The sequence below is a fragment of the Ideonella sp. BN130291 genome (assembly GCF_036231905.1).
Lineage (GTDB): Bacteria > Pseudomonadota > Gammaproteobacteria > Burkholderiales > Burkholderiaceae_C > CAMLIZ01.
Genome location: NZ_JAZARE010000004.1, coordinates 227621 through 340087, shown reverse-complemented (window position 1 = coordinate 340087; position 112467 = coordinate 227621). Strand labels below are relative to the sequence as shown.

Annotated in this window: 102 protein-coding genes and 2 tRNA genes (2 of these 104 only partly in view); 74 read left to right on the top strand and 30 right to left on the bottom strand. The window is 68.9% G+C overall.

Translation table 11 applies throughout. The features are described 5' to 3' along the window. The 11 genes from VPH43_RS10775 to fliR all read left to right on the top strand — a co-directional run. Positions 1-490, top strand: the 3' portion of a protein-coding gene (locus VPH43_RS10775; RefSeq protein WP_328577690.1) for a FliH/SctL family protein. It extends 269 nt beyond the left edge of the window; only the last 490 of its 759 coding nucleotides appear in the window; its start codon lies off the left edge, out of view; the stop codon is at positions 488-490. A 20-nt stretch (positions 491-510) separates the two neighbouring features. Further along, positions 511-1944: a flagellar protein export ATPase FliI gene (gene fliI / locus VPH43_RS10770; protein ID WP_328577852.1), complete on the top strand. Its 1434-nt coding sequence runs from the start codon at positions 511-513 to the stop codon at positions 1942-1944. A gap of 10 nt (positions 1945-1954) precedes the next feature. After that, positions 1955-2425 carry a flagellar export protein FliJ gene (fliJ, locus tag VPH43_RS10765; RefSeq protein WP_328577689.1) on the top strand — a complete coding sequence of 157 codons (471 nt, stop codon included), beginning with the start codon at positions 1955-1957 and terminating at the stop codon, positions 2423-2425. Positions 2426-2435: 10 nt separating this feature from the next. Continuing rightward, on the top strand, positions 2436-3674 hold the full coding sequence (locus tag VPH43_RS10760; protein WP_328577688.1) for a flagellar hook-length control protein FliK: 1239 nt from the start codon (positions 2436-2438) through the stop codon (positions 3672-3674). A gap of 113 nt (positions 3675-3787) precedes the next feature. After that, positions 3788-4420, top strand: coding sequence for a flagellar basal body-associated FliL family protein (locus tag VPH43_RS10755; RefSeq protein ID WP_328577687.1), 633 nt, complete (start codon positions 3788-3790; stop codon positions 4418-4420). A gap of 133 nt (positions 4421-4553) precedes the next feature. Then, positions 4554-5558 carry a flagellar motor switch protein FliM gene (gene fliM / locus VPH43_RS10750; protein WP_328577686.1) on the top strand — a complete coding sequence of 335 codons (1005 nt, stop codon included), beginning with the start codon at positions 4554-4556 and terminating at the stop codon, positions 5556-5558. Beyond that, positions 5548-6000 carry a flagellar motor switch protein FliN gene (gene fliN, locus VPH43_RS10745; RefSeq protein WP_328577685.1) on the top strand — a complete coding sequence of 151 codons (453 nt, stop codon included), beginning with the start codon at positions 5548-5550 and terminating at the stop codon, positions 5998-6000. Before fliM ends, fliN begins: the two co-directional genes overlap by 11 nt. A gap of 6 nt (positions 6001-6006) precedes the next feature. Continuing rightward, positions 6007-6360, top strand: coding sequence for a FliO/MopB family protein (locus VPH43_RS10740; protein ID WP_328577684.1), 354 nt, complete (start codon positions 6007-6009; stop codon positions 6358-6360). A 25-nt stretch (positions 6361-6385) separates the two neighbouring features. Further along, the gene (fliP, locus tag VPH43_RS10735) at positions 6386-7111 is read left to right on the top strand and encodes a flagellar type III secretion system pore protein FliP (protein ID WP_442909266.1); all 726 of its coding nucleotides are present in this window, start codon (positions 6386-6388) and stop codon (positions 7109-7111) included. A gap of 16 nt (positions 7112-7127) precedes the next feature. Beyond that, entirely contained in the window at positions 7128-7397 is a 270-nt protein-coding gene (fliQ, locus tag VPH43_RS10730) for a flagellar biosynthesis protein FliQ (protein WP_328577682.1), read from the top strand. After that, entirely contained in the window at positions 7397-8158 is a 762-nt protein-coding gene (gene fliR, locus VPH43_RS10725; RefSeq protein WP_328577681.1) for a flagellar biosynthetic protein FliR, read from the top strand. Before fliQ ends, fliR begins: the two co-directional genes overlap by 1 nt. A gap of 392 nt (positions 8159-8550) precedes the next feature. Here fliR and VPH43_RS10720 read toward each other — a convergent pair whose 3' ends face one another. Both VPH43_RS10720 and VPH43_RS10715 read right to left on the bottom strand, forming a co-directional pair. Beyond that, entirely contained in the window at positions 8551-9186 is a 636-nt protein-coding gene (locus VPH43_RS10720) for a response regulator transcription factor (RefSeq protein WP_328577680.1), read from the bottom strand. A 37-nt stretch (positions 9187-9223) separates the two neighbouring features. Continuing rightward, positions 9224-10375: a hybrid sensor histidine kinase/response regulator gene (locus tag VPH43_RS10715; protein WP_328577679.1), complete on the bottom strand. Its 1152-nt coding sequence runs from the start codon at positions 10373-10375 to the stop codon at positions 9224-9226. Positions 10376-10538: 163 nt separating this feature from the next. On the opposite strand from VPH43_RS10715, the gene VPH43_RS10710 reads away from it, so the two are divergent. From VPH43_RS10710 to VPH43_RS10685, 6 genes are all read left to right on the top strand, one after another. Further along, a complete protein-coding gene (locus tag VPH43_RS10710; protein ID WP_328577678.1) occupies positions 10539-10988 on the top strand; it encodes a hypothetical protein in 450 nt (149 codons plus the stop codon). 55 nt (positions 10989-11043) lie between these two features. After that, a complete protein-coding gene (locus VPH43_RS10705) occupies positions 11044-11406 on the top strand; it encodes a response regulator (RefSeq protein WP_328577677.1) in 363 nt (120 codons plus the stop codon). Positions 11407-11446: 40 nt separating this feature from the next. Beyond that, positions 11447-13597, top strand: coding sequence for a chemotaxis protein CheA (locus tag VPH43_RS10700; protein WP_328577676.1), 2151 nt, complete (start codon positions 11447-11449; stop codon positions 13595-13597). Positions 13598-13654: 57 nt separating this feature from the next. After that, positions 13655-15493 (top strand): methyl-accepting chemotaxis protein, encoded by a 1839-nt coding sequence (locus tag VPH43_RS10695; RefSeq protein ID WP_328577675.1) that lies wholly within the window; start codon positions 13655-13657, stop codon positions 15491-15493. 73 nt (positions 15494-15566) lie between these two features. Beyond that, on the top strand, positions 15567-16118 hold the full coding sequence (locus VPH43_RS10690) for a chemotaxis protein CheW (RefSeq protein WP_328577674.1): 552 nt from the start codon (positions 15567-15569) through the stop codon (positions 16116-16118). A gap of 93 nt (positions 16119-16211) precedes the next feature. Beyond that, on the top strand, positions 16212-17549 hold the full coding sequence (locus VPH43_RS10685) for a methyl-accepting chemotaxis protein (protein ID WP_328577673.1): 1338 nt from the start codon (positions 16212-16214) through the stop codon (positions 17547-17549). Positions 17550-17627: 78 nt separating this feature from the next. Here VPH43_RS10685 and VPH43_RS10680 read toward each other — a convergent pair whose 3' ends face one another. Both VPH43_RS10680 and VPH43_RS10675 read right to left on the bottom strand, forming a co-directional pair. Continuing rightward, positions 17628-17804 carry a hypothetical protein gene (locus VPH43_RS10680; protein ID WP_328577672.1) on the bottom strand — a complete coding sequence of 59 codons (177 nt, stop codon included), beginning with the start codon at positions 17802-17804 and terminating at the stop codon, positions 17628-17630. Positions 17805-17938: 134 nt separating this feature from the next. Further along, positions 17939-20470 carry an ABC transporter permease gene (locus VPH43_RS10675; protein WP_328577671.1) on the bottom strand — a complete coding sequence of 844 codons (2532 nt, stop codon included), beginning with the start codon at positions 20468-20470 and terminating at the stop codon, positions 17939-17941. 56 nt (positions 20471-20526) lie between these two features. Here VPH43_RS10675 and VPH43_RS10670 point away from each other — a divergent pair, with 56 nt between their 5' ends. Further along, entirely contained in the window at positions 20527-21327 is an 801-nt protein-coding gene (locus tag VPH43_RS10670; protein ID WP_328577670.1) for an inositol monophosphatase family protein, read from the top strand. 130 nt (positions 21328-21457) lie between these two features. On the opposite strand, the gene polA is transcribed toward VPH43_RS10670, so the two are convergent. Then, entirely contained in the window at positions 21458-24232 is a 2775-nt protein-coding gene (gene polA / locus VPH43_RS10665) for a DNA polymerase I (RefSeq protein ID WP_328577669.1), read from the bottom strand. Between the two features lie 49 nt (positions 24233-24281). Between polA and VPH43_RS10660 the strand changes: the two genes are divergently transcribed. Genes VPH43_RS10660 through VPH43_RS10650 form a run of 3 tightly spaced genes read left to right on the top strand, consistent with a single transcriptional unit; the run spans position 24282 to position 26433 of the window. After that, positions 24282-24599: a hypothetical protein gene (locus VPH43_RS10660; RefSeq protein ID WP_328577668.1), complete on the top strand. Its 318-nt coding sequence runs from the start codon at positions 24282-24284 to the stop codon at positions 24597-24599. A gap of 5 nt (positions 24600-24604) precedes the next feature. Next, complete coding sequence (locus VPH43_RS10655; RefSeq protein WP_328577667.1) at positions 24605-25609, top strand: homoserine kinase; 1005 nt, start codon at positions 24605-24607, stop codon at positions 25607-25609. A gap of 8 nt (positions 25610-25617) precedes the next feature. Further along, positions 25618-26433 (top strand): BPSS1780 family membrane protein, encoded by an 816-nt coding sequence (locus VPH43_RS10650; protein ID WP_328577666.1) that lies wholly within the window; start codon positions 25618-25620, stop codon positions 26431-26433. Positions 26434-26484: 51 nt separating this feature from the next. On the opposite strand, the gene VPH43_RS10645 is transcribed toward VPH43_RS10650, so the two are convergent. Continuing rightward, complete coding sequence (locus tag VPH43_RS10645; protein WP_328577665.1) at positions 26485-28785, bottom strand: PhoX family protein; 2301 nt, start codon at positions 28783-28785, stop codon at positions 26485-26487. 154 nt (positions 28786-28939) lie between these two features. Here VPH43_RS10645 and VPH43_RS10640 point away from each other — a divergent pair, with 154 nt between their 5' ends. The 9 genes from VPH43_RS10640 (at position 28940) to VPH43_RS10600 (ending at position 36696) form a co-directional block, all read left to right on the top strand. Next, positions 28940-29149, top strand: a complete 210-nt coding sequence (locus VPH43_RS10640) for a hypothetical protein (RefSeq protein ID WP_328577664.1) — start codon at positions 28940-28942, stop codon at positions 29147-29149. 76 nt (positions 29150-29225) lie between these two features. After that, positions 29226-29744, top strand: a complete 519-nt coding sequence (locus VPH43_RS10635) for an RDD family protein (protein ID WP_328577663.1) — start codon at positions 29226-29228, stop codon at positions 29742-29744. Then, positions 29741-30451: an RDD family protein gene (locus VPH43_RS10630; RefSeq protein ID WP_328577662.1), complete on the top strand. Its 711-nt coding sequence runs from the start codon at positions 29741-29743 to the stop codon at positions 30449-30451. Before VPH43_RS10635 ends, VPH43_RS10630 begins: the two co-directional genes overlap by 4 nt. Further along, the gene (locus VPH43_RS10625; RefSeq protein WP_328577661.1) at positions 30448-31476 is read left to right on the top strand and encodes a stage II sporulation protein M; all 1029 of its coding nucleotides are present in this window, start codon (positions 30448-30450) and stop codon (positions 31474-31476) included. The genes VPH43_RS10630 and VPH43_RS10625 overlap by 4 nt, the downstream gene beginning before the upstream one ends. A 3-nt stretch (positions 31477-31479) precedes the next feature. Next, a complete protein-coding gene (locus tag VPH43_RS10620; RefSeq protein ID WP_328577660.1) occupies positions 31480-32214 on the top strand; it encodes a hypothetical protein in 735 nt (244 codons plus the stop codon). Beyond that, a complete protein-coding gene (locus tag VPH43_RS10615) occupies positions 32198-33022 on the top strand; it encodes a DUF4129 domain-containing protein (RefSeq protein WP_328577659.1) in 825 nt (274 codons plus the stop codon). The genes VPH43_RS10620 and VPH43_RS10615 overlap by 17 nt, the downstream gene beginning before the upstream one ends. Next, positions 33019-34341 (top strand): DUF4350 domain-containing protein, encoded by a 1323-nt coding sequence (locus VPH43_RS10610; RefSeq protein ID WP_328577658.1) that lies wholly within the window; start codon positions 33019-33021, stop codon positions 34339-34341. Before VPH43_RS10615 ends, VPH43_RS10610 begins: the two co-directional genes overlap by 4 nt. Further along, a complete protein-coding gene (locus tag VPH43_RS10605; RefSeq protein ID WP_328577657.1) occupies positions 34338-35330 on the top strand; it encodes an AAA family ATPase in 993 nt (330 codons plus the stop codon). Before VPH43_RS10610 ends, VPH43_RS10605 begins: the two co-directional genes overlap by 4 nt. Before the next feature lie 16 nt (positions 35331-35346). After that, positions 35347-36696 (top strand): DUF58 domain-containing protein, encoded by a 1350-nt coding sequence (locus VPH43_RS10600; RefSeq protein WP_328577656.1) that lies wholly within the window; start codon positions 35347-35349, stop codon positions 36694-36696. 20 nt (positions 36697-36716) lie between these two features. Here VPH43_RS10600 and VPH43_RS10595 read toward each other — a convergent pair whose 3' ends face one another. After that, positions 36717-39128, bottom strand: a complete 2412-nt coding sequence (locus tag VPH43_RS10595) for a UvrD-helicase domain-containing protein (protein ID WP_328577655.1) — start codon at positions 39126-39128, stop codon at positions 36717-36719. 110 nt (positions 39129-39238) lie between these two features. Between VPH43_RS10595 and VPH43_RS10590 the strand changes: the two genes are divergently transcribed. The 4 genes from VPH43_RS10590 to VPH43_RS10575 all read left to right on the top strand — a co-directional run bounded on the left by VPH43_RS10590 (position 39239) and on the right by VPH43_RS10575 (position 42781). Beyond that, entirely contained in the window at positions 39239-39742 is a 504-nt protein-coding gene (locus tag VPH43_RS10590) for an anthrone oxygenase family protein (protein WP_328577654.1), read from the top strand. 59 nt (positions 39743-39801) lie between these two features. Further along, on the top strand, positions 39802-40506 hold the full coding sequence (locus tag VPH43_RS10585; RefSeq protein ID WP_328577653.1) for a hypothetical protein: 705 nt from the start codon (positions 39802-39804) through the stop codon (positions 40504-40506). A gap of 61 nt (positions 40507-40567) precedes the next feature. Further along, positions 40568-41638, top strand: a complete 1071-nt coding sequence (locus tag VPH43_RS10580; protein WP_328577652.1) for a patatin-like phospholipase family protein — start codon at positions 40568-40570, stop codon at positions 41636-41638. Positions 41639-41803: 165 nt separating this feature from the next. Continuing rightward, the gene (locus tag VPH43_RS10575; RefSeq protein WP_328577651.1) at positions 41804-42781 is read left to right on the top strand and encodes a GMP reductase; all 978 of its coding nucleotides are present in this window, start codon (positions 41804-41806) and stop codon (positions 42779-42781) included. 24 nt (positions 42782-42805) lie between these two features. Here VPH43_RS10575 and VPH43_RS10570 read toward each other — a convergent pair whose 3' ends face one another. Beyond that, entirely contained in the window at positions 42806-43294 is a 489-nt protein-coding gene (locus VPH43_RS10570) for a hemerythrin domain-containing protein (protein ID WP_328577650.1), read from the bottom strand. 73 nt (positions 43295-43367) lie between these two features. Then, the gene (locus VPH43_RS10565; protein WP_328577649.1) at positions 43368-44753 is read right to left on the bottom strand and encodes a S41 family peptidase; all 1386 of its coding nucleotides are present in this window, start codon (positions 44751-44753) and stop codon (positions 43368-43370) included. Between the two features lie 115 nt (positions 44754-44868). On the opposite strand from VPH43_RS10565, the gene VPH43_RS10560 reads away from it, so the two are divergent. Further along, entirely contained in the window at positions 44869-47787 is a 2919-nt protein-coding gene (locus VPH43_RS10560; protein ID WP_328577648.1) for a valine--tRNA ligase, read from the top strand. On the opposite strand, the gene VPH43_RS10555 is transcribed toward VPH43_RS10560, so the two are convergent. Beyond that, positions 47741-48706, bottom strand: a complete 966-nt coding sequence (locus tag VPH43_RS10555) for an NAD(P)-dependent oxidoreductase (protein ID WP_328577647.1) — start codon at positions 48704-48706, stop codon at positions 47741-47743. The genes VPH43_RS10560 and VPH43_RS10555 overlap by 47 nt on opposite strands. 162 nt (positions 48707-48868) lie before the next feature. On the opposite strand from VPH43_RS10555, the gene galU reads away from it, so the two are divergent. Further along, entirely contained in the window at positions 48869-49735 is an 867-nt protein-coding gene (gene galU, locus VPH43_RS10550) for a UTP--glucose-1-phosphate uridylyltransferase GalU (RefSeq protein WP_328577646.1), read from the top strand. A gap of 3 nt (positions 49736-49738) precedes the next feature. Here the strand turns inward: galU and VPH43_RS10545 are convergent, their stop codons facing one another. From VPH43_RS10545 to cysM, 3 genes are read right to left on the bottom strand one after another with little or no spacing between them, the layout of a single operon-like run. Continuing rightward, a complete protein-coding gene (locus tag VPH43_RS10545) occupies positions 49739-49966 on the bottom strand; it encodes a sulfurtransferase TusA family protein (RefSeq protein WP_328577645.1) in 228 nt (75 codons plus the stop codon). Positions 49967-49980: 14 nt separating this feature from the next. Beyond that, positions 49981-50523 (bottom strand): NUDIX hydrolase, encoded by a 543-nt coding sequence (locus VPH43_RS10540; protein ID WP_328577644.1) that lies wholly within the window; start codon positions 50521-50523, stop codon positions 49981-49983. 12 nt (positions 50524-50535) lie between these two features. Further along, on the bottom strand, positions 50536-51441 hold the full coding sequence (gene cysM, locus VPH43_RS10535) for a cysteine synthase CysM (RefSeq protein WP_328577643.1): 906 nt from the start codon (positions 51439-51441) through the stop codon (positions 50536-50538). Between the two features lie 92 nt (positions 51442-51533). On the opposite strand from cysM, the gene VPH43_RS10530 reads away from it, so the two are divergent. From VPH43_RS10530 to VPH43_RS10515, 4 genes are all read left to right on the top strand, one after another. Then, positions 51534-51618, top strand: a tRNA-Leu gene (locus VPH43_RS10530). Positions 51619-51771: 153 nt separating this feature from the next. Beyond that, positions 51772-52365, top strand: coding sequence for a serine acetyltransferase (locus VPH43_RS10525; protein ID WP_328577642.1), 594 nt, complete (start codon positions 51772-51774; stop codon positions 52363-52365). A gap of 105 nt (positions 52366-52470) precedes the next feature. After that, positions 52471-53082: a rhomboid family intramembrane serine protease gene (locus tag VPH43_RS10520; RefSeq protein WP_328577641.1), complete on the top strand. Its 612-nt coding sequence runs from the start codon at positions 52471-52473 to the stop codon at positions 53080-53082. A 94-nt stretch (positions 53083-53176) separates the two neighbouring features. Further along, a complete protein-coding gene (locus VPH43_RS10515; RefSeq protein WP_328577640.1) occupies positions 53177-54220 on the top strand; it encodes a S1C family serine protease in 1044 nt (347 codons plus the stop codon). Between the two features lie 32 nt (positions 54221-54252). Here the strand turns inward: VPH43_RS10515 and VPH43_RS10510 are convergent, their stop codons facing one another. Then, a complete protein-coding gene (locus tag VPH43_RS10510; protein WP_328577639.1) occupies positions 54253-55182 on the bottom strand; it encodes an SDR family oxidoreductase in 930 nt (309 codons plus the stop codon). Positions 55183-55249: 67 nt separating this feature from the next. On the opposite strand from VPH43_RS10510, the gene VPH43_RS10505 reads away from it, so the two are divergent. From VPH43_RS10505 to VPH43_RS10495, 3 genes are all read left to right on the top strand, one after another. Continuing rightward, positions 55250-56287, top strand: a complete 1038-nt coding sequence (locus VPH43_RS10505) for a CDP-6-deoxy-delta-3,4-glucoseen reductase (protein WP_328577638.1) — start codon at positions 55250-55252, stop codon at positions 56285-56287. Between the two features lie 224 nt (positions 56288-56511). Continuing rightward, entirely contained in the window at positions 56512-57627 is a 1116-nt protein-coding gene (locus VPH43_RS10500; protein ID WP_328577637.1) for a Leu/Phe/Val dehydrogenase, read from the top strand. 30 nt (positions 57628-57657) lie between these two features. Continuing rightward, a complete protein-coding gene (locus VPH43_RS10495) occupies positions 57658-58650 on the top strand; it encodes a Bug family tripartite tricarboxylate transporter substrate binding protein (RefSeq protein ID WP_328577636.1) in 993 nt (330 codons plus the stop codon). Positions 58651-58656: 6 nt separating this feature from the next. Here the strand turns inward: VPH43_RS10495 and VPH43_RS10490 are convergent, their stop codons facing one another. From VPH43_RS10490 to VPH43_RS10465, 6 genes are all read right to left on the bottom strand, one after another. Then, entirely contained in the window at positions 58657-59874 is a 1218-nt protein-coding gene (locus VPH43_RS10490) for an ABC transporter substrate-binding protein (protein ID WP_328577635.1), read from the bottom strand. 263 nt (positions 59875-60137) lie between these two features. Beyond that, entirely contained in the window at positions 60138-60860 is a 723-nt protein-coding gene (locus VPH43_RS10485) for an ABC transporter ATP-binding protein (protein ID WP_328577634.1), read from the bottom strand. A 30-nt stretch (positions 60861-60890) separates the two neighbouring features. Next, complete coding sequence (locus VPH43_RS10480; RefSeq protein WP_328577633.1) at positions 60891-61667, bottom strand: ABC transporter ATP-binding protein; 777 nt, start codon at positions 61665-61667, stop codon at positions 60891-60893. 13 nt (positions 61668-61680) lie between these two features. After that, complete coding sequence (locus tag VPH43_RS10475; RefSeq protein WP_328577632.1) at positions 61681-62769, bottom strand: ABC transporter permease subunit; 1089 nt, start codon at positions 62767-62769, stop codon at positions 61681-61683. 13 nt (positions 62770-62782) lie between these two features. Further along, positions 62783-63706 carry a branched-chain amino acid ABC transporter permease gene (locus tag VPH43_RS10470; RefSeq protein ID WP_328577631.1) on the bottom strand — a complete coding sequence of 308 codons (924 nt, stop codon included), beginning with the start codon at positions 63704-63706 and terminating at the stop codon, positions 62783-62785. Between the two features lie 175 nt (positions 63707-63881). Continuing rightward, positions 63882-65228 carry a replication-associated recombination protein A gene (locus tag VPH43_RS10465; protein WP_328577630.1) on the bottom strand — a complete coding sequence of 449 codons (1347 nt, stop codon included), beginning with the start codon at positions 65226-65228 and terminating at the stop codon, positions 63882-63884. 189 nt (positions 65229-65417) lie between these two features. Between VPH43_RS10465 and VPH43_RS10460 the strand changes: the two genes are divergently transcribed. Further along, entirely contained in the window at positions 65418-65882 is a 465-nt protein-coding gene (locus VPH43_RS10460; protein ID WP_442909265.1) for a chemotaxis protein CheW, read from the top strand. 94 nt (positions 65883-65976) lie between these two features. On the opposite strand, the gene lolA is transcribed toward VPH43_RS10460, so the two are convergent. The 3 genes from lolA to VPH43_RS10445 form a co-directional block, all read right to left on the bottom strand. Beyond that, a complete protein-coding gene (lolA, locus tag VPH43_RS10455) occupies positions 65977-66585 on the bottom strand; it encodes an outer membrane lipoprotein chaperone LolA (protein ID WP_328577628.1) in 609 nt (202 codons plus the stop codon). Next, complete coding sequence (locus tag VPH43_RS10450; protein ID WP_328577627.1) at positions 66582-68951, bottom strand: DNA translocase FtsK; 2370 nt, start codon at positions 68949-68951, stop codon at positions 66582-66584. The genes lolA and VPH43_RS10450 overlap by 4 nt, the downstream gene beginning before the upstream one ends. Positions 68952-69030: 79 nt before the next feature. After that, entirely contained in the window at positions 69031-69702 is a 672-nt protein-coding gene (locus tag VPH43_RS10445; protein ID WP_328577626.1) for a Crp/Fnr family transcriptional regulator, read from the bottom strand. Positions 69703-69888: 186 nt separating this feature from the next. On the opposite strand from VPH43_RS10445, the gene trxB reads away from it, so the two are divergent. The 3 genes from trxB to rpmG all read left to right on the top strand — a co-directional run bounded on the left by trxB (position 69889) and on the right by rpmG (position 71443). After that, entirely contained in the window at positions 69889-70839 is a 951-nt protein-coding gene (trxB, locus tag VPH43_RS10440) for a thioredoxin-disulfide reductase (protein WP_328577625.1), read from the top strand. A 173-nt stretch (positions 70840-71012) separates the two neighbouring features. Continuing rightward, positions 71013-71246: a 50S ribosomal protein L28 gene (gene rpmB / locus VPH43_RS10435; protein WP_328577624.1), complete on the top strand. Its 234-nt coding sequence runs from the start codon at positions 71013-71015 to the stop codon at positions 71244-71246. A 26-nt stretch (positions 71247-71272) separates the two neighbouring features. Continuing rightward, positions 71273-71443: a 50S ribosomal protein L33 gene (gene rpmG / locus VPH43_RS10430; protein ID WP_328577623.1), complete on the top strand. Its 171-nt coding sequence runs from the start codon at positions 71273-71275 to the stop codon at positions 71441-71443. Positions 71444-71497: 54 nt separating this feature from the next. Here rpmG and VPH43_RS10425 read toward each other — a convergent pair whose 3' ends face one another. The 3 genes from VPH43_RS10425 to VPH43_RS10415 form a co-directional block, all read right to left on the bottom strand. After that, positions 71498-72388 carry an Fpg/Nei family DNA glycosylase gene (locus VPH43_RS10425; RefSeq protein ID WP_328577622.1) on the bottom strand — a complete coding sequence of 297 codons (891 nt, stop codon included), beginning with the start codon at positions 72386-72388 and terminating at the stop codon, positions 71498-71500. 15 nt (positions 72389-72403) lie between these two features. After that, complete coding sequence (locus VPH43_RS10420; RefSeq protein WP_328577621.1) at positions 72404-73972, bottom strand: ABC transporter substrate-binding protein; 1569 nt, start codon at positions 73970-73972, stop codon at positions 72404-72406. Between the two features lie 134 nt (positions 73973-74106). Then, positions 74107-74832, bottom strand: coding sequence for a c-type cytochrome (locus tag VPH43_RS10415; RefSeq protein ID WP_328577620.1), 726 nt, complete (start codon positions 74830-74832; stop codon positions 74107-74109). 84 nt (positions 74833-74916) lie between these two features. Here VPH43_RS10415 and VPH43_RS10410 point away from each other — a divergent pair, with 84 nt between their 5' ends. From VPH43_RS10410 to VPH43_RS10400, 3 genes are read left to right on the top strand one after another with little or no spacing between them, the layout of a single operon-like run. After that, a complete protein-coding gene (locus tag VPH43_RS10410; RefSeq protein WP_328577619.1) occupies positions 74917-75771 on the top strand; it encodes an AAA family ATPase in 855 nt (284 codons plus the stop codon). Next, entirely contained in the window at positions 75768-76001 is a 234-nt protein-coding gene (locus VPH43_RS10405) for a hypothetical protein (protein WP_328577618.1), read from the top strand. The genes VPH43_RS10410 and VPH43_RS10405 overlap by 4 nt, the downstream gene beginning before the upstream one ends. A gap of 15 nt (positions 76002-76016) precedes the next feature. After that, positions 76017-78077, top strand: coding sequence for a S9 family peptidase (locus VPH43_RS10400; protein WP_328577617.1), 2061 nt, complete (start codon positions 76017-76019; stop codon positions 78075-78077). A 4-nt stretch (positions 78078-78081) separates the two neighbouring features. On the opposite strand, the gene VPH43_RS10395 is transcribed toward VPH43_RS10400, so the two are convergent. Beyond that, entirely contained in the window at positions 78082-79260 is a 1179-nt protein-coding gene (locus VPH43_RS10395) for a GGDEF domain-containing protein (RefSeq protein WP_328577616.1), read from the bottom strand. Positions 79261-79308: 48 nt separating this feature from the next. Here VPH43_RS10395 and VPH43_RS10390 point away from each other — a divergent pair, with 48 nt between their 5' ends. The 17 genes from VPH43_RS10390 (at position 79309) to VPH43_RS10310 (ending at position 101684) form a co-directional block, all read left to right on the top strand. After that, positions 79309-80478: a vWA domain-containing protein gene (locus VPH43_RS10390; RefSeq protein ID WP_328577615.1), complete on the top strand. Its 1170-nt coding sequence runs from the start codon at positions 79309-79311 to the stop codon at positions 80476-80478. Continuing rightward, the gene (locus VPH43_RS10385) at positions 80475-82301 is read left to right on the top strand and encodes an autotransporter assembly complex protein TamA (protein WP_328577614.1); all 1827 of its coding nucleotides are present in this window, start codon (positions 80475-80477) and stop codon (positions 82299-82301) included. Before VPH43_RS10390 ends, VPH43_RS10385 begins: the two co-directional genes overlap by 4 nt. Continuing rightward, positions 82252-86502, top strand: a complete 4251-nt coding sequence (locus VPH43_RS10380; protein ID WP_328577613.1) for a translocation/assembly module TamB domain-containing protein — start codon at positions 82252-82254, stop codon at positions 86500-86502. Before VPH43_RS10385 ends, VPH43_RS10380 begins: the two co-directional genes overlap by 50 nt. A gap of 232 nt (positions 86503-86734) precedes the next feature. After that, positions 86735-88036 carry an ABC transporter substrate-binding protein gene (locus VPH43_RS10375; protein WP_328577612.1) on the top strand — a complete coding sequence of 434 codons (1302 nt, stop codon included), beginning with the start codon at positions 86735-86737 and terminating at the stop codon, positions 88034-88036. A gap of 208 nt (positions 88037-88244) precedes the next feature. Beyond that, positions 88245-89045: a carbohydrate ABC transporter permease gene (locus VPH43_RS10370; protein WP_328577851.1), complete on the top strand. Its 801-nt coding sequence runs from the start codon at positions 88245-88247 to the stop codon at positions 89043-89045. 2 nt (positions 89046-89047) lie between these two features. After that, a complete protein-coding gene (locus VPH43_RS10365; RefSeq protein WP_328577611.1) occupies positions 89048-89884 on the top strand; it encodes a carbohydrate ABC transporter permease in 837 nt (278 codons plus the stop codon). Positions 89885-89896: 12 nt separating this feature from the next. Further along, positions 89897-90925 (top strand): ABC transporter ATP-binding protein, encoded by a 1029-nt coding sequence (locus VPH43_RS10360; RefSeq protein WP_328577610.1) that lies wholly within the window; start codon positions 89897-89899, stop codon positions 90923-90925. A gap of 18 nt (positions 90926-90943) precedes the next feature. Continuing rightward, on the top strand, positions 90944-92356 hold the full coding sequence (gene dalD / locus VPH43_RS10355; RefSeq protein ID WP_328577609.1) for a D-arabinitol 4-dehydrogenase: 1413 nt from the start codon (positions 90944-90946) through the stop codon (positions 92354-92356). Further along, a complete protein-coding gene (locus VPH43_RS10350; protein WP_328577608.1) occupies positions 92353-93147 on the top strand; it encodes an L-iditol 2-dehydrogenase in 795 nt (264 codons plus the stop codon). Before dalD ends, VPH43_RS10350 begins: the two co-directional genes overlap by 4 nt. A gap of 18 nt (positions 93148-93165) precedes the next feature. After that, positions 93166-94095: an AraC family transcriptional regulator gene (locus tag VPH43_RS10345; RefSeq protein WP_328577607.1), complete on the top strand. Its 930-nt coding sequence runs from the start codon at positions 93166-93168 to the stop codon at positions 94093-94095. A gap of 129 nt (positions 94096-94224) precedes the next feature. Beyond that, positions 94225-97887 (top strand): hypothetical protein, encoded by a 3663-nt coding sequence (locus tag VPH43_RS10340; protein WP_328577606.1) that lies wholly within the window; start codon positions 94225-94227, stop codon positions 97885-97887. 52 nt (positions 97888-97939) lie between these two features. Beyond that, positions 97940-98317: a hypothetical protein gene (locus VPH43_RS10335; protein ID WP_328577605.1), complete on the top strand. Its 378-nt coding sequence runs from the start codon at positions 97940-97942 to the stop codon at positions 98315-98317. Next, positions 98314-98880 carry a hypothetical protein gene (locus VPH43_RS10330; RefSeq protein ID WP_328577604.1) on the top strand — a complete coding sequence of 189 codons (567 nt, stop codon included), beginning with the start codon at positions 98314-98316 and terminating at the stop codon, positions 98878-98880. The genes VPH43_RS10335 and VPH43_RS10330 overlap by 4 nt, the downstream gene beginning before the upstream one ends. A 4-nt stretch (positions 98881-98884) precedes the next feature. Beyond that, entirely contained in the window at positions 98885-99844 is a 960-nt protein-coding gene (locus VPH43_RS10325) for a hypothetical protein (RefSeq protein ID WP_328577603.1), read from the top strand. After that, on the top strand, positions 99841-100557 hold the full coding sequence (locus tag VPH43_RS10320; RefSeq protein ID WP_328577602.1) for a hypothetical protein: 717 nt from the start codon (positions 99841-99843) through the stop codon (positions 100555-100557). The genes VPH43_RS10325 and VPH43_RS10320 overlap by 4 nt, the downstream gene beginning before the upstream one ends. Before the next feature lie 111 nt (positions 100558-100668). Then, positions 100669-100747 (top strand) — tRNA-Arg (locus VPH43_RS10315). An 88-nt stretch (positions 100748-100835) separates the two neighbouring features. Further along, entirely contained in the window at positions 100836-101684 is an 849-nt protein-coding gene (locus VPH43_RS10310; protein WP_328577601.1) for an ATP-binding response regulator, read from the top strand. Positions 101685-101703: 19 nt separating this feature from the next. Here VPH43_RS10310 and VPH43_RS10305 read toward each other — a convergent pair whose 3' ends face one another. Further along, positions 101704-101985: a DUF427 domain-containing protein gene (locus VPH43_RS10305; protein ID WP_328577600.1), complete on the bottom strand. Its 282-nt coding sequence runs from the start codon at positions 101983-101985 to the stop codon at positions 101704-101706. A gap of 141 nt (positions 101986-102126) precedes the next feature. Between VPH43_RS10305 and VPH43_RS10300 the strand changes: the two genes are divergently transcribed. Continuing rightward, positions 102127-103557 carry a S41 family peptidase gene (locus VPH43_RS10300; RefSeq protein WP_328577599.1) on the top strand — a complete coding sequence of 477 codons (1431 nt, stop codon included), beginning with the start codon at positions 102127-102129 and terminating at the stop codon, positions 103555-103557. 90 nt (positions 103558-103647) lie between these two features. Next, positions 103648-104406, top strand: a complete 759-nt coding sequence (locus VPH43_RS10295) for a HesA/MoeB/ThiF family protein (protein ID WP_328577598.1) — start codon at positions 103648-103650, stop codon at positions 104404-104406. Between the two features lie 9 nt (positions 104407-104415). Here VPH43_RS10295 and VPH43_RS10290 read toward each other — a convergent pair whose 3' ends face one another. Next, entirely contained in the window at positions 104416-105237 is an 822-nt protein-coding gene (locus VPH43_RS10290) for a DUF429 domain-containing protein (RefSeq protein ID WP_328577597.1), read from the bottom strand. A gap of 55 nt (positions 105238-105292) precedes the next feature. Between VPH43_RS10290 and VPH43_RS10285 the strand changes: the two genes are divergently transcribed. Both VPH43_RS10285 and VPH43_RS10280 read left to right on the top strand, forming a co-directional pair. After that, entirely contained in the window at positions 105293-106381 is a 1089-nt protein-coding gene (locus tag VPH43_RS10285) for a DUF748 domain-containing protein (protein ID WP_328577596.1), read from the top strand. Positions 106382-106438: 57 nt separating this feature from the next. Further along, a complete protein-coding gene (locus tag VPH43_RS10280; RefSeq protein WP_328577595.1) occupies positions 106439-107488 on the top strand; it encodes an asparaginase in 1050 nt (349 codons plus the stop codon). A gap of 21 nt (positions 107489-107509) precedes the next feature. Here the strand turns inward: VPH43_RS10280 and VPH43_RS10275 are convergent, their stop codons facing one another. After that, complete coding sequence (locus VPH43_RS10275) at positions 107510-107956, bottom strand: SRPBCC family protein (protein ID WP_328577594.1); 447 nt, start codon at positions 107954-107956, stop codon at positions 107510-107512. A 140-nt stretch (positions 107957-108096) separates the two neighbouring features. Between VPH43_RS10275 and VPH43_RS10270 the strand changes: the two genes are divergently transcribed. The 3 genes in view from VPH43_RS10270 to VPH43_RS10260 are tightly spaced (each overlapping or abutting the next) and all read left to right on the top strand, a layout consistent with a single transcriptional unit that may run on beyond the window. Further along, a complete protein-coding gene (locus VPH43_RS10270; protein WP_328577593.1) occupies positions 108097-110973 on the top strand; it encodes a monovalent cation/H+ antiporter subunit A in 2877 nt (958 codons plus the stop codon). Beyond that, positions 110973-111317: a Na+/H+ antiporter subunit C gene (locus tag VPH43_RS10265; protein ID WP_328577592.1), complete on the top strand. Its 345-nt coding sequence runs from the start codon at positions 110973-110975 to the stop codon at positions 111315-111317. Before VPH43_RS10270 ends, VPH43_RS10265 begins: the two co-directional genes overlap by 1 nt. Further along, a protein-coding gene (locus tag VPH43_RS10260; RefSeq protein WP_328577591.1) for a monovalent cation/H+ antiporter subunit D crosses the window boundary here: on the top strand, positions 111314-112467 show its 5' portion. Its footprint extends 529 nt past the window's final position; 1154 of the gene's 1683 nt are visible here — the first part of the coding sequence; the start codon lies at positions 111314-111316; the stop codon falls past the right edge of the window. The genes VPH43_RS10265 and VPH43_RS10260 overlap by 4 nt, the downstream gene beginning before the upstream one ends.

The following is a 112467-nucleotide window of genomic DNA, read 5'->3' as shown; positions in this document are numbered from 1 at the left end:
CGACGGCCTGGTGGCGCTGGACAGCTTCAAGCAGAGCTTTGCGCAGCAAATGACGGCGCAGATCGGCCAGCTGCTGCACAGCTTTGAAAACCAGCTCGACGAGCTGGAGCAGCAGATGGCGCTGGCCGTGGCCCGCACCGCTACGCAGCTGGCGCGCCAGGTGGTGCGCAGCGAGCTGCAGGCCAACCCCGCCCTGGTGGCCAAGGTGGCCGAGGAGGCGGTGAACGCGGTGCTGATGAGCGCGCGCCACATCCGCGTGCATGTGAATCCGCAGGACCAGGCGCTCGTGGCCGAAGGCGCCGCCGAGGCGCTGCAGGCGCGCGGCGCCCGGCTGATGGCCTCCACCGCCATCGAGCGCGGCGGCTGCCTGATCGAATCCGACGCCGGCTCCATAGACGCGCGCATCGAGGCGCGCTGGTCACAGGCCGCCGCCACGCTGGGGCAAGACACGCCCTGGCACGACGCGCCGGCGCAGGAGGATCGGACATGACGGCCTCGCATCCGTTCGAAATGCATGCGGTGCGCAACGTGTCCACCGAACGCGGTGAACGCTGGCAACGCTATCTGAAGGACCTGGAGGCTTATGCCGCAGCGCCCCGGCCGCTGGAGACCGAAGGTACCCTGGTGCGCGTGACCGGCCTGGTGCTGGAAGCCGCCGGCGTGCGGGTGCCGGTGGGTTCGGTGTGCGAGGTGCATCCACCCATGGGCGGCGATAACCAGCCGCCGGTGCTGGCCGAGGTGGTGGGCTTCAACGGCGACCGCGCCTTCCTGATGCCCACCGGCGAGATCCATGGCCTGTCGAGTGGCGCCCGCGTGGTGCCGCGCCCGGCACCTACCTTGCCGCCCAAGCTGGGCCGTGAGAACCAGCTCTGGCGCCGCAGCGAAGACCGCGGCCTGCACCTGCCGATGGGTGACGGCCTGCTGGGCCGCGTGGTCGATTCGCACGGCGTGCCCATGGACCGCAAGGGCCCGCTGGCGGCCACGCACAACGAGCCGATGATCCGGCGCCCGATCAACGCGATGGACCGCGACCCGGTGCGCACCCCGCTGGACACCGGCGTGCGCGCGATCAACGCCATGCTCACCGTCGGCCGCGGCCAGCGCCTGGGCCTGTTTGCCGGCACCGGCGTCGGCAAGTCGGTGCTGCTGGGCATGATGGCCCGCTACACCCAGGCCGACGTGATCGTGGTGGGCCTCATCGGCGAGCGCGGCCGCGAAGTCAAGGAATTCATTGAAGACATCCTCGGGGAAGAGGGGTTGAAGCGCAGCGTGGTGGTGGCGGCTCCGGCCGACGCGCCCCCGCTCGTTCGCATGCAGGGCGCCACGTACGCCACCGCGATCGCGGAGCACTTCCGCGATCGCGGCCAGCATGTGTTGCTGCTGATGGACTCGCTCACCCGTTATGCGATGGCGCAGCGTGAGATCGCACTGGCCATCGGCGAGCCGCCGGCCACCAAGGGCTATCCGCCCAGCTGCTTTGCCAAGCTGCCGCAGCTGGTGGAGCGCTCGGGCAATGGCCTCAATGGCGTGGGCTCCATCACGGCTTTTTATACGGTTCTGTCGGAAGGCGACGACCAGCAAGACCCGATCGCCGATGCGGCGCGCGGCATCCTGGACGGCCACATCGTGCTCAGCCGCGAGCTGGCCGAGAGTGGCCACTACCCGGCCATCGACGTGGAGCGCTCGGTCTCGCGCGTGATGACCGCGGTGGCCTCGCGCGAGCATGTGGACGCCGCCCGGCGTGCGCGCCAGCTTTTGGCCAAGTACAACAAGGCGCGCGACCTGATCCAGTTGGGCGCGTATGCACCGGGCCACGACACGGAGCTGGACGTGGCCGTGCGGCTGCATCCGGCGCTCGTGTCGCTGCTGCAGCAGGACATGCACCAGGTCGCGCCCCTGGAGCCCAGCAAACGTGTGCTCACCGCCACGGTGGCGGCGGCCTAAGGCCTGAACGATGAACCAGATCGGTCCCTTGCAGGTACTGCTCAAGCAAGCCGAGAGCGAGCGCGACGAGGCGCTGCTGATGCTGCAGCAGGCCCAGGCCCGCGCCGATGCCGCGCGCCAGCAGGCCGAGCAGCTGCAGGCCTACCGCGGCCAGTACCAGCAGCGTTGGAGCCAGCAGTTCGCCCAACGCGGCGCGATCGAGATCGTGCACTGCTACCAGGGCTTCAACGAACGCCTGCACCAGGCCATCACCCACCAGGAACAGGCCAGCGCCCAGAGCGCCGAGCAGCTGGAACGTGCGCGCCAGCTGCTGCAGGAGCGTGAGCTGCGCGTGGCCTCGGTGCGCAAGCTGATCGAACGCCGCCTGGTCGAACAGCGCCGCGTGGACGAACGCCGCGACCAGCAACTCACCGACGAAGCCGCGCAGCGCTCCGGGTGGAACACCCACCTGCCCTCGCGCATGGTCAACCAGTTCAGCTGACGCCATCGAGATGATTTCCGCCAAGCTGCCTTCCCTGCCCCCGGTGCCAGCGCCCGGCGCCGCGCCGATACCCGCCTCCACCGCGCTGGCGCCAGCGCCGGCGCATGGCCGCTCCTTCGCTGACCGGCTGCAGCAGGCACGCCACGAGCAGCCGCATGCCGACAAACCGAAGCCGCAGGCGCCGGAGACCCCGCAGACGGGCGCGCGAAGCAGCGAGGGCGCACGCTCGCCTGCCGGCCATGCGGCCAGGGCTCCAGCGACCACGGCGCGTGCGAGCGCCAAGGCCACCAGCACCGCACCCAAAGAGCCGGCGCCGGACAAAGCGGAGGCCGTCGCCGAACACGGCGCCGAAGCAGAAGAAGACACCCCCGACGCAGCTGGCCTGGAGGGCCTGCTGCCCGGCTGGAACGCCAGCGCCGCGCCGGCCGACGCCGCTGCCGTGCCGGCCGCAGCTGCCGCCACCCTGGCCGCCGCGGATGCCATGCCTGAGGAGGACACACTCGCCAGCAGAGATGCAGCGGGCGCCGTGAGCACGGCAGCCACTGCGGCACGCCGCACGGCCACGCACGCCGGCGGCCCGGCCCTCGTTGCCGATGCGGCAAGCGCTGGCGCGGCAGCTTCCGCTGAAGCCAAAGCCACGCAGGGCCCCACCGCAGCCCGAACCGATAGTGCGCCCGCCAGCCCGGCGGCCCAGGCCCCCGCGGCAGCCCAACCCGACAGCGCGGCCGCCTTGACAGCCCCCTCCTTGCCGACCGCCGCTACCGGCCACCTGCCCGGCACCGCGCCCACCGGCGGCACCGCGCCCACGTTCGAAGCCCGCCTGAGCGCGGCGCTCGGCTCGCCCGACTTCGCTCCTGCGCTCGGCGTGCAGGTCAGCATCCTCGCGCGTGAGGGTGTGCAGCAGGCGCGCCTGCACCTCAACCCGGCCGAGATGGGCCCGATTGCGGTGCAGATCGCAGTGGATGGCCAGAACGCGCAAGTGCACTTCCAGGCCGATGTGGCCGCCACCCGGGACGCACTGGAATCCAGCCTGCCCGACCTGGCCGCCGCCTTGCGCGAAGGCGGCTTCACCTTGAGCGGAGGCGGCGTGTCGCAGCAGCGGCAAGATCCGGCAGGCAACCACAGCGGGAGCCCCGCCGGCGCGGACGACGGCCCCAGCCGCAGCGCGCGCGGCGACGACACCAGCCCCGCCAGCACCCCGCTGGCACGCGCCCCGCGGCCCCAGGGCGTGGTCGACCTCTACGCCTGAAGGCGAGAAATCCCCCGCTTTTCCCCCGTTCTCCACGGCGGGGTGATTTCAATAATCCTCCTCACAAGACCGCCTCGTTCGCCTGAGGCGGCGGTCTCTTGTCAGGAGCTTGCATGTCCACCGCCACCGCCGAAACCACCGAGGCCGCCCCCGCCCCGAAAAAGAGTTTCGGCAAGAAGAAGCTGATCGTCCTGCTGGCTATCGTGGTGCTGCTGCTGGCCGTGGCCGGTGGCGGCGTGGTGATCTACCTGAAGAAGAAGGCCGCCCAGGCCGCTGAAGAGGCCGACGGCGACCCCGGCGCGGCACAGGTGGAAGGGCACGGCGTGCCCAAGCGCGACCCCAAGAACGTGCCGACCTTCGTGCCGCTGGAGACCTTCACCGTGAACCTGGCCGACCGCGAAGCCGAGCGCTACGCCCAGATCGGCCTGACGCTGGAACTGGAGGACCCGCACGTGGCCGACCAGATCAAGGCCTACATGCCGGCCATCCGCAACAACATCCTGATGGTGCTGGCGCAAAAGACCTCCGCCGACCTGCTGGACCGCCAGGGCAAGGAGCGCCTGGCCTTCGAGATCAAGCGCGAGGCCGCGCGGGCACTGGGCGTGGAGATCGAGGACGAGCTGGCCGCCAAGGTGGCGGCCAAGCCCGCCAGCGGTGCGGCCAGCGCGGCCAAGCCGGCAAAGAAGCGGGTCTATGAGCCCTCGCCGATCCGGCAAGTGCACTTTTCCAACTTCATCATTCAATGATGACCCACCCCCGTAGCGCCTTCGGCGCTCCCCCTCAAGGGGGCGCACCCAGCGGCCCGGCGAAGCCGGTTCCGCGGCTGCCGCTGGGCGGGTGGCCGCTGGACGCGGCACCCGATGAGGGGAGCGTTGCGCCGTGAATCAACAAATCCTGTCGCAAGACGAAGTTGATGCCCTTTTGCAGGGCATCACCGGCGAAAGCCAGAAGCTCGAGCAGGAAGAGGTTCCCCAGGGCGCGATCCGCGACTACGACCTGGCGAGCCAGGAACGCATCGTTCGTGGGCGCATGCCCACGATGGAGATCATCAACGAGCGGTTCGCACGCAACATCCGCATCGGGCTGTTCAACTTCATCCGCAAGAGCCCGGAAGTCTCCATCGGTGGCATCAAGGTGCAGAAGTACTCGGCCTTCCTGCGCGAGATCGTGGTGCCGACGAACTTCAACATCGTGAGCGTGCGGCCGCTGCGCGGCTCGGGCCTGATCGTGTGCGACCCGAACCTGGTGTTCGCGGTGATCGATGCCCTCTTCGGCGGCGCCGGCAAGTTCCACACGCGCATCGAGGGCCGCGACTTCTCGCCCACCGAGCAGCGCGTGATCCTGCGCCTGGTGGAAGTGATCATCCAGGAATACCGCAAGGCCTGGCACGGCATCTATCCGCTGGACCTGGAATACCAGCGCTCCGAGATGCAGCCGCAGTTCGCCAACATCGCCACGCCCAGCGAGATCGTGGTGGCCACCTCCTTCACCCTGGAGATCGGCGACACCTCCGGCTCGGTGCACTTCTGCATTCCGTACTCCACGCTCGAGCCCATCCGCGACGTGCTGTATTCCACCGTGCAGGGTGACTCCTCGGAGCCGGACCGGCGCTGGGTGAACCTGCTGAAGGCGCAGATCCAGTCCGCCGAGGTGGAGCTGGTGGCCGAGCTGGCCGAGGCGCCCGCCACGGTGGAGCAGCTGCTGGCCTTCAAGCCGGGCGACTTCATCGAGCTGGACCTCAATCCGATGATCCAGGCCAAGGTGGACGGCGTGCCGGTGTTCGACGCGCACTACGGCACCTCCAACGGCAAGTACGCCATCAAGATCGATCGACTGCTGACCAGCTCGCCGCTGGGTTGGCTGGGAGACTCCAATGTCAGCTGAAGAAAACACCGCGATGTCCGAAGAGGACCGCATGGCCGCCGAATGGGCGGCCGCCCTGGCCGAATCGCAGCCCTCCTCGGGCGGGGGCAACGTGGCTTCCGAAGTGGCCAACCCGGCAGAGCAGGTGGCGCCGGCGTCCTTCACCAACTTCTCGGCCACGCCGAGCAGCGGTGCGGGCAACGACATCAACATGATCCTGGACATCCCGGTGCAGCTCACCGTGGAGCTGGGCCGCACCCGCATTCCGATCAAACACATCCTGCAGCTGGCCCAGGGCTCGGTGGTGGAGCTGGATGCGCTGGCGGGCGAGCCGATGGACGTGCTGGTCAACGGCTACCTCATCGCGCAGGGCGAGGTGGTGGTGGTGAACGACAAGTTCGGCATCCGCCTCACCGACATCGTGACCCCGAGCGAGCGCATGCGCCGCCTGAGCAGGACCTGAAGACCGATGACTTCCGGATTGATGCCGCTGCTGTCCTTCATCGCGATCATTGCGATGATCCCGGTGGCGTTGTGGCTGCTGAAGCGCACCCCGATGGGTGGTGCCGGCGGCCAGGGGCTGATGCGCACCGTGGCCGTGCTGCCCGTGAGCAACAGCCAGCGCCTGCTAACGGTGGAAGTGGGCACCGGCGACGAGCGCCGCTGGCTGGTGCTGGGCGTGACCGCGCAGCAGATCACCACCTTGCACACGATGGCGCCGCAAGCCGATGCACCGGCGCTGCAGCCGGTGAACTTTGCGGACACGCCCTTCGGCCAGATGCTGGGCAAGCTCAAGAACAAGGGTGGCGAGCGTGACCAGTAAAGCCCTTGCGGGCCGGCTCCTCGCCTTGTCGGTGTTGTCGGTCATTTCTGTCGGGGCTTTAGCCCAGAGCACCGGCGGTGCCGGCCTGCCGTTGGTGGTGTCGCAGACGGCGGCGGGCAACAGCTATTCGGTGCCCATCCAGACCCTGCTGTTCTTCACCGCCCTGAGCTTCCTGCCGGCGGTGCTGCTGATGATGACCGGCTTCACCCGCATCGTCATCGTGCTGAGCCTGCTGCGCCAGGCGCTGGGCACGCAGGCTGCGCCGCCCAACCAGGTGATCGTGGGCCTGAGCCTGTTCCTCACCTTCTTCGTGATGGGGCCGACACTGGACAAGGTGTACGCCCAGGCCTACCAGCCATACGCCGCCAACCAGATCGCCTTCGACGAAGCCTTGAAGCGTGGCGAGGTGCCGATGCGCGAGTTCATGCTCAAGCAGACACGCCAGAGCGACGTGGCGCTGTTTGCCAAGCTCGCCAAGCTGGATGCTGGCGTGAAGGCGCAGGACGTGCCCTTCAAGGTGCTGGTGCCAGCCTTCGTGACCAGCGAGCTGAAAAGCGCCTTCCAGATCGGCTTTCTCATCTTCATCCCCTTCCTGATCATCGACATGATCGTGGCCAGTGTGTTGATGAGCCTGGGGATGATGATGCTGTCGCCAGTGCTGGTGGCCCTGCCCTTCAAGATGATGCTGTTCGTGCTGGCGGATGGGTGGAACCTGCTGCTGGGCTCCCTGGCCGCGTCGTTCGCGACTTGAGATCAAGAGAACCGACATGGATCCCCAACAAGTCTTCACCTTCGGCCAGCAGGGCCTGTACATCCTGCTGATGGTGTCCGCCCCTGTGCTGTTGGCGGTGCTGGTGGTGGGCCTCGTCGTGAGCATCGTGCAGGCGGCCACGCAGATCAACGAAGCGACGCTGTCCTTCGTGCCAAAGATCATTGCCGCCGTCGCGGTGCTGGCGATCGCCGGGCCGTGGATGATGACCACGCTGGTGGAATACATCCAGCGCACGCTGCAGGCCATCCCTACCGTCGTGGGCTGATGCTCACCTTCTCAGAAGCCCAGGTGCTCGCCTGGGTCACGCCCTTCCTGTGGCCCTTCATCCGCGTGCTGGCGCTGTTCAGCGCGATGCCGGTGCTGGGCACGCGCACGGTGCCGATGCGGGTGCGGGTGGCGCTGTCCTTCCTGATCGCGCTGTGCGCCCAGGTGTCATTGCCCGCCATGCCGGTGGTCGCACTCGATTCACCAGCCGCCCTGATGCTGGTGGCGCAGCAGGTATTGATCGGCGTGTCGCTCGGTTTTGCGGTGCGCGTGGTGTTCGGCGCGGTGGAACTGGCCGGCGAGATGATCGGCCTGCAGATGGGCCTGAACTTCGCGGGCTTCTTCGACCCCATGACCGCCTCACAGGGCACGGCCAGCGGGCGCTTCTTCGGCACCATGGTGGCGTGGCTGTTCATCGTGATCAACGGCCACCTCACGGTGATTGCCGCGGTGATGCAGAGCTTCCAGGTCTTTCCCGCCTCGCCCGAGCCCTTTGCCTTCTTGCGTGCTGCGCAGCCTCAAGCGTGGGGCGTCGAGGTGTTCCGCCTGGGCACCTGGATCGCGCTGCCGCTGGTGGCGATGCTGTTGTTCGTCAACCTCGTGCTCGGCGTGATCTCACGCGTGGCGTCGCAGATGAACGTGTTTGCGATTGGGTTTCCGATCACCATGGGGGTGGGGTTGATTGGGATGCTGCTCACTTTGCCGATGATGCAGGGGCCGTTCACGATGGCTTTGGAGCGCTTGCTCTCCGCGTTTTTGTAGTTGGCTTCTTGGCCTTCGGCCTGGGTCGGTTTGTGGCCACTCGCGTGCAGCCCGCCGGTCGCGCCCGGCCGGCGGTTACTTTCTTCACTGGCATGAAGAAAGTAACCAAAGAAGGTGCCTTCGAATACCAACATCCGATCAGGTTCGCTGACACCGAATCGGGGCCCGGTTTTCGGGGGGCACGCTGACATTGCTGCAGACCCGAGGCCACTTTGCGCCTGCCAGGCACATCGACCCGCCAATCACTGGACCACCCGCCAGCCTCCGCATGCCATGTCCGAGCGAGCGCAGCGAACCCCCCGCGCACGGAGGCTGGAAAGAGTGACCGCCGGCCGGACGCGACCGGCGGGCTGCCGCCCCAGGCCAGAAACCTGCCCAGTGCCGCGGGCGAATCAGCTCCCTACAAGACCGTTTCGAATGGCATAAACCGTCAACTCCGAGTTGTTAGCCAACCCCAGCTTCTCCAGCACCCGCGCCCGGTAGACAGAAACAGTCTTCGGCGACAGCATCAACTCCTCAGCGATATCGCTCAACCGCTTCCCAGAAGCAATCATCACCAGCGTCTGCAGCTCCCGATCAGACAGCTTCTCGTGCGCGTTCTCCGTCACCGGTGTGGTGAGCGACTCCACCAGCATCTGCGCGATCTCGGGCGTGACGTACTTGCGCCCCTGCGCCACCGTGCGCACCGCCTGCACCAGCAGCTGCGGGTCGCCGCCCTTGTTGACATAACCGAACGCCCCGGCACGCAACGCGCGGATCGCGTACTGGTCCTCCGGGTACATGCTCACGATGAGCACCTTCACCGTGGAGCCTTCGTCCTTGAGCACATGCAGCACGTCCAGGCCGCTGCGCCCGGGCATGTTGATGTCCAGCACCAGCACGTCGCAGGTGTGGTTGCGCATCAGCGCACGCAGCTCGCCGTAGTCACCGGCTTCGCCCATCACCTCGATGTCGGGGGCATCGGACAAGGTGTCGCGGATGCCGCGGCGGATGAGGGCGTGGTCGTCGCAAAGAATGACCTTGATCATGTCGATCTCCCCGACAGCGGGCCGGATGCCGTGTGCCTCATGTTGCGCCTCCCCAGGCGGATGGATCGTGGTCGGTGCCGGTGTCGTCGAAGCCGCTGGACGACATGGCGTCCGGGTGCAGCGGCACCGACAGGATCAGCGTGGTGCCGCCGCCGGGCCGGCTGGACAGGTCCACCCAGCCGCCCACGGTGCCCGCACGCTCATGCAGCCCGCGGATGCCGAAGCTGCGCGCCTTGGCCAGGTCGGCCGCGCTCAGGCCCCGGCCGTTGTCGCTGACCTCCAGCGACAGCACGCCGCGCGCCAGCGACAGGTCGATGCTCACCCGCGCCGCGCCCGAGTGCTTGCTGACATTGGTGAGCGCCTCCTGGGCCGTGCGGTAGGCCACCAGCGGCACGCCGGCGGGCAGCTGCATCGTCTCGTGGCTGGTGCGGAAGTGGCACTGGATACCGGTGCGTTTTTCAAAGCGGGCGGTCATCCACTGCAGCGCCGCCACCAGGCCCTGCTCCAGGATGGCCGGGCGCAGGTTGTGCATGATGCGCTGGCTGGCCTCGATCGCATGGGTCACGGTTTCCAGGGCGGAATTCACGCGCTGCAGCACATCGGGCGTCGGCGAATGGCGCGCGATCCAGGCGAGGTCGAACTTCAGCGCGGTCAAGGAGCCGCCCACGTCGTCATGGATTTCCCGGGCGATCGCCGCCCGTTCCATCTCGATGTTGGTCTGCAGATGCTGCGCCAGCTCCGACAGGCGCTGGCGCGAGGCCGCCACCTCGCGGTCGGCCGCCACGCGGGCGCGCCGGGTCTCGTTGGCCTCGATCGCATGTTCGACTGCGGGCACAAGCCGTGCCAGGTTGTTCTTCAGCAGGTAGTCGCTGGCGCCGTTGCGCATGGCCTCCACCGCCGTGTCCTCGCCGATCTCGCCGGACACGATGATGAAGGGCACCAGCTTGCCGCTTTCCTTCAGGATCTCCAGCGCGATCAGGCCGGAAAAACCCGGCAGGTTGAAGTCCGACAGGACGATGTCCCAGTCGTGCTGCAGGGCGGCCCGGAATTCGGCCTCGGATTCCACCCGGCGGGTGTGCACCACATGGCCGCCGCGCTGCAGGTGGGCCAGGGTGAGCTCATGGTCGAGCTCCGAGTCTTCGATGTGCAACACCCGCAGGGGGCGGCTGCTGGCGGTGGGAGCAGGCATGACTTGAGTATGTCCCGCGGCGCATTCGTTGGGAAATGCACTGAGATTCTGCCCATGATCCCCTCAATAAGTCGCACCCCCGTGCCGAAAATCCGGGCCAGCGGTGCCTGAATGTGCGGCCTTGTGGCCGCCCTTGCAGGACCACAACGAACGTGGAGCGACGATGCTGATGAACGATGCGAACGCCTCCAGCCCGGACAGCGGATTGCCGCTGGCGGCTGCGGCCGACTTGCAGGATCACCTGCTCACCGCCTCGCACGACCTGGAACGCCTGCAAACCCTGCTGTCGGACGCGTGCAACGCGCTGATGGCGAGTTTTTACGGTGCTTCGGAGCACCTGCAGGGGCTGAAGGAAGCACAACCCGATGGCCACGAGGCCATGGAAGTGGCCATGCGCCACCTCAGCGGTGCGGTCACGGCCTTGCAGTTCCAGGACATGGCATCGCAGCTCATCGCCCACACCAGCCGGCGCCTGCGCAACTGCTGCGACCGCCTGGCAGCCGAGGCCATGGGTGACGACGAAGAAGGTGCCGCCATCGTCGAGGAAGCGCCCTTGCGGCCCAACCCGGTGACGCAGGACGAGATGGACGCTGGGTCCATCGAGTTGTTTTAACTAAAGATTCTCGGCCCTTGCCCGAAAACATCCTTGAAGAAATCCGGAGCTAGCGATGCACTCTATCCTCGCCGTTGACGACTCGGCCTCCATGCGCCAGATGGTCTCGTTCACGCTCAAGAACGCCGGCTTCAACGTCGTCGAAGCAGTGGATGGGCAGGACGCGTATGAAAAGGCGGCCAGCCGCGACTTCAACCTCGTGCTGACCGACCAGAACATGCCCCGCATGGACGGCATCAGCCTGACCAAGAAGCTGCGCGAGAACCCCAAGTTCAAGAGCACGCCCATCCTGATCCTGACCACCGAGTCCAGCGACCAGATGAAGCAGGCCGGCCGCGCCGCCGGTGCGACTGGCTGGCTGGTCAAGCCCTTCGATCCCGCCAAGCTCATCGAAGTGATCGGCAAGGTCATCCGCTGACCGCCACGCATCGCATCCGGGCAGATATCAGGAGAACAACATGGGCGAGATGAGCGAGGGCGGCCACCTGGGCGCAGGCATCGACCTGAGCCAGTTCTACCAGGTCTTCTTTGAAGAAGCTGGCGAGAACCTGGACAACATGGAGCAGCTGCTGCTCGATCTGGACATCGAGTCGGCCGACGACGAAGAGCTCAACGCGATCTTCCGCTGCGCGCATTCGATCAAGGGCGGCGCCGCCACCTTCGGCTTTGCCGACGTGGCCGAGCTCACCCACCAGATGGAGACGCTGCTGGACAAGCTGCGCCGGCGCGAGCTGCCGCCCACCTCCGACATGGTGGACGTGCTGCTGGCCTCGGGCGACGCGCTCAAGGCGCAGCTGGCGCGCCACCAGGGCAATGGCGGTGCCGAGATCGACACCACCGAGCTGCTGTTCAACATCCGCGCGCTGGTGGCCGGCGAGAAGCCGATCACCGCCGTGCCGGTGGCCGCACCGGTGAGCGCCGGCACGGCGCCTTCGTACAGCGCACCGCCGGCCAAATCCAAGCCGGTGCCCACCACCACCAACGTGCGCGAGCTCGAGCTGGTGGTCGGCCCGCTGGACAAGCCCGCCCAGGCCGACAGCCTGGTGGAGCTGTTCCAGGAGATCACCGACCTGGGCACCATCGAGCCGCTGGACGGCGGCAAGGATGCCGACGGCCTGCGCCGCTTCAAGGTGCTCACCGCCAGCAGCGATTCCGACCTGCTGGACCTGTTCACCTTCCACGTGGCGCGCGAGAAGGTCAAGCTCATCCCGCACAGCCAGGGCTACGGCTTCTATGCCGGCGCCCCGGGTGCTCCGGAGGCGGCCGAGCTGGCCGCCGACGAACCGGGCTATGGCTTCTTTGACGACGCCCCCGGCGCGCCAGGCACCGCCGGCGACTCGGCCGGCACCGCACCCGCCGCCGTCCCCGCGCAGATCGAGGTGCCCAAGCCCGCTGCTGGCAAACCTGCCGCACCCAAGGCCGACGCCAAGGCTGCGGCCGGCCTGGAATCGAGCACCCTGCGCGTGTCGGTCGAAAAGGTCGACCAGCTGATCAACCTGGTGGGCGAACTCGTCATCACGCAAGCCATGCTGGCGCAGAACAGCAAGGGCGTGGACGCCGCGCTGTACCAGCAGATGGCCGCCGGCCTGGCGGACCTGGAACGCAATACGCGGGACCTGCAGGAATCGGTGATGTCGATCCGCATGATCCCGATGTCGGTGGTGTTCAACCGCTTCCCGCGCATGCTGCGCGACCTGGCGGCCAAGCTCGGCAAGAAGGTCGAGATGGTCACGCAAGGGGAAGCGACCGAGCTGGACAAGGGCCTGGTGGAGAAGATCACCGACCCGCTGACCCACCTGGTGCGCAACAGCTGCGACCACGGCATCGAATCACCCGCCGACCGCATCGCCAAGGGCAAGCCAGAGACCGGCACCATCAGCCTGATCGCCAGCCACCAGGGTGGCAGCATCGTGATCGAGGTGCGTGACGACGGCCGCGGCCTGAACCGGCAGAAGCTGATCCAGAAGGCCCGCGAGAAGGGCATCGACGCGCCCGACTCCATGACCGACCAGGAGGCCTGGAACCTGATCTTCGCCCCCGGCTTCTCCACCGCCGACCAGGTGACCGACGTGTCGGGCCGCGGCGTGGGCATGGACGTGGTGAAGAAGAACATCACCTCGCTGGGCGGCACGGTGGAGATCGACTCCGCCGAAGGCTACGGCATGAGCGTGAAGGTGCGGCTGCCGCTCACACTGGCCATCATGGACGGCATGAGCGTGGGTGTCGGCGAGGAGGTGTACATCCTGCCGCTGAGCTCGGTGGTCGAGTCCTTCCAGGTGCAGGACGGGATGATCAAGACCATCGGCGGCTCCGGCCGCGTGGTGGAAGTGCGCGACGAGTACATGCCGGTGATCGACCTGGAAAAGGTGTTCGACGTGCCGCGCTTCGACTTCGAGCACGTGAGCAACATCATGGTCGTGGTGGAAGCCGAAGGCGGCCGCGTGGCCCTGCTGGTGGACGAGCTGCTCGGCCAGCAGCAGGTGGTGGTGAAGAACCTCGAAGCCAACTATCGCAAGGTCAACGATGTGTCGGGCGCCACCATCATGGGTGACGGCCGGGTCGCGCTGATCCTGGACGTCGGCGCCCTGGTGCGGCACTCGCGCCACTGATCCTTCCTGAAACACCGGGCGCCGCCGCGCGCCTGGCTGCCTTGCCGGAGACACGCCATGCACGCCATCCACTCGCTGATGCGCCGTTTCACCATCCAGACCCGCATGGTGGGTGCCATCGCGATGGTGCTGGCCCTGCTGCTGATCGTGGGTGGTGCCGGGCTGGCCGGCATGTTCCGCATCCAGGCGCTGAGCCACGGTTTCGTGGAGAGCGCCTTCACGCAGACCACCCACCTGGTGGCGCTGCAGGACCACTACGGCGACATGCGCCGCCATGAGAAGGAAATGGCGGTCAACTATGAAAACGCGCCCAAGATCGCGCTGTACAAGAAGGAATGGCTGAACTCGCTGGGCCTGCTCCAGGCTGAGCTGAAGAGCCTGCGCGACGGGGGCTTGAGCGCCGCCAACGGCGCGGCGGTGGCCGAGATCGGCAAGCGCATCCAGGCCTACCAGAGCGCCTACGAGCCGGTGATCAAGCAGATCGAAGCCAACAACTACGACACCGCCACCGCAATCAACAAGGTGTCGGCCCGCGCCCAGGACGAGGCCCGCGCCGCCGAGGAGCAACTGGGCCAGCTGCAGAAGCTGCTGCTGGCCGATGCGCAATCCACCGAGACGGCCGTGGAAGGCTCGGCGCGCAACACGCTGATCGCCTTTGCCTGCGCACTGGCCATCGCCTGTGTGCTGGTGGTACCGCTGACGCTGCTGAACTCCAACTCCATCGTCAAGCCGATCCGGGAGGCGCGCTCGCTAGCGCAGGCCATCGCCGCCGGCGACCTGACGCACCAGATCGAAGTGCACGGCAGCGATGAAGCATCCGACCTGCTGGGGGCGCTGAGGGCGATGCAGGACTCGCTGCGCGGCCTGGTGGGCCAGCTGCGTGAATCGGCCGAAAGCATCCAGACCGCGAGCTCCGAAGTGGCCTCCGGCAACCACGACCTGAGCCAGCGCACCGAACAGGCCGCCAGCAGCCTGCAGCAGACCGCCAGCTCGATGACCCAGCTCACCGGCACGGTGCGCCAGAGCGCCGAGGCGGCCTCCCAGGCCAACCAGCTGGCCAGCTCCGCCTCCGCGGTGGCCTCGCGTGGTGGCGACGTGGTGGCGCAGGTGGTGTCCACCATGGACCAGATCAACTCCAGCTCCAAGAAGATTGCCGACATCATCGGCGTGATCGACGGGATCGCCTTCCAGACCAACATCCTGGCGCTGAACGCCGCGGTGGAAGCCGCCCGTGCCGGCGAGCAGGGCCGCGGCTTTGCGGTGGTGGCAGGCGAGGTGCGCTCGCTGGCCCAACGCAGCGCCGAAGCCGCCAAGGAGATCAAAGGCCTGATCGGCACCAGCGTGGACAAGGTCGAAACCGGTGCCCGCCTGGTGGAAGACGCAGGCAAGACCATGACCGAAATCGTGGCCAGCGTGCAGCGTGTGACCGACATCATCGGCGAAATCACCGCCGCGTCCAGCGAACAATCGGGTGGCATCGGACAAATCAATACCGCGGTGAACCAGCTCGACCAGATGACGCAGCAGAACGCCGCGCTGGTGGAAGAGTCCGCTGCCGCTGCCGAGAGCCTGAAGGACCAGGCGCACAAGCTGGCCGGCCTGGTGGCCACCTTCCGCGTGGCGGACGCGGCCGCAGCGAGCACAGCTGCCGCCACGCCGTCCGCGTCGGCGGCGGCCCCGCGGCCCGCACCGGCGGCGCCGGTGTCCGCGCCGCGCCAGGCGACTGCCCAGCTGATCGACCGGGTGCGCCAGCAGCCTGCCAAGGCGGCCACGCCGGCCGCAGCGGCACCGGCCGCACCCCGCAGCAAGCCCCAAGCGAGCGCCCTGCCCGCCGCCCCTGCCCCCGCTGCTGCTACGGCGGCGACCAGTCACGACGACGACTGGGAAACTTTTTGACGGCTGTGCCTATAGCTTGCGCCCGCGCTGCCGATAACCCCTTAGCTCAACGCCCAGCTTGAAGGAGTCCTCCATGGACATGATCACCGAAGCCACCCAGGTTGCCCGCCACGAAGCTGCGCGCGGAGCGCTGGGTCGTGCATCTGCCTCCGCCAGGGGCGCTGCCCACGCCGGCGAGTACCTCACCTTCCGGCTCGGCGCGGAGGAATACGGCATCGACATCCTGCGCGTGCAGGAGATCCGCTCCTACGAACAGCCCACCCGCATCGCCAACGCCCCCGCCTTCATCAAGGGCGTGGTCAACCTGCGCGGCGTGATCGTGCCCATCGTCGACCTGCGCCTGAAGCTCGGATGCGCCACGGCCGAATACAACAGCTTCACCGTCGTGATCGTGCTCAACGTGCGCGGCCGCGTGGTCGGCGCAGTGGTCGACTCGGTCTCCGACGTGATGGAGCTGACCACCGACCATGTGAAGCCGGCCCCCGAGATGAACGCCAGCGTGGACGTGAACTTCATCACCGGCATCGGCAGCGTGGGCGACCGCATGCTGATCCTGATGGACATCGAGCAGCTGATGAGCAGCGCCGACATGGGCCTGATGGACTCGGTTGCCACGGCCGCCTGACCCCCCGGCACCTCACACCCCGGGCCGCCGCGGCGGCCTTTTTCACGGCCATTTTTTTCAAACCCAATGAAAAGACTCAGCATTGCCACCCGCATGTGGATGCCCGTCATCGTGTTGATGGCCATGGTGGCGATCATGACGTCCATGTCCATCGTGCGCACGCTGCGCACGCAGGCCGAATCCATTGCGGCGCAGGAGCGGGAGCAGAGCAAACTCGAGATGAGCCTGCGGCTGCTGGGCGCGGTGGAAGCGAACAACACGGCCCGCACGGCGGAAGTGCAGGCGAAGCTCGCCACGCTGATGGACACACCGCAGGAGAAGGTCGCCTTTGCCAAGGCCACGGACCTGGCCGGCGCCATCGAGCTGGTGAAGGTTGCCGAAGCGGGCGCCGCTGAACTGCGCAACGAAGTGGGCCGCCAGCGCATGCGCACGGTGTACCTGGTGTCCGCTGTCATGGCCGGCATCGTGCTGCTGCTGGCGGTGTCCACGGTGTTCCTGGTGCGCGCCGTGTGCCGGCCGCTGCAGGCGGTGGTTCAGCTGGCCGATCGCATTGCCGCGGGCGATCTGAGCGTGCAGGTACAGACCGAACGCACCGACGAGATCGGTGCCGTGGAACGGGCGCTCGCACGCATGACCGACGCCCTGCGCCAGCTGGTGGGCGAGGTGCGCCACTCCGCCGACAGCATCTCCACCGCCTCCAGCGAAATCGCGCATGGCAACCAGGACCTGAGCCAGCGCACCGAAGCCACCGCCTCCAACCTGCAGCAGACGGCCAGCTCCATGGCGCAGCTGAGCACCACGGTGAACCAGAGCGCGGACGCCGCCCGGCAGGCCAACCAGCTCGCCAGCTCGGCCGCGGCCGTGGCCTCGCGCGGCGGCGAGGTCGTGTCCCAGGTGGTGTCCACCATGGACGAGATCAACTCCAGCTCCAAGAAGATCGCCGACATCATCGGGGTGATCGATGGCATCGCTTTCCAGACCAACATCCTGGCCCTGAATGCCGCCGTGGAGGCCGCCCGCGCCGGTGAGCAGGGCCGCGGTTTTGCGGTGGTGGCCAGCGAGGTGCGTTCGCTCGCCCAGCGTTCGGCGCAGGCCGCCAAGGAGATCAAGGCCCTGATCGGCACCAGCGTCGACAAGGTGGAAACCGGTGCCCGCCTGGTGCAGGACGCCGGCAGCACGATGACGGAGATCGTGGCCAGCGTGCAGCGCGTGACCGACATCATCGGCGAGATCACCGCCGCTTCCAGCGAGCAATCGGGTGGCATCGGCCAGATCCACACCGCGGTGAACCAGCTGGATTCCATGACGCAGCAGAACGCGGCCCTGGTGGAGCAATCCGCCGCCGCAGCGGAAAGCCTGAAGGACCAGGCGCACAAACTGGCCGGCCTGGTATCCACCTTCCGCCTGCAAAGCGAGCCGGCCTTCGGCTGACGCATCGCCGCTCCATGAAAAAAGCGCCTGGCGTCCAGGCGCTTTTTTTCGTTGACGCAACGCCGAAGCGTTGCAGTATCAGCTGCGCGGTTGCGCGGCCTTCACGGCCACGGTCTGCGCCTGCGCGGCAGCGGCCGCCATGTCGGTGGCCGCATGCTCCTGCACGGCCAGGGTGTCGATGCCCAGCAGCACGGCCACGGTGACCACCACGGACAGGGCCAGGGCGGTGAAAGAGGAAGCGTTGCGGTTCGTCATGGTGGGGCTCCTTGGGTTCGGTTCAGCGTTGCGATGGAACGAACTCTAGGGAGCATCGGCCCCTATTGACAGCGCGTTGCGATGAACACCCAAAGCGCCGCGACGAACTGCAAAGGCTGGCGACGAACGGCCGTCTAACCTTCGCCGGCTTGGCGCAAGGTCTGCACGACGGGCCGCCGCAGCACCCCCCGCAACGCCCAATAGCCCGCCAGCAAGGCCAGCAGCGCACCGGCCACCGCGCCGGCCAGCGGCACCCAGGGCGATGCGCTCCAGCTGAACTCGAAGGCGTACTTCGCGAGCGCCCAGCCCACCACGATAGCCGCCAGCGAGGCCAGCAGCCCGGCCAGCGCGCCCACGCCCAGCAGCTCCGCGCGCTGCACCTGCGACAGCAGGCGCGCGCTCGCGCCCATCGCGCGCATCACCGCGAACTCGCGCGCCCGCGCCTCGCGGGTGGCCACCACCGCCGCAAACAGCACCACCAGCCCGGTGGCGAGGGTGAAGGCGAACAGGAACTCCACCGCGCGGATCACCTGGTCCAGCACGCGCTGCACCTCGCCGAGCGAGGCCGACACGTCCACGTCGGTGATGTTGGGAAAGGCGCGCGCCAGCGCGTTGTCGAAGCCCGGCTGGGCCGGCGCGCGGAAGGCGGAGATGAAGGTGACCGGCAGGTCGGGCATCTGCGCACGCGGGAACATCACGAAGAAGTTCACCCGCATGGAGCCCCAGTCCACCTTGCGCAGGCTGGTGATGCGCCCCTCCTGCATTTGCCCGCCCAGGTCAAAGCGCAGGCGGTCGCCGAGCTTCAGGCCCAGCGTCTGCGCCAGCCCCTCCTCCACGCTCAGCGCGTCGGGCTCCTCGGCTTTCCACTGGCCGGCCGCCACTTTGTTGTGCAACGGCATCTCGGCGCTGTGGCTGAGGTTGAACTCGCGCTCCACCAGGCGCTTGGCGCGGTCCTCCACATAGGCGTCCGGTGCCACGGGCTGGCCGTTCACCGCCACCAGGCGGCCGCGGATCATGGGGTACCAGTCGTAGCGCGCCACGCCGGCCTGGCGAAGCGCCTGCTGGAAGGCCTGGGCCTGGTCGGGCTGCACGTTGATGACGAAGCGGTTGGGTGCATCCGGCGGCGTGGCCTGGCGCCAGCTGCTGATCAGGTCGGTGCGCAGCAGCACCAGCAGCACCAGCGCCAGCAACCCGACGCTGAGCGCCGACACCTGCAGCACCGCAAACGCCGGCCGCGCGGCAATCTGGCGCGTGGCCAGCACCAGCCAGCGTGGCGCGCGCGCCTCCGGCACCGCGCGCCGCAGCACGCCCACCGCCACCCACGACAGCAACGCAAACGCCAGCATCGCGCCGGCAAACCCGCCCACCGCGATCAGCCCCAGCTTCAGGTCCGACGACACCGCCACCAGCAAGGCGGCGAAGCCCGCTGCCGCACCCAGCAGCACCAGCAGCGAGGCGGCCTTGGGCGCGCCCACGTCGCGCCGGATCACCCGCAGCGGCGGCACGCTGGCCAGCTGGAGCACCGGCGGCAGGCCGAAACCCAGCAGCAGGAGCAGGCCCACGCCCAGCCCCATCAAGGCGGGCCACACACCGGGCGCCGGCAGGCTGGCCTCCACCAGGCCGGCCAACAGCCACACGAAGACGTGATGCACCGCGAAGCCGATCAGCACGCCGATGGCGCTGGCCACCAGCCCGACCGCGCCGAACTCCAGCAGGTGGATGAGGGCGATGGTGCGCTGGGGTGCGCCCAGCACCCGCAGCACCGCGCAATCGTTGAGATGCCGGTTGGCGAAGTCGCGCGCCGCGATGCCCACCGCCACCGCCGCCAGCAAGGCGGCCAGCAAGGCCACCAGATTGAGGAACTTGTGGGCGCGGTCCAGCGTCTGGCGCATCTCCGGCCGGCCAGCCTCGAAAGATTCGACGTTGACACCCCGCAGCCGGGCGGTCTTGATGCGGGACTCGGCCCAGGCCACGAAACGGTTGACCTGCGGGTCGGTGCCGGCCACGGCCAGGCGGTAGCCGATGCGGCTGCCCGGCTGCACCAGCCCGGTAGCGGCCAGGTCGGCCTCGTTGAGCATCACGCGCGGTGCAAACGCCAGGAAGCCGGCGCCACGGTCGGGCTCCACCACGATGATGCGGCCGATGCGCAGGCTGGCATCGCCCAACAGCAGCGGCTCGCCGACCTGGAGGTTCAGCGCCGCCAGCACGCCGACGTCCACCCACACGGTGCCGGGCTCGGGGGCCCGCTGGACCGTTTGTTCGGGCGCATCGATTGCGGACTTCAGCCGCAGCGCGCCCCGCAGCGGGTACGCCGCCGACACCGCCTTTACCGACACCAGCCGGGTGGCGCCGCCGCGCTCGTCCGGCGCCCGCGCCATACTGGGAAAGCTGGCGCTGGTGGCCGTGCCCAGCCCCAGCGAGCGCGCCTGGGCGATGAAGTCCGCCGGCGTGGGCTGGTCGCTGGCCACCAGCGCGTCGCCACCCAGCAGCTGGCGTGCGTCACGCGTGAGGCCGGCATTCAGCCGGTCGGCAAAAAAGCCCACCGCGGTGAGCGCCGCCACCGCCAGAACCACCGCCAGCACCAGCAGGCGCAGTTCGCCCGCACGCAGGTCACGCAGGGTCTGGGTCTTGGCGAGCAGCCAGAGGGAGGGTCGCAAGGTCAGCATGCCGCGACGGTACACCAGCGCTCGGGGCCACGCTGCGGCTGGGCGATCATGGGCGCATGAACACATCCCTCACGGCGCGGGTCGCCGAACTGCTGCGCCAGGCGGCCGCAGCGATCGTCGTGCCGCGTTTCCAGCGCCTGCAGCACGGCGACATCGAGGAGAAGTCGCCTGGCGAAATGGTGACCATCGTCGACCGTGAGGTCGAAGCGTTGCTCACGCCGGCGCTGCAGGCGCTGGTGCCGGGCTCGCGGGTGGTGGGCGAGGAAGCCAGTGCGCTGGACGCTCGCCTGCTGCAGGGCCTGGACCACGGCGCGGTGTGGCTGGTGGACCCGCTGGACGGCACCAGCAACTTCATCGTCGGGCGGCCGCAGGTGGCGATGATGGTAGCGCTGCTGCGCGACGGCCAGACGCTCGCCGGCTGGATTCTCGACCCCTTGCGCGGCACGCTGTGCAGCGCCGAATCAGGCGCCGGCGCCTGGCAGGACGACCGACGCTTGCAGGTGAGCACACCCGGCGCCACCGCGCTGAGCGGGATTGTGAAGACGCGCTACCTGCCCGACGGCCTGAAGCAGGAGATCGAGCGCCGCACCACGCGCCTGCACCAGCTGCACCCAGGCAGCAACGCGGCGGGCGTGGACTACCCCGCGATCGTGCGCGGGGAGAGCGACTTCGCGGTGTACTGGCGCACCCTGGCCTGGGACCATGCGCCGGGCACCCTATTGCTTACCGAGGCCGGCGGCCACGTGGCGCGTTGGGACGGTTCGCCGTACCGGCCGGGCGACGACCGCACGGGCCTGCTCGTTGCAGCGAGCGCGCAAGTATGGGAAGCCGCCCGCCACGCGCTGCTGGACGACTGAGTGACGCCGGCCGCGGGCCGGCGCCCACATCCATGCTGGAACCCCCGCTGGGAGGGGGCCCGGGGGAGCCAAACATAGGGCGTTTGGCTGCGCCCACCGGGCGCAGCCAAAGGCTCACTGACGCTGCGCGTCAGTGAGCCTTCTCCCAGTTGGGCCCGATGCCGAATTCCGCCAGCAGCGGCACCGACAGCTCGGCCACGCCAGCCATCAGCCGCGGCACGTTCTCGCGCACCCAGTCGAGTTCGCCCTCGGGCACCTCGAACACCAGTTCGTCGTGCACCTGCATGATCATCTTGGTGGCCACGCCATCGCGGTCCAGCGCGCCCTGCACCGCGATCATCGCCAGCTTCACCAGGTCGGCGGCCGTGCCCTGCATGGGCGCGTTGATCGCCTGGCGCTCCGCGCCCGCGCGGCGCGGGCCGTTGCCGCCCACGATGTCCGGCAGCACCACGCGACGGCCAAAGGCGGTTTCCACATAACCGCGTTCACGCGCCAGCGTGCGGGTGCGCTCCATGTAGTCGCGCACACCCGGGTAGCGCTGGAAATAGCGGTCGATGTAGGCGTTGGCCGCCGAGCGTTCGATGCCGAGGTTGGCCGCCAGCCCGAAGGCGCTCATGCCGTAGATCAGGCCAAAGTTGATGGTCTTGGCATACCGCCGCTGCTCGCTGCTCACCTCGTCCGGCGGCACGCCGAACACCTCGGCCGCGGTGGCGCGGTGCACGTCCATGCCCTCGCGGAAGGCCCGCAGCAGGTTCTCGTCGTTGCTGATGTGGGCCATGATGCGCAGCTCGATCTGCGAGTAGTCCGCACTCACGATCACATGCCCTGGCGGCGCGATGAAGGCCTCGCGGATGCGCCGCCCTTCCGCCGTGCGGATGGGAATGTTCTGCAGGTTGGGCTCGTTGCTGGACAGCCGCCCGGTCACCGCCACCGCCTGCGCGTAGTTGGTGTGCACCCGGCCGGTGCGCGGGTTCACCATCAGCGGCAGCTTGTCGGTGTAGGTCCCTTTCAGCTTGCTCATCGAGCGGTGGTCCAGGATCTTGCGTGGCAGCGGATAGTCCTCGGCCAGCTTGTCCAGCACCTCTTCGTCGGTGGACGGCGCGCCGGAGGCGGTTTTTTTCAGCACCGGCAGGCCCTGCTTGGTGAACAGGATCTCGCAGATCTGCTTGGGCGAGCCCAGGTTGAAGGGCTGGCCGGCCAGCTCATAAGCCTCGCGCTCCAGCGCCAGCATCTTCTCGGCCAGCTCGCGGCTTTGCTGGGCCAGCAGTTGCGCATCCACCAGCACGCCGTTGCGCTCGATGCGCTGGATCACCTGGGTGACCGGCATCTCGATCTTCTCGTACACGAAGCGCAGGCCGGGCTCGGCCTGGATCCGCGGGTACAGCGTCTGGTGCACGTGCAAGGCCATCTCGCTGTCCTCGCCGGAATATTCGGTGGCCTTGGTGATGTCCACCTGCGAGAAGGGGATCTGGTGCGCGCCCTTGCCGCACACGTCTTCATAGCTCAGGCCGTTGCGGCCGACGTGCCGCGCCACCAGGCTCTCCAGGTTGTGCGGCTTGTGGGCCTCCAGCACATAGCTCTGCAGCATGGTGTCGTGTTGGTAGCCGCGCACGGTGATGCCGTAATTGGCCAGCACATGCACGTCGTACTTGATGTGCTGGCCGACCTTGAGCGCGTGTTCGTCCTCCAGCCAGGGCTTGAGCACGCCCAGCACTTCGTCCAGCGACAGCTGCGCCGGCGCGCCGGGATAGTCGTGCGCCACCGGCACATAGGCCGCCTCGCCCGGCTCCACGGCAAAGGAGATGCCGACGATGTGCGCCTGCATCGCATCCAGCGAGCCGGTTTCGGTGTCGATGGCCACCAGCGGCGCCTCGCGCAGGCGGATCAGCCAGCGGTCCAGCGCCTCGCGGGTGAAGATGGTTTCGTACTCGCGCTTGAGCGCGGTCGCCACCGGCAGCGGCGGCTCGTCCAGCACGCTGGGGCTGGCACGCACCGTGGCGGCGGCCTTGGCCGGCGCCAGGCCCAGGGCCTGCTCCAGCTCCTTGCGCCAGGTGGTGAAGCCGAAGCGGGTGTAGAAGGCCAGCAGCGCCTCGCGGTCCACCTCGCGCAGGGCCAGCTTGTCCCAGGCGGGCCAGCCTTCGATGTGGGGCGTGAGGTCGCAGTCGCACACCACGGTGACCAGGCGGCGGCCCTGCGGCAGCCAGTCCAGCGCCTTGCGCAGGTTGTCGCCGGCCACGCCCTTGATGGTGTGGGCGTTGGCGATCAGGTTGTCCAGGCTGCCGTGTTCGGCGATCCACTTGGCCGCCGTCTTGGGGCCCACCTTGTCGACACCCGGCACGTTGTCCACCGCATCGCCGATCAGGGTGAGGTAGTCCACGATGCGCTCGGGCGGCACGCCAAACTTGGCCATCACGCCAGCCGGGTCCAGCGTCTCCTTGCTCATGGTGTTGATCAGCGTGACGCGCTCGTTCACCAGCTGCGCCATGTCCTTGTCGCCGGTGGAGATGATCACCTTGCGGCCGCTCTCGGCGCCGATGCGCGCCAGCGTGCCGATGATGTCGTCGGCCTCCACGCCGGGCACTTCCAGCACCGGCCAGCCGAGCAGCTGCACCACCTCGCGGATCGGCTCCACCTGCTGCGCCAGCGGCTCCGGCATCGGCGGCCGGTGCGCCTTGTACTCGCTGTACCACTCGTTGCGGAAGGTCGGGCCCTTGGCATCGAACACGCAGACCGCGTGCTGGGCCGGCACCTGCTCGCGCAGCAGCTTCATCATGGCCACCATGCCATGCAGCGCGCCGGTGGGCACGCCCTCCGGGCCGCGCAGGTCCGGCAGGGCGTGGAAGGCCCGGTAGAGGTAGCTGGAGCCGTCGACCAGCAGCAGGGTCTGGGGGGGTGTCTCGTCCATCGGCGGATTGTCGGGCAACAGTGAAAACCCGGCCTCCTACAATCCGCCCATGCCCTCCCCTTCCCTGCTCTTGTGGCGGCTGGCCGCCGGCCTGCCCCTTCTGGCCGCGGCCGCCGCCCACGCCGCCGACGCATCGCCGCGCGGCGGTGAACCCGTGGTCCAGCGCATCGTGCAGGAGGACGACAACGTGCGGGTGGAAGAGCTGCGTGTGCGCGGCGAAACCCAGCGCGTGGTGGTGCGGCCCAAGGCCGCCAGCGCGCCGGCCTACGAGATCGTCACCAGCGCGACCGGGCGCAACCCCGGCGGCACCGGCGAAGGCCTGCGCGGCGCGGTGGGCCAGCGGGTGTGGAACGTGCTGGGATTCTGAGTTCCATGGCTGTCTTCACGGAAGTGACGTTCGAGGAGGCCGCGCGCTTCGTCGAGCCGCTGGGGGTGGGCACGCTCACCGGGCTGCGCGGCATCACCGCGGGCATCGAGAACACCAACTACTTCGTCACCACCGAGCGTGGCGAGTTCGTGCTCACGCTGTTCGAACGCCTGAGCCTGGAGCAGCTGCCTTTCTACCTGCGCCTGATGCAGCACCTGGCGCGCAAGGGCATTCCCGTGCCCGAGCCGCGGGCCGACGTGCAGGGCGAGATCCTCTTCACGCTCAAGGGCAAGCCCGCCGCGCTGGTGGACAAGCTCCTGGGCGGCCACCAGCTGGCACCTGACCTGCACCATTGCGAGCAGGTGGGCAGCATGCTGGCGCGCATGCACCTGGCGGGCCAGGACTTCGCGCTGTTCCAGCCCAACCTGCGTGGCCTGGCCTGGTGGACGGAGACCGTGCCGGTGGTGCTGCCGTACCTGGACGACGAACAGCGCAACCTGCTCGGCGACGAGCTGGCTTACCAGCAGAGCCTGGCGGCGTCCCCCGCGCATGCGGCGCTGCCGCGCGGGCCCATCCACGCCGACCTGTTCCGCGACAACGTGATGTTCGCGCCGGCCGACCTGCCGGCCGAGGACGCCAGCGTGCAGGGCCTGCCGGGCCGCGAGCGCCTGTCCGGCCTGTTCGACTTCTATTTCGCGGGGGTGGACACCTTCCTGTTCGACATCGCGGTGTGCCTGAACGACTGGTGCATCGACCTGGAAAGCGGCCGCCTGGTGGAAGAGCGCGCCGCCGCCTTCGTGCAGGCGTATGCCCACGTGCGCGCGCTCACGACCGGCGAGCAGCGCCTGCTGCCGGCCATGCTGCGCGCCGCCGCGTTCCGCTTCTGGCTGTCGCGCCTGTGGGACTTTTACCTGCCGCGCGATGCCGCCATGCTCAAGGCCCACGACCCCGGCCATTTCGAGCGCGTGCTGCGCGAGCGCATCAACCGCCCCTGGCACCCGGCTTTCTGACACCTCACATGGCATTGCATCTTCGGCCGGTGGCTCCGCAGCAAGGCGCGCGCTGGGTGCGCCAGGGCTTTCGCGCCTTCATGCTGCGGCCCATGGGCTTCTGCGCCCTGCTGCTGGGCTTTTTCTTCACCAGCCTGCTGGTGTCCGTGCTCATCCCGCTGGTGGGCAGCGTGGTGTCGCTGATGGCGCTGCCGCTGCTCAGCCTGGGTTTCATGGTGGCCACCGAATCGGCGCTGCGCGGCGGGCCGGTGCACCCCGGCCAGCTGGTGGAGCCGCTGGTGCGCAGCAAGGCGCGCCGCGGCACGCTGCTCAAGCTGTGTGCGCTGTACGGCGTGGTGACACTGGCCGCGCTGCTGCTGAGCGAGCTGGTGATCGGCGATGCGTGGGAGCACCTGCGCGCGCTGTACGCCAGCGGCCAGCAGGCCACGCCGGAGCAGGTGAAGGCCGTGACCGAGGATCCGCGGCTGGTGGGCGGCCTGGGCCTGCAGGCCGGCCTGATCGCGCTGCTGTCCATCCCCTTCTGGCACGCGCCGGCCCTGGTGCTCTGGGGTGAGCAGGGCGTGGCGCAGTCGCTGTTCTCCAGCACGCTGGCGGTGTGGCGCAGCAAAGGCGCGTTCGCGGTCTACAGCCTGGTGTGGCTGGCGCTGACGATCGTGGCGGGCACGCTGGCAGCGCTGGTGTTCGGCCTGCTCGGCATGGGCCAGTTCGCGCCGGTGGCGGCACTGCCGCTCGCCCTGATGGGCATGACGGTGTTCTACGCCTCGCTGTATTTCACCTTCACCGACAGCTTCGGCGCCGCCGACACCCCGGCCACACCCGCATGAAAGAAGCCGGCGCTCAGGCCGGCTCAAGAACGAGGGCAGAAACCCCGGAGCTCAGCTGCCGATGCGTCCGCCATCGTCCTTGGTGATCACGACGGTGGCCGAGCGCGGGCGCGCGGTGGTGGCACCGCCGGCGCCATAACCGGCATTGGCCGGCCAGTGGCTCGGGTAGCCGGCCGGGTTGGCGAGCGCGGCCTTGCTGATCGTTTCACCTGGATGCTGGATGTTGACGAACAGCGCCTTGCCATCCGGGGTTTCGCACAAGCCGGTGATCTCGCAATCCACCGGGCCGACCAGGAAGCGCTTCAGCGTCTGCGCGGTGGGTGCCTTGCCGACGTAGGTGTCCACGCTGGTGCTGCCATAGGCGAGTGTCTTCTTCGCGCCGTCGCCGACGCTGCCAGGCACGCCGGCCAGCATCATGCAGTTGGTGGCATCGGTGTAGGCACCGTCGTCGGTCTGGATCCAGCACAGGCCGGTGTTCCGGCTGAACCACAGGCCGTCGGGGCTGGAGAAGTCCTGGTCGGCGGTGAGCGAGGAGAGGTTGACGCTGGCCGCGTAGTCGGCGTCGCTCAGGCTGGTGTCGGCAGCATCGCGCTGGGCCTGGGCACCGAAGAGGTACACATCCCAGCGGAAGGTGGCCGCGGCGGCGGCGCCGTTGGTTTCAGCCAGGCGGATGATGTGGCCGTTGACGTTGCCGCGCTGCGTGGTGCCGCCTTGCGCGGGATCGCCCTTCAGGTCGCTGTAGGCACGCGGGTTGGCCGGGTCCACGCCGAACTGGCCGGCGCCGGGCGTGGCGCTGCGGCTGCTGTTGTTGGTGAGCGTGTAGTACACCTCGCCGGTGGTGGGGTGGGTGGCGCACCACTCCGGGCGGTCCATCTTGGTCGCGCCCACAGCATCGGCCGCCAGGCGGGCGTTGACCAGCACGTCGGCCTGGTCGGCAAACGCATAACCGGTGAAGCCGGCGATCAGCGGGTTGGCGATCGTGAGCTCGAGCCAGTCGCCGCTGCCGTCCGCATTGAAGCGTGCGGCGTAGAGCTTGCCGCTGTCCAGGTACTTGTCGCCCTGGGCGATCCGGTCGGCCGCATTGCCGTCGGCCGCGCTCCAGGTGGCGGACGACACGAACTTGTACATGTATTCGCCGCGTGAGTCGTCACCCATGTACACCGCGATCGGCTGGCCCTCCACCAGCTTGGAGAACGCCGCGCTCTCGTGCGCGAAGCGGCCCAGGCTGGTGCGCTTCTTGATGGCGGCCGCCTTGTCGTAGGGATCGATCTCGACCAGGTAGCCGAAGGTGTTGAGCTCGTGGCGGTAGTCGTCCGTGCCGTCGGTGGAGGTGCCCTTGCGGCTGATGTCCCAGCGCTGGTACTTGTCGTCGGCGCCGGCGCTTTCCCAGCCGTGGCGGCTCTTGGATCCCTGGGCGCGGCCGTAGCGTTTGAGCGAGGCCACGCTCTTGTCGTTGCCACGCGCCGCATCGTCGGCCGCGCCGCGCGCAAAGTAGCCGGCCCAGTTCTCCTCGCCGGTGAGCAGGGTGCCCCAGGGCGTGCGGCCGGTGCCGCAGTTGTTCAAGGTGCCGCGCGCCTGCGTGCCGTCGGCGGAATACGCGGTCTTCATCAGCGCACTGCCGCGCGCGGCACCGGCCAGCTGCACCGGGGTCAGCGGCGTGATACGGCGGTTGAAGGCCGAATCGCGCACGGTGGCAAACCCACCGCCCGCGGCCTTTTTCACTTCCACCACGGACACGCCATGGATCGGCACTTCCTTGTCCACCTCGGCCGCCGGGCGCGGCAGCGTGGGCGTGCCGCCGTCGGCATGCAGGTAGGTGGACGACAGCTCGCTGCCCGGGTGGCTGGTGGCCTCATGGTTCACCACCAGCAGGCCGCGGTCGGAGGCGTTGTCGTCACGCAGGCCATTGGCGCCGAGGCCGAAGTAGCCCATGCCGTCGTGGTGATCCCCGGCGCGCTGGTCGAACCCGGTGTCCGTGCCGTCGTTGCGGTAGTCCGGCGTGGCAGCGTCCAGCGGATCGCCCAGCGCGTAGATCACGGTGGCGGTGTAGCCCGCCGGCACGGTGACCCTGTCCTCCAGGCTCTTGGCCACCGCCGTGAAGGCCAGGCTGGTGATCGGGGGATCGGTGGCCACCGGCGGCGGGGCCGCCTCGTCATCGCCGCCACCACCGCAGGCGGCCAGCGCAACGCTGCCAAACAGCGCCGTGGCCGCCGTGCCCACGCCGCCCCGCAGCAAGGAGCGGCGCGACAGCCGGGCGCTCAGCACGCTGTCGAACGTGGGGTTGGCGGAGGCGTTGTGCCCGATGTCGTCGGGGTCGATCTCGGTCAGCGGAAAGTCGGCGCGCTTGTTCATTCGGAGAGCCGCCTCAGGCGGCCAGGAGTGAGGTTCAGCCCGCCAGCGTAGGAACATCCGGTGAAACCACCATGACCGGCGCGTGACATCCGCATGACACGCCGCGAGGCCAGCGCGTGATAATCGTCGCTCTGCTTCCAGCCCCACACCTGCCATGCCGAACCTTCGCCGCTTGCTGATGGCTGCCGCCCTGGTGGCGGCCTTGCCCGCGTTCACCGGCTGTGCCGTGGTGTCGGTGGCCGGCGCGGCCGCGGGTGCGGCCATCAGCGTCACCGGCGCGGTGGTGAGCACAGGCGTCAAGGTCACCGGCAAGGTGGTGGAAAAAACCATCGACGCGGTGACACCGGGCAGCAGCTCCGACTGACGCCCACCGCGCAGCACCGCTGGCCGCCAACGGCCGCAGCGGCAAGAACAGGTTCACAAGATGAGGGAGGATGACCATGGAATCGACATCGCCGTCGGCGGCCAACCGCTACGCCGCGCCCCAGGCCCATGTGGAAGACGTGCGCGACCCGCAAGCCGGGGCCGAACTCGCCGGCCGCGGCATGCGGTTCGTGGCCGCACTGATCGATCTGGTCGTGCTCATGGCGGCGATGTGGCTGCTGTCGCTCGTCACGCCCTGGAACCCCTACTCTCCCCGCAACGCGGCGTCGATCGGCAGCATGCTGTTCAACGCGGCACTCGGCTTCGTGCTGTTCCTCGCACTCAACGGCTGGCTCCTGGTGAGCCGCGGCCAGACCATCGGCAAGCGGGTGATGGGCCAGCGCATCACGCTGACCGACGGCAACCCCGTGCCGCCCCTGCGCCTGCTCGGGCTGCGTTATGGCATCGGCTATGCCATGTCGCCGCTGCCCTGGCTGCAGATGATCTACGCGCTGGTGGACTGCCTGATGGTGTTCCGCAGCTCGCGCCGCTGCCTGCATGACGTGCTGGCCGGCACCATCGTCGTCAAGGCGTGAGCGCCAGGCTCGACACGCTGGTCACGGCCGAAACCCCGGAAGGCATTGAACTCACGCTGAGGCCGGCCGGCTGCTGCGCACGCAGCCTGGCGTATGTGGCCGACCTGGGCGTTCGATTGATCGTCATGCTGGCCGCCGGCATGACGCTGGGCCGCGTGGCCGGCGTGGGCGGTGCCACCATGCTGTTGCTGTATTTCCTGCTCGAGTGGTTCTATCCGGTCGCCTTCGAGCTCTCCCCCTGGGGCGCCACGCCGGGCAAACGCCTGCTGAACCTGCGCGTGGTGATGGACAGCGGCCTGCCCGTCACGCCGGCCGCCTCGCTGGTGCGCAACCTGTTGCGGGCTGCTGACTTCCTGCCTGCGCTTTATGGCTTCGGGCTGGTGTGCCTGCTGCTGCGGCGCGACTTCAAGCGGCTGGGCGACCTGGCCGCCGGCACGCTCGTCGTGCATGCCGAACAGGTGGTGCTGCATGCAGCCTTGCCGCCCGGGCCGGCGTCAGCGCCCCGGCGTTCCTTGTCCTTGCAGGAGCAGTCGGCGGTGCTGGCATGGGCTGGCCGCAGCGGCCGCATCACGGCGGCGCGCGCGGAAGAGCTTGCGGCACTGGCCGGGCCGATATTGCCGGCCGCGCGCCAAGGGGCCGACGCGACCGAGCGCCTGCTGTCGGTGGCCCACTGGCTGCTGGGCCGACGCCCGCCAGGCGGCGCATGACACCGCTGCAGTTCGAGCAAGCCCACGCGCCACTGTGGACGCAGCTGGAGGCGGGCCTGGACCACATCGAGCGCCCGGGGGGCCTGCTGGTGCGCAGCCCACGCGGCCCGGGCGCCCCACCGGCCGGCCCCCTCGCACCGGCCGAGCTGGCGGCGCTGTACCGGCGCTGCTGCGAGCACCTGGCGCTGGCGCGCTGGCGCGCCTATCCGGTGCACCTGACCGACCGGCTGGAAGCACTCACCCAGCGTGCGCACCAGGCCATCTACCGCCGGCACGACTACGGCGGCCAGCGGCTGAAGCGCCTGCTGCTGGTGGACTTTCCCCAGGCCGTGCGGCAGCACCGGGCCTACATGCTGGTGGCCCTGCTCGTGTTCGCCCTTCCGATGCTGGCCGCGGGCTGGGCGTGCTGGCGCGACCCGGGCTTTGTGCTCTCGGTGGTGGACGCCTCGCGCGCGCAGAATTTCGACGAGATGTACAGCGAAGGCCGGCATGCGATCGGCCGCATGCGTGACGCCAGCACCGACTGGGAGATGTTCGGCTTCTACGTGATGAACAACGTGGGCGTGGCCTTCCGCTGTTTTGCCGGAGGCATCCTCGCGGGCGTCGGCAGCCTGTTCTTCCTGGCCTACAACGGCGTGCTCGCGGGCGCAATCGCCGGCTACCTCACCGCGCGCGGCCATGGCGGCACCTTCTATTCCTTTGTCGTCACCCATTCGGCCTTCGAGCTGACGGCCATCCTGATCGCTGGAGCGGCCGGCCTGCGCCTGGGCCACGCGCTGCTGGCGCCGGGCCGGCTGCGGCGGCTGCAGGCGTTGCAGCAGGCTGGCGCCGAAGCCGTTGTGCTGGTGTACGGCGTGGTGGCCATGCTGCTTGTGGCGGCCTTCGTGGAGGCGTTCTGGTCCTCGGCGGCGTGGGTGGCGCCCTCGGTGAAGTACGGCGTGGGCGCTGCGTGCTGGGCCGCGGTGGTGATCTACCTGGTCTGGCAGGGCCGGCCGGGCGCCGCGGCGCCGCAGCACAGGGGCTGAGCGATGCAGGTTGATGCCCTCGCCATCCATCTGCGGCCGCGGCCGATGCTCGAAGCGGCCGACCTCGGCGTGCGGCTGGTCCAGGAACATGCCCGCTCGGTGTGGCGCTGCCTGGCGCCACTGTGGGCCGCCTGCACGCTGCTGATGCTGTCCACCACCACCATCGCGAGCTGGCTGCCCTGGGCGGTGCTGTTCATGGCCAAGCCCTGGCTGGACCGCAGCCTGCTGTTCGTGCTGTCGCGCGCGGTGTTCGGCGAGCCCACGCGGTTTGCCGACCTCTGGGCCGCACGGCGCCAGGTGTGGGGCACGGACCTGCTGCGCAGCCTCACCGTGCAACGCCTGTCGCCCTGGCGGGCCTACACCCTGCCCTTGCGCCAGCTGGAGGGGCAACGCGGCGAGGGCGCACGCCAGCGCCGGGTCCAGCTGCTGCGTGGCAGGCGCGGCGTGGCCGCGCTGGTGCAGGTGGTGTACGCCCACGTCGAGGTGGTGCTGGTGCTGGCGCTGTTTGCGCTGGGCCTGCTTTTCATGCCCGACGAACACCGCGGGCCGCTGATGCAGGCGTTCTTCAGCGACGACGACCTGGGCATGCAGCTGCTGAGCAACGGCTGTTATGCGCTGGTGGTGCTGGCGCTCGAACCCTTTCATGTCGCCTCCGGTTTTGCGCTGTACCTCAACCGGCGTGTCGAGCTCGAAGCCTGGGACATCGAACAGGAATTCCGCCATGCCTTCGGTGGCTGAACGCAGCCTTGTTTTCGCCTGCTGCCTCGCCACGGCGGCAGCCGCCGCACAACCGCTGCCCGAGCCGCCGCAAGCCGCGTCGGCTGCCGAACCCGCGTCCGGCCCGGCGGCCTCCGCCCCGCCGGCACGTGCATCGTCGGCTGCCCGCGCCCAGCTGCAGGCCAGCGTGGAGGCCGTGCGGCGCGACCCCTTGCTGTCGGGCAAGGACAAGGTCCACGAGCTGCGGCTCAAGCGTCGTGAGCAGGCGCAGGCCAAGGACAAACCGCCGTCGTGGCTGAAGGGGCTGTCACGCTGGCTGTCCGAAAGCGGACGGCTGCTGGTGTGGGCGCTGGGCGCGATCGCGGTGGCGCTCACGCTGGTGTCGCTGCGCCACTGGTGGCGCTGGCGTGCCGACACGATCGAGGGCTGCTCGCTGCACCTGCCCACCCACGTGCACGACCTCGACATCCGGCCCGACAGCCTGCCGGCCGACGTGGGCGCGGCCGCAGCGGCCCTCTGGCAGGCCGGGCGCCACCGCGACGCGCTCTCGCTGCTGTATCGCGGCGCGCTCTCGCGCCTGGTGCACCTGCATGCCGTGCCCATCCGCTCGGCCAGCACCGAAGGCGATTGCCTGCGGCTGGCCAGCGCTGCCCTGCCGGCCGAGGGCAAACGCTTCTTCGAACGCCTGGTCCAGGCCTGGCAGCTGCACGTGTACGCGGCACGGCAGCCGGAGGACGCCGCCGTGGCCGCCCTGTGCGCCGACTTCGACGCCTGCCTCGGCGCCGCCCTGCCGGCCACCGGGAGCGCCACGCGGGAGGCCGCGCCATGAGCCGCACGCTGGTGTGGCGGCTGCTGGCGGTTCTGCTCGCGCTGGGGGCCGCCTACGGGCTGTTCACCCAGACCGAATGGGTGGAGACCGAAGTGCCGTTGCCGCCGCGTGGCGAGGCCGCCCGCAACCGCGGCTACGCCGCGATGCAGCTCTTGCGCAGCGTGGGCGCCGAGGTGGTGCGGCGGGACAACCTCGAACAACTGCCCCCGCCGGGCGCCACGCTGGTGCTGATGTCCGGCCAATGGAGCCTGTTTCCCGGGCGGGACGAGCGCCTGCGCGACTGGGTGGCGGGCGGGGGGCACCTGGCGCTGCCGCGCTGGTTGCTGCGCGACGAACAGAGCCTGCGCTGGCTGCCGCTGAAGGAGGTCGACCGCCCCAAGCCGCCGCGCGCGGCGCCCGCCTCCGCGCCGCAAGGCGACAAGGCCGATGATGAGGAGGATGAGGATGAGGACGAAGGCAGCCCGGCCACGCCCTCTGAGGCCGCCTCCTCATCGGGCCGAAGGCTGACACCCGTGTCCGAACCGCGCCCGTGCGAGACCCAGCGCGAGCCCGACACCGTGCAGGCCAGCTTCGACGACAGCCGCGAGTTCAGCGCCTGCCGCGCCTTCGCACCCGGCCTGCTGGCCGCCACCAAGGGCGCGGCCATCCAGTGGTCGCTCGATGGCCGCCAGGGCCCGGAATCGATGCGCGTGGCCATGGGCCGCGGCAGTGTCACCGTGTACGGGTCGGACGCCTTCCTCACCAACCGGGCGCTGCTGGAGGGCGACAACGCGCTCATCCTGCTGGCCGGGCTGGGGCTGCCCGGTCGCGGCACGCAGGTGTGGTTCGTCATCGACGAGACCCGGCCGGCGCTGCCGGTGTGGGTGTGGCAGCAGGCCGGCGTGGTCGTCATCCTGGCCGCGGCGGCACTGGCGGCGGCGCTGTGGCGCAGCGGCATGCGCTTCGGGCCGCTGGCCGCGCCCAGCCAGCGCGGCCGCCGCTCCATGGCCGAGCAGATCCACGGTACCGCGCAGTTCCTGGCCCGCCGCCAGCCGGCCGCCCTGCATGCGGCCCAGCTGCGCGCGCTGGACGAAGCGGCTCAGCGCCTGCTGCGCGGCTGGGCCCACGATGGCCGCAGCGCCCGGGCGCTCGCGCTGGCGCGCGCCACCGGCCTGGCGGCCGACGAGCTGGCCCGCGCGATGGACCCGTCCATCCCGCGGCCACGCACCGCCTGGCCGCCGGCGCTGGCCTTGCTCGAAGAGGCACGCCGCCGCTTGCTGGCGCGGCAACGCCCGCCATCACCCGCTTCCGATACGAACCCACAGGACCGATCCGCATGACCCTGAATGCCAACGACGTCAACCGCGCGGCCGAGCTGCTGCGTGCCCTGCGCGAGGAAGTGGCCAAGGCCATGGTGGGCCAGCGCGAAGCCGTGGACCAGGTGCTGATCGCGCTGGTCGCGGCCGGCCATGTGCTGATCGAGGGCGTGCCCGGCCTGGGCAAGACGCTGCTGGCGCGCGCGCTGTGCAAGGCGCTCTCGCTGCAGTACGCCCGCATCCAGTTCACGCCCGACCTGATGCCTTCGGACATCACCGGCGCCGCGGTGCTGGACACCAGCACCGGTGAAGGTGGCGGCCTGGGCACGCTGCGGGTGCGCCGCGGGCCGGTGTTCACCCACCTGCTGCTGGCCGACGAGATCAACCGGGCGCCGGCGAAGACGCAGGCCGCGCTGCTGGAGGTGATGCAGGAGCGCCAGGTCACGCTCGAAGGCCAACCGCATGCGCTGCCACAGCCCTTCATGGTGATTGCGACGCAGAACCCGATCGACACCGAAGGCACCTATCCGCTGCCGGAAGCGCAGCTCGACCGCTTCCTGCTGAAGATCGAGATCGGGTATCCCTCGCGCCAGGACGAGGCCGCCGTCGTGCGCCGCACTACCGACCAGTCGCTGGGCGACCAGCTGCCGCTGGACGCGATTGCCCCGCGGCTGGACGAACGCGCGGTGAAGGCGTTGCAGCGCATGGCCGCCCACGTGCGTGTGGACGACAAGGTGGCCGACTATGCGGTGGACATCGTGCGCGCCACGCGCGACTGGCCCGGCCTGGCCACCGGCGCCGGCTCACGCGGTGCCATCTCCCTGGTGCGCGCCGCCCGCGCGGCCGCCTTGCTCGACAGCCGCGACTTCGTGACGCCGGACGACATCAAGCAGCTGGTGCTGCCCGCGTTGCGCCACCGGGTGCTGCTGGCACCGGATGCGCAGCTGGAAGGCCGTGCGGTCGACGAGCTGCTGGGCGACGCGCTGGCCAGCGTGGACGCACCCCGCATCTGAGCTGGCGCGCCACCGCATGAAGCTGCTGCCCACACGCGCCACCGTGCTCGCACTGGCGGCCTTGGCCACCGGTGCTGCCGCGGCTCTCCTGGCGGGCGTGCCGCTGGCCACGGTGCAGGCCGTGGCGGCCGCGGTGTCTGCTGCGGGGCTGGCGCTGGGCGCGCTGGACCTGGGCGTCAGCCTGCTCGCGTGGCGGCGCCACCCGCTGCAGCTCACACGGCGGCTGCCAGCGGCCCTGGCGGTCGGCGTGGAGCGCCGGCTGCAGCTTCAACTCGCCAACCCCGGCCGGCTGCCGTGGCGCGTGGCCCTCTTCGACCATGTCGATGCCGCCATCTCCACCGAAGGGCTGCCGGCGTCGGTCAACGTGCCGGGCGGGCAGCGCGCCACCCTGAGCTACCGCGCCACACCACATCGGCGCGGACCGGTGGGCTTTGCGCCGGCCGAACTGCGGGTGCGCACGCTGGCCGGCTGCTTCGAGCTGGGCCTGCGGCTGGGTGCGGCGCAGTCGCTGCGCGTGTACCCCAATTTCGCCGCGGTGGCCCGTTATGCCTGGCTGGCGGGCGACCACCGGCTGAGCGAAATCGGCATCAAGACCTACAAGCAGCGCGGCGGCGGCACGGACTTCAAGCAGCTGAGCGACTACAGCCCCGGCGACTCCGTGCGCCACATCGACTGGCGAGCCTCCTTGCGCCACCGCCGGCCGATCGTGCGGCAGTTCCAGGACGAGCGCGACCAGCGTGTGCTCTTCGTGCTGGACTGCGGGCGCCGCATGCGCGCCGACGACACCGCGGCGGCTGCGGTGGGCCACTTCGACCAGGCGCTGAACGCGCTGATGCTGCTGGCTTACGTGGCGCTGAAGGCGGGCGACGAGGTGGGCGCCCTCACCTTTGCAGCGCCGCCCGCGGCACAGCGGCACTTCGCCCCGCGCAAGGGCCTGCCCACGCTGGACGCGCTCACGAGCCGCCTGTACGACATCCAGCCCACGCTCGCGCACCCGGACTACCTGCAGATGGCCACCGAGGTGATGCGGCTGCAGCGAAAACGCGCCCTGGTGGTGGTGCTCACCAACTTCCGCGATGAAGACGCCCCGGAGCTCGCGCCCGCACTCAAGCTGCTGCGCACGCGCCACCTCGTGATGCTGGCCAGCCTGCGCGAAACCGCGCTGGGCCACATCGCGGGCCAACCCCTGCGCGCACCGGAGGACGCCAGCGAAGCGGCGACCGCCCACCTCTTCGAGCAGGCGCGCCGCGATGCCTTCCACCGCCTGGCCGGGCGCGACGCCTTGCTGGTGGACGTGGAACCGGCCGGGCTGGCGGCCGAGCTGGTGAACCGCTACCACGCGGTCAAGCGATCCGGCCTGCTGTAGCTGCGACGGACGACGCGGGCCTACTCCACCGGCGTCAGCTTGGCCAGGCTGAGCTGCAGCCACTTCATGCCGTGGCGGCCGAAGTTGACCTGCGCGCGTGCATCCTCGCCCACGCCTTCCAGCGTCACGATCACGCCTTCGCCGAACTTGGTGTGGAACACCGCCTGCCCGCTGCGAAGCCCGTGCGAGGGCGGCGCCTTGGGCGTGTAGGCCGGTGCGGCCGGCGCTTCCACCCGGCCGGCGCCCACGATGGAGTGCAGGCCCGAGCCGCGGTTCCAGGCGTTCTGGTATTCGCGCGCAAAACCCGAGCCGAAGCCCTGGTTGCGCGGGGTGATCCACTTCAACGCGGCCTCCGGCAGCTCGTCGAAGAAGCGGCTCTTGATGTGATAACGCGTCTGCCCGTGCAGCATGCGCGTCTGGCTGAAGCTGAGGTACAGGCGCTGGCGCGCGCGTGTGATCGCCACGTACATCAGGCGGCGCTCTTCCTCCAGCCCGTCCACGTCGGACATGGAGTTCTCGTGCGGGAACAGGCCTTCTTCCAGGCCGGTGATGAACACCGCGTCGAACTCCAGGCCCTTGGCCGAATGCACCGTCATCAGCTGGATCGCGTCCTGCCCGGCCTGGGCCTGGTTGTCGCCCGCTTCCAGCGCCGCATGGGTGAGGAAGGCAGCGAGCGGCGACACGATCTCGCCGGTTTCGGCGTCGGGCGCGAGGTCCACCGCGGCCACCGCCAGCGGCGTGCCGGCAGCGATGGTGCCTGGGCGCAGGCGCTCTTGGGCATCAGCGGCTTCGTCGATCGGCAAGGCAACCGCGTCCTTGCCAAACCCTTCCTGGGTGACAAAGGCCTCGGCCGCGTTCACGAGTTCGGCCAGGTTCTCCAGCCGCTCCTGGCCTTCCTTCTCGGTGCGGTAGAAGTCGGCCAGGCCGGAGTTCTGCACCACGTGCTCGATGATCTCGCGCAGGGTGAGCCCGCGGGTGATCTCCCGCATCGCGTCGATCAACGCGTTGAAGGCCTGCACGTTGGCGCCGCCCTTGCCGGTGACCGCGCCCACGCTCTGGTAGAGGCTGCGGCCGCTGGCGCGTGCGGCGTCCTGCAGCTGCTCCACCGTGCGCGCGCCGATGCCGCGGGTGGGGAAGTTCACCACCCGCAGGTACGAGGTGTCGTCGTTCGGGTTCTCGATCAGGCGCAAATAGGCCAGCGCGTGCTTCACCTCCGCGCGTTCGAAGAAGCGCAGGCCGCCATACACGCGGTACGGAATGCCGGCGTTGAACAGCGCCGACTCCACCACGCGCGACTGCGCATTGCTGCGGTAGAGCACCGCGATCTCCTTGCGCGGCATGCCGGCCCGGTGCAGCTGCTGCGCTTCTTCCAGCAGCCACTGCGCCTCGGCATAGTCGCTGGTGGCCTCGTACACCCGCACCGGCTCGCCGGGGCCCGCTTCGGTGCGCAAGTTCTTGCCCAGGCGGCGGGTGTTGCGGCTGATGAGCTCGTTGGCGCTGTCCAGGATGTTGCCGAAGCTGCGGTAGTTGCGCTCCAGCTTGATCACCTGCTGTACGTTGTATTCGCGCTCGAACAACGCCATGTTGCCCACCTGCGCGCCGCGGAAGGCATAGATGCTCTGGTCGTCGTCGCCCACGGCGAACACGCCGCGCCCCGGACCCACCGGCGCAAACATCTTCAGCCAGGCGTACTGCAGCTTGTTGGTGTCCTGGAACTCGTCCACCAGCACATGGCGAAAGCGGCGCTGGTAGTGCTCGCGCACCGCATCCTGGTCGCGCATGAGCTCGTAGGTGCGCAGCATCAGCTCGCCGAAGTCGACCACGCCTTCGCGCTGGCACTGGTCCTCATAGGCCTGGTAGATGGCCGCCAGCGTGCGCGTCTGTTCGTCGCGCACTTCCACGTCGCGCGGGCGCAGGCCTTCTTCCTTGCTGCCGGCGATGAACCAGGTCACCTGCTTGGGCACATAGCGCTCCTCATCGAGGTTCATGCCCTTGATCACCCGCTTCACCGCCGACAGCTGGTCGGCGGAATCGAGGATCTGGAAACTCTGCGGCAGGTTGGCCAGCTTCCAGTGCGCACGCAGGAAGCGGTTGCACAGGCCGTGGAAGGTGCCGATCCACATGCCGCGCACGTTGATCGGCAGCATCGCACCCAGGCGCGTGAGCATCTCCTTGGCGGCCTTGTTGGTGAAGGTCACCGCCATCACGCCACCGGGCGACACCTGGCCGGTCTGCAGCAGCCAGGCGATGCGGGTGGTGAGCACACGCGTCTTGCCCGAGCCGGCGCCGGCGAGGATGAGCGCGGGCTGCGCCGGCAGCGTGACAGCAGCGAACTGCTCGGGGTTCAGGTTGCGCAGCAGCGGGTCGCCGGTGGGCGGCGAGAAGGCGTCCAGCTGGACCGGATCGTTGTCGGACGGGGGAAGGTGCTGCATCCGGGGATTCTAGGAGTTGCTCCTCGGTAAAGCTGTGCAAAGGCCCGCCCGCGCAGCCATCGCAGCCACGGCAGCTCCTTACGATTCGGCTCTCTCACCCGGAGCGCCACATGCCTTCATCCAAGCTGTACCGCCTGGCCTGCGTGGCCGCCACCGCATGGCTGGGGCTGATGGCCGGCTTCTTCTTCGCCTTTGCGGTCGACGTCGCACCGGCCATGACCCACCTGGACGCGACCGGCTACGTGGCCACGCAGCAGTGGATCAACCGCTCGGTGCGCAACCTGACGTTCGCGCTGGCCTACTTCGGCTCCGCGTTGCTGCCATGGGTGCCGTCCGCGCTGGCCGCGTTGCAGCGGCAGTGGCGTCCCGCCATCGGCTGGCTCATCGTTGCTTCGCTTTACTTCGTCGCGGTGTTCTGGGTGACACGCACGGTCAACGTGCCGATCAACGATGCACTGGCGCAGTGGCTGCCCGCCGCGCCGCCCGCCGACTGGGCGGCCGCACGCGACCGGTGGAACGAGGCCAACGTCTGGCGCACGGTGGCCGCGATGCTGTGCTTCGTGGGCGCGCTCACACTCACCGCAACGGTGGGGGCGGCAAAAGCCGCACGCTGAAAGCGCAGCACCGCCGCATTCGCGACAATGCCGGCTGTCCACCTGCCCCCAGGAGCTGCATGCCGCGCACCCCGTTCACTTTTGCCGTGCTCGGCTGTGCGGCGCTGTCCGCACAAACGGCCGGCGCATCGCTGCCCGCCGGCTGCAAGCCGCTCGCGCCTCAGCAGGTGGTGGAGTCCTTCCTGTCCGCCGATTGCGCCGCATGCTGGCAGCAGCCCGACCCTGCTTCGACAGTGACCGGCCCGCGCACGCTGCGGCTGGACTGGATCGTGCCGGGCGACCTGGGCGACGACGCGCCACTCGCCGCTGCCGCCTTGCCTGAAGCGAAAGCCCGCCTGAAGACGCCCCTGGTACCCGCAGACAGCAGCGTGCAGCAGCAACGCCTGCCGTCGCCTCTGCCCGGCGTGCAGCTGGCGGTGCAAAGCGGCCTGGCATGGAACGGCTACATCGGCCTCGCCTTCGATCTGCGGCAGGGCCGCAAACCGCTTCCTGCCGATGCGCAAGGCTGGGTGGCACTGGTGGAGCGGGTGCCTGCCGGGCAGGACGGCAGCGCGGTGCAGCGGCAGCTGGTGCGCGCGCTCGCCGGGCCCTTGCCGCTCACCTTTGCGCCGGGGCAGCGCCAGCTGCAGCACCTGCGCGCGGTGCTCGTGCCACCCAACAGCCGCGGCGAACGGCTGGCCGCCGTGGGCTGGATCGCGAGCGCCAACGGCCGCATGCTGATGGCGGCGCAGTCCGCACCGGCTGGCTGCGCCACGCCGGAGTAGGCCTGTCACTGGCACAACATCTGCTCCTGGAAGCATCGCCCCTGCTTTCAAGGAACCGAGGATGTCGTTGTTGTCAGCCAGGCCAAGCCGCCGCGCCGGCGTGCCGCTGAGCCTGGCGCTGCAAGGCGGCGGCGCGCACGGCGCCTTCACCTGGGGCGTGCTGGACGCGCTGCTCGCGCAGGGCACGCACCCCATCCATGCCATCAGCGGCACCAGCGCCGGCGCCGTCAACGCGGTGGCGCTGGCCCAGGGCTGGATGGACAACGGCGCCGAAGGCGCGCGCCAGGCGCTGGACCGGCTGTGGACCGCGATCGGCTCGCACCTGCCGTTCGAATGGCTCACGGTGGGCAGCGGCGAGTCGCTGGCCCTGGCACCGGGCGCGCGAGCCTTGCTGCACTGGACGCGCTACCTGAGCCCCCAGCAGCTCAATCCGCTGGACGTCAACCCGCTGCGCGACCTGCTGCGCGTACAGATCGACTTCGAGCGCCTGCGCCGCCATTCCCCGGTGCAGCTGTTCATCGCCGCCACCCATGCCAACAGCGGGCAGCTCAGGCTGTTCCGCACGCGCGAGCTGAGCTTGGACGCGGTGCTGGCATCGGCTTGCCTGCCCACGCTCTACAAGGCGGTGGTGATCGATGGCGAGCCGTATTGGGACGGCGGTTATGCGGCCAACCCGGCGCTGTTTCCGCTGATCGTGGACGGCGGGCCGGCAGACCTGCTGATGGTGCTGCTGAGCCCACTGCAGCATGCGCACGAGCCGCGCACGGCGCAACAGATCCACGAGCGTGCGCTCGACATCGCCTTCAACGCCACCTTCCTGCGTGAAGCGCGCCTGCTGGGCGAGGCTCATGCGGTGGCGCGGCGCAGCTGGCTGCCGCTGGGCCGGCTGGAACGCCGGGTGCGCCGCATGCGCTTTCACCTGGTGCATGCGCCTGAGCTGTTGGGCGCCTTGCGCAGCGAAACCCGGCTGATCGCCCACCTGCCCTTCCTGCAGCGGCTGCGCGACCAGGGCCGCGAGCATGCCGCCGCCTGGCTGGCCGGCGACGGGCACGCGCTGGGGCGGCGCTCCAGCGTGGACCTGGTGCGCCTGTTCGGCAGCCCCCGGCCAGCGCGCCAGGGCATGCCGGCGTAGAATCGATCACCGGGCCCAAATTTTGGCGTCCGGTTTTTTGTTTGCGCCCACCGCCCCCCGCTGGCGGCCTCGGGCGCCGGGACCGGCCCCAAGTCAAGCGCTCGCAGCCTTGCAGCGGCACTGCTCAACGCCCTTGCACATCAGGTCAGCGAAAGCACACTTGCCATGGAAATCTTCGACTACGACAACGTCCTGCTGTTGCCGCGCAAATGCCGCGTGGACAGCCGCGCCGAATGCGACACCAGCATGGAATTCGGCGGCCGCCGCTTCAAGCTGCCGGTGGTGCCGGCCAACATGAAGACCGTTGTCGACGAGCGCATCACCGAATGGCTGGCGGCGAACGACTATTTCTACGTGATGCACCGGTTCGACCTCGACAACGTGGCCTATGCCAAGGCCATGCGCGACAAGGGCCTGTTCGTGTCCATCAGCTCCGGCGTGAAGCCGGCCGACTTTGCGGTGATCGACCGGCTGGCGGCAGAAGGCGTGGGCGCGGACTACATCACCATCGACATCGCGCACGGCCATGCCGACAGCGTGCGCCGCACCATCGAGCACATCAAGCAGAAGCTGCCGAACACATTCGTGATCGCCGGCAACGTGGGCACGCCCGAAGGCGTGATCGACCTGGAGAACTGGGGCGCCGACGCCACCAAGGTGGGCATCGGCCCGGGCAAGGTCTGCATCACGCGCCTGAAAACCGGCTTCGGCACCGGCGGCTGGCAGCTCAGCGCGCTGAAGTGGTGCGCCCGCGTGGCGACCAAGCCGATCATTGCGGATGGCGGCATCCGCCATCACGGCGACATCGCCAAGAGCGTGCGGTTCGGCGCGGCGATGGTGATGGTGGGTTCACTCTTCGCCGGGCATGAGGAATCGCCCGGCGCCACGGTCGAGGTGGACGGCAAGCTGTACAAGGAGTACTACGGCTCGGCCTCCGACTTCAACAAGGGCGAGTACAAGCACGTGGAGGGCAAGCGCATCCTGGAGCCGGTGAAGGGCACGCTGGCCGACACGCTGCGCGAGATGCGCGAGGACCTGCAGAGCTCGATCTCCTACTCCGGCGGACGCCAGCTGATGGACCTGCGCAAGGTGAACTACGTGGTGCTGGGCGGCGAGAACGCGGGCGAGCACCTGTTCATGTGAAGCCGCGCTCGGGCACCCGGCCGTTCAGGTGAGCGGCGCTGCCTGATCGGTCTGCTGGGCGATGGCTTCGCCCGGCTCGCCTTGCGCCTGCAGGCGCAGCTGCATTGCCAGCATCTCCTTGCCAAGCGCCTCATTCTCTTCGGCGCTCAGCAGCTTGCTGACCTTGGGGAAGAGGTGCTCCTCCTCTTCCTTGTGGTGATGCTCGGCCTGCTCCTTCAGCACCTTGAACTTCGCTTCGAAGGTGGGGGCCGAGGGCTCCAGCACCAGCAGGTCGGCGAGCAGCCGCTTGAGCGAGAGGTGTTCCTCCAGCGACTCCAGCAGGATGTCTTCGGTGCGACGCGCCCGAACCGCCGGGTAGAACAGCTCCTCCTCGGAGCTCAGGTGCACGCCCAGCTCGTCGCCGATGAAGGTGAGCGCCGCCCGCCGCTCGGCGTCGGAACCGGCCAGCAGCGCGGAATTGAAGTGCGCTTCGAGTTCGCGGTGTTGCTGGATCAGCAGATCGACGGCGTTCATGGCGGGCAGGCGAGTGAGGGCCAGGCATGAGAGGCAGCGGGCGTGCCCGCTGCCTCGGCACCCGGCCAGCGGCTCAGCGCACGACCATGCCGGCGTGTTCGCCGGGTTCGGTGCTGCGCATGGGTGTGCGCCGCTGTGTCGCCTTCAAACGCAATGCATGGGCCGTCTGCGCCTGCACCGGGGGGCAGGTCCCGGTCTGCGCATACTGCAGCGCACCGGCCAGCAAGGCCTCGCTGGGCGAGCCCAGCGGATGGTCGAGGTCGTCCGCCACCGCGCAGGTGGGCTGGAAGCCATCGAAATACCGGCCCTGGTTGTTCGCGTTGACAGACTCGAAGTTCACCACGTTGAAGGTGGTGCCGCACTGGTTGTCGATCGGCAGGAAGCCCACCGGCTTGCCGCAGGTGGTGCCGCCGATCAGCACCACATCCACGAAGGGCCGCAGGCCGTTGACCACCAGCTCGCTGGCCGAGCAGGTGCGCTGGCCCGACAGCACGTAGACCCGGCTCACGCCGAGCGCCGACGCGAGCGAGGCGAAGCGGTAGCTGGCGTTGCTGCTGCTGTGCTTGTCGTTGTAGAGCAGCGAGGCGAAGACCTGGCCGTCCGCACGCGAGCCCGCGACATAGGACGCCAGGGTGCTGGCGGTGGACACCAGCCCGCCTCCGTTGTAGCGCAGGTCCAGCACCAGGTCGGTCACGCCAGCCGCCTTGAAGCTGGAGAACGCTGACTCCAGCGACGGCACCGCCTGGTCTACAAAATCCTTCAGCACCAGATAGCCCGCGCTCCGTCCGCCACTGTTCACCACGCTGGTGTTGGTGACGGGCGTGAGGTCATAGACACCGGCCACGAGGGTGATGGTGCGGTCGCCGGATGCATTGCGCACCTGCAGTGTCAACAGGTCGCCGGCCGCCGCGGGTGTCAATGCGGAGAAGTCGTTGGCGGCGGCCAGCTCGCTGGCGGGGCGGCCGTTCACGCTGAGGATCTGCTCGCCCCGTTGAAGGCCCGCAAGGGCGGCGGGCGACTTCGGCTCGATGAACCGCACGCGCAGTGGTTGCTCAGGGTGGTCGAGGATTTCGAGGCCGGCGACGAACAGCCCATACCCCAGGGTCTTGCCCTCGCCGAAGAAGAGCTCATGCTCGGCGGTCGGCTGGGTAAAGCTCCAGCGGTCGGCAGGGAACGCCGATGTCGTCCCCTGTGCGGGGCCGGGGTACAGCAAGGCCTGAAAGTAGCTGTCCACGGAGGTATAGGCGACGGGATCGGGGCTGGGGCTGAGGCCGTACCAGAAATACCAATCCCTCATGTAGTCGCGCAGCCAGACGTTCTGGTCGGCGACCGAGCAGCTCTGCGGCGCTTCCACCACCGGCGCACTGCTGCCGCCACCACCACATGCGGCGAGCACGGCGAGCGCCGCGCCCGACAGCCCGGCACGCCAGCGTGCGCCATGAGTCCCTGTTGTGTCCATAGCTCTCCCTTGCCGGGCGGGCGCTGGGCCTCACCCTAAAATCGGTGACCTTCCTGCAATGTAAAACAGCGCCGTGCGTTGACAGCACCAACCCGGCCGTTCGCCCAGGGCTCCCATGACCGACCTCGCCAAATCCTTCGAACCCGCCGCCATCGAGGCCCATTGGGCGCCGCTGTGGGAGCGCGCTGGCGTCTACAAGCCGACGCTGGACGAAGGCAAGCCCTCCTTCAGCATCCAGCTGCCGCCGCCCAACGTGACCGGCACCTTGCACATGGGCCATGCGTTCAACCAGACCATCATGGACTCGTTGACGCGCTACCACCGCATGAAGGGCCACAACACGCTGTGGGTGCCGGGCACCGACCATGCCGGCATCGCCACGCAGATCGTGGTGGAGCGCCAGCTGCAGCAGCAGGGCCAGAGCCGGCACGACCTCGGCCGCAAGAACTTCGTGGCGCGCGTGTGGGACTGGAAGGAGCAGTCCGGCTCCACCATCACCCAGCAGATGCGCCGCCTGGGCGCCAGCGTGAGCTGGCAGCACGAGTACTTCACGATGGACGAGAAGCTGTCCACCGTGGTGGTGGACACCTTCGTCAAGCTGTACGAAGAAGGCCTGATCTACCGCGGCAAACGCCTGGTGAGCTGGGATCCGGTGCTCAAGTCCGCCGTGTCCGACCTGGAGGTGGAAAGCGAGGAGGAAGACGGCTTCCTCTGGCACATCCGCTATCCGCTGGCCGACGGCTCGGGCGAGCTGGTGGTCGCCACCACCCGGCCCGAGACCATGCTGGGCGACACCGCGGTGATGGTGCACCCGGAGGACGCGCGCTACACCGGCTTACATGGCAAGCGGGTGCAGCTGCCGCTCACCGGCCGCACCATCCCCGTGATCACCGACGAATACGTGGACCGCGAGTTCGGCACCGGCGTGGTGAAGGTGACGCCCGCGCACGACCAGAACGACTACCAGGTCGGCCTGCGCCACCAACTGCCGATGATCACCATCTTCACGCTGGACGCAAAGACCAACGACGAGGTGCCCCCGGCCTATCGCGGGCTGGACCGCTTCGTGGCGCGCAAGAAGGTGGTGGCCGACCTGGAGGCGCAGGGCCTGCTGGTGGACACCAAGAAGCACAAGCTGATGGTGCCGCGCTGCGCCCGCACCGGCCAGGTCATCGAGCCCATGCTCACCGACCAGTGGTTCGTGGCGGTGAGCAAGCCCGGCCGCGACGGCAAGAGCATCGCCGAGAAGGCGATCGAGGTGGTGCAGGACGGGCGGGTGAAGTTTGTGCCCGAGCAGTGGGTGAACACCTACAACCAGTGGATGAACAACATCCAGGACTGGTGCATCTCGCGCCAGCTGTGGTGGGGCCACCAGATTCCCGCCTGGTACGACGAACAGGGCAACGTGTTCGTGGGCCGCGACGAGCGTGAGGCCGCGCAGAAATGGCAGCTTGAGCTGGACAACCAGCTGGCCGCGGCGCGCGCTGCGAAGGACGACGCCCAGTTGCGCCTGCTGGAGAACCGCCGTGCCGCCGGCCCGCAGCTCAAACGCGACGAGGACGTGCTGGACACCTGGTACTCCTCTGCGCTCGTGCCTTTTTCCACACTGGGCTGGCCGGAGCAAACCAAGGAACTGTCGATGTTCCTGCCGTCCAGCGTGCTGGTCACGGGCTACGAGATCATCTTCTTCTGGGTCGCTCGCATGATCATGATGACGACCCACTTCACCGGCAAGGTGCCCTTCGAGACGGTCTACATCCACGGGATGGTGCGCGACTCCGAAGGCAAGAAGATGAGCAAGTCCGAGGGCAACGTGATCGACCCGGTGGACCTGATCCAGGGCGTCGACCTGGACACGCTGGTGCAGAAATCCACCGTGGGCCTGCGCAAGCCGGAGACAGCGCCCAAGGTGGCCGCACGCGTGAAGAAGGAGTTCCCACAGGGCATGCCGGCCTACGGCGCCGATGCGCTGCGCTTCACGATGGCCAGCTATGCCAGCCTCGGCCGCAACATCAACTTCGACACCAAGCGCTGCGAGGGCTACCGCAACTTTTGCAACAAGCTCTGGAACGCGACCAAGTTCGTGCTGATGAACACCGAAGGCCAGGACTGCGGCCTGAAGGAGCACAGCAAGGCCGAATGCGAACCCGGCGGACCCTTCCACGGCTACATGCGCTTCAGCCATGCCGACAAATGGATCAGCAGCGAACTGCAGCGGGTGGAAGCCGCGGTGGAACAGGGCTTCGCCGACTATCGGCTGGACAACGTGGCCAACGCGATCTACTCCTTCGTGTGGGACGAGTACTGCGACTGGTACATCGAGATCGCCAAGGTGCAGCTGCAGACGGGCGACGAATCGCAGCAGCGCGCCACACGGCGCACCCTGATCCGCACGCTGGAAACCGTGCTGCGCCTGCTGCACCCGATCACGCCCTTCATCACGGCCGAGCTGTGGGAGCGTGTGGCGGTGGTGGCCGGCCGCAAGGCGGCTGGCGATGCGCAAAGCATCGTCACCGCGCCCTACCCCAAGGCGGACCTGAGCCGTGTGGACGCGGAAGCCGACGCCTGGATGGCCAAGCTCAAGGCGGTGGCCTTTGCGGTGCGCAGCCTGCGCAGCGAGATGAGCCTGTCACCCGGCGACCGCGTGCCGCTGGTGACGCTGGGGGATACCGGGTTCATCGAAGCGGCCGCGCCACTGCTGAAGGCGCTGGCCAAGCTGAGCGAGGTGCGGGTGCAAGCCGACGAAGTGGCGTTCACCGAGGCCACGCAGGCCTCACCGGTGGTGGTGCAGGGCGACGTGCGCCTCGCGCTGCACGTGGAGATCGACGTGGCCGCCGAAACCCTGCGGCTCACGAAGGAAAGCGAGCGCATCCAGGGCGAGATCGCCAAGGCGCAGGCCAAGCTGGGCAACGACAGCTTCGTGGCGCGTGCGCCGGCGGCCGTGGTGGAGCAGGAACGTCAGCGCCTGGCCGACTTCACCCAAACCCTCACTCGGCTGCAAGATCAACTTCGCCGCCTGGTGCCGTCGGCCTGAAGTTGTTGCGCGCTGGTGCCGCTGCGGTGAGGATCTCGTCGATGCGGCGGGCCACCGCCCAGGCGCTGCGCACGCGGGACTCGCGCGTGGTGCTCGCCACGCGCGGCGTGATCTGCAGGGTGTCGATGTCGTGCAGCGGGCGCCCCGGGTCCAGGGTGCCCGGCTCCAGGCTGTCGAACCAGGCCGCGGCCATGCGGCCGCTGTCCAGCACCTTGGCCAGCGCCGCTTCGTCGAACAGGGCCGAGGGCGCGATGCTCACCATCACCTGGTTGGGCTTGCAGTGCTGCAGGAAGCGCTCGCCCAGCAGGCCGTGGTAGCGGGTGAAGTAAGGCAGCTGCACGCACACCGCGTCGCTGCGCTCGAGCAGCTCGCGCAGGCCCACCGGGTCCACCCCCCAGCGCGCCCACAGGCCGTCGGAGGCATGCACCGCGGGGTCGTAGCCGATGAGGCGGGAACCGAAGGGCTGCAGCAGCTCCGCCATGGAGCGCGCGGCCTGCGCCATGCCGATCAGGCCGACGGTCGCGCTGCTCAGCTCCCGGCCCACGAGCAGGCCGTCCTCGCTGCGCACCGGTACGCGCCGCAGCATGGCGAGCAATGCACCGATCATGAACTCGGCCTCCGCCTGGGCGGTGGCGTTGAGGCTGCGCACCACTTCCACGCCGGCGCGGGTGCAGGCTTCGAGGTCGATGTTTTCCGCACCGGCGCTCACCCGGCCGACCGCCTTGAGCACCGGCGCGTAGTGCAGCGCCTGGGAATCCAGCGTCACCGAAGGCGGCAGCACCAGCGCCCGCACATTGAACAGCGCTTGGCGGAACTCGCGCGGCTCGCGCGCCAGCTCGGGCGCATAGCGCACCGGGTGGCGCTCGGCGAGCCAGCCCATCACCTCCGCATCGAGCGGTTCAACGATCAGCACCGACATGGCAATTCAGGTTCCGCCCAAAGGTCTCATGGAAGGCTGGAGCCCCCAGACCGGCGGGCAATGAAGCAAGGCAACGGCGGTCGGCAGTCGGGCGCACGGGGTGGGCACTCCAAATGCCAATGCCACAATCGGTTCCGACTCCTCAGCAAGGATTGTAAGTAAATGTTAGTCCAGAAGGCGATCTTCCCAGTGGCCGGTCTCGGTACGCGTTTTCTGCCGGCCACCAAGGCCCAGCCCAAGGAAATGCTGCCGGTGGTGGACAAGCCGCTGATCCAGTACGCCGTGGAAGAGGCGTATGCGGCGGGTGTGCGGGAAATGATCTTCGTGACCGGCCGCCACAAGCGCCCGATCGAAGACCACTTTGACATGACTTTCGAGCTCGAGGTAGCCCTCGAACAGGCGGGCAAGCAGGAACTGCTGGACACCGTGCGTTCGGTCAAACCCGACGACATGGAATGCATCTACGTGCGCCAGGCGCAGGCCCTGGGCCTGGGCCATGCGGTGCTCTGTGCCCAGCGCCTGGTGGGCAACCATCCCTTTGCGGTGCTGCTGGCCGACGACCTGATGGTGGGCACGCCGCCGGTGCTCAAGCAGATGGTGGAGCAGTTTGCCGACTGGCGCGCCTCCATCCTGGCGGTGCAGGAAGTGCCCGCCGAGCACACCGCCCGCTACGGCATCGTGGCCGGTTCGCAGGTGAACGACCGCTTGATGGACGTGACCCGCATCGTGGAAAAGCCCAAGCCCGAAGTCGCCCCATCGCGCCTGGGCGTCGCTGGCCGGTACATCCTGACGCCGGGCGTCTTCCATGAAATCGCGCACCAGCCGCGCGGCGTGGGCGGCGAGATCCAGCTCACCGACGGCATCGCCGGCCTGCTGCGGCGCGAAAAGGTGTTTGCCTACCGCTATGAAGGCAAGCGCTACGACTGCGGCAGCAAGGACGGTTTCCTGCAGGCCAACGTAGAGCTGGCGCTCGCTCACCCGCAGCTGGGCCCGGGCTTCCGGGATTACCTGAAGACGCTGGAACTCTAAGGTTCAGCGGCGGCGCAGGAAGTGGATGTATTCGTCCGCCTGCGTCGTCTGCTCCACCAGGTCGTTGCCCGTCTGGCGCGCAAAAGCCTGGAAGTCCCGCATCGACCCCGGGTCGGTGGCCACCACCTTCAGGATCTGGCCGCTGGCCATGTCGGCCAAGGCCTTCTTGGCCTTCAGGATCGGCAGCGGGCAGGTGAGCCCGCGGGTGTCGAGTTCTCGGTCCGCTTGCATGGTGGTGCGTGGCTTCAGCCCTTGCGGGGCCATTCGATGAACTCGGGATTGTGCCCGCGCGAACGCAGCCAGTCCGCCAGGGCATAGCCGGTGCCGGCCGGCCAGCACATGGCCTCGTGCGGCGCCACCAGCTTGTACTCCACCAGTTCCGGCGACAGGCGGATCTCGCCATGCGCGAGCGCGTGGTACGCGATGATGATCTGGTTCATGCGCTGGAAGTCGTACACGCCAATCAGCTTGAGCGCGTCCACCTCCAGCGCGGTTTCCTCCGCCACCTCGCGCCGTATGCCCTCTTCAGGCGTCTCGCCCGCCTCCATGAAGCCGGTGATCAGGCCGAAGGCATTCTTGTTCGGCCAGGCCGCATTGCGGGCGAACAGCAGCCGGCCTTCGCGGTCACCGCACTCGATCACCGCGGCCAGCACGGGCGTCGGGTTGTTCCAGTGCGTGAAGTCGCAGGCCGGGCAGCGGATGCGCGCCTTGGGCCCGCCGTCCTCGTCCAGCGTGATGGTCTGCAGCGGCGTGGCGCACTGCGGGCAGTAGCGGTATTCGAAGGCCATGGGGTCGCTCGCTCAGGCGGGGAACACGCCGGTGGACAGGTAACGATCGCCGCGGTCGCAGACCACGAACACGATGGTGGCGTTTTCCACCGTGGCGGCGACCTGCAGCGCCACCCAGCAGGCGCCTGCTGCGGAGATGCCGCCGAACAGGCCTTCCTCGCGCGCCAGGCGGCGGGCCATCTCTTCGGCGTCGGCCTGGCTCACGTACACCATCTCGTCCACCGCCTTGGGCTCGTAGATCTTCGGCAGGTAGGCCTCGGGCCACTTGCGGATGCCGGGGATGCGGGAGCCCTCCGACGGCTGGGCGCCAATGATGCGCACCTGCGCGTTCTGCTCCTTCAGGTAATGCGACACGCCGGTGATGGTGCCGGTGGTGCCCATGGCGCTCACGAAGTGCGTGATGCGGCCTTCGGTGTCCTGCCAGATCTCCGGCCCGGTGGTTTCGTAGTGCACGCGCGGGTTGTCCGCATTGGCGAACTGGTCGAGCACCCGGCCCTTGCCGTCCTTTTCCATCTGCTCGGCCAGGTCGCGGGCGTATTCCATGCCACCGGAGCGCGGCGTGAGCACCAGCTCCGCGCCAAACGCCTTCATGGTCTGGGCGCGCTCGACCGACAGGTCCTCCGGCATGATCAGCACCATGCGGTAGCCGCGGATCGCCGCGGCCATCGCCAGCGCGATGCCGGTGTTGCCGGAGGTGGCCTCGATCAGCGTGTCGCCCGGGCGGATGTCGCCGCGCTCCTCGGCACGCTTGATCATGCTGATCGCGGGCCGGTCCTTCACCGAACCCGCCGGGTTGTTGCCCTCCAGCTTGGCGAGGATGACGTTGCCGCGGCGATCGTTCTCCGCACCGGGCACACGTTGCAGGCGCACCAGCGGCGTGTGGCCGATGGCGTCTTCGAGGGTCTTGTACAACGGCATGCGGGACATCCTTCCTCCGGGGCGCATTGTGGCAGCAGCCCCGGGGGCGCGCAGGCCGCATGCCATAATCCGCGCCTTGACGTTGCCTACCGGCCGAAGTGGCGAAATCGGTAGACGCAGGGGACTCAAAATCCCCCGCCGCAAGGCGTGCCGGTTCGAGTCCGGCCTTCGGCACCACAGGCAATCGAGCAGGCCCTGCAGCTTTGCGCCAGCATCGCCGGCACGGCAAAGCGGCCGGGCTCACCACAGGCAAATCCCGCCGCTGGATGGTCCGACCAGGGATCGCTCGGCGCGGACGTCGGCCAAAGCAGGGAGCTTCCAGCAGTGATCGTGGAACTGATCGTTCGTGCAACGTTCGGCAACGGGCATGCACTGCGGGTGGCCATCGGGCGCCAGCGTCATGGTGTGCTCAAGCGCCTGCTCATCGCGTTGCACGCGGCGTTCCAGCACGCCCAGGCCAGCTCGATCGCGTGGAACGCCCGCTTCGACGGAGAGCCGTGTTTCCCGCACGGCGAGCTCGGTATCTTCATCTCCGGGGGCGCCAGCATCGGCCGCAATTGTGTGATCTTCCAACAGGTCACCATCGGCTCGAACACCGTGGCTGGCTCACGGGGTTTCGGTGCGCCAACCATCGGCGACGATTGCTACATTGGCGCGGGCGCCAAAGTCATCGGCAACGTGAAGATCGGGCATCGCGTTCGGATAGCGGCCAACGCTGTCGTTATGAAAGACGTGGCCTCCGACTGCGTGGTCACCCACGGGACGCAGGAAGTGCGCCAGACCACCCGCCTGGACAATCGTTTCTATACCTGGCACCAGGGTGGTTGGGCGTATTTTGATTCTGGTGCCTTCAAGCCGGTGACGGACCCGGCAGTGCTCGAGGGCCTGCGGCCTGGCCATCAGCCACCGGCAGAGCGGGTTTGACGCCAGCCAGGCCAACTCCACACGAACTGGCAGAATCGCCACTCCCTTCCTGAAGGCGAGCGCGCCGATCGGCGCGCCCCTTCGCTACACAGCGACGTTGCGAGCATGCCGCCCCTGCCACCGGTCACGAAGTTCCTCATGCTGCTGTGCACCGCCGTGTTCTGCGTGCAGCTGCTGCTCCCCGTTCCCCTCGTGACCTGGCTGGCCCTGTGGCCGGCGGAGAGCGGCCGCTTCATGCCCTGGCAGCCGGTCACCTATGCCTTCCTGCATGGCGATCCGCTGCACCTGTTCTTCAACATGCTGGGGCTGTGGATGTTCGGCAGCGAGCTGGAGCGGCTGTGGGGTGACAAGCGCTACATGCAGTTCCTGCTGGCCAGCGTGCTCTCGGCCGCCGCCGTGCAGCTGGTGTTCACGCTGATCACGGGATCGCTGTCGCCCACCTTGGGAGCCTCCGGGGCGCTGTTCGGGCTGCTGCTTGCCTTTGGCATGCTGTTCCCTCACCGCACCATCATGCCGCTGTTCCCCCCGATCCCGATGAAGGCGCGCACCTTCGTCATCGTGTTCGGCGTGCTGGAGCTGCTGTTCGGCCTGTCGGGCGGCAGCGGTGTCGCCCATTTCGCCCATCTGGGCGGCATGCTGGGCGGCTACCTGATGATCCTCTACTGGCGTGGCCGCCCCCCTTTTGGTGGCCGCGGAGGCCCGCGGCGCTTTCACTGATCGCTGCACTGGCGTCGGGCTGACGACGCGCATACCAGCGGGTACGACCTGTGCTACTCAAGGCATGCACCTGCGCATGCCTTTGGAGTTCGCCATGCGTTCCACCGCCCGCCCGCCCACGTCACGCTCCGTCTGGATCCGTTGGGCCTTGTGCCTGCTGGCGGCCTTGAGCTGGGTCGGCGCGCTGGCCGGGCCGGAGCCGGGAGACGAGGCGCAGTCGCGTGCCCTGGGCCGCGCCAGCGACGCGGTGGTGGGTGTGCGCGCGATTGCGGTGGAAGGCGCCCGCTCCACCGACAGCCTGGGCCCCGCGCGCCAGGGCTCGGGCGTGGTGATCGGGCCGGACGACCTGGTGTTGACCATCGGCTACCTCATCATCGAAGCCGACCAGGTGCAGCTGCTGCTGGACGACGGGCGCGAGCTGCCCGCGCGGGTGGTGGCCTACGACCAGGACACCGGGTTCGGCCTGGTGCAGGCGCTGGCGCCGCTGCGCCTGGAGCCGGTGCCGCTGGGTGATGCACAACAGCTGCAGGCGGAAGAACCGCTGATGGTAGTGAGCGGCGGCGAGCAAGGCGGCATCAGCTTGGCCCGCCTGGTGTCGCAGCGGGCGTTTTCCGGCTTCTGGGAATACCACATCGACAACGCGCTCTTCACCGCGCCAGCGCGCATGGACCACAGCGGTGCGGCCCTGTTCAACGCGCGCGGCGAACTGCTCGGCATCGGCTCGCTGCTGGTGCACGACGCGATGGGCGAGCAGGGGCCGCGGCTGCCGGGCAACATGTTCGTGCCGGTGGACCTGCTCAAGCCCATCCTGGGCGAGTTGCGCGCCCAGGGCATGTCCGCGCGCAGCCGGCGCGCCTGGATGGGCGTGAACTGCATCGAGCTCGGCGGCGCCGTGCGCGTGGTGCGTGTCAGCAACGACAGCCCGGCTGCGGTGGCGGGGCTGCAGCCCGGCGACCGCATCCTGCGCATCGACGGCACCGAGGTCGGCGAACTGGCCACCTTGTGGAAGCAGTTGTGGGACGGCGGCCAACCGGAACGCGAGGTGACCCTGGACATCCGGCGCGGGGACGAGGCCCGGCGGGTCACGATGAAGACGGTGGACCGGATGACGACGTTGAAACATGCGCAAGGGATCTGAGCGCCTGCGGCGCTCGATCCCTTCGGGTGAACCTACGGCTCCCCCTGCCCCCCTCCAGGAGGGGGTTCCAACTTGACTGACAAACCGTCTGCGACGGTGGGGTAGCGCAGGCGCAGACGCAGTTCGCCCTTGAGCCTGCTGTTGTGCAGGCGGCGGGATTCGCTCATGAAGCTCACGCGCATGGGGGACATCACCGTGCGCGCGTCCTCGCGGCTGATGCGGGGTGGGCGTGGCAGGCCGCAAAGGTCGGCGGCCAGGTCGAAGTAGTCGCCCATCAGCAACTCGGTGTCGTCGCTGGCGTGCACCACGCGTTGCGGCTTGCCGCGGTGCAGTGCGGCTACGCAGGCACGGGCCAGGTCGTCAGCGTGGATGTGGTTGGTGTACACGTCATCCGCCTGCCGCAGCACCGGCAAGCCCTGCAGCAGGCGCTCGCGCGGATGCCCGCCTTCGCGGTCGACCGCGTAGATGCCCGGGATGCGCAACAGGCTGACGCGCGCCCCGAAGGCACGGCCATACCAACGCAGCCGCGCCTCGGCATCCACCCGCCGGAGTGCGCGGGCCGTCTGGGGCGCTAGCGCTGCCGTTTCGTCGATCCAGGCGCCCCCACGGTCCCCGTACACGCCGGTGGTGCTGCCATACACCAGCCGCTGCACCCGCGCTTTGCGGCCCAGCGCGGCCAGCAGATGGGCGGTGCGCGTGTCACGCTCGCCCTGTGCGGGCGGCGGGGCCAGGTGCAGCACGGCGTCGGCCAGGCCGGCGAGGCGCTGCAGGCTCGCGGGGTCATCGAGGTCACCCAGCAGCGGCCGCACGCCGGCCGCGCGAAGCTCATCACGGCGCCCCGGGCTGGAGGTCAGGCCCAGCAACCGGTAGCGACCGCGCAGCAGGCGCGCCACGCGCAGGCCCACGTCCCCGCAACCGATGATCAGCAACGTGGGGCGGCGCAGGCGGGAAGGAATGGACACGGTGGAAAGGGGTGACACGGGAAGCGGGCAGAATTGCGAACCAGTTTACGGGTCGTGCATCCCCACCATGAGCTTTACCGTCACCGTCCAACCTTCCGGCCGCACCTTCGAAGTGCAGCGCGACGAGCCCATCCTCGTTGCCGCCATCCGCGCCGGTGTCGGCCTGCCCTATGGCTGCAAGGACGGCGCCTGCGGCAGCTGCAAGAGCAAGCTGCTCGAAGGCCGGGTGATCCACGGTGTGCACCAGCAGAAGGCGCTCTCCGACGCGGAGGAAGAAGCCGGCTTCGTGCTCACCTGCTGTGCCGCGCCCCAGACCGACTGCGTGGTGGAAGCGCGCACCGTGCCGGGCGCGGGCGAATTCCCGATCCAGAAGATGCCGGCCCGTGTCGCCAGCCTCACCCGCCCTGCCCCCGACGTGACCCTGCTGCGCCTGCAACTGCCGGCCAACGTGGTGATGCAGTACCACGCCGGTCAGTACGTCGAGTTCATCCTGCGTGACGGCTCGCGGCGCAGCTACTCGATGGCCAATGCGCCGCACACCCAGGCCCAGACGCCGGGCATCGAGCTTCACATCCGCCACATGCCCGGTGGCAAGTTCACCGACCACGTGTTCGGTGCCATGAAGGAAAAGGACATCCTGCGCGTGGAAGGCCCGTTCGGCAGCTTCTTCCTGCGCGAGGACAGCGACAAGCCGATGGTGTTGCTGGCCAGCGGCACAGGCTTCGCGCCACTGAAAGCCATCATCGAACACCTGCGCCACAAGGGCATCACCCGCCCCGCGGTTCTGTACTGGGGCTGCCGCACCAAAGCGGACCTGTACCTGCACGACTGGGCCCTGCAGATGGCCGCTGAAATGCCGAACTTCAGCTACGTGCCGGTGCTGAGCGAAGCCAAGCCCGACGAGGCCTGGACCGGCCGCACCGGCTTCGTACACCAGGCGGTGATGGCGGACCTGCCGGATCTCTCCGGCCACCAGGTGTATGCCTGCGGCGCGCCGATCATGGTGGAGTCCGCCAAGCGCGACTTCGTCGCCCGCTGCGGCTTGCCGGAAGACGAGTTCTACGCCGACGCCTTCACCTCCGAGGCCGACAAGCACGGCGCGTAGGCGGCGTGCTTGCGTAGCAGGCTCATGTCGCGCCAGTGACGTGAAGGCGCAACGCGCCGGCCGCAGACACACACACGGCGCGTGAGCATCACCCGATGCACAGACGGCATTTCCTGTTGCGAACACCGCTGCGTTAAGCTCGCGCCGCCGCGGCCACAAGCCGCGGCAACGCCGTCCGGCGCCCTGCCGGACGTTCCTCACGCATCACGAGTGCCGTCTTCGCCATGAACGCGATCATCGATCTTGCGCGCGCCATTCCGGCCGCCGCCACCGCCCCCGCCCTCACCTCCCTGTTCGGCCTGCCCGACGAGCCACCGCATGAACGTGTGTTGCTCGTGGCGGACCCCGCCAGCGGGCTGAAGGCCATCCTCGCCGTGCACAGCACGGCCCGCGGCCCGGCCTTTGGCGGCTGCCGCTTCTGGAACTACGCGGATGAAGCCTCCGCGCTGACGGATGCGCTGCGCCTGGCCCAGGGCATGAGCCTGAAGAACGCGATGGCCGACCTGCCCTTCGGCGGTGGCAAGGCGGTGATCCTCAAGCCGGCCGGCTGGCGCAATGACGCCGCCGAGCGCGAAGCCCTGTTCGCCGCCTTCGGCCGCGCGGTGCAATCGCTGGGCGGCGCCTACATCACTGCCGAAGACGTGGGCACCACCACCGCCGACATGCGGCAGGTGCAGCAGCACACCGGCTTCGTGAGCGGCATTCCGCGCGACGGTGCCTTCGGCGGCGACCCCTCGCCCAAGACCGCCTGGGGCGTGTTCGTGGCCATCGAGGCCGGCGTGATGCGCCATCTGCAGCGCAACTCGCTGGACGGTGTGCGTGTGGCCATCCAGGGCCTGGGCGCGGTGGGCATGCACCTCGCGCAGTTCCTGCACGACGCGGGCGCAACCCTGGTGGTGGCCGACGTGAACCCGGTGCGGGTGGACGAGGCGCGGGCGCGCTTCGGCGCCGAGGTGCTGCCGGTGGAGCAGATTCTCTCGGCCGAGGTGGACGTGCTGGCACCCTGTGCGCTGGGCGCGGTGCTCAACAGCGCCAGCATCCCCACGCTGCGCAGCCGCATCGTGGCCGGCGCGGCCAACAACCAGCTCGCCACGCCGGCCGATGGCGACGCGCTGCACGCACGCGGCATCCTCTATCTGCCCGACTACCTGGTGAACGCCGGCGGCATCGTCAGCGTGGCGCGGGAGTACCGCGGCGAAGGCGAGGAAAAGGCCGTGATGACTGAAGTGAGCCGCATCCGCGAACGTGTGCTGGAGTTGCTGGACCGGGCCACCGCCAGTGGCCAGACGCCCGCCCGCGCCTCCGACGCCTGGGCGCGCTCCAAGCTGCGGGCTGCCTGAGGACGAATGGGCTGAGGTAGGCTGGGTGGCATGAAACGCCGCCCCTTGCTCGCCCTGCCCTTCGTCGCGCTCACGGCGCTGAACGCCAGCGTCTCCTTCGCCCAACCGGGCGGCCGGCCGATCCGGCTGGTGGTGCCCTACCCGCCCGGTGGGCCACTGGACGCGGTGGCGCGCCTGCTCGCCGACAAGGTGAAGGACACGCTGGGCACCGTGGTCGTGGACAACAAGCCGGGCGCGGGTGGCAACCTGGGCGCCGACCTGGTGGCCAAGGCGCCGCCCGACGGCTTGACCATCGTGATGGGCGCCGTGGCCACCCACGCGATCAACCCCTGGCTGTACAGCAAGCTGCCGTACGACCCGGTGCGCGACTTCACGCCCATCACCCGCGTGGCGGAGGTGCCCAACGTGCTGGTGATGAACACCGAGACGGCGCAGCGCCTCGGTGTCCGCTCCCTCGCCGACCTGGTGGCCTATGCCAAGGCGCACCCCGGCCAGCTGAACTACGGCTCCGGTGGCAATGGCAGCGCGGGCCACCTGGCGGGCGAGATGTTCAAGACGCAGGCCGGCGTCTTCATGGTGCATATCCCGTACGCCGGCGCCAACCCGGCGCAGCTGGCCTTGCTGTCCGGCCAGGTGGACCTGAACTTCGACAACCTGGCGGCCGCCTCCGCCAACATCAGGGCCGGCAAGCTGAAGGCGGTCGCGGTCACGACCACGCGCCGCTCCAGCCCGATGCCGGATCTGCCCACGATCGCCGAAGCCGGCGCGTCGCTCGGGCTGGCGCGCTTCGACGTGAACACCTGGTTCGGGCTGTTCGGCCCGGCCAGGCTGCCGGCAGACGTCACCCAGCGCCTGAACAAGGCCTTCGTGGACGCACTCAACGCGCCCGACGTGAGGGCCCGCATGGCGGCGCTGCTCGCCGAACCCTCGCCCACCACGCCGGAGCAGTTCGGCCAGTTCGTGAAGGCCGAACTGGCCAAGTACGAGCAGGTGGTGAAGCGCTCGGGGGCGAAGGTCGACTGATCCGGCTCAGGACGTCTTGCGCCGGATCACGCTGGCCCGCTTGGCGTCTTCCGGGTAGTAGAACTGCACCTCGCCCTTGCGCCACACGCCCAGCCAGATCATGTTCATCGAGAACGCGTCATGGTCGCTGATGGAGAAGGGCCGGTCGTGCGTGGTCACCACGCCCGCGTACGGCTTCTCGAAGTTCTCCAGCGCCGCCTTCAAGGCCGTGCCGGAGGTGTCGCCGTGGGTCTGGAACACCGCGCGCAGCATCAGGTGCACCGCGTCGTAGCTCTGCGCCGCGGCCATCAGCGAGCCGATGCGCTGGTCGCCGGCATGGCGCTTCAGGCGAGCAATGAACGATGAGCGGCGTTCGTTGGACAGGTCCTGGATGATGGACTGGACCACCATGGACCCCTCGGCCGCACCGCCGGACTGGTCCCACACGGTGCGGAAGGACAGGGGCCAGGGCCCGAACAGCGGCCCGGTGAATCCAGCCTCCGCCCGCGCCTTGGCCAGCACCGCCTGCTCGGGGCCCACGGTGTAGCCGACGATCGCATCGGCCCCAGCCGCCTTCGCGGCCTTCGCTTCATCCACCAGGCTCTTGACGCCGAGCTCGAAGCTGGCCACGTACACCGGCTTCAGGCCCTTGTCGGCGAGGAACTTCTCCACGTCCTTCAGGCCGCCCTGGCCGTAGCCGGTCTTGTCGGCAAAGACCGCCACCTTGTGCAGCCCGCGCTTGTCCACGATCTCGTTGACGAGGAAGGCCGCCTGCAGCGTGTCGCGGGGTGACATGCGGAAGATGAAGCTGTCAGCCGCCGGGTATTTGGCGGTCACCGCCGAGCCGGTGGACACCGGCACCATCAGCAGGTGCTTGTGGTCCTGGAACACGTCCAGCGACTTCATCGCCACCCCGGTGTTGCAGTAGCCAACCGTGAAGTCCACCTTCTCCTTGAGCACCAGCTCTTCCGCGATGGCCCGCCCGGCGTCCGGGTTGGCCTTGTCGTCGCGTGCCACCAGTTCGAGCTTGCGGCCGACATAACCGCCCACCTCGTTGATTTCCTTGACGGCGAGCTCCGCGCCCAGGCGGGCGCTGTTGCCGAAGTCGGCCGACCCGCCGGTGAACGGGCAGACAAACCCCACCCGCAGCGGCTTGCCAGACCCCACCGGGGCCTGCGCCTGGGCAGTGCCTGTGGCGAGCACGAAGGCCGAAGCCAGGGCCAGGAACGGGACGGAAGGCTTCATGGAACGTCTCCTCTTGCTGCGAGCAGGCAGCGTAGGCGCCATTGGCTTACAGCCTGCTTGAAGAGATGCCTAGGGAAGACCCCTGCTGGTGTGACGAATGTTCGGTCCGGACAGCAGCCGTGATCCCACGGTGGCAATAGTGCTCAGCCCGCGAAGTGGCGCCGGCTGGCAAGCCGGCTCCCATGTCATGCTGGAGCGCCCTCTTGGAGGGGGCGCGGGGGAGCCCACGTTCGGCCGCAAGCGGCGCGCCGAGGAGAAGCCGTTCAGGCTTCCCCGAGGTACGCCGCGCGGACCTTCGGATCGTTCAACAGCGCCTTGGCCTCGCCGCTCATGGTGACTTCGCCCGACTCCATCACGTAGCCGCGGTTGGCGAGCTGCAGCGCGCGGCTGGCGTTCTGCTCGACCAGCAGGATGGTGGTGCCCTGCTTGTGGATGTCGTTCACCACCTCGAAGATCTTGTCCACCATGATGGGCGACAGGCCCATCGAGGGTTCGTCCATCAGCAGCACCTTGGGCCGGGCCATCAGCGCGCGGCCCATGGCCAGCATCTGCTGCTCGCCGCCCGACATGGTGCCGGCCAGTTGGGCGCGGCGCTCCTTCAGACGCGGGAAGATGCTGAACACCTTCTCCACGTCGGCGTCGATCTCGGTGTCGCGGCGCACAAAGGCGCCCATCAGCAGGTTCTCGGTGATCGTCATGCGGGTGAAGGTGCCACGGCCTTCCGGCACCATCACCAGGCCTTGTTTCACCAGGTCCCAGGACCCCTGGCCGCGGATGGACTTGCCCATGAACTCCACGTCGCCCGCGGCCACCGGCTGCAGGCCGGTGATCGCCTTCAGCGTGGTGGTCTTGCCGGCGCCGTTGGCGCCGATCAGGCTGACCAGTTCACCCTGGCGCACCTCGAAGCTCACGCCCTTGACCGCCTGGATGCCGCCATAAGCCACCTTCAGGCCATTGACCCGCAGCAGTACTTGGTTGTCACTCATTCGATGTCGCTCCTGCTGGACCGGGGTGATTCAATGTGCGGTGTGGCCGGCGCCTAGGTAGGCCTCGATCACCTTCTCGTTGCGTTGCACGTCGTAAGGCGTGCCTTCGGCGATCTGCTTGCCGTAGTCGAGCACCGTCACCCGGTCGCACAGGCCCATCACCAGTTTCACGTCGTGTTCGATCAGCAGGATGGTGCGGCCATCCTTGCGGATGCGGTCGATCAGCTCGCGCAGCACCACCTTCTCGGTGGCGTTCATGCCGGCGGCCGGCTCGTCCAGCGCGATCAGCTTGGGGTCGGTGGCCAGCGCGCGGGCGATCTCCAGCCGGCGCTGGTCGCCGTAGCTCAGCGTGCGCGCCTTGTATTCGGTGTAGCGGCCGATGCCCACATAGTCCAGCAGCTCCTGGGCGCGCGAGGCGATCGCGGCCTCTTCGCTCTTGAACTTGCCCGTGCGGAACATCGCGCCCAGCAGGCCGGAGCCGGTGCGGACATGGCGCCCGACCATCACGTTCTCCAGCGCGGTCATCTCGGCGAACAGCCGGATGTTCTGGAAGGTGCGCGCGATGCCGGCCTTGGCCACCTCGTGCACGGCGCTGGGCTTGTAGGGCGCACCGCCGAGTTCGAAGGTGCCGGAGTCGGGTGTGTACAGCCCGGTGATCACGTTGAAGAAGGTGGTCTTGCCAGCACCGTTGGGCCCGATCAGGCCGTAGACCTGGCCCTTCTCGATCGTGATGCCCACGTCCGACAGGGCTTGCAGGCCGCCGAAGCGCTTGGAGACGCCGCTGACCTTGAGAACCGATTCGCTCATGTTGTGCTGCTCCTCACTTGCTGGCCGGCGTGGGGGCGGCCTTGCCATGCTCCGGCGAGGGCCACAGGCCGCGCGGGCGGATCAGCATGATGGCGATCATCGCCACCGCGATCAGCAGCTGGCGCAGGATGGCGGCGTCCAGCCGGCCGCCGGTGATCATCTGCAGGTCGAACTGCCCGGACACCCAGCGCAGCACCTCCGGCAGCGCGGACAGCAGCAGCGCGCCCAGGATCACGCCCGGGATGTGGCCGATGCCGCCCAGCACCACCATGGCGACGATCATGATCGACTCCTGCAGGCTGAACGATTCCGGCGAGATGAAGCCCTGGAAGGTGGCGAACAACACGCCCGACACGCCGCCGAATGTGGCGCCCATGCCGAAGGCCAGCAGCTTCATGTTGCGGGTGTTGATGCCCATCGCCTTGGCGGCGATCTCGTCCTCGCGGATGGCCATCCAGGCGCGGCCGATGCGCGAGCGCTCCAGCCGGTAGCAGATCATCACGCTGAACACCACCAAGGCGAGGAACAGGTAGTAGTACATCGTCACCGAGTTGAAGTCGATGCCGAAGAACTCGTGCGTCTTGCCGAAGTTGAAGCCGAACAGATGAAACGAGTCGATCTGGCCGATGCCCTTGGGGCCGTTGGTGATGTTGATCGGCGAGTCCAGGTTGTTGATGAACACGCGGATGATCTCGCCGAAGCCCAGCGTCACGATCGCCAGGTAGTCGCCGCGCAGCTTCAGCGTGGGCGCGCCCAGCAGCACGCCGGCCAGGCCGGCCAGCGCCGCGGCGATCGGGATGACCACCCACACCCAGAGGTGGATGCCCTGCGGAAAGCTGCTGCGGATGGCCGCGAAGCTTTCAGTCAGCTGGGGCGACGCCAGCAGGCCAAGGCAATAGGCGCCCACCGCATAGAAAGCGACATAGCCCAGGTCCAGCAGGCCGGCATAGCCCACCACGATGTTCAGGCCCAGGGCCAGCAGCACGTACAGCAGCGCGAAGTCCAGGATGCGGACCCAGAAGTTGCCCGCCTGCTGGAAGACCAGCGGCAGGATCAGCAGCGCAACCGCCGAGATGAGGAAGACGACGTACTTGTTCTTCATGGCGAAGGTTCCTTCAGGCGCGGTCGGCCACGCGTTCGCCCAGCAGGCCCTGCGGCCGCAAGGTGAGCACGAGGATCAGCACGATGAACGCGAAGATGTCCTGGTAGTGGCTGCCCAGCACGCCGCCGGTCAGCATGCCGATGTAGCCGGCCCCCAGGGACTCGATGACACCCAGCGCCACCCCGCCGACCATGGCCCCGGCGAGATTGCCGATGCCGCCGAACACCGCGGCGGTGAAGGCCTTCAGGCCGGGCAGGAAGCCCATGGTGTGCTGCACGGAGCCATAGTTGGCGGCGTACATCACGCCGGCCAGCGCGGCCAGGCAGGCACCGATGATGAAGGTGGCGGAGATCACCATGTCAGGCTTCACGCCCATCAGGCCGGCCACGCGCGGGTTCTCCGCGGTGGCGCGCATCGCACGACCCAGCCGGGTGTGGTTCACCAAGTACATCAGGCCGGCCAGTGTGACGCCGGTGACCACCAGGATGAGGATCTGGGTGGTGTTGATCACCGCCCCGCCGATGAAGAACGGCTCGCTGGGCAGCAGGATCGGATAGGGCTTGTAGTTCGGCTTCCAGATGATCATCGCCAGGGTCTGCAGCAGCAGGCTCATCCCCATGGCAGTGATCAGCGGAGCCAGGCGGGGCGCATTGCGCAGCGGCCGGTAGGCGATCTTCTCGATGGTGAAGTTGAGCACCGCGCACACGACCATGGCGACGATCAGCGAGATCAGCAAGATCAACCAGCCGGGCAGGCCCGAGTCCTTGAGCACGGTGACGACGCTGTAGGAGACCAGCGCGCCCACCATCAGCACCTCGCCGTGTGCGAAGTTGATCAGGTTGATGATGCCGTAGACCATGGTGTAGCCCAGTGCCACCAGCGCGTACACACTGCCGAGCACCAGACCATTGATGATCTGCTGTACTAAGGTATCCATCGAGGAGGTCTCCTGGTTGTCCGCCGCAGCGCACGCAAGAGGTGGGCCGGGCTTCGCCTGTCGCACGGCTCCAAGGCCCGGTGCAGGCTGGGCGGGATTGTAGGTGGGGGGTTTCCCTGCAAACTCCCGGACTTACCCGCCGCGACGGCGACGAATTCACCAAACCCGCGCGCGTTCAGCGTGGGTTCTTCGACTCCGCATTCAGCCGGCGCATTTCCTCCAGCCGCTCCCCGATACGGGCCTCCACGCCACGGGGTACCGGCTCGTAGAAACGCAGCGTTTCCAGGCCCTCCGGCAGGTAGCGCTCGCCCGCGGCAAAACCATCCGGCTCGTCATGCGCGTATCGATAACCGCGGCCGTAGTCCAGCTGCTTCATCAGCTTGGTGGGCGCATTGCGAAGGTGCAGCGGCACCGGACGGGTGCCGTCCTGCTTGACGAAAGCCTTGGCGGCGTTGAAGGCCTGGTAGACCGCGTTCGACTTGGGCGCCATCGCCAGGTACACCACGGCTTCAGCGAGGGCCAGCTCGCCCTCCGGCGAGCCGAGGCGCTCGTACACCTCCGAAGCGTCCAGAGTCACCCGCAGGGCGCGCGGGTCGGCCAGGCCGATGTCCTCGCTGGCCATGCGCACCACGCGGCGCGCGATGTAGCGAGGATCGACCCCGCCGTCGAGCATGCGCACCAGCCAGTACAGCGCGGCATCCGGGTCGGAGCCGCGCACCGCCTTGTGCAGCGCGGAGATCGTGTCGTAGAACTGCTCGCCGCCCTTGTCGTAGCGGCGCAGCTGCTCGCCCAGCGCCCGCTCCAAGGCGCCCTCGTCCAGCTCCGCCACCGGGCCCGCCAGCGCCACCAGGTTTTCATAGGCGTTGAGCAGCCGGCGAGCGTCGCCGTCGGCATAACCGATCAACCGCTGGCGCGCCGCATCGGTGAGCGGCGGCGCGGCCAGCGCCTGCCGGGCACGCTCCACCAACGCCACCATGTCGTCGTTGTCCAGCGCCTTCAGCACATGCACGGTGGCCCGCGACAGCAGTGCGGAGTTCACCTCGAAGGACGGGTTCTCGGTGGTGGCGCCGATGAAGGTGAACAGGCCCGATTCCACATGCGGCAGGAAGGCGTCCTGCTGCGACTTGTTGAAGCGGTGCACCTCGTCCACGAACACCACGGTATAGCGCCCGCCCGAGCGCGCCACCTGTGCCCGTTCGACCGCCTCGCGGATGTCCTTCACACCCGAGAGCACGGCCGACAGCACGATGAACTGGGCGTCGAAGGCGCCGGCCATCAAGCGCGCCAGCGTGGTCTTGCCCACGCCGGGCGGGCCCCAGAGGATCATTGAATGCAGGCGGCCTGTCTGGAACGCCACACGCAGGGGCTTGCCGGGGCCCAGCAGGTGCTGCTGGCCGATCACCTCGTCCAGGGTGCGCGGGCGCAGCCGCTCGGCCAGCGGGGCCTGCGTGGCCGTCACCGGGGCTGCGGCCGCCGGCCGGGCCGGCTGCGGATCGTCATCGAACAGGGCATCCTGGGACATGGCTCTTGCATTGTGCAGCGCGCGCCCGGCGGCGCTGGAATTGCGCCTGCCTGAGGCCGCTATTCGCCGCTTTCGTCCACGGGCGGGCGCGTGACACTGGGGAGTCCGTCTTCATCCGTGTCCAAAGGAATCCCGACCATGAGTGCCAGCACCACCAGCGAAACCCGTGCCGTCAGCCAGGCTGCCGCCATGCAGGGCGTGCCGCGCGAGGTGTTGTCCTTCAAGCTGGGTGCCGAGGAATACGGCATCGACATCCTGCGTGTGCAGGAGATCCGCGGCTACGAGCCGCCCACCCGCATTGCCAACGCGCCGCACTTCGTCAAGGGTGTGGTGAACCTGCGCGGCACCATCGTGCCGATCGTGGACATGCGGCTGCGCTTCAACCTGGCGGACGCGCAATACAACAGCTTCACCGTGGTGATCGTGATGAACATCGCCGGCCGCACCATGGGCATCGTGGTGGACTCGGTGAGCGACGTGCTGGAGCTGGGCGCCGATCAGGTCAAGCCGGCGCCGGAGTTCAACGGCAGCATCGATTCCAATCACATCCTGGGGCTGGGCACGATCAAGACCGGCGAGCTCGAGCGCATGCTGATCCTGATGGACATCGAGAAGATGATGCTCAGCCCCGAGATGGGCTTGGTGGACGCCTGAGCGCGGGGCCCCGCGAGCGCCGGGCCGCCCCAAGCTCGTGGGGAAGCCCCCTCGGGGGGACGGAGCCGCGGTACGCCGCGGCCGGGGGCTGACATCATTGCTCGATCACGTCCGCGCCCTTCGGGGGCGTGAAGCTGAAGCTTTCAGGTGCGATCGACACGTTCGTGGCCACGCCATTGAATTGCAGGAGCGAGCGCTGGCCGAAGTTGTCCACGATCTCGAGCGCGGCCAGGGTCTTGCCCTTGAAGCCCACGTGCAGCGACTGGAAGCCGCCGTCCTTGGACTTGGGCGCCGCCTGCACCCATTCGAGCCCGTCCTTGGCCGGCAGCGGACTCAAGTCGAAATCCTTGTCGAGCGAGCCGCCGGCCAGCAGCGCCGCCGGCGTGGCGCCCAGCGCCTGGCCGATCTTGCGTGAGCTGGCCTGGTTCAGGTCCACGTCGTAGATCCACACCTTCTGGCCGTCGGCCACGATGGTCTGCTCGAAGGGCTTGGCGTAGCTGAAACGGAAGCGGTTGGGCCGCGCGAACTCGAAGCTGCCGCTGGAGTTCTTTTTCTTCGCACCGTCGGGCGAGGTGACGGTCTGGGTGAAGCTGGCGCGGCCGGTCTTGGCCTCGCGCACGAACTCACGCAGCGAGTCCACCGCGTCGGCATGGGCAGCAAAGACGGCACCGCCCAGCAAGGCGGCGGCAAGCAGGTTTTTCATTCGTCTCGTTTCGGAATCAGCAGATCGCGGTTCCCGTTCGTGGCCATGGCCGTTACGAGCCCCGACTTCTCCATTTGTTCCAGCAAACGGGCTGCCCGGTTGTAACCGATGCGCAGGTGGCGCTGCACCAGCGAGATGGACGCACGCCGGTGCTGCAGGACCACCTGCACGGCCTGGTCGTACATCGGGTCGGCTTCGCCATTGCCGCCGTCGCCACCCACGCCGCTGCCGTCACCGCCCCCCGCTTCGTCCAGCGTGCCGCCCTCGAGGATGCCCTCGATGTAGTTCGGCTCGCCCTGCGACTTGAGGTATTCGACAACACGGTGCACTTCCTCGTCACTGACGAACGCGCCGTGCACCCGCACCGGCAGGCCGCCGCCCGGCGTGAGGTACAGCATGTCGCCTTGCCCCAGCAAGGCCTCGGCACCCATCTGGTCCAGGATGGTGCGGCTGTCGATCTTGCTGCTGACCTGGAAGCTCAGGCGGGTGGGGATGTTGGCCTTGATCAGGCCGGTGATCACGTCCACGCTGGGGCGCTGGGTGGCCAGGATCAGGTGGATGCCGGCCGCGCGCGCTTTCTGCGCCAGGCGAGCGATCAGCTCCTCGATCTTCTTGCCGACCACCATCATCAGGTCGGCCAGTTCGTCGATGACGACTACCACGAAGGGCAGGCGCTCCAGCGGCTCGGGCTCCTCGGGCGTCAGGCTGAAGGGATTGGGCAGCTTCTCGCCGCGCGCCGCGGCATCGTCGATCTTCTTGTTGTAGCCGGCCAGGTTGCGCACGCCCAGCTTGCTCATCAGCTTGTAGCGCCGCTCCATCTCGCCCACGCACCAGTTGAGCGCGTTGCCGGCCTGCTTCATGTCCGTGACCACCGGGCATAGCAGGTGCGGTATGCCCTCGTAGACGCTCATCTCCAGCATCTTGGGGTCGATGAGGATGAGCCGCACGTCGCGCGCCTCGGCCTTGTAGAGCAGGCTGAGGATCATCGCGTTGATGCCCACCGACTTGCCCGAGCCGGTGGTGCCGGCCACCAGGCAGTGCGGCATCTTGGCCAGGTCGGCCACCATGGGCGCGCCGATGATGTCCTTGCCCAGGCCCATAGTCAGCTGCGAAGCCGCGTCGTTGTAGACCTGGGAGCCCAGGATCTCGGCCAGCTTGATGGTCTGGCGCTTGGCATTGGGCAGCTCCAGCGCCATGTAGTTCTTGCCTGGGATGGTCTCCACCACGCGGATGCTCACCAGGCTCAAGCTGCGCGCCAGGTCCTTGGCGAGGTTGACGATCTGCGAGCCCTTCACGCCGGTGGCCGGCTCGATCTCATAACGCGTGATCACCGGGCCGGGCGAAGCGGCCACCACCCGCACTTCCACGCCGAAGTCGCGCAGCTTCTTCTCGATCATGCGCGAGGTCATCTCCAGCGACTCGGGCGTCACGGTCGACTCCAGCCGGCTGGGCGCTGCGTCCAGCAGGTCCACCTGCGGCAGCTTGGTGTCCGACGGATCGGTGAACAGCGGCTTCTGGCGCTCCTTGGCCACGCGCTCGGACTTCGGCACCTCGATCACCGGCGCCTCGATGACGATGGGGCCGTGTTCCTCCACCACCTGGCGTTCCACCTCGGCCACCTGCTCGCGCTCGGCCAGCGCCTGCTGCCCGATGCGGATGTCTTCGGCCCGCTCCAGCCGCTCCTGGCGCTTGTCGCGCAGGGAATCCACCCGCGCGCCGATGGCATCGGCCACCCGCACCCACGAAAAGCGCAGCGCCAGCGCCATGGCCAGCACCAGCGTGGCGATCCAGAACACGCCGGAGCCGGCAAAGCCCAGCCACTTGGTGCTGAACAGCCCCAGCGTGTAGCCCAGCACCCCGCCGGCATGGCCGGGCAGGTGGCCTTCCAGGCGGTACAACCGGCTCCATTCGAGCGAGGTGCTGGCCGCCATCAACAGCAGCAGGCCGCCCCAGAACGCCAGCCTCGCCGCCGGCGTGGGAGGCTCGTGGCCGGCTTCATGGCGCAGCAGCCGCGCCAGCGCACCGAGCCAGGCGCGGGCCGACACCAGCACCAGCCACCACACCGAATAGCCGAAGAGGAACAGCGCCAGGTCCGACAGCCATGCGCCCAGCAAGCCGGCCTGGTTGTGCAGCGGGCTGCCATCACCCGAGGTGGTGAAACCGGGGTCGGTGATGCTGTGGCTGAGCATGGCCAGCACGAACAGCAGCCACACCACGGCACCGGCCACCAGCGCGGCCTGGGTGCGCCAGGCGGGAACGGCGGCGGGTTCGGGCGCTGCCGCCTTGCGGGGCGAAGACTTGCGGGTGTAGGTGGAACCGGATGCGGCGCTGCCATCAGCGCCCAGGGAACCGAGCGGGAACGTCATGGGCGCGATTGTGGATCAAGCACCCTTGCGAGAAGGCGGCGAGCCGGTGACCAGCGGTCACCAACGCGCCGGCAGTGACTTATTCGCCGCCGTGCAGGCGTTCCTTGAGGATCACGGAGCCGTTTTCCTGCGTCTCGATGACGCCGCGCTCCTCCAGGTCCTTCATCACGCGGCTGACCATCTCGCGCGAGGCGCCCACGATCTTGGCCATGTCCTGGCGCGAGACCTTGTTGCGGATGATCTTGATGCCGTTGTCCTCTTCGGCCATGTCCAGCAGCGTGCGCGCGACCCGGCCGTACACGTCCAGCAGGGCCAGCGACTCGATCTGGCGGTCAGCCGAGCGCAGGCGCGACACCAGGCCGCGCAGGATGGCGTAGGACAGGCTGGAGTTCTCCGGCAGGCAGCGGGCGAACTCGGCGCGGCCGAGGATGAGCATGTCGGTCTGCACCTCGGCGCGCACGGTGGCCGAATGCGGCTCGTTGTCGATCAGGCTCATCTCGCCCACATAGTCGCCCGACTGCAGCACGGCCAGGATGACCTCGCGGCCCCGCGAGTCGGCGGTGAGCACCCGGGCCCGGCCGTTGAGCAGGATGAACAGCGCATTCGACTTGCGGCCCTGCTCGACGATGATTTCCCCGCGGCGAAAGCGCCGCTTGACCACGCTGTCGGCGATCGCCTGCGCCTGGTCGTTCGTCAGCATCGAGAACAGCGGCACCCGGCGGATCAGGTCGAGATTCGAAAGCATGGACATCGATGGGGCCCTCTCTGGCTTGAAGTTGCAGGCGGTACGGCCGATTCGGCACTTTTACCGCACTTTCCTAGTATTTCTCAATTGTGCCGATTGACAGGGGTGCTGCCACTGGGTTCGAACCCCATGTCAGAGTTGCGAGACACTTCTGCCCTGGCACTTCCCCTTCATCACGTCGTTGGCTGACCCATGTCCACCCACAAGCACGCACAAGTCCTGATCCTCGGCTCCGGCCCGGCCGGCTACACCGCCGCCATTTATGCCGCACGCGCCAACCTCAAGCCGATGCTGGTGACCGGCCTGGCCCAGGGCGGGCAGCTGATGACCACCACCGAGGTGGACAACTGGCCCGCCGACGTGATGGGCGTGCAGGGCCCGGAACTGATGCAGCGCTTTCTGCAGCACGCCGAGCGCTTCAACACCGAGATCGTGTTCGACCATGTCAACGAGGTCGATCTCTCCAAGCGCCCGTTCACGCTCAAGGGCGATGCCGGCACCTACACCTGCGACAGCCTGGTGATCGCCACCGGCGCGTCCGCCAAGTACCTGGGCCTGCCGAGCGAAGAGGCCTTCATGGGCCGCGGCGTCAGCGGCTGCGCCACCTGCGACGGCTTCTTCTACAAGGGCGACACCGTCTGCGTGGTCGGCGGCGGCAACACCGCGGTGGAAGAGGCGCTGTACCTGTCCAACATCGCGAGCAGGGTGCACCTGATCCACCGGCGCGACAAGTTCCGGGCCGAGGCCATCCTGATCGACAAGGTCGACGCCAAGGTGCGCGAAGGCAAGATCGAGTTGCACCTGTGGCACACGCTGGACGAGGTGCTGGGCGACCAGAGCGGGGTCACCGGCGTGCGCCTGAAGAGCACGCAGAACGGCACCACCAAGGAGCTGGCCTTGAAGGGCTGCTTCATCGCGATCGGCCATTCGCCCAACACCGACATCTTCAAGGGCCAGCTGGAGATGAAGGACGGCTACATCGTCACCCGCACCGGGCTGGACGGCTTCGCCACCATGACCAGCGTGCCGGGCGTGTTTGCCGCTGGCGACGTGCAGGACCATGTGTACCGCCAAGCCATCACCAGCGCCGGCACCGGCTGCATGGCCGCCCTGGACGCGCAGCGCTTTCTGGAGCAGCAGTAGCCTGCGACGGTTGGCCGGGTCCGGAAAATCCGCTATACTCGCGGTCTTTGCCGAATTCGGCCGGGCGTTCCATTGGGGGCGTCCAAGCCCTCGAAGGGTGTCCACCCAGGCGGCTCGATGAGAGTCCCCTGCTCTAGGCACCGAGCCTGAAACGATTGAACCGGAGAAGCGTCATGGCACGCGTCTGTCAAGTCACGGGCAAGCGCCCGATGGTGGGAAACAATGTCTCCCACGCCAACAACAAAACGAAGCGCCGCTTCCTGCCCAACCTGCAGTACCGCCGCTTCTGGCTCGAAACCGAGAACCGCTGGGTCCGCCTACGCATCAGCAACGCCGCGCTGCGCCTGATCGACAAGGTCGGCATCGAGCAGGTCGTCGCCGACCTGCGCGCCAAGGGCGAGCTGTAAGCTCACCGCACATCTAGGAGAGCATCATGGCCACCAAAGGCGGACGCGAAAAGATCAAGCTGGAATCCACTGCGGGGACCGGCCACTTCTACACCACGAACAAGAACAAGAAGACGACGCCCGAAAAGCTCGAATTCATGAAGTTCGATCCCAAGGCACGCAAGCATGTGCTGTACAAGGAAACCAAGCTGAAGTAATTCAGCCGGCTTGTTCCTCACGACCCGCCCGGTGGCAACGCCCGGCGGGTTTTGTCATTCGAGGTCGTCGATGTGGCGCGGCCAGCTCGCCTTGAGCAAGCGCGACAGCGACCGGTCGGCCAGCACCTTGCCACCGGTCTGGCAGCGGGCGCAGTAGTTGGTTTCGTTTTCGGCGTAGACGATGCGCTGCACCGGTGCGCTGCACACCGGGCACGGCTGGCCGAACTTGCCATGCACCGCCATCCCGGCATGGAAGGCCGTCACCTTGCCGGGCCAGCCACCCGCCTTGTCCGCCTCGGCGCGCAGGCGCTCGGTCCACTCGTTCATCACCGCCCGCACGGCATCGAACAAGGCGGCCACCTGCTGCTCTGAAAGCGCCCGCGTGAGCAGGATCGGCGAGAGCCGCGCACGATGCAGGATCTCGTCCGAATACCCGTTGCCGATGCCGCTGAACAGGCGCGGGTCCGTCAGTGAGCGTTTCAGCGTGTGGTTCTCGCGCTGCAGGCGGTCGGCGAAGCTGGCCAGGTCACCGGCCAGCACGTCCATGCCTCCAGCGTCCAGTGCGGCCAGCGCGTCGCGGCCTGCCACCAGGTGCAGCGACGCGCGCCGCTTGCTGCCTGCTTCCGTGAGCACCAGGATGCCGCCCTCGAACTCAAAGGTGGCGAGTGCGATCTTGCCGGGCGGCTTGGCGCCGGCCGCCAGCCAGCGCAGACGGCCCGCGATCATCAGGTGGATGACGAGGAAGAGCCCGTCCTCCAGCGCCATCACCACCCGCTTGCCCAGGCGCTCCACGCCCAGCACCCGCCGGCCTTCGGCCTGTGTGATCGGCGGCACCGCGGTGCGCAGCAGGAACGGGTTCAGCACCCGCACCCGCTGCAGCACCTGGCCGCGCACGCGTGCATCCAGGCGCTCGACGTAGACGGTGACGTCGGGCAGCTCGGGCATCCCGCGGCCTTTAGCTCACTTGATCGTCACCCACTGCGTCTCCAGCCAGTTGTCCGGCCGGTGCACCACGCTCACACCCGCCCGTGTGGCCCAGGGAATGAACTGGCGGTGCAGCGGGATGTGGTGCACCTGCTCGTTGTGGCGCAGGAACACCTGCTTGATCAGCGCCTTGCGCTTGGCCGGATCGGCTTCCTTGCTGGAGGCGGCCACCAGCGCGTCCAGCTCGTCGTCCTTGTAGTTGCCGCGGTTGTATTCACCCACACCCTTTTCGCCGCGGTTGCGGTAGATCGGCGTGAAGGTGGTTTCCGCATCGGTGATCGAGCCGCCCCAGCCGAACAGGTACAGCGAGGTGTCCAGCTTTTCCGTCTTGGGGAAGTAGGTGGTCTTGGGCATCGCGTTGACCCGCACCTTGATGTTCAGCCGCGCCCACATCGAGGCCAGCGTCTGGCAGATGCGCTCGTCGTTGATGTAGCGGTTGTTGGGGCAGTCCATCGTGACCTCGAAGCCGTCGGCGTAGCCGGCGTCCTTCATCAGCTTCTTGGCGGCTTCCAGGTCGTAGGGCAGGCGCTTCTCGACCTCGGGGTCGTTGAAACTCGCGATCGGCGTGGGCACCAGCGCGCCGGTGGGCGCCGCCTGGCCGTTCATCAGCTTAGTCTTGATGGTCTCGATGTCGATCGCCTGGTACATCGCCTTGCGCACCCGCACGTCCTTGAAGGGGTTCTTGCCCTTCACGCTGGAATACAGCAGCTCGTCGCGGGCCTGGTCCATGCCGACGAAGACGATGCGGTTCTCCGGCCCGTCAATCACCTTCACCGTCGGCGTGTTGCGCAGCTTTTCCAGGTCGCGCGGCGACGGGTCCAGCACGAAGTCGATCTCGCCCGACAGCAACGCGGCCAGCCGCGTGGCGTCGCTCTTGATCGGCGTGTACACCACCTCCTGCACATTGCCTTCCTGCTTGCCCCACCAGTTGGGGTTGCGCTTGAGCACCGTCTTCACGTCGGGCTCGCGTGTCACCAGCATGAAGGGGCCGGTGCCGTTGGCATTGCGGGCGGTGAACATCTCCTCCTTGTTGCCGAAGTCCTGCGGCTTGGTGGCCTTGTGCTCCTCGCACCAGGCCTTGCTCATGATGAAGACCGTGTTCAGGTGGTCCAGGAAGATCGGGTTGAACTGGCTGAGGTTGAACTCCACCGTCAGGTCGTCCACCTTCTTCGGCTCGCCGAGTGCGGTGGCGTAGGCGGCGATCTGCGAGGTCTTCTCGCGCGCGCGAAGCACCGAGAACACCACGTCGTCCGCGGTGAAGGGTTTGCCATCGTGGAACTTCACCCCCGGACGCAGCTTGAAGCGCCACTGCAGCGGGCTGGTCTGCTTCCACTCCGTGGCCAGGCCGGGGATGAAACCCAGCTTCTTGTCGCGCTCCACCAGGAACTCGTAGATCTGATGGTTGATGTTGTTGGTGAGGTTCTCGTTTTGCGAATAAGGATCCATGGTCTGTGGATCCCCCGCGCTGGCCCATCGCAGGGTTTGCGCGCCCGCCGGCAGGGCGAGCGCCGCGGCCAGGGCGCCAAGGGCGAAGTAGTGCTTCATCGCTGAACTCCCGTCAATTGAGTGCGGGGCAGTTTAGGCAAGCTCCGGGCCGGGTGCCTGCGGGTTACTCCGCGGGCGCTGGAAACAAAAAAGCCGCTGGGACACAGCGGCTTTTGGTTCGGGCGGCCAGTGCTTCAGCGGAAGCGCGATTGCGGCACCGTCTTCAGCTCGCTGGGCAGCGAGCCGATGTAGTTGGCCAGCGTCTTCAGCTCGGCATGGCTGAACTGCTTGGCCTGGGCGGCCATGATGGGGTTGCTGCGGCCCACGTGCGGGTTCTTCTCCACCTGGTAGGCCTTCAGCGCCACGTAGAGATAGTCGCTGTACTGGCCGGCGAGCTTGGGGTAGCTGGGGTCCAGCGGCTTGTTCAGGTTGGCACCATGGCAGGACACGCACGCACCCTTGGTGAGCAGCGCCTGCACGTCGGCGGGCACCTGCAGCGTGTCGGGCAGCTTGGCGGGCTCGCCGGCCTTGGCGGCCAGCTGCTCGTAGTAGCTCGCGATGTCGTTCATGTCCTGGTCGGACAGCGACTGCGCGATGCCGCGCATGGTGGGGTGCTTGCGGTCACCCTTCTTGTAGGCGTTCAGGGCGCTGACGATGTACTTGGCACTCTGGCCGGCGATCATCGGCACCTTGTGCACTTCAGGAAAGCTGGCCTGGTAGCCCGGAATGTTGTGGCAGCCGATGCACATGGCAACCAGCTTGTCGGCCGCACGCGGCGAGGCCGCCGGCGAAGGGCCCGATGCCGCGGCCGCCGTGGCGGGCGCGGAGGCGGCGGTCTGGGCTTGGGCGGCCGGTGCGCCGAAGAAGGCGGCTGCAGCGAGGCTCGCGAGGAGGGTCGACAGGGTGAGCGCTTTTTTCATCGGAACCAGCTAGGGTGTTCAGGGCCAACCGAGAATTATAGGGGCGGCCCTATACTGGTCCGACACCTCCGACAGGCACTCTCCATGAAGTTCCAAGGTTCCGATCAATACGTCGCCACCCAGGACCTGATGCTCGCGGTGAACGCCGCCATCACCTTGAAGCGCCCGCTGCTCGTCAAGGGCGAGCCCGGCACCGGCAAGACGATGCTGGCCGAAGAGGTGGCCCGCACGCTCAAGCTGCCGCTGCTGCAGTGGCACATCAAGAGCACCACCAAGGCCCAGCAGGGCCTGTACGAATACGACGCGGTGAGCCGCCTGCGCGACAGCCAGCTGTCCGACGCCGAAAGCTCCGAGAAGGTACGCGACATCCGCAACTACATCGTCAAGGGTGTGTTGTGGCAGGCCTTCGAGGCCGACCAGCCGGTGGCGCTGCTGATCGACGAGATCGACAAGGCCGACATCGAATTTCCCAACGACCTCCTGCGCGAACTCGACCGCATGGAGTTCTACGTCTACGAGACGCGCCAGCTGGTCAAGGCCAAGCACCGGCCGCTGGTGTTCATCACCTCCAACAACGAGAAGGAGCTGCCGGACGCCTTTTTGCGCCGCTGCTTCTTCCACTACATCAAGTTCCCCGATGCGGACACGATGAAGTCCATCATCGACGTGCACTTCCCCGGCCTGAAGAAGGAGCTGCTGGGTGCCGCGATGAAGAACTTCTACGACGTGCGCGGCCTGCCCGGGCTGAAGAAAAAGCCCTCCACCTCCGAGCTGCTCGATTGGCTGAAGCTGCTGGTGGCCGAGGACATTCCGCTGGAGGCGCTGCAGTCGCGCGACGACAAGGTAGCCATCCCCCCGCTGGTGGGTGCGCTGCTGAAGAACGAACAGGACGTCACCCTGTTCGAGAAGCTCGTCTTCATGCAGAAGCACAACCGGTGAGCCGCCCCGACCCCAAAGAGCTGCTCGTCGAAGGCGTCAGCGACGCGCTCGGTTTCCTGCTCGGCGGCCTGGCCGGCTGGGCCGTGGGCCAGTGGCTGGGCTTCGACTTCTTTGCCGAACCAGGCTACAACGCCCGCGCCATGACCGGCCTGGTGCTGATCGCACTTGGCTGCGGCGCCGGCAAATGGGCTGCGCTGCGCTGGCGCCGCGGCCGCAAGACCAAGGTTTGACGGGACCCTCACTGAATGGCACGCCGGCGCCCCATCACCATCGCGGACCTCTGGCGCATCGCGCGCCTGGGCACACCGTCGCTCGCCCCCGACGGCCACGCCGCCGTCTGCGCGCTGACGCACTACTCGATGGAGGACAACAGCGCCCGCAGCGGCCTGTGGCTGCTGCCCACCACAGGCGGGGAGCCACGCGCCCTCACCCACTGCGGTGACAAGGACGGGCAGGCGCGCTGGTCGCCACGCGGTGACCTGATCGCCTTCATCGCCCGGCGCGACCAGCAGGGCGAGAAGGACGAGGAACCGCAGCTCTACGTGATCCCGCCCGATGGTGGCGAAGCACGCCGCGCGGCCAGCGTGGCCACCGGCGTGGAGGCCTTCAAGTGGTTCCCCGATGGGCGACGCATCGCGTTCGTTTCCTGGGTGTGGCCGGACCTGGTCGGCCAGAAAGCGCAGGCCAAGCGGCTGAAGGAATGGAAGGCGCGTAAGGAATCCGGCTACGTCACCAGCGAGGCGCTGTACCGCTACTGGGACCACTTCGTGCACCAGGACCGGGTGGCCCACCTGCATGTGCTGGACGTGCGGACCGGCAAGGTGCGCGACTTGTTCGAAGGCACGCCCTGGGAGCTGGAGCGCGCCGACCCTGACAGCAACGCCTTCGACATCTCGCCCGACGGCCGCCGCATCGCCTTCGCCCACGATCCGGCGGCGCAGAAGCGGCTGGACAACCGCTTTGCGCTGGCGGAGATCGAGCTCAGGAGCGGGCAGGTGCAGCCGGTGGCCGCCGACCCGGCCTGGGACATGAGTGCACCGCGCTACAGCCCCGACGGCCAGCGCATCGCCTTCCTGGCCCGCCACGAGGAGCGCCGCCACACCATGCCGGACCAGATCGCCACCTGGTCACGCGACAGTGGCCGCTGGGAGGTGCTGAGCGCGGACTGGGACCACGACGTGCATGCGCCGCTGCTGTGGCAGGCGGACGGCCGGGCGCTGTACTGCAGCGCCGAGCAGCAGGCGCGCACGCATGTGTGGCGCTTCGACCTCGCCACCCGCCAGGCCGAAGTGGTGGTGCGTGGTGGCATGGTGCACGGCTTTGACCTGGCCGGGGACACCCTGGTCAGCGTGGCCGATGCGATGGACCATCCGGCGCGGGCCACGGTGCATCGCCCCGGCGAGGCGCCGCGCCGCATCGAACGTTTCAACGACGAGCTGCTGGCCGGCCTGCAGTTCGGCCGGCACGAGGAAGTCACCCTGCGCGGCGCCCGTGGCGACGACGTGCACATGTGGCTGGTGTACCCGCCGGGCTTCGACCCGAAGAAGCGCTATCCGGTGATGCACAGCATCCACGGCGGCCCGCATGCGGCCTCGCTGGACACCTTCCACTACCGCTGGAACAACCAGCTCTTCGCCGCCCAGGGCTACGTGGTGGCCTGTGTGAACTACCACGGCTCCAGCGGCTTCGGCTTCGACTTCACCGACTCCATCACCCACCGCTGGGGCGAATACGAGCTGCAGGACGTGGAAGCCGGCACCAACTGGGTCCTGCGCCAGCGCTGGGCCGATCCGAAGCGCGTGTTCGCCACCGGCGGCTCGTACGGCGGCTTCATGGCCGCCTGGATGAACGGCCATGTACCGGCCGGCCGCTACGCCGCCTACGTCTGCCACGCCGGCTGTTTCGACTGGACGGCCATGTTCGCCGACGACGCATACACCTGGCATGCCAAGGAGCTGGGCGCCTGGTACTGGGACGATCCGGCCAAGGTGCACTCACAAAGCCCGCATGCCTTCGTGCAGCACATGCAGACCCCCACGCTGGTGATCCACGGCGCGCTGGACTACCGCGTGCCGGACGCCCAGGGGCTGGCCTACTACAACACGCTCAAGGCCAAGGGCGTGGATGCGCGCCTGCTGTGGTTCCCGGACGAGAACCACTGGATCCTGAAGCCACGCAACAGCGCGCTGTGGTACGGCGAGTTCTTTGCCTGGCTCAAGCGGCACGACCCGGCCGTCAACAAGGGCGGCAAAGGCAGCGGCAAGGAAGCCGGCGACGGCCGAAGCAGCGGCCGCGCCAAGCGCTGAAGCCTCAGCCGCCCACCCGCACGCAGTTGCGGCCGGCGCGCTTGGCCGCATACAGCGCGCCGTCGGCCCGTGCCAGCAGGGCGGCGAGCGCATCGTCAGCGCCCTGCCAGGCCGCGATGCCGACGCTGACCGACAGCGCCACCGGCGTCTCCTGCCAGATCAGCGGCACCGCCTCCACCCGCTCGCGCACCCGCTCCCCCGCCGCCTGGGCCTGCTCCAGCGTGGTGCCGGGCAGCAGCGCCACGAACTCCTCGCCACCGTAGCGGCCCAGCCGGTCGATGTCGCGCATCTGTGCGCCCATCAGCGCGGCCAGGTGCTGCAGCGCGCGGTCGCCGCCGGCGTGGCCGAAGCGGTCGTTGATGCTCTTGAAGTGGTCGGCATCGATCATCAGCACCGCGAACGGGGCCTCGAGCCGGCGCGCGCGGTGCTCCTCGTCCACCAGCGCATCGTCCAGCGCGCGACGGTTCATCACGCCGGTGAGCGCGTCGCGGCGTGAGGTGCGCTGCAGCTGGGCCACCAGGCGGGAGAACACCAGCGCCAGGAGGGTGAGCTGGAAGGTGAGCGTGATCACGAGGTAGACGAACGCGGCGATGAAGTTGCCCAGCGTGTCGGCCGACACCTCGTGCACCGCCCCCGCCGGCAGCAGCAGGGCACGCGCGCTGCGCAGCGCAAACACCAGCCCGCCCAGCGCCAGCGGTGCCGCCACCGCCAGGCCGAAGCGGCGCTGGCGCGGCCCGCCGGCCAGCGCCATCAGGTCCCAGGCGGTGGACAGGCACAGCCCGGACAGCAGCGCCGACAGCACACCCATGCGCCAGCTGCGGTGATCGTCCGCCATGCCCAGAAGGGACACGCCGATGGCCAGCCCCAGCACCGTCGCGTGCCAGCCCCAGCGCAGCGGTGCGCCGTAGAAGTGCCACACGCCGCGCTGCAGCGCGATCAGCGTCAAGGTGACGCAGGCATTGCCGGTCAGGCGCAACAACGGGTCGTTGTGCTGGGCGCCTGCCACATAGAGCGTGAGCGACAAGGCCGTCAGCAGCGCGCACCCCGCCCAGTGCAGCGCCGCCATCCGGGCGGCCGGCATCAGGCGGGCACCGATCACCCAGCCGATGCCCAGCACCAGCTGCTGGGCGCTCACCATCAGGTAGGCGATCTCGGTGCTGTTGAAGGACGGGGAAGCGGACATCGGGGCCGAAGTATGCTTGGGAACATTCGTTGCCAGCGGGCGATTCCGATGCTGATCAATTTCTTCTACACGCTGCGCGCGGCCAAATTGCCGGTCTCGGTGAAGGAATACCTCACCTTGCTGGAGGCACTGAAGGCCGAGGTGATCGGCCCCTCGGTGGACGAGTTCTACTTCCTGGCCCGCACCACGCTGGTCAAGGACGAAGCCCACTTCGACAAGTTCGACCGGGCCTTCGGTGCCTATTTCAAGGGCATCGCGCAGCTGGCCGACTTCACCCAGGAGGTGCCGCTGGACTGGCTGCGCAAGAACCTGGAACTCGAGCTCAGCCCGGAGGAAAGGGCCGCCATCGAGAAGATGGGCTGGGACGAGCTGATGGACACGCTCAAGAAGCGCTTCGAGGAGCAGAAGGAGCGCCATGAAGGCGGCAGCAAGTGGATAGGCACCGGTGGCACCAGCCCCTTCGGCAACTCCGGCTACAACCCGCAGGGCATCCGCATCGGCGGCCAGGGTGGCAACAAAAGCGCGGTGAAGGTGTGGGACCAGCGCGCCTACAAGGACTACGACGACACCAAGGAGCTGGGCACCCGCAACATCAAGGTGGCCCTGCGCCGGCTGCGCCGCTTCGCGCGCGAAGGCGCGGCCGAGGAGCTGGACCTCGACGACACCATCCACTCCACCGCGGCCAACGCCGGCCTGCTGGACATCAAGATGGTGCCCGAGCGCCACAACCGGGTGAAGGTGCTGCTGCTGATGGACGTGGGCGGCACCATGGATGAGCACATCCACCGCGTGGAGGAGCTGTTCTCCGCCACCAAGAGCGAGTTCAAGCACCTGGAGTTCTATTACTTCCACAACTGCGTCTACGACTTCATGTGGAAGAACAACCGCCGCCGCTTCAGCGAGAAGACGCCCACCTGGGACGTGATCCGCAAGTACAACAAGGACTACAAGTTGATCTTCGTGGGCGACGCCACCATGAGCCCCTACGAGATCGTGCAGCCCGGCGGCAGCGTGGAATACAACAACGAGGAACCCGGTGCCGAATGGCTGCAGCGCCTGACGCATGCGTTCCCGAAGTTCGCCTGGATCAACCCCGAGCCCCAGGGCGTGTGGCAGTACCGGCAGAGCATCGCGATCGTGCAGCAGCTGATGAACCAGCGCATGTTCCCACTCACGCTGGCCGGGCTGGAAGGAGCGATGCGGCTGCTCAGCAAATGAAGGCGGCGCTGGCCAGGCCCATCGCCTGCCTGCTGCTGGCGTTGGGCCTGGCGGGCTGCGGCACGCTCGATCCCTCGCAGCGCACGGGTGCGCCCACCGCACCGCCAGAACCCCTGGTGGAGCTGGTGGTGGACGCACCGGGCGAGCTGAAGGCCCTGCTGGCCAACAACCTCGATCTCGCCCGCCTGACCCGCCTGGCCGGGCAGGACAGCGTGAGCGATCCCGAGGTCGCGCGCCTGGTGGGCGCGGCGCCGGCGCAGGTGCGCGAGCTGCTGGAGACCGAGGGCTATTTCCAGCCGGTGGTGCAGGTGCGGCGCGAGCCGGACACCAGCCCGCCGCGGGTGCGGGTGAGCGTGCAGCCGGGGCCGCGGGTGCACATCGGCCGCGTCACCTTCGAGGTGGAAGGCGAACTGGAGCGCCAGGCCTCCGCTGGCGAGCCGCGCGCCCAGGCCGTGCTGGCGGCCTTGCGCGACGGCTGGCAGCTCCAACCCGGCGCGCCGTTTAGCAATGCCCGCTGGAGCGACGCCAAGGCGGCCGCCCTTGCCCAGCTGCGCGCCGAAGGCTATGCCGCGGCCACCTGGAGCGGCACCGGCGCCCAGGTGAACGTCAACGACGATTCGGTGCGCCTGTTCGTGGTGGCCGACAGCGGCCCGCTGTTCCGCGCCGGCGTGCTCGACGTGCAAGGCCTGGAGCACCAGGACGACAGCTCGGTGCGCAACCTCGCGGGCTTCGAACCCGGCGCGCCGCTCACCGACCAGCTGCTGCTGGACTACCAGGAGCGGCTGCAGACCTCGGGCCTGTTCGACCGCGCCAGCGTGGTGCTCGACCCCAACCCCGAGCAGGCCGCCGCCGCCCGCGTGACGGTGCGGGTGCATGAGCTGAGCCTGCAGCAAGCCACGGTGGGCATCGGCTACAGCGCGAATGCCGGCCCCCGCACCTCGCTGGAACACTGGCACCGGCGCCTGCTCGGGTGGCCGGTCATCTCCCGCACCCGCGTCGAATGGGGCCGCGACCGGCAGGCGGTGGAAGGCGACCTGAGCACGCATGTCAAACACGACTTCTGGCGCAACCTGCTGGGTTATTCGGTGGAGCGGCAGAAGACCAACGAGGACACCGTCACCTCCGCCAGCCTGCGCCTGGGCCGCAGCCAGGACACGCCGCACAGGCAGCGCTTTTATTTCGTGGAGGCCTTGAGCGCCACCCGCACCACGGCCGACACGCATGAACAAGCCAATGCGCTGTCCGGCAACTACCACTGGGGCTGGCGCCAGCTCGACAGCAACGTGCTGCCCACCAAGGGCTACACGCTCAGCCTGCAATCGGGCGCCGGCCGCGCGCACGACCAGAGCAACCGCGCCGGTGCCTTCGCCCGCCTGTACGGTCGCACCACGCTGTACCGGCCGTTGGGCGGCCACTGGTTTGGTAGCGCGCGCCTGGAGCTGGGGCAGGTGTATACCGCCAATGGCGTGGAGGTGCCGGACCCGCTGCGCTTCCGTGCCGGTGGCGACGAGTCGGTGCGCGGTTATGGCTGGCGCACCCTGGCGCCGCGAGCGGACGACGGTGGAGTCACCGGCGGCCGGGTGCTGTTCACCACCAGCCTGGAAGCCGGCCGCCCGGTGTCCGCGCGCCTGCCCAGCGTGTGGTGGGCGGTGTTCGTGGACGCTGGCCGCGCCGCGGACAACTTCTCGGAGCTGAAGCCAGCGGTCGGCGTGGGTGCGGGCGTGCGCTGGCGCAGCCCCGTCGGGCCGCTGCGGCTGGACCTGGCCTACGGCAATGAAACGCGCGAATGGCGGCTGCACGCCAGCGTGGGCATTGCCTTCTGACACCATGGCCGACCCGGTGAATCCGCCCAACCCGGCAGCCGGCGCGCCGACGCCGACGCCGACGCCGGCGCGCCGCAGCCGGCTGCGGCGCTGGAGCCTGGCCACCGGCCTGCTCTTCATCGGCCTGCTGCTCTTGCTGGGCCTGGCCCTGGTGGGTGGCTGGCAGGCCCTGCGCACCGAGGCCGGCACGGCGTGGCTGCTGTCCCAGGTGTCCGGCCTGCGCATCACCGGCGGGCGCGGGTCGCTGCAAGGCGGCCCCTTCGCCGCCGACCACGTGGCCTTCAAGCTCGACGGCAGCGCGGTGCAGGTGGACATCGACGCCATGGCCTGGCAAGACCTGCAATGGCAATGGCGGCCTTACTCCGGCGCGTGGCTTCGGCTGGTGGTCACAGGGTTGCGCGCGCAGCGCGTGGCGGTGCGCACCGGCCCTGCGAGCGACACACCCCTGCAAGCGCCACGCAGCCTGCAGCTGCCGATCGAGCTGCTGCTGCCTCAAGTGCAGGTGCAGGCGCTGCAGATCGACAGCGCAACACCGCTGCGCGAGCTGCGCACGAGCCTGCACTTCGGCGCTGACCAGGGCCGCGTGCACCGCGTCGAGCAGCTCGCCTTTGCGTGGGACCGGCTGCAGCTGCAGGGTCAGGGGCACATCGACGCCGTCGCGCCGATGGCGCTGGCCGCGCAGCTGCAGGTGCAGTCGCAAGCCCTGGCCGGCGCCACCGGCCCGCTGGGCAGCGCCTGGCAGGCCGGCGTCACGGCCGGCGGCACGCTGCAGCGCCTGACACTCGGCGGCCAGCTGCGTGCGGCGCCCGGCCCGCAGGCTCCTGCGGCGACCTTGGACCTGCACAGCGTGCTCACGCCCTTTGCGGCCTGGCCGCTGGCCGAGCTGCAGGCCCACATGGCTGGGCTGGATCTCGCGACCTTGGCCACCGGGCTGCCGGCCACGCGCCTGGACGGCCATGCCACCTTGGCGACCACCGGGATGGCGCAGCCGGCGCGCGTCGACCTGCAGGTGCACAACCGCCTGCCCGGCCGCTGGGACGAAGGCCAGCTGCCCGTGCGCAGCCTGCAGCTGGACCTCCGCGGCCAGCCGCGGGACCACCAGCGGCTGGACGTGCATGCGATGGCCCTGGCGCTGGGCACCACCGCGCAACCCGCCGGCGACATCCGCGGCAGCGGCCGCTGGAACGCCGGCACCCTGGCGCTGGACACCACCCTCAGCGCCGTGCAGCCGGCCCGGCTGGACCAGCGCCTGGCCGCCATGACGCTGAGCGGTCCGGTGACCATGACGCTGCATGGCGGCGACACCGCCACCGCGCGGCGCTGGGCGGCCGACCTGCGCGCCCGACTGGAAGGGCAGCTGGCGGGCGGCTCCGGTGCGCCGGTGCGCCTGCAGGCCGAGGGCAGCGCCACCGGCCTGGCCGATGGCCTGGAGATCACGCTGCGCCAGCTCAACGCCAGCGCCGGCACGGCGCGCGCGACCGCGCAGGCCACGGCCCGCGAGCAGCAGGGGCGTTGGCGCTTCAAGGGCAGCGGCGAGCTGGCCGAGTTCGATCCCCTGCCCTGGTGGCCCGGCCCCGAAGGCAGCGCCTGGCGCCAGGGCGGCCATCGCCTGAACGGCCGCTGGGAGGCGGACCTCGCGCAGCCGGCAGGCACCGCACAGCCCAACTGGCAGGCACTGCGTGGCCGGATGCAGCTGACGCTGGCGAACAGCCGCCTGGCGGGCGTGCCCTTGCAAGGCCAGGCGAGCCTGCGCGCCGATGCCGGCACACCGCAGGCCGCGCTGGTGGCCGACCTGCAGGCCGCCGACAGCCGGCTGCAGGTGGAGGCCCAGCTGGCGTTGCAGGGCGACGGCGCGGCCGATGCCTGGCGCGTCAACGCACAGGCGCCCGCACTGGCCGCCCTGGCGCCGCTCGTGCGCCTGGTCCCTGGGGCGGCCAACTGGGAGCCGCGCTCCGGCAGCGTCACCTTGCAGGCCCAGGCCCAGGGCCGCTGGCCCGCGCTGCGCAGCGAAGGCGATGCACGAATTGCCAAGCTGAAAGCGGGCAACGTGTCACTGGACACCGCCGACGCGCGCTGGCGTTTTGGCGGTGGTGCCACCGCGCCGCTGGAGGTCGCCCTGAACGCCGATGGCCTGGCCTGGGGCGCCCAACGCGCCGAGCGCCTGCGCCTGCAGGCCAGCGGCACGCAGCAGAACCACCAGCTGCAGCTGCGCCTGGACACCGCCGCACGGCCACCGGCCTGGACCGACGCCTTGCTGGGCAGCAGCGCCGGCCAGCCCACCGGACTGCAGCTGCAGCTCACCGGGGCCTGGCTGCCGCAGGCCGAGGGCGGCCGCTGGCAGGGCCAGGTGCAGCAACTGCATGCCGGCCCCATCGCCGGCGGCCCCGGCGCCGCATGGCTGGTGGCCGATGGCCTGCAGGCGGAGCTGGCCTTTGGCGGCCAGGGGCAGCTGCTGCAAGCCAACGCCCGCCCGGGCCAGCTGCAACTCCTGGGCGCCACCCTGCGCTGGCGCGACATGCGCTGGCAGGCCGGCAGCGGCGACAAGCCGGCCCAGGTGAACGTGCAGGCGCAGCTGGATCCACTGCGGGTGGCGCCGCTGCTGGCCCGTCTGCAGCCCGAGTTCGGCTGGGGCGGCGACCTCACCGTGGGCGGCCATGTGGCCATCACCACCGGCGCGGCCTTCCAGGCCGACGTGGTGCTGGAGCGCAGCCGCGGCGACCTGTCCGTCACCGACGAAGGCGGCACCCAGACGCTGGGCCTCACCGACCTGCGCTTCGGCGTGAACGCCAACGAAGGCGTGTGGCACTTCACCGAGGCGCTGGCGGGCAGCACCGTGGGTGTGCTGGCCGGTGCCCAAAGCCTGCGCCTGCCGCCGCGCGCGGTGTGGCCCGACAAGGATTCGCCGATGGAAGGCGTGCTCGAGCTGCGCGTGGACAACCTCGGCGTGTGGGGCCCGTGGACCCCGCCGGGCTGGCGCCTCACCGGCCAGCTGCACACCGGCGCCAGCCTGGGCGGCCGCTTCGGCGCGCCCGAATACACCGGCCGGCTCGAAGGCCGCGGTGTGGGCGCGCGCAACCTGCTGCAGGGCGTGAACGTGACCGACGGCGACATCCTGATCGCGCTGAAAGGCCCCACCGCGCAGATCGAGCGCTTCACCGTCAAGGGCGGCGACGGCCTGCTGCGGCTCGAAGGCGGCGCCAGCCTGGGCGACACCCCGCGCGCGCAGCTGCGGCTGAACGCCGGCCACTTCGAGCTGCTGGGCCGGGTGGACCGGCGCATCGTGGCCAGCGGCCAGGCCGAGCTGGCGCTGGAGCGTGACGCGATCCGGCTGGACGGCCGCTTCGTCGTGGATGAAGGGCTGATCGACTTCAGCCGCAGCGACGCACCCACGCTGGACGACGACGTGAGCGTGGTGCAGCGCCCGAGCACCAAGCCGATCGACAGCGCACGGGCGCAGGCGCAGGAAGCCCAGGCGCCGCCCAAGCCGCCGCGCAGCGTGCAGGCCACCATGAACATCGATCTCGGCGAGCGCCTGCACATCCGCGGCCGCGGCCTGGACGCCTACCTGCGCGGCCAGCTGCGCATGACCACGCCCAACGGCCGGCTCGCCGTCAACGGCACGGTGCGCACCGAGAACGGCACCTACGCCGCCTACGGCCAGAAGCTGGAGATCGAACGCGGCCTGGTGGACTTCAGCGGCCCGGTGGAGAACCCGCGCCTGGACATCGTGGCCCTGCGGCCCAACACCGATGTGCGCGTCGGTGTGTCGGTGGGCGGCACCGCGCTCAAGCCGCGGGTGCGCCTGTTCTCCGAGCCGGAGATGGCCGAAGCCGACAAGCTCTCGTGGCTGGTGCTGGGCCGCGCGCCCGAAGGCCTGGGGCGCGCGGACACCGCCTTGCTGCAGCATGCGGCCCTGGCGCTGCTGTCCGGCGAAGGTGAATCCACCACCGACAAGGTGATCAAGGCGCTGGGGCTGGACGACTTCTCGGTGCGCCAGGAAGGCGAAGGCGACCTGCGCAACACCGTGGTGTCCTTGGGCAAGCAGATCTCGCGCCGCTGGTACGTGGGCTACGAGCGCGGCGTGAACAGCACCGCCGGCAGCTGGCAGGCGATCTACCGCATCGCCCAGCGCTTCACCCTGCGCGCGCAGGCCGGCGAAGACAACGCGCTGGACCTGATCTGGACCTGGCGCTGGAACTGAGGCTTCGAGCCCCGCGCGGCCGGGCGCAGCACACCCCGGCCTCCAATACTTCCTTGCAGGCGGCATCTCCCGGAGACCGCACCACACATCAAGGAAAACCCTGAACGGCCTGTGCAAAAAAGTACAGGCATTCGCGGGCCGAGTACCACGCGCCGCAGGGGGCCGGACCTACGCTTCGCACCAGTGCCGCCACCAGCTGCGGCCGCCCTTCCAACCGAGATCTGGAGACATCATGAAACTCAAGGCGATTGCATTGGCGTGCTGCCTGGTGGCCCCGCTGATGGCCGGTGCCACCGACCTGGTGGTGGCCACGGTGAACAACGGCCACATGATCGAGATGCAGAAGCTCACCAAGCATTTCGAGCAGGCGAATCCCGGCATCAAGGTGAAGTGGGTGACGCTGGAAGAAGGCGTGCTGCGCCAGCGCGTGACCACCGACGTGGCCACTAAGGGCGGCCAGTTCGACGTGATGACAATCGGCATGTACGAGACGCCGATCTGGGGCAAGAAGGGCTGGCTCAACGAGCTGAAGCCCGATGCCGGCTACGACGTGGACGACCTGCTGCCGGCCATCCGCAACGGCCTGTCGGCCAACGGCAAGCTCTACGCCGCGCCGTTCTATGGCGAGAGCTCGATGCTGATGTACCGCACCGACCTGGCCAGCAAGGCCGGCATCAAGTTCGCCGACCGGCCCACCTGGGAGCAGGTGCGCGACGCCGCCGCCAAGATGCACGACCCGGCCAACGGCGTGTACGGCATCTGCCTGCGCGGCAAGCCGGGCTGGGGCGACAACATGGCCTTCATCACCACCATGGTCAATGCCTTCGGCGGCCAGTGGTTCGACATGAACTGGAAGCCGCAGCTGGAGAGCAAGCCCTGGAAGGACGCGGTGAACTTCTACGTGGACCTGCTCAAGAAGTACGGCCCGCCCGGCTCCTCGTCCAACAGCTTCAACGAGATCCTGGCGCTGTACAACGAAGGCAAGTGCGCGATGTGGGTGGACGCGACCATCGCCGCCTCCTTTATCACCGACCCCAAGCAGAGCAAGGTGGCCGACAAGGTGGACTTCGTGCAGGCGCCCTCCGCGGTGACCGACAAGGGCGCGAACTGGCTCTGGGCCTGGGCGCTGGCCATTCCGGCCGGCTCCAAGAATGCCGACGCGGCGCAGAAGTTCATCAACTGGGCCACCTCCAAGGACTATGTGCAGCTGGTGGCCAAGGAGGCCGGCTGGGGCAGCGTGCCCACCGGCACCCGCAAGTCCACCTACCTGTCGCGTGAGTTCCGCCAGGCCGCGAAGTTCGGCCAGGCCGAGCAGAAGGCCATCTTCTCCGCCAACCCCAACGAGCCCACCCTGCCCAAGAGCCCGTATGTGGGCGTGCAATACGCGGCCATTCCCGAGTTCCAGGCGATCGGCATCGCGGTGGGCCAGCAGATGAGCGCGGCGCTTGCCGGCAAGACCTCGGTGGACGACGCGCTGAAGGCCTCGCAACTCGCCGCCGACCGCGAGATGCGCAAGGCGGGCTATTACAAGTAAGCCGGAGCAAGCTGTGCTGAGTACCACCACCGACGCTGCGACGCTGGCGGCGCCCGATGCAGCGCTGGACGCCGCCGCGCCGGTGGCGGCGCCCTCGCTCGCAGGCCGGCGCCGCGCCAGCCCCGGATCGGCCGAGCCGCAGCGCGCCGTCGCCCGACCCTTCGCCCGCGTGCTGCTGGCGCCGGCGGTGGTCACGCTCTTCCTCTGGATGATCGTGCCGCTGCTGATGACCCTGTACTTCTCGGTCATCCGCTACAACCTGATGCAGCCGGGCGAGCACGAGTTCATCGGCCTGATGAACTACGAGTTCTTCGTCACCGACCCGTCGTTCTCCACCGCGGTGGGCAACACCTTGCTGCTGCTGGGCAGCGTGATCGCGATCACGGTGGTGCTGGGCATCGCCATCGCGCTGCTGGTGAACGAGCCCTTCCCCGGGCGCGGCATCGTGCGGGTGCTGCTGATCTCGCCCTTCTTCGTGATGCCCACGGTGAACGCGCTGCTGTGGAAGCACATGATGATGAACCCGATCTACGGCGTGTTCGCGCAGATCAGCAAGGCGGTGGGCGCGCAGCCGATCGACTGGTTGACCGACTACCCGCTGTTCTCGGTGATCGTGATGGTGGCCTGGCAGTGGCTGCCCTTTGCCATCCTGATCTTCATCACCGCGCTGCAGAGCATGAACCGCGAGCAGCTGGAAGCCGCCCGCATGGACGGCGCCAACGCGGTGCAGCAGTTCCGCTTCCTGGTGCTGCCCCACCTGTCACGCGCGATCGCGGTGGTGGTGATGATCGAGATGATCTTCCTGCTGTCGGTGTTCGCCGAGATCTTCACCACGACCGGCGGGGGCCCTGGGGATGCCAGCACCAACATCGCCTTCCTGATCTTCAAGCAGGCGCTGCTGAACTTCGACGTGGGCGTGGCCTCGGCGGGGGCGCTGTTCGCGGTGCTGCTGGCGAATGTGGCGGCGGTGTTCCTGATCCGCATGGTCGGAAAGAACCTCGAAAGGTAGCCATGGCCTCCCCTGTTGCACTTCGGTTTCCGCCGGGCCTGGTGGCGCGCACCCTCGCCGCCTGGGCCGTGGCGCTGCTGGTCTTCTTCCCCATCGCCTTCATGCTGCTCACGTCCTTCAAGACCGAGCTGCAGGCGATCTCGGTGTCCACCATGTGGCACTTCACGCCCACGCTGGACAACTACACGCTGGTGCAGACGCGCAGCGACTACCTGCAGTACGCGCAGAACTCGGTGATCACCAGCGTGGTGTCCACGCTGGTCGGCCTGCTGATCGCTGCGCCCGCGGCGTATTCGATGGCCTTCTTTCCCACACGCCGCACCAAGGACGTGCTGATGTGGATGCTGTCCACCAAGATGATGCCGGCGGTGGGCGCGCTGGTGCCGGTGTACGTGATGGCGCAGAGCACGCAGCTGCTGGACACGCGGCTGGGGCTGATCATCGTGTTCACGCTCAGCAACCTGCCGCTGATGGTGTGGATGCTGTATTCGCACTTCAAGGACATCCCGGTGGACATCCTCGAAGCCGCGCGCATGGACGGCGCCAGCCTGTGGCATGAGTTCCGCCACATCGTGCTGCCGTTGAGCCTGGGCGGCCTGGCCTCCACCGGCCTGCTGTGCCTGGTGCTGAGCTGGAACGAAGCGTTCTGGTCGCTCAACCTCACCGCCGCCAAGGCCGGCACGCTGGCCGCGCTGATCGCCTCCTATTCCAGCCCCGAAGGCCTGTTCTGGGCCAAGTTGTCGGCGGCCTCGGTGATGGCCATCGCACCCATCGTGGTGTTCGGCTGGTTCAGCCAGAAGCAGCTGGTGCAGGGGCTGACCTTCGGCGCCGTCAAGTAAGGAGAAAGACACATGGCATTCCTGCAACTGAGCGGCGTCGAGAAGTTCTTCGGCACGCACCGCGCCATCAAGGGCATCGACCTCACCATCGAGCAAGGGGAGTTCGTCGTCTTCGTCGGCCCGTCCGGCTGCGGCAAGTCCACCTTGCTGCGGCTGATCGCGGGGCTGGAAGCCGTCGACGGCGGCAGCCTCATGCTGGACGGCCGCGACATCACGCGCCTGCCCTCGGCGCAACGCGACCTGGCGATGGTGTTCCAGAGTTATGCGCTCTACCCGCACATGACCGTGGCGGAGAACATGAGCTTCGCGCTGCGCCTGGCCAAGGTGGACAAGGCCGTCATCGCGCAGAAGGTGGCGCGTGCGGCCGAGATCCTGAACCTCACGCCCTACCTGGAGCGGCTGCCCAAGGCCTTGTCGGGCGGGCAGCGCCAGCGTGTGGCGATCGGCCGCGCGATCGTGCGGGCGCCCAAGGTGTTCCTGTTCGACGAGCCGCTGTCCAACCTGGACGCGGCGCTGCGCGGGCAGACCCGGGTGGAGATCGCCAAGCTGCACCGCGAGCTGGGCGCCACCACCATCTACGTCACGCACGACCAGGTGGAGGCCATGACCCTGGCCGACCGCGTGGTGGTGCTGCGTGACGGCGCCATCGAGCAGGTGGGCTCGCCGCTGCAGCTGTACGACCAGCCGGCCAACCGCTTCGTGGCGCAGTTCATCGGCACGCCGCAGATGAACGTGGTGGAGCTGGCCGAGCTGCCCATGGCCGCGGCGCAGGCGCGCAACGCCGCCTTCGTGGGCGTGCGGCCGGAAGCCCTGCGCCTCACTGATGCCGGCCGCGGCCAGATCGCGGCGCAAGTGGAGCTGGTGGAAGCGCTGGGCGCGGAGACCCTGGTGTACCTGCACACCCAGCGCGGCGCGCAGATCGTGTTGCGGCAGAACAGCCGCACCTCGCTCGCGGCCGGCGACGCGGTCGGCGTGGACGTGGACGTGAGCCACCTGCACCTGTTCGACACCGAAGGGCGCCTGCTCGCCACCGCCCACTGACGCCGCCCCGGAACTCCGATGTCCCCTGACGCTTCCTCGAATCGCCTGCGCATCCTGCACCTCGGGCTGGGCGCCTTCCACCGCGCCCATCAGGCCGTCTACCTGCACCAGCTGATCCAGCAAGGCGACACGCGCTGGCAGCTGGCCGGCACCAACCTGCGGCCGGACATGGCCGATACCCTGCTCGCGCTGCAGCGCCAGGGTGGCGCCTACACGCTGGAAACCGTGTCGCCCAGCGGCCAGCGCCATTGCGACCGCATCACGTCGATCACCGAAGTGATTCCGCATGAGCCGAAGCTGGCCACTGCGATCGCACGCGCGGCCGACCCGAGCACGCGCATCGTGTCCTTCACCGTCACCGAAGCGGGCTACTACCTGGACGACCAGCACCGCCTCGACCTCACTCATCCCGACGTGGCCGCCGACCTGGCCGGCCGCAGCAGGCAGACGATCTACGGCGCCGCAACCGCCATGCTTGAGGCGCGCATGCGGCAGCAGGCCGGTGGCCTCACCTTGCTGAACTGCGACAACCTGCGCCACAACGGCGACCGCTTCCGCGACGGACTGCTGCAGTTCATCGCCGCCTTGCAGCAACCGGAGCTGCTGGACTGGGTGCACACCCACACCAGCTGCCCCAACGCGATGGTGGACCGCATCACGCCACGGCCCGCGCCCGAGCTGAAGGCGCGCATCGCGCAGGCCATGCACTGGAACGACGAAGTGCCGGTGATGGCGGAGGACTTCATCCAGTGGGTGATCGAGGACCGCTTCTGCAACGGCCGCCCCGCGTGGGAAACGGTGGGCGTGCAGATGGTGGCCGACGTGCAGCCCTACGAAGAAGCCAAGATCCGCATCCTCAATGCCAGCCACAGCTGCATCGCCTGGGCCGGCACCCTGCGCGGCTTGAGCTACATCCATGAAGGCACGCAGGACCCGGTGATCCGCCGCATGGCGCACGACTACGTGACCAACGACGTGATCCCCTGCCTGCACAACCCGCGGCAGGCAAGCCCGGTGGACCTGGGCGCCTATCGCGACACGGTGCTGCAGCGCTTTGGCAACCGCGCCATCGCGGACACCAACCAGCGCGTGGCCGCGGACGGGTTTGCCAAGATCCCCGGCTTCATCGTGCCCACGATCCGCGAACGCCTGGCCGCGGGCCAGGGCATCGCCAGCGTGGCCCGGCTGCCGGCCTTGTTCCTCGCTTTCCTGCAGCGCTGGCATGAAGGCCGTTTGCCGTATGCCTACCAGGACCAGGCGATGAACCCGGAGCGTGCCCATGCGATCTGCGCGGCCGCCGACCCGGTGCAGGCCTTCAGCACCGAGCCTGCGCTGTGGGGCGAGCTTGCCGGCAACGAAGCACTGCACACGGCGCTCGCGGCCGCCCGCCGCGAGATCGCCACATTCATCGATGAAGGAGTGCTGGCATGAATAGTTCGTCGCAACGCCTGCTGGGCCGCCACGCCCTGTTGACCGGCGCGGCCGGCGGCATCGGGCTGGCGGTGGCCGAGGCGTATGCCGCCGAAGGGGCGCGCTGCACGGTGGTGGATCTGTCGCAAGCCCCATCGGCCGGCGTGCGCGCACTCATGGAAGCGGCGCCCGAGGCGGTGCACTACCTGGCCGCGGACATCACCGAACAAACCCAGATCGATGCCATGGTGCAGGCCGCGCAAGCCCGCTTCGGCCCCATCGACGTGCTGTTCAACAACGCCGCGGTGTTCGACCTGGCGCCCCTGCTGGACAGCGACGAGGCCATGTACCAGCGGTTGTTCGACGTGAACGTGAAGGGCATGTTCTTCACCATGCAGGCGGTGCTGCGGCAGATGGTGGCCCACGAACGGCGCGGCCGCGTGGTCAACCTCGCCTCCCAGGCCGGCCGCCGCGGCGAGGCGCTGGTGTCGCACTACTGCGCCAGCAAGGCCGCGGTGATCAGCTACACCCAGTCGGCCGCGCTGGCGATGGCACCGCACGGCATCCGCGTGAACGCCATCTCGCCCGGTGTGATCGACACGCCGATGTGGGGCCAGGTGGACGCGCTGTTCGCCCGCTACGAAGGCCTGCAGCCGGGCGAGAAGAAAGCCGCGGTGGGCAAGGCGGTGCCACTGGGCTACATGGGCGCGCCGCAGGACATTGCGGGCGCGGCCGTGTTCCTGGCCAGCGACGAGGCTTCGTACATCACCGCACAGACACTCAACGTGGACGGCGGTAATGTGATGAGCTGACACGCCACGCGTCACGCCATGCACGCCCCCACCCACCGCCGCCCACCCGCTCCCGAGCTGGAGCACGCGCTGCTGCGCAACCCCGACCTCGGCTACGAGCCGCCGGAAAGCGGCGGCTTCCTGCGCTGCCTGGACCACGGTTTCCCTAACCCGCTGGTGCGCTGGCACTACCACGACGAGTACGAGCTGCACCTGATCGTGGCCACCTCGGGCAAGGTGTTCGTGGGCGACTACATCGGCCACTTCAGCCCCGGCCACCTGGTGCTCACCGGCCCGCGCCTGCCGCACAACTGGATCTCCACCGACGCGCCGCCCGAGGGCGTGGCGCTGCGCGACCGGGTGGTGCAGTTCGCGCACGAGCCGCTGGAGCAGGCCGCGCAGCACATCACCGAGCTGCGCGAGGTGCTGCCGCTGCTGGAGCGCGCCCGCCACGGCATCGAGTTCTTCGGCCTGTCGGACCTGGCCTATTCGCGCATGGAGCACATCCGCGCCAGCCGTGGCCTGGCGCGGCTGGCCGCGTTCTGCGAGTTCCTCACCCTGCTCGCCCGCTCGTCGGACTACCGGCTGCTGTCCAGCGTGCAGCTGCAGAGCTTCGACGACGATGAATCGCTGGCGCAGATCAATGCCGTGGTCAGCTACGTGAGCGAGCACTGTGCCGAGCCCTTGTCCATGGCCGAGGTGTGCCGGCGCTTCCACATGACCGAAAGCCGCTTCTCGCGCTTCTTCCGCCGCGCCACCGGCAACACCTTCACCGACTTCGTCAACCGCATGCGCATCAGCAAGGCCTGCGAGCTGCTGATGCAGACCGACCGCTACGTCACCAACATCTGCTACGACGTCGGCTTCAACAACGTGGCCAACTTCAACCGCCGCTTCCTGGAGATCAAGGGCATGACACCCACCGACTTCCGGCGCCAGGCGGAGGTGCGCTTCGGCGCCGGCACATAGGACGCAACAACGCCTCCCCCTAAGCCAAGGGCGGCACCTGGGAACCGACCCAGCTAGCCGACCCGAAGCGCTTGCGAGACATTGCGGCCAGCCTCGCGCAGGCGGGGATCGCTATCGCAGGGAGAGTCCATGAGGATCGACAACATCGGCGGCACCACGATGCACGCCGTGGAAGACGAGCCGGCGCTTGACGTACGCACCGGCCAGGCAGACCCGGCCGCCGCGGGGCAGCCGCAAGCCCAGCCGGAGGCGCTGGCGCCGATGATGGTGGTCGACGAAAGCGGGGCCGCGATGGCGGTGCTGGTGGAGCAGGACACCGCGGCCGCACGCCGGCTGCTGGCCACCGCCACCGTGGCGGAACCGGCGCCGGCGCAAGTGGCCGGGCCGCAACCGGCCACACCGGTGGCGCAGGCCATCGCTGCGGCCTACCCCGGCACTACGACGAACCCCGCAACACCTCTGGCGCTGCAGGCCGTGCCACCGGCCGCCAATGCGCCGGCCATGGCCGCATCCGGCTACACCGGTGAGCCGCCGGTCGATGCGCAGTGGCTGGCCGCCCGCGAGACCACGCTGGTGGCCGTGCGTGCCGACTACGAAGCCGCGCGGGCGCAGGCCCAGGCCAGCGGCGGTGCGGGAGCGGGCTGGGTGCCCGCGCTGATGATCACCGACGAAAGCGGACAGACCCACAGCGCCAGCGGCGCCGCTGCGGTGTTTATCCCCGACCCCGGCGCGGCACCCAGCATCGTGGGCTACGACGAAAGCGGCCCAGTCTACGGCCCGCCCGCGGGCCAGTGGCTGGAGTTCAACGAAGAGGCCTTTGCGGCGACCTACCGTGCCCAGGCCGGTGCACCCCTGCAGGCGCTGGCGGCGCAGTACGGCACCGACGTGCCCACCCTCTTTGCCCAGCATCCCGACATCTGGCGCGTCGCCACCGCGGACCACGCCCTCAATGCCGGGCCGCCGCCCGCCGGCCGCGCCATGGGCGACGCCGGCCAGCTGGGCATGCTGGACCTGTACATGGCCGACCCGCAGGTCAAGGCCCTGATCACCACCTACGGCGGTACGCCGGCGCCGGCCATGGACGGCATTGCGCTCGAACAGGTGCGCATCTACGGCGAGCAGCGCTACGAGCAGCTGAGCCGGCTGTCCAACGCCATGCAGTCGGTGCGCGACCAGTACACCAGCGCGATGGGCCAGGCCCAGGCCGCGGGCAACGGCCCCGGCTGGGTGGAGCGGGCACGCACCGTCACGGTGAGCGACGAGAGTGGTGTGCAGAGCACGCACACGCTCTACGTCACCGACGAGAGCGGCCAGCCGCTGCGCGATGCCTCGGGCCAGCCGATGGCACAGACGGACCGCGTGTTCGACCCCGACGCGTTCACCGCCTGGTACGAGCAGCAAGGCGGCCTGCAGCACGAGGCCTTCGCCGCCTTCTACGGCGCCAGCCACAGCCAGTTCGCCACGGACGAATCGGGCCGCAACTTCGCCAGCAGCATCAGCTTCGACAACCCGAACTGGTCGATGTACGGGGTGGGCGGCGGCATGCAGCACCGCGACCTGCTGGGCATCGACCCCAACCGGCCGCCCGAGCTGAACGACCGCAACATGGTCGGCTTCGACCTCGAGGCCGGCTGGGCCACGCCCCACGGCAACATCCACCAGGACCGCGACTGGTTCGAGACCGCGGTGCAGATGGTGATCGTGGGCGCGGTGGCGTACGTGTCGGCCGGCACCCTGGGCCCGGCCGCCGCGGGTGCGATGGGGCTCACGACCACCACCGCGGCGGGCGCCACCGCGCTCACCGCGGCCGGCGTGGTGGTCTCCGCGGCCGTGGCCGGCGCGGCCACCTCGGTGGCCAGCGGCATGCTGAGCGGTAACCTCACGCTCAAGGGCGTGCTGCAGGGTGCGCTGGCGGGCGGGCTGACCGCGGGCCTGATGAACGGCCTGGGCCCGATCGCCAACGAGGTGGGCGGCGCGGCCGGCACGATCGCGCTGCGCACCACGGTGCAGGGCGGCGTGCAGGCCCTGCTGGGCGGCAAGTTCGAAGACGGGGCGCTGGCCGGCTTTGCCGGCGGCCTGGCCGACCTGGCCAGCAGCAACATGCAGGCCAACATCGCGGAGGCGGTGAAGAACGGCAGCATGACCGCCACCCAAGCGGCATCGGCCAAGATGTTCGCCCGCGTGCTCGGCTCGGCCATCCGCGCGGCAGGCAACCCGGACGATCCGGAACACGCCTTCGCCAGCGCGTTCCTCGCCGACACGCTGCAACAGCTCGACCCCAAGCCAGAGACGAGAACTGCCTTCGACGACGAGGGCAACCTGATGCCTGGCATCGTCGACCCCAACGCGTCGCCCGAGCAGCAGCGGGCGCAGCTGCAGGCGCAGCTGGAGCGCCAGGGCTTCAGCACCGAGCAGGCCAGTGCCCTGGCGGCACAGGAGTTCGACAGCCGCGTGGCGGTCACCTACCCCGTCGGCCCTGGCAGCGGGCCGGTGCGGCCCGACAGTGAGCGCAACTGGGACATGACGCGCCGTGACGACACCGGGCGCATCGTGGAGCGCAACGTCTGGCAAGGTGACAACAAGGTCCTCAGCTATCGATCGGACGTCGAGGGCCAGTACACGCTGACCGCGGGACCGAACCATGCCCTGGTGCGCGGCACCGACGGCCAGCTTCAGCTCGTTGGGGCGGACCAGATCCAGGCAGGCGCCTGGACCGTCGTGGTGCCGCCCGGCCAGACACTCGTGACCAACGGCGCGCAGGCGCTCACGCTGGCGGGCAATGCCGACCCCCGGCAGCTGATGCTCGCCTCGACGCTGGTCGCCCCGTGGACGCTGGCCGAAGGCGCCCTCGTGGGCGAAGGGGCCCTGTCGGGCCTGGGCACCTGGGCCGCCCGCTGGGCCCCCACGGCCTTGCGCGGGGCAGGCGCCCTGGGCCTGGCGCTGTATCCCACGCCACTGGGAGGCGGCGAGACGGTGGTGCCGTTCAACGAGAACACCCGTTTGGTGAAGCCCGGCAGCGATGTCACCGACGGCTACCTGGAAGTGCGCAGCGAGTCAGGCGAGTGGCTGCGCCTGCAGGACCGGCAGTTCAACGAATACGCCGTCCGCGACCTGCTGACCACCCAGCGCACCAGCATGCTGACGCCCGAGGAACTGCGGCAGCTGACCGGGCCGTTGATCAACGTGGCCCCGCCGCCGGCGGGGCCGGGGGTCATCACGACGCCACCGCTCAGCCCCGAAGACCGCGACTTGCTCGACAAGCCGATCACGACGCCGATCGCGCCGCCCTCGCCCGCGATCATCCCGGGCTCACCCATCGAGCCGCAGACAATCGACGAGCTCATCATCACGAGCCGCGGCTTCGAGCCCGGCACAGCCGAGCACAAGGCCGCGACCTGGGACTACTACCAGGAGCGCGGCGGTGAGTGGGACTACGATCGCTGGTCCTCCACCTATGACGCGAATCAAACCCGGGCGGCGCAGGCCAACGATGCCGCAAACCGCTACCGCGACATGGTCGGCTGGGGCGCGCGGGAGGTGACGGTCCAGGTGGAGCTGGATGGACGAACGGAGAACCGGAGACTCGACATCGCCGACCCTGACCTTCGCAAAGCCATCGAGTACAAGACTGGTTATCAAACTGCCACGGCCGACAACCTGTGGGAGCTCGCACGCGACGCCGAACTCGTGAAGCAGGGATGGAGCGTGCAGTGGGTGTTCCGGGATCGCGTATCAGCGCCGTTGGAAGATGCCCTGAGGCGAGCCGGGATCGACGTGAAGATCGGAGATTGATGTGACTGCGAACGCGACAACCGACGACCAATTCCAGGTGTGGCTCATTGAGATGGACAACGCGCTGCAGCGGTTCGTTGCTTCGGCGCCGCCTCAGCTGGCCGGCAAGCTGGACTTCACGCCGGAATCCCTGGACGTGGTCGAAGCCTGGGCCCTGTCGAAATACCAGTCGCCGCAAGAGATTCGGCCCTCGTCGGAGACGGCGTTCCATGACGGTGCCGCGCGCTACATCGGGGAGGTCATTCGCAAGCACACCGGGAGCAAGTGGTCGCTGGACCGCTCGGATCCCAAGAAACTGAACTACGGCGTTCCGGCGCTGACCGGCGGCAAGCTGAGCATTGGCATGGCGCCGCTGACTTTGGTCACCGCCCTGCTCGACCGCCGGACTGGCAAGTACTTGTCGACCATTTTCCGCAACGTCACGGCGTGAAGACCCCACGACACTTTGCCGCCTCGCTGTGCGCAGCGGCACTCGCAGGCTGCGCCGCCCCTTACCAGCCCTACGCGGGCGGTGACGCTGCCAAGGTGCGCATCGCACTCGGCCAGGCGGGCGTGTTCTCCAGCGTGGCTGGCAACCTGAGAACGATCACCGACGGCAAGTGCAGCGCCCCGGTGCGCCTGCCGCAGCTGTTTCCCTACGCTGAACCCAGCACCGCCACCGTTCGCAAGGACGGCCGCAGCGACACCGGCCCGTCGCTGTATCCGCGCGCGGGCATGGTGGGCTCCCCTGACCCCACACGCAGCGATGTCGTGGAGCTGCAGTTGCCAGCCGGGCGTTATCAATTCGCGCTGTTCGGCTCGCTCGGCCCATCGATCTGCGGCATGGGGGTGGAGCTCCACCTCGAACGATCCGGCCAGTACGAGATCGACATCGGGATCGACGGCCTGGCGCGCCAGTGCCGGGCACAAACGAAACGACTCGACATGCCGACAGCAGCCCAGGCGCAGTGGCGCAGCACCCCGATGCTGCCTGCGACACCCTGCTCGACATAGCGCCATGAACCTGCGCTTCAAGACCAGCCTGCTCGAACACGCCAAGGCGGTGGGCGCATGGGCACGTGCGCGCCATGCGCGCACCACCATCGACGCGATGGACCTGTCGCTCACGGTGCGCTTCGAGTCGCGCGAGTTCCGGCTGCTGCCGCAGTTCGTGGGCCGACGCGACGGCAAGCAACTGGTGTACTTCGACGTGCCCGACCGTTTTGCCATCGGCTTCGTCGGCTGGCTGCCCTACCGCGCGCAGGGCTGGGACATCTCGCTCAGCAAGCTCGACTTCAAGAAGGCTGCGCGCGATCTCGACATCCCCACGCCGGCGCACTGGCTGCAGCTCGAATCGGTGACCGCGCCCTTCGTGGTCAAGCGCGCGCGCGGCGCGTTCGGCTATGGCATGCGCGGCCCGTTCAAGGCCAGCGAGGCCGGCAAGCTGAGCCTGCAGGAGGGCGAATACTGCGAAGAGTTCAAGTGGGGCCGCATCGCACGCGCCTGGTACTGGAGCGGCACGCTGGCGGTGCTGGAGGTCTTTGACATGCCGCGTGTGACGGGCGACGGCAGCCACACCTACGCCGAGCTGTTGCAGCGCGCCAGCCCGGAAGCGCCGGCGGACCACGAGCACCTGGCGCGCCTGCAAGGTGTGGAGCCGGGTGATGTGCCACCCGCGGGCACGCAGGTGGTGTGCGACTACCGCTACGTGTCCCCCTTCAATCCCACGGTGTACGAAAACAGCAACCTGCTGCCGCGGCTGGCCGGCACCCCGCTGGCGCAGCGTTTCGTGGACGCAGGCCAGCGCCTGTGGCCGCGCATCCCCGGCCCGCCTGGCCGCCAGATCGGCTTTGCGCTGGACGCGATCGTGGACGCGAACGACCAACCCTGGTTCCTGGAAGTGAACAGCAACCCGCAGTGGCATCCGGACATCTACGGGCCGATGCTGGATGCACTGTGTCCGATGGCCGCCGCATGAACACCCGGCTGGCCGAGCACCGTGCATCGCCATGGCGATGGCGCATCGGGGTGGCCCGGCCGGAGGACCGGGCCGGCGTGGAGGCCGTGCGCCGCAGCGCCTACCGGCAGGCCCGCGAGTTCAGCTGGAAGGACGAAGCCCTGCTGCAGTGGGGCCCCGCGGACGACGCCGCCACGGTGCTGGCGGCCTGGGACACCGATGGCCAGGTGCTCTCCACGGTTCGCGCCACCGTGCTGCCGACCATCGCGCAGGCCGAGGGCTTTCTCGAATATTCGCTGGCTGGCATCGACATCGCCGCGCCGGCGCTGGTGCTGTCGCGGGCGGCCACCACACCGGCTGCGGCGCGCCAGGGGCTCAACTCGCTGCTGCGGTACGCCTACCTGTGCGGCGCTGCGGCCTGCGAGCCGATTGCCAGCGTGATGACCATCGTGTACGAAGGCGGGCCACGGCTGAACGCGATGCGCGAGGCGGGATATGACTTTTCCCGGCCCTGCGCCAACTGGGATTCCGAGGCCGTGACACACACGCGGGCCTTGCTGGCCTCCATGCCCCGCCAGCGTTTGCCGCACGCGCTGGCCGCGTTGTCGGCCACGCTGGCGGGCGACTTGCGCAGCGTGTGGCTCGACAGCACGGCCATCGCGCGGGCTTTTTCTGCCCACTGCCACGCATGCTCCCCTGCGCCAGCCCGCCTGCACGCTGGCGCCACGCCCTGACCCGCGCTGCCAGCGCAACGGCCGGGCCGCCCGGCACAGGTCTTACACTGCGGCCTGCGCCAGCGGCCTGCCGCGTTTTCCGCCTGCGCCGCCCATGCGAGCCGGGCAGCACCCTCCCGCCGTAGTTCAATGGATAGAACGAGCGCCTCCTAAGCGCTAGATACAGGTTCGATTCCTGTCGGAGGGACCACCCGTTTCAGGTGCTTGATGGGGGATGTCCCCTGCTCTAGAGTGAATGCAGCTGTGCTGTATTCAGGGGCAAGGAGGAGCCTGTCTCCATGAAAGCTTCCGGGCACGCGCGCCGGCACACGGTTGCACGGCGCTTCACCGACGAGCGCGTGCTGGCCCTGCAGCAAGCCCTGGCCGAGCAAACCCGTGCCCGCGAGGCCGCGGAGCTGGCGCTCAAGGCCGCCCAAACGGCCGAACGGGCGCGCATGCAGACGCTGGTGCGAATCGTCCACGACCTGCGCGCCCCGATGCAGTCGACCATGAGCTGGATGCATCTGCTGCGCGCGGCGGAGGATCCTGCCAAACGCGACCTGGCGCTGGAGCGCATCCAGCACAACATCGACCGCCACGCCCAGATGCTGGGCGAACTGAGCCTCCTGGCCGGCGAGCCTGGTGCGCCGGGCACCGGGCGCCGGGCGGGTGAACACGCAGAGCCACCACCCGCCACGGAGCCGGCGCAGCCCACCCAGCCGGGCGCCCTGCATGGCGAGCCCCGGCTGTCCAGCCGGGAACGGGCCGCCTTGCGCGGCTTGAGGGTGCTGTACGTCGAAGACGCCGTGGACACCGCGGAGGTGGTGCGCCTGATGTTGTCCGACCTGGGCATGGATGTGAGCGTTTGCCACCGCTTCGACGAAGCGCTGGAGCGCATCCGCCGCGGCCGCTTCGACGTGCTGCTGTCCGACCTGTACCTGGACGGCCTGGGCAACGGGCTGGACCTGGTGCGGGAGCTGCGCCAGCTGCCGCCGGAGCAGCGGGTGCCGGCCGTGCTGCTGTCCGCCTATGGCGAGGAGGAGCACCGGCGCGCCAGCGCGGCGGCCGGCTTCAGCGCCCACCTGACCAAGCCGGTGGACATGACCGCCGTCGCCCACACCCTGGCCAAGGTGGTGGCCAAGGCCTGAGCGGCTGGCCGCACGGCCGTTATTCGCGCACCTGCACGCCCTTCCAGAAGGCCACGCGGCCCTTGATCTCGGCCGCCGCTTCCTTGGGCTCGGGGTAGTACCAGACGGCGTCGGGATTGGCGTCGCCGTCCACCAGCAGGTTGTAGTAGTGCGCCGTGCCCTTCCAGGAGCAGGTGGTACGCGTGTTGCTCGGCATCAGGTAGTTGCGGTTGACCGCGCTTTCGGGGAAGTAATGGTTGCCTTCCACCACCACCGTGTCGTCGCTTTCCGCGATGACTTCACCATTCCAGATCGCTTTCATGTGATTCCTCTCGTTTTCCCGCTTGAAAGGGGGCCGGGGGCGTGCAACTTTCGAGGGTGAAGCACGCTCCAAGCCAGGGCCCGGTTTTATACTGATCCGGGCATTTTCTTCCCTCTCTCCCTCACGAAAGAAGCAGTTCACATGGGTGCCAAGATGAAAGTGGCCGGCCTGGTCGCCCTGGGGGCGGTGGCTGGTGCCCTGACCACCATCCAGTTCCAGGCGTTTGCGCGCAGCTCCCTGAGCCCCCTGCCCCTGGAGGAATTGCAACAGCTCGCGGCGGTATTCGGCCTGGTGAAGGCGGAATACGTGGAGCCGGTGGACGAGAAAAAGCTCATCGGCGATGCCATATCCGGCATGGTGGCCGGCCTGGACCCGCACTCCCAGTATTTCGACAAGAAGAGTTTCAAGGAGTTTCGGGAAGGCACTTCCGGCCGTTTTGTCGGCGTCGGCATCGAGATCGGCATGGAAGACGGCCTGGTCAAGGTGGTCTCCCCGATCGAAGGCTCCCCGGCCTTCCGCGCCGGCATCAAGGCGGGTGACCTGATCACCAAGATCGACGACACCGCGGTCAAGGGCCTGAGCATGGACCAGGCGGTCAAGCGCATGCGCGGCGAGCCCAACACCAAGGTGCAGCTCACCCTGTTCCGCAAGAGCGAAAGCCGCACCTTCCCGCTGACCATCACGCGCGAAGAGATCAAGGTCCAGAGCGTGCGCGCCAAGGTGGTGGAGCCCGGCTACGCCTGGGTCCGCATCACCCAGTTCCAGGACCGCACGGTGGAAGACTTCGCCCGCCGGCTGGAAGAGATCTACAAGCAGGACCCGAACCTGAAGGGCCTGGTGCTGGACTTGCGCAATGACCCGGGCGGCCTGCTCGAAGGCGCAGTCGCCGTGTCGGCCGCCTTCCTGCCGCAGGATGCCCTGGTGGTGAGCACCAACGGCCAGTTGCCGGATTCGAAGCAGAGCTTCAAGGCATCGCCCGAGAATTACGCGCGCCGCGGCGGTGACCCGCTGAAGCGCCTGCCCGAAGCCGTCAAGCGCGTGCCGCTGGTGGTGCTGGTGAACGAAGGCTCGGCCTCGGCCAGCGAGATCGTGGCCGGCGCACTGCAGGACCACCACCGCGCCATCGTGATGGGCGCGCAGACCTTCGGCAAGGGCTCGGTGCAAACCGTGCGCCAGCTCACCGGCGACACCGCGCTCAAGATCACCACCGCGCGCTACTACACGCCCAGCGGCCGCTCGATCCAGGCCAAGGGCATCGTGCCCGACGTGATGATCGACGAGACCGCCGAGGGCAATGTGTTCGCCGCCCTGCGCATGCGCGAGGCCGACCTCGACAAGCACCTGGGCACCGCCGACGAGAAGAAGGACGAAGCCCGCGAAAAGGCGCGCGAGGAAGCGCGCAAGAAGCTGGAAGAGCAGTTCGCCAAGAGCAAGGAAGCGCCCAAGCCGCTGCCCGAGTTCGGCACCAACGAGGACTTCCAGCTCGCCCAGGCGCTCAACCGCCTGAAGGGCAAGCCGGTGCTGGTGAGCAAGACCATGACCGAGCGCAAGGCTGAAGTCGAAAACAACTGATCCCGGCCTTCAGCGCCGCCCACCGAAGGCCCGCCGCGTGCGGGCCTTTGCCTTGGGGCGCCCCGCAGGCCGATTTCGTATGCTCGCCGGATGAACGACCAACAGCTGCTGCGCTATTCGCGCCACATCCTGCTCGACGAGATCGGCATCGAGGGGCAGCAGCGCCTGCTGGCCGGGCACGCGCTGGTCATCGGCGCGGGCGGGCTGGGCTCTCCCGCGGCGCTGTACCTGGGCACCGCGGGTATCGGCACGCTGACCCTGGTGGACCACGACAGCGTGGACCTCACCAACCTGCAGCGCCAGATCGCGCATTCGATGGCGCGAGTGGGCGCACCCAAGGCCGAGTCGGCGGCGCAGAGCGTGGCGGCCATCAATCCGGAGGTGCGGCTGCAGCCGCGGGTGCAGCGCGCAGATGCCGCGCTGCTGGACGAGCTGGTGGCAGCGGCCGACGTGGTGCTCGACTGCAGCGACAACTTCAAGACCCGCCATGCGGTGAACGCCGCCTGCGTGGCGCACCGCAAGCCGTTGGTGGCGGGCGCCGCCATCCGCTTCGACGGCCAGATCTCGGTGTACGACACACGCCAGACCGACGCACCTTGTTATGCCTGCCTGTTCCCACCCGACGCGGGTTTCGAGGACGTGGCCTGCAGCACCATGGGCGTGTTCGCGCCGCTGGTGGGCCTGATCGGCAGCCTGCAGGCCGCGGAAGCGCTGAAGCTGCTGGCAGGCATCGGCACCTCGCTGGCCGGGCGGCTGCAGATGGTGGACGCGCGCACCATGGAGTGGACCGAGATCCGCGTGCGGCGCAGCCCGGATTGCGCGGTGTGCGCGCCGCATCGGCCGCAGTGATCCACTGCCTCAGGCGCTAACGATCCAGCCTTCCAGCCGGTCGTGCGTTTCCGGCAGCCCGTGGCTCGGCTGCCCCGCCGCCCAGCCCGCCTGCATCAGGCACAGCACCGCATCGAGCTTGTCGCCGCTCGCATCGTCCACCAGCGCATCGCGTTGCGCATGGCTCAGCTTCAAGCGCAGCCCGAGCCGCGTGCGGCCCTGCTCCAGCGCCTCCACGACGTCCTTGCGCGCGATCAGCCGCTCGGGTGTCTGCTTGGCGGTTTCATCGCTCTTGTAGGAGCGCCGCCCGATCAGCTCACGCGCCAGCAGGCCAGGGTAGCCCTCCAGCGCCACGCGTGCGCGGTCGCCGTCCAGGCCGACGGCCGGCAGGCTCACACCTGCGGCCACCAGCAGCGGCACCCCCGCATGCAGCATGTAAGCCACCGGCGGGTTCACCCACTTCATCGACGGTGACGAGCCCGCCGGCGCATCGCAGGCGCGGTGTGCGAACTTGGCGCCCACCGGCCGCGCGGCGCAGAAGGCCGCGAAGGTGCTGCGGATGTCTTCGCGCGTGAGGCCCGCGTAGTGCTCGACCAGTCGCGCCCACTCGGTGGGCCAGCCCAGGTGTTCCACCAGCTCGCGCGGCAGCCCGAACGGAAAGTCGAAGGCGCCCAGCCAGGCACCCGGCGCCTGCAGCCAGTCGGCAAAGGCGTCCAGGCTGGCGCAGGCCTGCGTGGTACCCAGCCGCAGCACTGCGCCGTGGCGCTCGCCATGCGCCACGGTGATGGGCTTGCGGCGGGTGGGCCGGCTGCTGAAGTCAACACCGACCAGCGGCGGAAAAGCGGAAGACATGGCGTGGATTGTGGCGGGGGCAGCACCTGCACAATCCCTCCAGGAACCTCTGCCGATGCGCCCGCTGACACGACGACTTTTAATCTCCCTGGCCGCGCTGGGCACCCTCGCCGTGGTGCTGCTGCTGGCCTACCACTTTGCCCTGCAGCGGCTGCAGGCGGTGCTGCTCGATGCGCTGGGGCCACGCGCGAGCGTGGACGCCATCGACCTGGGCTGGACCGGCGTGGAAGTGCGCAACCTGCGCATCCGCGCCGAGCGTGGCGGCCGTCGGCCCTGGCCGGCTGCGGACGAGTTGCGCGCCGAACGCGTGCGCGTGCGGCCCGACCTGGCCAGCCTGTTCGGCGGCCGCTGGCGCATCGGCCGGGTCGAGGTGGACAAGGCCTACCTCTCGCTGTACCGCACGCGCGATGGCAAGCTGCATCTGCTGCCGGCGCTGCTGGAGCGGCCGGCGCGCACCGATGCGCCGTCTGACGGCGATACGCCTGCGGCCGCGGCCCCCCTGGTGCTGCTGGACCGCGTGACGCTGCGAGACGCGGAGGTGGATTTCTACGACGCCTCCGTGCGCCAGCCGGCCCACCGCATGCGGCTGGCCGCGCTGCAGGCCGAGGTGCGCGACATCCGCCTGCCCACCGTGGACCAGCCGATGGACATCGCGGTGCAGGCGTTGTTCAAGGGCCCGCACCGCGACGGCACCCTCAAGATCAACGGCACCTTGACCCCCGCCACGCACGACGCCGCCCTGAAGGCCGACTTCCGCGGCGTGGAGCTGGTGGCGCTGGAGCCCTACCTGCTGAAGGTGGCCGAAGGTGGCGTCAAGAGCGGCACGCTGGACCTGGCGCTGAAGGCGGACGTGAAGAACAACCGGCTGCAGGCGCCCGGCACCCTGACGCTCACCCAGGTGGAGCTGCGCAGCGGCGGCAGCTTTGCCGGGGTGCCGCAGCGCGCGGTGCTGGCCGCCATGGGCCGCGACGGCCGCATCGAACTGCACTTCACCTTGGCCGGCCGCCTGGACGACCCCAACTTCTCGCTCAACGAGGACCTGGCCACGCGCATCGCATCCGCCATGGCGGAAAAGCTGGGCGTGAGCATGGGCGGCGTGGTGGAGGGCTTGGGCGGCGTGATCAAGGGCCTGATGGGGCGCTGAGCACTGCGGCGCGGTATGGCGCTTGCCGGCGCTGGACACAACAAGGAGCAGACGACGATGAACCCGATCCTGGTGGAATTGCAGCGCGGCGACATGGTGGAGTCGGTGCACGCTGGCGCGTTTGCGGTGCTGGATGCCGATGGCGGCGTGCTGCTGCAGGTGGGCGACATCGACCGCCCGGTGTACCCGCGCTCGGCCAACAAGATGCTGCAGGCCCTGCCCCTGGTGGAAAGCGGCGCGCCCGAGCGCCTGGGCCTCACCGACGAGGAGCTGGCCATCGCCTGCGCCTCGCACAACGGCGAGCCCGAACACGTGCGCACCGCGGCCGGCATGCTGGCCAAGGCCGGCGTGGACGCGGCCGTGCTCGAATGCGGCGCGCACTGGCCCTATCACGAAGAGACCGTGCGCGCGATGGCGGCCCACGGCGCCACGCCCACCGCCTTGCACAACAACTGCTCCGGCAAGCACTCCGGCTTTGTGTGCCTGGCCTGCATGATGGCCGGCGCCAGCGCCCTGCCCGACTTCGTGCGCGGCTATGTCAAGCCCGACCACCCGGTGATGCGCGAGATCACCGCGGCACTGGAAGCCACCACCGGCGTGAAGCTCGCCAACGGTGCGGCACCGCGCGGCACTGACGGCTGCTCCATCCCCACCTACGGCGTGCCGCTGCGCAGCCTGGCGCTGGCGTTCGCGCGCTGGGGCACCGGCATCGGCCTGCGCGAAGGCCATGCCCACGCGGCTGCCAGGCTGCGCAGGGCGATTGCCGCAGCGCCCTTCATGGTGGCCGGCACCGGCCGCTTCGACACCGTGGTGATGGACCGCCTGCGCGAGCGTGTGTACTGCAAGGTCGGCGCCGAAGGCATGTACTGCGCCGCCCTGCCGCAGCGCGGCCTGGGCGTCGCCATCAAGATGGACGACGGCAACAACGCGCGCGCGTGCGAGGTGGTGATGGCTGCGCTGATCGAGGCGCTGGCGCCACTGGACGACGAGGAGCGCGCGTTCATGCAGGCGATGAGCACGCTGGTGATGCGCAACTGGAACGGCATCGAGGTGGGCTCGCTGCGGCCCAGCCCGGCGCTGAGGCAGGCGCTGGCCGCGAGCCGGTAGCCGGCCGCGGCCAAGGCACCGTCAATCCGGAATGTTCGGCTCCACCAGCGTGGCCAGCTGCATCAGCGACTCCTGCCACCCCAGGTAGCACATCTCCACCGGGATCGCGGCGGGAATGCCGGTCTGCGTGATGCTCACGTCGGTGCCGCAGGACACCGCACGCAGCTCGACCGTGGTTTCCATCTCGCCGGGCAGGTTCGGATCGTCGAACACGTCGGAGTAGCGGATGCGCTGCCCGGACACCAGCTCGCGGTATTCGCCGCCGAAGCTGTGGCCGTTGCCGCTGGAGAAGTTGCTGAACGACATCTTGAAATGGCCGCCGACGCGGGCGTCCATCTGATGCACCTTGCAGGTGAAGCCATAGGGCGGCAGCCACTTGGCCATGGCGTCGGCGTCGAGGAAGGCGCGGTAGATCTTGTCGGGCGCGGCGCGCAGCACGCGGTGGAGGCGGACGGTGTTGTCGGGCATGGTGGTCTCGCGGTGGTTGAAGAAGAGGACGGCCCTCTGATCTGACGACGATCGGACCGCAGCGGTTTCGACAGAGTTCGCGCGGGCATTGTTGCCCGCTCGGAACGTAGCCGCCGCTGCTGTGCTTAGACTGCATCCACATGTCTCTCCTGCTCCTGCTTCTGCTGCCCTTCGTGGGCAGCGCCGTCGCTGCGCTGCTGCCCACGCGTGCACGCAACATCGGCTCCAGCTGGGCCGGCGCGGTGGCGCTGGCGGTCGCCGTGTCGCTGGCGCTGCTGTACCCGCAGGTGCGCAGTGGCGGCGTGGTGTCCGAGCGGTTGGCGTGGCTGCCCAGCCTGGGGCTGGACCTGGTGGTGCGCATCGACGGCTTTGCGTGGATGTTCGCGATGCTGGTCACGGGCATGGGGGTGCTGGTGGTCATGTACGCCCGCTACTACCTCTCGCCGGAAGACCCGGCGGCCCGCTTCCATTCGCTGCTGCTGGGCTTCATGGGGTCCATGCTGGGCGTGGTCGTCTCGGGCAACCTGATCCAGCTGGTGCTGTTCTGGGAGCTGACCAGCGTGTTCTCCTTCCTGCTGATCGGCTACTGGCATCACCGCAAGGACGCGAGGCGAGGCGCGCGCATGGCCTTCACCGTCACCGCCAGCGGTGGCCTCGCGTTGCTGGCCGGCGCACTGCTGCTGGGCCACATCGTGGGCAGCCATGAACTCGACGCTGTTCTGGCCGCCGGCGACCGCGTGCGCGCACATGCGCTGTACCCGCTGGTGCTGGTGCTGGTGCTGCTGGGCGCGCTGACCAAGAGCGCGCAGTTCCCGTTCCACTTCTGGCTGCCGCATGCGATGGCCGCGCCCACGCCGGTGTCGGCCTACCTGCACTCGGCCACGATGGTGAAGGCGGGTGTGTTCCTGCTGGCCCGGCTGTGGCCTGTGCTCTCAGGCACCGACACCTGGTTCTGGCTGGTGGGCGGCGCGGGCCTCGCCACCTTGCTGCTGGGCGCGTATGCCGCCATGTTCCAGAACGACCTCAAGGGGCTGCTGGCGTACTCGACCATCAGCCACCTCGGGCTCATCACCCTGCTGCTCGGGCTGGACAGCCCACTGGGCGCGGTGGCGGCGGTGTTCCACATGATGAACCACGCCACCTTCAAGGCGTCACTGTTCATGTCGGTGGGCATCATCGACCACGAGACGGGCACCCGCGACATGCGCCGCCTGCACGGCCTGTGGCGCTTCATGCCGATCACCGGCACCTTGGCCATGGTGGCCTGCGCGGCGATGGCGGGTGTGCCCCTGCTGAACGGCTTCCTCTCGAAGGAAATGTTCTTCGCAGAGACGGTGTTCCTCACCTCGCATCCCTGGGTGGAGGCGGGCCTGCCCGTGGCCGCGACGCTGTACGGCGTGTGCGCGGTCGTTTATTCGCTGCGCTTTGGCCACGCCGTGTTCTTCGGCCCGCCGCCGCGCGGCCTGCCGCGCGAGCCGCATGAGCCGGTGCACTGGATGCGCGTGCCGGTGGAACTGCTGGTGCTCGCCTGCGTGGTGGTCGGCACCGTGCCGGCCTGGGCCATCGGCCCGCTGCTGGCTACCGCAGCGCAGCCGGTCGTGGGCGGCCCCCTGCCGGTGTACAGCCTGGCGCTGTGGCATGGCCTGAACAAGCCGCTGGTGATGAGCCTGCTCGCGCTGGCCTGCGGCATCGTGGCCTATCGCCTGTTTGCCGCCCGCATCCAGCAGCGCGCGCTGCGGGGCACGCCCCTGCTGCACCGGCTCGATGGCCAGCGCCTGTTCGAGCGCACGCTGGCGCTGCTCACCGGGCAAGCGGGGCGCCTGCTGCGGCGTACCAGCACGCGGCGCCTGCAGCCGCAGCTGCTGTGGATGCTGACGATCGCCGGTGCCACCGCGCTGGGCTCGGCCTGGGTGGTGCCGCTGGTCTGGGGCGACCGGGCGCGCGTGCCGGCCACGCCGGAGTTCGTGCTGCTGTGGCTGATCGGCGGCGCGTGTGCGGTGGGCGCGGCCTGGCAGGCCAAGTTCCACCGGCTGGCCGCGCTGGTGCTGCTCAGCGTGGTGGGGCTCGTCGTGTGCCTGAGCTTTGCATGGTTCTCCGCCCCGGACCTGGCCTTGACCCAGCTGGCGGTGGAAGGCGTGACCACGGTGCTGTTCCTGCTCGGGCTGCGCTGGATGCCGCCACGGGTGGCGCTGGACGACCCGCGCACGCGCGGCCGCGCCCGATGGCGGCGCACCCGCGACCTGGTGCTGGCGTTGCTGATCGGCGCCGGCCTGGCTGCCTTGTCGTACGCCCTTCTCACGCGCCAGGCGCCACAGAGCATCTCGCCCTTCTTCATCGAGCACGCGCTGCCCCAGGGTGGCGGCAGCAACGTCGTCAACGTGATGCTGGTGGATTTCCGCGGCTTCGACACGCTGGGCGAGATCACGGTGCTGGGCATCGTTGGGCTCACCGTGTATGCACTGCTGCGGCGCTTCCGACCGCCGCGCGAGGCGATCGACCGCCCGGCGCAGCAGTCGGTGGGGCACGCGGCCGGCGGCGACCTGCTGGTGCCCGCGGTGCTGGTGCGGCTGCTGCTGCCCGTGGCGGGTGTGTTCGCGTTCCACCTCTTCATGCGCGGCCACAACCAGCCGGGGGGCGGCTTCGTCGCCGGGCTGGTGATGGCCATCGCCTTCATCGCGCAGTACATGGTGGGCGGCACGCGCTGGGTGGAAGCGCGCCTGCCGCTGCGGCCGCCGCGCTGGATCGCTGGCGGCCTGCTGGTCGCCCTGGCCACGGGGCTGGGCGCGCTGGCGTTCGGCCACCCTTTCCTCACCGCGCACACCGCGCATGTCACCTTGCCGGGCATCGGGCTGGTGCACCTGCCCAGCGCGGCGCTGTTCGACCTGGGCGTGTTCGCCGTGGTGCTGGGCGCCACCCTGCTGCTGCTCACAGCGCTGGCCCACCAGTCGCTTCGGGTGCGGCGGCCGCGCCCGCCGGCTGGGGCATCGCCGGCCGCCAGCGCCAGGGAGGCCGTCTGATGGAGGTGGTGATCTCGTTGGCCATCGGCGTGCTCGCCAGCGCGGGCGTGTGGCTGGTGCTGCGCCCGCGCACGTTCCAGGTGCTGATCGGCCTGTCGCTGCTGTCCTATGCCGTCAACCTGTTCATCTTCAGCGTGGGCAGCCTGTCGATCGACAAGGAGCCGATCGTGCAGACCGGCGTGCCGCCGGACCTGCTGCACTACACCGACCCGTTGCCGCAGTCGCTGGTGCTCACCGCCATCGTGATCGGCTTTGCCACCACCGCCCTGTTCCTGGTGGTGCTGCTCGCCCTGCGCGGGCTGAGCGGCGGCGACCATGTGGACGGCGAGGAGGAGCAGCCATGACCGGCGTGGCCGACTGGCCGGTGCAGCGGCTGCTCGTGGTCCCGGTGCTGCTGCCGCTGGCCACCGCCGCCGTGCTGCTGTTGCTGGCGGACCGGCGCCGGGCGCTGGCCGCCGCGCTCAGCCTGGCCTCGGCGGTCGCCGGCCTCGGGCTGGCCATCGCGCTGCTGTGGTGGGTGGACCGGCATGACGCGCCGGCGGCCTTCGGCGTGTACCTGCCCGGCAACTGGCCGGTGCCCTTCGGCATCGTGCTGGTGGTGGACCGGCTGTCGGCCCTGATGATGGTGCTGGCCGGCAGCGCCGGGGTGGCGGCGCTGGCCTTCTCGCTGGCGCGCTGGCACCGCGCCGGGGTGCACTTCCATCCCCTGTTCCAACTGCAGCTGATGGGCCTGTACGGCGCCTTCCTCACCGCCGACCTGTTCAACCTGTTCGTGTTCTTCGAGGTGCTGCTGGCCGCGTCCTATGGCCTGCTGATGCACGGCGGCGGCAGCGACCGCGTGCGCGCCGGCCTGCACTACATCGCGATCAACCTGGTGGCCTCGCTGCTGTTCCTGATCGGCGTGGCACTGCTGTACGGCGTGACCGGCACCTTGAACATGGCCGACATCGCACACAAGCTGCCGCAGGTGCCTGCCAGCGACCGTGGCCTGCTGCACGCCGGCGCGGCCATCCTCGCCATCGCCTTCCTCGCCAAGGCTGCCGTGTGGCCGCTCAACTTCTGGCTGCCGCCGGCCTATGCCGCGGCCGGTGCGCCGGTGGCGGCACTGTTCGCCATCCTCACCAAGGTGGGCGTGTATGCGCTGCTGCGCCTGTGGACACTGTGCTTTCCGGCCAGCGCGGGCGCATCCGCGCTGTTCGGCGGCGGGGTGCTGGCCTGGAGCGGGCTGGTCACGCTGGCCTTCGGAGCGGTCGGCATGATGGCCTCGCAGCGGCTGGACCGCCTGGCCGGCTTCAGCGTCATCGCGTCGTCCGGCACGCTGCTGGCTGCCATCGGGTTCGACACGCCCGGCTTGAGCACCGGCGCGCTCTACTACCTGGCCAGCTCCACGCTGGCGGGCTGCGCGCTGTTCCTGCTGGTCGAGCTGATGGAGCGGGCGCGCCAGGTGGAGCTGGCGCCTCCGCCGGACGATGACGACCACCTGCCCGACTTTCT

Excerpts from the sequence above, each read along its gene's own strand:
- fliI (WP_328577852.1), top strand. The coding sequence starts at position 511 with ATGCATGCGGTGCGCAACGTGTCCACCGAACGCGGTGAACGCTGGCAA.
- fliJ (WP_328577689.1), top strand. The coding sequence starts at position 1,955 with ATGAACCAGATCGGTCCCTTGCAGGTACTGCTCAAGCAAGCCGAGAGC.
- VPH43_RS10760 (WP_328577688.1), top strand. The coding sequence starts at position 2,436 with ATGATTTCCGCCAAGCTGCCTTCCCTGCCCCCGGTGCCAGCGCCCGGC.
- VPH43_RS10755 (WP_328577687.1), top strand. The coding sequence starts at position 3,788 with ATGTCCACCGCCACCGCCGAAACCACCGAGGCCGCCCCCGCCCCGAAA.
- fliN (WP_328577685.1), top strand. The coding sequence starts at position 5,548 with ATGTCAGCTGAAGAAAACACCGCGATGTCCGAAGAGGACCGCATGGCC.
- VPH43_RS10740 (WP_328577684.1), top strand. The coding sequence starts at position 6,007 with ATGACTTCCGGATTGATGCCGCTGCTGTCCTTCATCGCGATCATTGCG.
- fliQ (WP_328577682.1), top strand. The coding sequence starts at position 7,128 with ATGGATCCCCAACAAGTCTTCACCTTCGGCCAGCAGGGCCTGTACATC.
- fliR (WP_328577681.1), top strand. The coding sequence starts at position 7,397 with ATGCTCACCTTCTCAGAAGCCCAGGTGCTCGCCTGGGTCACGCCCTTC.
- VPH43_RS10720 (WP_328577680.1), bottom strand. The coding sequence starts at position 9,186 with ATGATCAAGGTCATTCTTTGCGACGACCACGCCCTCATCCGCCGCGGC.
- VPH43_RS10715 (WP_328577679.1), bottom strand. The coding sequence starts at position 10,375 with ATGCCTGCTCCCACCGCCAGCAGCCGCCCCCTGCGGGTGTTGCACATC.
- VPH43_RS10710 (WP_328577678.1), top strand. The coding sequence starts at position 10,539 with ATGCTGATGAACGATGCGAACGCCTCCAGCCCGGACAGCGGATTGCCG.
- VPH43_RS10705 (WP_328577677.1), top strand. The coding sequence starts at position 11,044 with ATGCACTCTATCCTCGCCGTTGACGACTCGGCCTCCATGCGCCAGATG.
- VPH43_RS10700 (WP_328577676.1), top strand. The coding sequence starts at position 11,447 with ATGGGCGAGATGAGCGAGGGCGGCCACCTGGGCGCAGGCATCGACCTG.
- VPH43_RS10695 (WP_328577675.1), top strand. The coding sequence starts at position 13,655 with ATGCACGCCATCCACTCGCTGATGCGCCGTTTCACCATCCAGACCCGC.
- VPH43_RS10690 (WP_328577674.1), top strand. The coding sequence starts at position 15,567 with ATGGACATGATCACCGAAGCCACCCAGGTTGCCCGCCACGAAGCTGCG.
- VPH43_RS10685 (WP_328577673.1), top strand. The coding sequence starts at position 16,212 with ATGTGGATGCCCGTCATCGTGTTGATGGCCATGGTGGCGATCATGACG.
- VPH43_RS10680 (WP_328577672.1), bottom strand. The coding sequence starts at position 17,804 with ATGACGAACCGCAACGCTTCCTCTTTCACCGCCCTGGCCCTGTCCGTG.
- VPH43_RS10675 (WP_328577671.1), bottom strand. The coding sequence starts at position 20,470 with ATGCTGACCTTGCGACCCTCCCTCTGGCTGCTCGCCAAGACCCAGACC.
- VPH43_RS10670 (WP_328577670.1), top strand. The coding sequence starts at position 20,527 with ATGAACACATCCCTCACGGCGCGGGTCGCCGAACTGCTGCGCCAGGCG.
- polA (WP_328577669.1), bottom strand. The coding sequence starts at position 24,232 with ATGGACGAGACACCCCCCCAGACCCTGCTGCTGGTCGACGGCTCCAGC.
- VPH43_RS10660 (WP_328577668.1), top strand. The coding sequence starts at position 24,282 with ATGCCCTCCCCTTCCCTGCTCTTGTGGCGGCTGGCCGCCGGCCTGCCC.
- VPH43_RS10655 (WP_328577667.1), top strand. The coding sequence starts at position 24,605 with ATGGCTGTCTTCACGGAAGTGACGTTCGAGGAGGCCGCGCGCTTCGTC.
- VPH43_RS10650 (WP_328577666.1), top strand. The coding sequence starts at position 25,618 with ATGGCATTGCATCTTCGGCCGGTGGCTCCGCAGCAAGGCGCGCGCTGG.
- VPH43_RS10645 (WP_328577665.1), bottom strand. The coding sequence starts at position 28,785 with ATGAACAAGCGCGCCGACTTTCCGCTGACCGAGATCGACCCCGACGAC.
- VPH43_RS10640 (WP_328577664.1), top strand. The coding sequence starts at position 28,940 with ATGCCGAACCTTCGCCGCTTGCTGATGGCTGCCGCCCTGGTGGCGGCC.
- VPH43_RS10635 (WP_328577663.1), top strand. The coding sequence starts at position 29,226 with ATGGAATCGACATCGCCGTCGGCGGCCAACCGCTACGCCGCGCCCCAG.
- VPH43_RS10625 (WP_328577661.1), top strand. The coding sequence starts at position 30,448 with ATGACACCGCTGCAGTTCGAGCAAGCCCACGCGCCACTGTGGACGCAG.
- VPH43_RS10620 (WP_328577660.1), top strand. The coding sequence starts at position 31,480 with ATGCAGGTTGATGCCCTCGCCATCCATCTGCGGCCGCGGCCGATGCTC.
- VPH43_RS10615 (WP_328577659.1), top strand. The coding sequence starts at position 32,198 with ATGCCTTCGGTGGCTGAACGCAGCCTTGTTTTCGCCTGCTGCCTCGCC.
- VPH43_RS10610 (WP_328577658.1), top strand. The coding sequence starts at position 33,019 with ATGAGCCGCACGCTGGTGTGGCGGCTGCTGGCGGTTCTGCTCGCGCTG.
- VPH43_RS10605 (WP_328577657.1), top strand. The coding sequence starts at position 34,338 with ATGACCCTGAATGCCAACGACGTCAACCGCGCGGCCGAGCTGCTGCGT.
- VPH43_RS10600 (WP_328577656.1), top strand. The coding sequence starts at position 35,347 with ATGAAGCTGCTGCCCACACGCGCCACCGTGCTCGCACTGGCGGCCTTG.
- VPH43_RS10595 (WP_328577655.1), bottom strand. The coding sequence starts at position 39,128 with ATGCAGCACCTTCCCCCGTCCGACAACGATCCGGTCCAGCTGGACGCC.
- VPH43_RS10590 (WP_328577654.1), top strand. The coding sequence starts at position 39,239 with ATGCCTTCATCCAAGCTGTACCGCCTGGCCTGCGTGGCCGCCACCGCA.
- VPH43_RS10585 (WP_328577653.1), top strand. The coding sequence starts at position 39,802 with ATGCCGCGCACCCCGTTCACTTTTGCCGTGCTCGGCTGTGCGGCGCTG.
- VPH43_RS10580 (WP_328577652.1), top strand. The coding sequence starts at position 40,568 with ATGTCGTTGTTGTCAGCCAGGCCAAGCCGCCGCGCCGGCGTGCCGCTG.
- VPH43_RS10575 (WP_328577651.1), top strand. The coding sequence starts at position 41,804 with ATGGAAATCTTCGACTACGACAACGTCCTGCTGTTGCCGCGCAAATGC.
- VPH43_RS10570 (WP_328577650.1), bottom strand. The coding sequence starts at position 43,294 with ATGAACGCCGTCGATCTGCTGATCCAGCAACACCGCGAACTCGAAGCG.
- VPH43_RS10565 (WP_328577649.1), bottom strand. The coding sequence starts at position 44,753 with ATGGACACAACAGGGACTCATGGCGCACGCTGGCGTGCCGGGCTGTCG.
- VPH43_RS10560 (WP_328577648.1), top strand. The coding sequence starts at position 44,869 with ATGACCGACCTCGCCAAATCCTTCGAACCCGCCGCCATCGAGGCCCAT.
- VPH43_RS10555 (WP_328577647.1), bottom strand. The coding sequence starts at position 48,706 with ATGTCGGTGCTGATCGTTGAACCGCTCGATGCGGAGGTGATGGGCTGG.
- galU (WP_328577646.1), top strand. The coding sequence starts at position 48,869 with ATGTTAGTCCAGAAGGCGATCTTCCCAGTGGCCGGTCTCGGTACGCGT.
- VPH43_RS10545 (WP_328577645.1), bottom strand. The coding sequence starts at position 49,966 with ATGCAAGCGGACCGAGAACTCGACACCCGCGGGCTCACCTGCCCGCTG.
- VPH43_RS10540 (WP_328577644.1), bottom strand. The coding sequence starts at position 50,523 with ATGGCCTTCGAATACCGCTACTGCCCGCAGTGCGCCACGCCGCTGCAG.
- cysM (WP_328577643.1), bottom strand. The coding sequence starts at position 51,441 with ATGCCGTTGTACAAGACCCTCGAAGACGCCATCGGCCACACGCCGCTG.
- VPH43_RS10520 (WP_328577641.1), top strand. The coding sequence starts at position 52,471 with ATGCCGCCCCTGCCACCGGTCACGAAGTTCCTCATGCTGCTGTGCACC.
- VPH43_RS10515 (WP_328577640.1), top strand. The coding sequence starts at position 53,177 with ATGCGTTCCACCGCCCGCCCGCCCACGTCACGCTCCGTCTGGATCCGT.
- VPH43_RS10505 (WP_328577638.1), top strand. The coding sequence starts at position 55,250 with ATGAGCTTTACCGTCACCGTCCAACCTTCCGGCCGCACCTTCGAAGTG.
- VPH43_RS10500 (WP_328577637.1), top strand. The coding sequence starts at position 56,512 with ATGAACGCGATCATCGATCTTGCGCGCGCCATTCCGGCCGCCGCCACC.
- VPH43_RS10495 (WP_328577636.1), top strand. The coding sequence starts at position 57,658 with ATGAAACGCCGCCCCTTGCTCGCCCTGCCCTTCGTCGCGCTCACGGCG.
- VPH43_RS10490 (WP_328577635.1), bottom strand. The coding sequence starts at position 59,874 with ATGAAGCCTTCCGTCCCGTTCCTGGCCCTGGCTTCGGCCTTCGTGCTC.
- VPH43_RS10485 (WP_328577634.1), bottom strand. The coding sequence starts at position 60,860 with ATGAGTGACAACCAAGTACTGCTGCGGGTCAATGGCCTGAAGGTGGCT.
- VPH43_RS10480 (WP_328577633.1), bottom strand. The coding sequence starts at position 61,667 with ATGAGCGAATCGGTTCTCAAGGTCAGCGGCGTCTCCAAGCGCTTCGGC.
- VPH43_RS10475 (WP_328577632.1), bottom strand. The coding sequence starts at position 62,769 with ATGAAGAACAAGTACGTCGTCTTCCTCATCTCGGCGGTTGCGCTGCTG.
- VPH43_RS10470 (WP_328577631.1), bottom strand. The coding sequence starts at position 63,706 with ATGGATACCTTAGTACAGCAGATCATCAATGGTCTGGTGCTCGGCAGT.
- VPH43_RS10465 (WP_328577630.1), bottom strand. The coding sequence starts at position 65,228 with ATGTCCCAGGATGCCCTGTTCGATGACGATCCGCAGCCGGCCCGGCCG.
- VPH43_RS10460 (WP_442909265.1), top strand. The coding sequence starts at position 65,418 with ATGCAGGGCGTGCCGCGCGAGGTGTTGTCCTTCAAGCTGGGTGCCGAG.
- lolA (WP_328577628.1), bottom strand. The coding sequence starts at position 66,585 with ATGAAAAACCTGCTTGCCGCCGCCTTGCTGGGCGGTGCCGTCTTTGCT.
- VPH43_RS10450 (WP_328577627.1), bottom strand. The coding sequence starts at position 68,951 with ATGACGTTCCCGCTCGGTTCCCTGGGCGCTGATGGCAGCGCCGCATCC.
- VPH43_RS10445 (WP_328577626.1), bottom strand. The coding sequence starts at position 69,702 with ATGTCCATGCTTTCGAATCTCGACCTGATCCGCCGGGTGCCGCTGTTC.
- trxB (WP_328577625.1), top strand. The coding sequence starts at position 69,889 with ATGTCCACCCACAAGCACGCACAAGTCCTGATCCTCGGCTCCGGCCCG.
- rpmB (WP_328577624.1), top strand. The coding sequence starts at position 71,013 with ATGGCACGCGTCTGTCAAGTCACGGGCAAGCGCCCGATGGTGGGAAAC.
- rpmG (WP_328577623.1), top strand. The coding sequence starts at position 71,273 with ATGGCCACCAAAGGCGGACGCGAAAAGATCAAGCTGGAATCCACTGCG.
- VPH43_RS10425 (WP_328577622.1), bottom strand. The coding sequence starts at position 72,388 with ATGCCCGAGCTGCCCGACGTCACCGTCTACGTCGAGCGCCTGGATGCA.
- VPH43_RS10420 (WP_328577621.1), bottom strand. The coding sequence starts at position 73,972 with ATGAAGCACTACTTCGCCCTTGGCGCCCTGGCCGCGGCGCTCGCCCTG.
- VPH43_RS10415 (WP_328577620.1), bottom strand. The coding sequence starts at position 74,832 with ATGAAAAAAGCGCTCACCCTGTCGACCCTCCTCGCGAGCCTCGCTGCA.
- VPH43_RS10410 (WP_328577619.1), top strand. The coding sequence starts at position 74,917 with ATGAAGTTCCAAGGTTCCGATCAATACGTCGCCACCCAGGACCTGATG.
- VPH43_RS10400 (WP_328577617.1), top strand. The coding sequence starts at position 76,017 with ATGGCACGCCGGCGCCCCATCACCATCGCGGACCTCTGGCGCATCGCG.
- VPH43_RS10395 (WP_328577616.1), bottom strand. The coding sequence starts at position 79,260 with ATGTCCGCTTCCCCGTCCTTCAACAGCACCGAGATCGCCTACCTGATG.
- VPH43_RS10390 (WP_328577615.1), top strand. The coding sequence starts at position 79,309 with ATGCTGATCAATTTCTTCTACACGCTGCGCGCGGCCAAATTGCCGGTC.
- VPH43_RS10385 (WP_328577614.1), top strand. The coding sequence starts at position 80,475 with ATGAAGGCGGCGCTGGCCAGGCCCATCGCCTGCCTGCTGCTGGCGTTG.
- VPH43_RS10380 (WP_328577613.1), top strand. The coding sequence starts at position 82,252 with ATGAAACGCGCGAATGGCGGCTGCACGCCAGCGTGGGCATTGCCTTCT.
- VPH43_RS10375 (WP_328577612.1), top strand. The coding sequence starts at position 86,735 with ATGAAACTCAAGGCGATTGCATTGGCGTGCTGCCTGGTGGCCCCGCTG.
- VPH43_RS10370 (WP_328577851.1), top strand. The coding sequence starts at position 88,245 with ATGATCGTGCCGCTGCTGATGACCCTGTACTTCTCGGTCATCCGCTAC.
- VPH43_RS10365 (WP_328577611.1), top strand. The coding sequence starts at position 89,048 with ATGGCCTCCCCTGTTGCACTTCGGTTTCCGCCGGGCCTGGTGGCGCGC.
- VPH43_RS10360 (WP_328577610.1), top strand. The coding sequence starts at position 89,897 with ATGGCATTCCTGCAACTGAGCGGCGTCGAGAAGTTCTTCGGCACGCAC.
- dalD (WP_328577609.1), top strand. The coding sequence starts at position 90,944 with ATGTCCCCTGACGCTTCCTCGAATCGCCTGCGCATCCTGCACCTCGGG.
- VPH43_RS10350 (WP_328577608.1), top strand. The coding sequence starts at position 92,353 with ATGAATAGTTCGTCGCAACGCCTGCTGGGCCGCCACGCCCTGTTGACC.
- VPH43_RS10345 (WP_328577607.1), top strand. The coding sequence starts at position 93,166 with ATGCACGCCCCCACCCACCGCCGCCCACCCGCTCCCGAGCTGGAGCAC.
- VPH43_RS10340 (WP_328577606.1), top strand. The coding sequence starts at position 94,225 with ATGAGGATCGACAACATCGGCGGCACCACGATGCACGCCGTGGAAGAC.
- VPH43_RS10335 (WP_328577605.1), top strand. The coding sequence starts at position 97,940 with ATGGACAACGCGCTGCAGCGGTTCGTTGCTTCGGCGCCGCCTCAGCTG.
- VPH43_RS10325 (WP_328577603.1), top strand. The coding sequence starts at position 98,885 with ATGAACCTGCGCTTCAAGACCAGCCTGCTCGAACACGCCAAGGCGGTG.
- VPH43_RS10320 (WP_328577602.1), top strand. The coding sequence starts at position 99,841 with ATGAACACCCGGCTGGCCGAGCACCGTGCATCGCCATGGCGATGGCGC.
- VPH43_RS10310 (WP_328577601.1), top strand. The coding sequence starts at position 100,836 with ATGAAAGCTTCCGGGCACGCGCGCCGGCACACGGTTGCACGGCGCTTC.
- VPH43_RS10305 (WP_328577600.1), bottom strand. The coding sequence starts at position 101,985 with ATGAAAGCGATCTGGAATGGTGAAGTCATCGCGGAAAGCGACGACACG.
- VPH43_RS10300 (WP_328577599.1), top strand. The coding sequence starts at position 102,127 with ATGGGTGCCAAGATGAAAGTGGCCGGCCTGGTCGCCCTGGGGGCGGTG.
- VPH43_RS10295 (WP_328577598.1), top strand. The coding sequence starts at position 103,648 with ATGAACGACCAACAGCTGCTGCGCTATTCGCGCCACATCCTGCTCGAC.
- VPH43_RS10290 (WP_328577597.1), bottom strand. The coding sequence starts at position 105,237 with ATGTCTTCCGCTTTTCCGCCGCTGGTCGGTGTTGACTTCAGCAGCCGG.
- VPH43_RS10285 (WP_328577596.1), top strand. The coding sequence starts at position 105,293 with ATGCGCCCGCTGACACGACGACTTTTAATCTCCCTGGCCGCGCTGGGC.
- VPH43_RS10280 (WP_328577595.1), top strand. The coding sequence starts at position 106,439 with ATGAACCCGATCCTGGTGGAATTGCAGCGCGGCGACATGGTGGAGTCG.
- VPH43_RS10275 (WP_328577594.1), bottom strand. The coding sequence starts at position 107,956 with ATGCCCGACAACACCGTCCGCCTCCACCGCGTGCTGCGCGCCGCGCCC.
- VPH43_RS10270 (WP_328577593.1), top strand. The coding sequence starts at position 108,097 with ATGTCTCTCCTGCTCCTGCTTCTGCTGCCCTTCGTGGGCAGCGCCGTC.
- VPH43_RS10265 (WP_328577592.1), top strand. The coding sequence starts at position 110,973 with ATGGAGGTGGTGATCTCGTTGGCCATCGGCGTGCTCGCCAGCGCGGGC.